Below are 96,261 nucleotides of genomic sequence, written 5' to 3'. Positions count from 1 at the left end.
CACCGTCAGATCATCGGCGAAATGCCGGTCACCCGTGGCGTCGGGCACGTACTTCACACAGACAACGATCCTCAAGCTCACGCCGGCTCTCCTACTGCATCGTCATTTCTGGGCTGCCTTGTTGCACGCAGCATAGGCGCCTGATGGGGCGGTTTCCGGTCGGGGCGACCGATGCTCCGAAGGAAATATTACTAGCCAGTAGACCCAGTGCTTGACCCATGAGCAAGCGCTTGGAACTGTGATTTGGCCAACGTGCCGCACCCACGTGCCGCTGGGGAGTTCTCAGTCCCGCAGGGCGGTGAAACGACCCCGGTGATAGAGCAGCGGGCGACCGCCTCCGGCCGGATCTCCGACCACGGCCTCCGCGATCACGATCCGGTGGTCGCCCGCCGGGATCCGGGCCACCACGCGGCAGACCAGCCACGCCAGCACACCGTCGAGCACCGGCACACCTTCGGGGCCGCTGCGCCAATAGGTGGACGGGCCGAACCGGTCGGCGCCGCTGCGGGCGAACGTGGCGGCGAGGTCCTGCTGGTGCTCACCGAGTATGTGGACGCCGATGTGCTCGGCCTCGGCCACGACCGGCCAGCTGGAGGACGAGGTTCCGACCCCGAAGGAGATCAGCGGCGGCTCGGCGGCGACGGAGTTCAAGGAGGTGGCGGTGAAGCCGACCGGCCGGTCACCTGCGGCGGTGATCACTGCGACACCGGCGGCGTGCTGCCGGAAGACCGAGCGGAGGAGTTCGGGGGAAGCCGTACGGAAGGTGCCGAGCCCGGGCGAAGCCGTCATGGAGATGTCCTTCTGCGGAAGAGGTGTACGGGGGCCTTGTTCGCTCAGGCACCCGGACAGCACGCACTCGCGTTGCGGGCGAGATCCACGTGGGCCCGGCCGTAGAGAAGGAGTTCCGGCGGCATAGCGTCAGACTGACGACGTGTGGTGGGCGCAGTCAAGGGCGTTCCGCAATGTGGGAGATGCATCACGGTCCGTCACATCACCTGTCCCAGCGCGGCGACGACATCGACAGTGCGCGGCTGTCCGACGGCCCGGCGGGCGATCCGGCCGCCGGAGTCGAGGACCAGCACGGTCGGCGTCCGGCTGATCCCGAGCTCGCGCACAAGAGTGAGATGCGCCTCGGCGTCGATCTCGACGTGGGTCACGCCGTCCACCATGCGCGCCACCTCGGCAAGAGTGCGCCGGGTGGCCCGGCACGGCTGACAGAACGCGCTGGAGAACTGCACCAGGGTCGCCTTCTCCCCCAATTCCGTGCCGAGTCGGGCCGCGTCCAGCGTTCCCCCGTGCGTCTGCCCGTCCACCTGCGGCCTCCTGTCAGAGCTCTTCGCAAGAGGTCAGCACCACCGGGCACCGTGGCATTCCCCGCGCTTGCACGTGACGAGAATCTCGCGCCCCGCGCCCCCTGAGACTGGCCACCGCGTCGCGCATGGGGCACGATCGGCCCATTGCCGCAAACCTACGGCTGCGTAACTTCCGCCGGGAGAACCCTCCCCAGGCGCTGAAGAAGGGTCTTCCCCAGATGGCAGAACTCGTCTATCGACCGGTCATCGGCGCCGCTCGTACGTTTTTCAAGGCGCTTGACCTGAAGATCGACACTCAGGGTTCCGAGCACATCCCGAAGACCGGTGGCGCGGTGCTGGTCAGCAATCACATCAGTTATCTGGACTTCATCTTCACCGGGCTCGCGGCGCTGCCGCAGAAGCGCCTTGTCCGCTTCATGGCGAAGGAATCGGTCTTCCGGCACAAGGTCTCCGGTCCACTGATGCGCGGGATGAAGCACATCCCGGTCGACCGCAAGCAGGGCGAGGACGCGTATGCGCACGCCCTCGCCTCGCTGCGGTCCGGGGAGATCGTGGGTGTGTTCCCCGAGGCGACGATCTCGGAGTCGTTCACGCTGAAGAGCTTCAAGTCGGGCGCCGCCCGACTGGCCCAGGAGGCCGGCGTCCCGCTGATCCCGATGGCACTGTGGGGGACGCAGCGGTTGTGGACCAAGGGACGGCCGCGCAATTTCAAGCGCAACCACTTTCCCGTGACGATCCGGGTCGGCGAACCGGTGGAGGCGCCCACCGACCAGTACGCCGGCGCGATCACCCGGCGGCTGCGGGAGCGGGTCCAGGAGCTCCTCGAAGCGGCCCAGCGCGCCTATCCCGTACGCCCGAAGGACGCCGGCGACACCTGGTGGGTGCCCGCGCACCTCGGCGGTACGGCTCCGACGGCCGCCGAGGTGCGCGGGGCGAGCTGACCCGGCCGGTTCGCGGCCACGGCTGAAACGTCACTCCGGAGCACCGACGGCGATCCGTGCTCCGGAGCTCAGCTTCTGCGACCACTCGGCGGGTTCGGCCCCTGCGGCTTCGAGTTCGCCGATCGTCCGAGCCGTTCGGCCGGTCGGCGGGCGGCCCCGTCCAGCAGGGCCGGACCTACGTCGTCGAAGACGGTGAACGCCGGGGGCGTCGACGGCCTTGTCCCGGGACGGGATCTCAGAGCGCTGTGGGGAGAGTGCGCCACAGCTGCGGGCGGTCCTCGGCGGACCGCAGGCTGTGCAGTACCGCCGGATGCGGTGCCGCATAAAGCACCGGATAGTCCACTTCATTGAACTCAGGCCGCACGGGCCACGCCAGCCGCTCGCCGTCGAGCGAGAACTGTGCGTCGACGCCCGGCTTGTTGCCGCGGGGGTCCTGACGGTCCCAGCGGTCACGGCCGGGCAGCCTGACCGCGATCAGCCCGTGCAGGGGACCGGGCTCCCCGCCGTCCCCACAGAGCGCCTGATAACAGAGGGCGGTCGGGATCTCCGCCGCACGGAGAAGGGCGGCAAGGGCATGGGACTTGGCGTGGCAGATGCCGTTGCGTGTCGCGAGGGCGTCGGAGGCACGCCAGGCGACCCGCATGTCGCCCGAGTCGGCCGAGTGCGGAATCGTGTCACGCACGAAGGCAAAGGCGGCAGCCGCGTATGAGTATGCATCAGCGGTCTCGCCGTGGAGGGCGGCGACCGCCTCTCGTACCACCGGGTGCCCGTGATCGATGGCCTCGTCCGCGGCAAGGTAGGCGGAAAGTTCCGGGACTTGCTGGATCAGCTCCATGACCGTCGAGCGTAAGTATGCGGCCGACCGGATGTCAATGACTTTCCGATCGACCGCATATTTATTCAGGCTGGTTACTTCGCCATCTCGTCCTTCAGCGCAAGGACGAACGCGTCGACATCGTCCTCCGTCGTGTCGAAGGAACACATCCAGCGCACATCACCGGCGGCCTCGTCCCAGAAGTAGAAGCGGAAGCGCTTCTGCAGCCGCTCGCTCACCTCGTGCGGCAGCCGGGCGAAGACGGCGTTGGCCTGGACGGGATGCAGGATCTCCACCCCGTCCACCGCACGCACGCCATCCGCGAGCCGCTGGGCCATGGCGTTCGCGTGCCGGGCATTGCGCAGCCAGAGGTCTCCGGCGAGCAGCGCCTCCAACTGCACCGAGACGAAGCGCATCTTCGAGGCGAGCTGCATCGACAGCTTGCGCAGGTGCTTCATGGCACGCACGGCGTCCGGGTTCAGGACGACCACGGCCTCGCCGAAGATCGCGCCGTTCTTCGTGCCGCCGAAGGAGAGGACGTCGACGCCGACGGTGTTGGTGAACGTCCGCATCGGCACGTCCAGCGATGCCGCGGCGTTGGCTATCCGGGCCCCGTCCAGATGGACCTTCATGCCGTGACCGTGGGCGTGGTCGCAGATCGCGCGGATCTCGTCGGGTGTATAGACCGTGCCCAGCTCGGTGTTCTGGGTGATCGAGACGACCTGCGGCATGGCCCGGTGCTCGTCGTCCCAGCCGTACGCCTGCCGGTCGATGAGCTCGGGCGTGAGCTTGCCGTCCGGAGTGGGCACGGTGAGCAGCTTGAGGCCGCCCACCCGCTCCGGGGCACCTCCCTCGTCGACGTTGATGTGGGCGGACTCCGCACAGATCACCGCGCCCCAGCGGTCGGTCATCGCCTGGAGGGAGACCACGTTGGCGCCGGTTCCGTTGAAGACCGGAAAGGCTTCGGCGGTGGGGCCGAAGTGGCTGTGCATGACGCGCTGGAGGTGCCCGGTGTACTCGTCCTCGCCATAGGCGATCTGGTGACCGCCGTTGGCGAGGGCGATGGCCGCGAGAATCTCCGGGTGCGTGCCCGCGTAGTTGTCACTGGCGAAACCGCGTACCCGTGGGTCGTGGTGGCGTCGCGCGTCGGTCCTTACGGTTGTGGGGTCAGCCACAGGCGCTTTCCGTTCACTTCCGGGGCGGGCCGGTCCCAGACGCCGACGATGGCGTCGGCCAGATCCTTGACGTCGGTGAAGCCCGCGAATTTCGCATGGGGGCGCTCGGCGCGCATCGCGTCGTGCACCAGTGCCTTGATGACCAGGATCGCAGCCGCCGTTCTGGGCCCTTCCTCGCCCCCCGCCTTGCGGAAGGCGTCCGCGAGGGCGAGGGTCCAGGCCTCGGCCGCGGCCTTCGACGCGGCGTAGGCCGCGTTTCCCGCGGTGGGCTTGCTCGCCCCGGCCGCGCTGATCAGCACATAACGGCCCCGGTCACTGCGCTGCAGACCCTCCTGGAAGGCCAGCGAAGTGTGCTGGACCGTGCGGATCAGCAGCTTCTCCAGCAGGTTCCAGTCGGCGAGGTCGGTCTCACCGAAGGTGGAACTGCCTCGCCAGCCACCGACGAGGTGGACCAGGCCGTCGATCCGGCCGAATTCCTTCTCCGTCTTGTCCGCCCAGTCGCGGGTGGCGCCGAGATCCAGCAGATCGACCGTGTCGCCCGTGACGGTGGCGCCGCCGTGGGCGTAGCGGGCGGCGTCGACCGCCTCGGCCAGGCGGGTGGCGTCCGCGTCGGAGGCGACGACGGTCGCACCGGCTTCGGCGAGCCTCAGCAGCGCGGCCCGGCCCGCCGGGCCGGCGGCTCCGGCGACCGCGACCACGGCACCTTCGAGAGCACCGCTCCCGTTGCCCTTGCCGTTTCCGTTCATGGCCACTGCCTCCTCAGAACCGGCGCTCACGCGGCTGCCCGCTCGGCATCCGCGGCAGTGATCCCCTTGGTCGAGGCGATCACATTCTTCAGCTTCTTGGAGAGCGCCTCATAGAACATGCTCAGCGGAAACTCGTCCGGAAGCACCTCGTCGACGAGCTTGCGCGGCGGCTGCGACACATCAAGCGCGTCCGGGCCCTTGGCCCAGCGGGAGCCCGGGTGGGGAGCGAGATAGGTGGAGACGAGGTCGTACGCGGCGAACCAGTGCACGAGTTTGGGACGGTCGATGCCGTCGCGGTAGAGCTTCTCGATCTCGGCGCAGAGCTGATTGGTGACCTGCGGGGCACGGTCCCAGTCGATCCGCAGCGTGTTGTCGGTCCAGCGGACGACGTCGTGCTTGTGGAGGTAGGCGAAGAGCAGCTGACCGCCGAGGCCGTCGTAGTTGCGGACACGCTCGCCGGTGACGGGGAAGCGGAACATCCGGTCGAACAGCACGGCGTACTGGACGTCGCGGCCCTGCGGGAAGCCGTCGGCCTCCAGCTTCACGGCCTCCTTGAAGGCCGTGAGGTCACAGCGCAGCTCTTCGAGCCCGTACATCCAGAACGGCTGGCGCTGCTTGATCATGAAGGGGTCGAACGGCAGGTCGCCGTGGCTGTGCGTCCGGTCGTGCACCATGTCCCAGAGCACGAAGGCCTGCTCGCACCGCTGCTGGTCGCCGACCATCTCACGGATGTCGTCGGGCAGCGCGACGCCGAGCAGCTCGACCGACGCCTCGGTGACCCGGCGGAAGCGAGCCGCCTCGCGGTCGCAGAAGATCCCGCCCCAGCTGAACCGCTCCGGGGCCTCGCGCACGGCGACGGTCTCCGGGAAGAGCACCGCGGAATTGGTGTCGTAACCCGAGGTGAAGCCCTCGAACGTGATGCCGCAGAACAGCGGGTTGTCATAGCGGGTGGCTTCGAGCTCCGCCAGCCACTCGGGCCAGACCATCCGCAGCACGACCGCTTCGAGGTTGCGATCCGGGTTGCCGTTCTGGGTGTACATCGCGAAGAGGACCAGGTGCTGCACCCCGTCGGCGCGGTCCTTGGCCGGCTGGAAGGCGAGCAATGAGTCGAGGAAGTCCGGCACGCCGAAGCCGGCCGCGGCCCAGCGGCGCAGGTCCGCGACGAGGGCGCGGTGGTAGGCGGCATCGTGCGGAAGCAGCGGGGAGAGCTCCTCGACCGCGGCGATCACGCGCTCCAGGGTCGCCCCGGCGACCGCCGGGGACGGCGCGTCCTCGGCGTCGAAGTCGATGGATCCGTCCTTCGACTGCCAGGGGCGGATCTCCTCCACGGCATTCTTGAGCGCGGGCCAGGCGGGGTGATCGACCACCCGTTGGTCCGTAGCTATGTCACCTGCGGCGACGTCGTGCACAAGAATTTCCGTCATAACACTTCCTCCCCGGGAGAACCTCGCGTCAGGCAACCGTATCCGTGTGCAGTTCCTTCGGACAAGTGAGGCTCAGAAGATTATCCTGCCGACCCCCATGGTCACCGCGATTCTTCCTGCACAGAACCTCCAGGGCGACCACTTCCGTCGACCTGGTGCAGTCCGGCGACTGCTCGGTGCCGTTCCCTCCCGGCAGCGGGCCGTTCGGGGCCGTCCCGTAATCCTTGGCGGGCCCACGACGACAGCAACGGCACCTCGCCGTCATCCGACGCCGCGCGCTGGTTCACCAGGGCTTGGAACGGGACAGCCCTTAGGCTGCCGAATTGCCGTAATGCCGCGATGCTTCGTGGGTAGGAGCAGTCCGCGGGGAGACGCCGTCGACGGAAGCGAGTTGCCTTGTCCTTTCTCACCATCGGTCATCGCGGAGTGATGGGCGTCGAGCCGGAGAACACCCTGCGGTCGTTCGTCCACGCGGAACGGGCCGGGATGGACGCCATCGAACTCGATCTGCATCTGAGCAAGGACGGCGCGCTGGCCGTCATGCACGACGCCGAAGTGGACCGCACGACGGACGGCAGCGGTCCGATCGCCGAGAAGACCCTCTCCGAACTACGCGAGCTCGATGCCGGGCTGGGCGAGCGGGTGCCGGTCTTCGAGGAGGTGCTCGACGCCGTACGGTCCCCCGTACAGGCCGAGATCAAAGATGTGGCCGCGGCCCGCGCCCTGGCCGAAGTGATGCTGCGACGCGGCCTCGTCGACCGGGTCGAGGTGTCGTCGTTCCACGACGAGGCGGTCGCCGAGATCGCCCAACTGGTACCGGGAGTACGGACCGTGCTCATCGCCAGCCGCTGGCGGAACGACGTGGTGGACCGGGCGAAGGCGGTGGGCGCGGCGACGCTGGCGCTGAACATCCGCCGCCTCACCCTGGAGGTGGTCGAGCAGGCGCACGCCGAAGGGCTGAAGGTCATCGGCTGGGTGGTGAACACCCAGGACCATCTGCGGCTGGTACGCGCCCTGCGGCTGGACGGCGCGACCACCGACTACCCGGAGATCCGCCGCGCCGGCCGCTTCACCGCTTGATCTCCGCCCCGGTCAGGCCAGGTCCTTGATGAGGAGTTCGAAGGCGAGATCGTCACGCTGCGGGATACCGAAGCGCTCATCGCCGTACGGGAACGGGCTGAGCCTGCCCGTACGGCGGTAGCCGCGGCGCTCGTACCAGGCGATCAGTTCCTCGCGCACCGAGATCACGGTCATGTGCATCTCCGTCACCCCCCAGCTGTCCCGGACGGTGCGCTCGGCCTCGGCGATGATCACCTTGCCGAGGCCGGCACCCTGCAGCTCGGGACGGACCGCGAACATCCCGAAGTAGGCGGCGTCGCCGCGGTGTTCGAGCTGGCAGCAGGCGATGAGCGCGCCATCGCGCTCCACCACGAGCAGTCGGCTGCCGGGCGCTTCGACGACCTGGCGGACGCCGTCGGGGTCGGTCCGCTGCCCCTGCAGGATGTCCGCCTCGGTGGTCCATCCGGCCCGGCTGGAGTCCCCGCGGTAGGCCGACTCGATCAGCGTCACGAGTGCGGGCACATCGGCGTCGGCCGCATCGCGGAAGGTCAGCTGCGAGTCCTGGGCGGGGGCTATGTCCATGGCGATGGCTCTCCGTTTCTCTGCTGTGGCCGTGCCGGAGCAGCGTAACGCGCATGTTCCGGCCCCAGGGCCGCTCGTTCCGATCACGCCGGGCTCTCGTGCCACGGCACCCAGGGCCCCGCTCGCCGATCCGGTTCGACGCGAACGAATGAGCCCAAGGACGCTCCCGTAGTCCCGCGCCCGCCAAGGATCACGGGACAGCCCTTAGAGTGCGGCGCATGGTTCATGTGCTGAGCAGCCGGATCCTGTTGCGTCCGGTCGATCCCGAACGGTCACGGGTCTTCTACGGGGAGTCCCTCGGGCTGCCCGTCTACCGTGAGTTCGGCACCGGCCCCGAGCGGGGCACGGTCTACTTCCTCGGCGGCGGATTCCTGGAGGTCTCCGGGCGCGCCGCCGCACCGCCGGTGCCCGGTCTCGAACTCTGGATGCAGGTCGCGGACGTCCGTGCGACGCACGAGGAGGTGTCGGCCCGCGGCGTCGAGGTGCTGCGGCCGCCGGTGCGCGAGCCGTGGGGGCTCGTCGAGATGTGGATCCGTGACCCGGACGGGCACCGGATCGTCATGGTGGAAGTGCCGGCGGACCATCCGCTGCGCCACCGCCCCTGACACGGCCACCTGTACAAGGCCGTCAGTGCGGGGCGCGACTGCGCTCCGCACAGTCGACGAGCACGGGCAGGGCCCTCTCCAGATCGCCGTCGTGGTCCGCGAACGGCAGACGCAGGTGGTGGCGGAAGCCGTCCACGGCGGAGAACGCGGGGCCGGGCACGATCAGTACGCCCGCACGGCGGGCCAGCTGGGCGGTGGCCTCGGCATCGGCGCCGGGAATCTCGACCCAGAGGGCGGAGCCTCCCGCGGGCCGGTCCCATCGCCATCCGGTGCGCTGGGCGCGCAGGAGCCGTTCGGTCTCCGTCAGGCGTTCACGCAGTCGGGCGCGGCGTGTGGCGCGCGCCTCGGGGAGTTGCCGGAGCAGCTGCACGGCCAGCATCTGGTCCACCACCGGGCACGAGAGGTCGACGGACTTCTTGATGTCGGCCAGACGGCGGACGACGGTGGCGGAGGCGCGTATCCAGCCCAGTCGCAGGCCACCCCAGAAGAGCTTGGACAGGGTGCCGACGGTGGCGGTGGCGGCGGGCGGCAGTTGGGCGGCCAGCGAGACCGGTGCGGTGTCGTGGCGCAGGGACAGTTCCGCGTAGGCGTTGTCCTCCACGGTGTACAGGCCCTGTTCGGCCAGCACGGCGGCCCAGGCACGGCGGGTGTGCTCGGCCATGCCGCGTCCGGTGGGGTTGTGGACGGACGGCTGGAGATAGACGAGGCGCGGGCGGATGTGGCCGGCCAGCCGTGCGAGTGCGGCGGCGTTGTCGCCGAGGGCGGTGTCGGCGGGAAGCGGGACCAGCCGCGCGCCGCGGGCCCGCAGTGCTTCGAGGGCGCCGCGGTAGGTCGGGTCCTCCACGATCACGGTGTCGCCGGGCTGGACCAGCCCCTGAGTGATCAGCCAGACGGCCTGCTGGGACCCGGCCGTCACCAGGATCTGTTCCGGCGAGGTCGGCAGGCCCGCCGAGCGGTGGTACTCGGCGATCCCCTCGCGCAGCTCGGGCAAGCCGTACGGCTGGTACCCGTCACCGGCCAGCGCGGCGGTGAAGTCCCGCGCGGACAGCGCGCCGACCGCCTCCGCGACCGCGGGCAGGCCGTCCAGCGCACCGCTGGACAGGTCGATGACCCCGTCACGGGTCCCGAAACTGGCCAGCCGCCCCTCGGTCGCGGGCCCGCCCACCGCACCCGAACCCCGTAGCCGGGAGCCGCTCCCCTGCCGGCTGTCCAGCCACCCTTCCGCTTCCAGCAGCCCGTACGCCGCCGTCACCGTGCTCCGGCTGACACCGAGCGCCGCCGCGAGGGCGCGCTGCGAGGGCAGCACCGTGCCGGGGACGACGTCTCCCCGCTGCGCCAGCTCGCGCAGCGCCTCCGCCAGCAGCAGCGGCATCGCACCCGCGCCACCCTTGGACCACCCGGTCAGCAGACGCGACAGGCGGGTGGGCGGAATGCGGTCCATGCCCCCATCATCACCCGCCGCAGGCCAATTGCCGCCAAGTGGTCTTTGCCGCTCTCCGGCGCCCGGCACATGATCGGGCGAACGCCGTTGCAAAGGAGCAGAACATGGCGACCGTGGTGCTCGTCGGGACACTGGACACCAAGGGGGCGGAGTACGCATGGCTCTCGGCGCGCCTGCGCGAATCGGGATGCGATGTCGTCCTCGTCGACGCCGGTGTGATGCCGCCGCCGATCGGTGTCCCCGCGGGGGACGTCGACGCCGCCGCCGTCGCACACCGCGCCGGGCATGATCTGGAGGCGCTGCGCACCGCCGGGGACCGCGGGGCGGCCGTGACCGCGATGGCCGACGGCGTCGAACTGGTCGTCGGTGATCTGCACCGGGAGGGCCGGCTGCACGCGGTGCTGGCGGTGGCCGGCAGTGGCGGGTCGTTCATCGCCGCGCGTGCCATGCAGGCGCTGCCCGTCGGCGTCCCGAAGCTGCTGGTGTCCACCATGGCCGGCGGGGATGTGTCACCGTACGTGGGCAGCAGCGACATCACCATGATGTACAGCGTGGTCGACGTCGCGGGCATCAACTCGGTGTCGTCCCGGATCCTGGGCAACGCGGTGGCCGCGGCGGCCGGCATGGCCGCCCACCACGAGCGGAGCGTCAACCGGCCGCACCCCGGCGGGCGGCCGCTGATCGGTGCCAGCATGTTCGGCGTCACCACGCCGGCGGTCGACGCCGCCCGGCGGCGTCTGGACGAACTGGGTTACGAGGTCCTGGTCTTCCACGCCACGGGCGCGGGTGGCCGGGCGCTGGAGAAGCTCGCCGCGGGCGGGTTCCTCGCCGGTGTCCTGGATCTGACCACCACCGAACTCGCGGACGAACTGGTCGGCGGAGTACTGAGCGCCGGACCGGACCGGCTGACCGCGGCCGGCCGGGCGGGCATCGCGCAGGTCGTCGCACCGGGCGCCCTGGACATGGTCAACTTCGGGGCCGGGGAGACGGTTCCGGAGCGCTTCGCCGAACGCCGTCTCCTGGTGCACAACCCCACTGTCACCCTGATGCGCACCACGGCCGACGAGATGGCGGAGCTGGGCACCCTCATGGGGCGGAAGCTGGCCTCGGCACGCGGCCCGGCAGCGGTCTTCTGGCCGCTCGGCGGCGTCTCCGCGGTCGATGCCCCGGACGGCCCCTTTCACGATCCGGAAGCCGACGCGGCGGGCCTGGCGTCCCTGCGTGCGGCTCTCCGGGGCAGCGCCGTCGAACTGCGCGAGATCGACGCGCAGCTGAACGACCCGATCTTCGCCGTGGCGGCAGCCGACCGTCTCCACGAGCTGATCACCGCTCAGGACCGTTCATCCACGAGCTGATCACCGCTCAGGACCGTTCATCCGCGAGCGTCTGACTCACACACTTACCGAAGAGGAGCCCTTCCGTGAACCGTAACCAAGCTCTGGCACGCCTGACCGACCAGGTCGGCGCGGGCAAGGCAGTCATCGGCGCAGGCGCGGGCACCGGTCTGTCCGCCAAGTGCGCGGAGGCCGGCGGTGTCGACCTGCTGATCATCTACAACTCGGGGCGCTACCGGATGGCCGGCCGGGGCTCGCTGGCGGGCCTGCTGCCCTACGGCGACGCCAACGCGATCGTGCTGGACATGGCCGGCGAGGTCCTCCCCGTGGTGCGGGACGTCCCCGTGCTCGCCGGTGTGTGCGGCACCGACCCGTTCCGGATCATGGGTAACTTCCTCGACCAGCTGAAGGCCATCGGCTTCACCGGTGTGCAGAACTTCCCCACGGTCGGTCTGTACGACGGAAAATTCCGCGAGAACCTGGAAGAGACCGGCATGGGTTTCGGTCTGGAGGTCGACATGATCCGCCAGGCACACGAGCGCGACCTGCTCACCGCCCCCTACGTCTTCGACCCCGAGCAGGCCGCCGACATGGCGCGGGCCGGTGCGGACGTACTCGTACCGCATGTCGGGCTGACCACCAAGGGGTCCATCGGCGCCTCGACCGCGCTCACGCTCGATCAGGCCGCCGCCGCCGTGCAGGACATGCACGACGCCGCCAAGCGCGTCAACCCCGACATCATCGTGCTCTGCCACGGCGGCCCGATCGCCGAGCCCGAGGACGCCCGCTACGTCCTGGAGCACACGTCCGGAATCGCCGGCTTCTTCGGTGCGTCGTCCATGGAACGGCTTCCCACCGAGCGCGCCATCACCGACCAGGCGCGTGCCTTCAAGTCCCTCACCCTCGGCTGACCCGGCCGGGTGAGTACAGCGTGCGGCGGGGAACACTCCCCCCGCGCGCTCCCCATGCACCTCAGTGCGCCGCGTACGACGCTCCCGGTCCGGGCATCGACCAGAGGGGACCCATGTCGTACGTCCAGGAGGAGGTGCGCCGTGCACGGACCGGCGATGTCCGGCTGGCTGCTCATGGCGTTGTGCGCGACGACGGGCGCCTACTGCCTGTTGCGCACACGGAGCGAGACCGCGGAGGGGCGCAGGACGGCGCGTGCGGAGGCCTTGATGGGCTTCGGCATGGCGGCCATGGCGATGCCGACCGCCGTCATGACACCACCCGGGTGGGGGTGGGCGGTGTACGCGGTGCTGTTCGGCGCGGCCGCGTTGCGCGCGCTGTGGTTCTCCCGGCGCAGCGGGCACCATCTGCACCACATGGTCGGGTCGTCGGCGATGGTCTACATGGCGTTGACGATGGCGCCTGGGGGTGGCGGGGGACACGGCGGGCACACGGGCCATGGCGGCATGGAGTCGGCCGGGGGCATACCCCTGCTGACCGGACTGCTGCTGGCCTACTACGTGGTGTACGTACTGCGGTCGGGGGCCCGGCTGATACCGGTGGCCGCCACGGCAGGAGGCGGTGGACCGGTCGGGGAAGTGCCGGTACGGGAAGTGCCGATCGGGGGCGGCTGGGGCACACGGCCCGAGCTCGCGCTCGCCTGCCGGCTGACGATGGGGATCGCCATGTTCGCGATGCTGCTCACTCTGTGAGACACGGGGACGAGCAAACCGTGGCGTACGTCACTTGCCGTGCACAGCCATACCGTGGCCACCGCGCCGCTCATAGGCTGACGCCATGTTGGTCTCCCTGGCCCTGCTGCTGCTCGGCGCACTGACCGCCGCCGTGACCCCGCGTCTGATGGCGCGGGCGCAGTGGCCGGAACGCGAGCCGGTCGTCGCGCTGTGGTTGTGGCAGTGCGTGGTGGCCGGAGTGCTGGTCTCCTTCGCGCTCTCCATGACCTTCAGCGCGGCAGCGGCCTGGCAGGCGGTACGCGGGCATGTCTTCGCACCGGCGCCGCGCGCCGTGGTGGAGGCGTATGCGCTGAGCGGGCACGGACAGTGGTCCGCGGCCATGGCGGTGCTGCTGGCGCTCGGCGGGGTGTGGACGGCGGCGATGCTGACCCGGGAGATCCACCGGGCCCAGGTGCGCCGCAGGCAACGCCGGGCGGCATTGCTGGTGCGTTCCCCGCTGATGCCCGGGGAGGAACCCGGCAGCGGTCGGCTCGTCGTCCTGGAGGGAGAGCGCCCGGATGCCTGGTGGCTTCCTGGTGCGGCGCCTCAACTGGTCATCACCACCGCGGCACTCGGCCGCCTGAAGGGCCGTCAGCTGGATGCGGTGCTGGCCCATGAGCAGGGGCACGCGAAGGCCCGGCACGACTGGTTGCTGCACTGTTCCGGCGCCCTCGCGACCGGGTTTCCGCAGGTGCCGGTGTTCGCCGCCTTCCGTGACGAGATGCACCGGCTGGTCGAACTGGCGGCGGACGATGTGGCGTCGAGACGCTTCGGACGGTTGACGATCGCCCTGGCCCTGGTCGAACTCAACGAGGACCGGGGGGTGTTCGGCCCGTGCCCGTCGCCGGACGCGCAGCTGCCGCGGCGGGTGAACCGGCTGCTGACCCCGGTGGAGCGGCTCACCGCGGGCCGCCGGCTCCGGCTGACCGCGGCGGGCGCCCTGGTACCGGTGGTTCCGCTTCTGGTGGCCTTCCTTCCGGGACTCAGCGCACTGGGATAGGCGGATGCGCGGATCTTCCGAGAAGATCGCCCCATGCCCTCCCCGCCCCTCGCACCACCGGGCCGCACCCGTTTCAGCGCCACGCCGCTCGGCACGGCCACGGTCTGCGCCGCCCTCGCGCTGATCCTGCTGATCCTGGTCGCCGTGCGCTGGTCGCCGCTGATGTCAGTCGACCGCACGGTCGCGGACGCCCTGCACCGCAGTGCGGTCACCGAGCCAGGTCTCGTCCACGTGAACCGGATCCTGACCGACTGGGTATGGGATCCGTGGACCATGCGCGCACTGATCGCGGTGGCCGTGGTGGCGGTGTGGTGGCGTGGGGCGCGGGCCCTCGCGGTATGGGTGGCGGTGACGAGCGTGCTGTCGGCCCTCCTGCAACAGGGACTGAAGTCCGCGGTCGGCCGGGAACGGCCTCGGTGGCCGGATCCGGTGGACTGGGCCCACTACGCCGCGTTCCCCTCCGGTCACGCGATGACGGCGACGGTGAGCTGCGCCCTGCTGCTCTGGCTGCTGCGCCGGCACGGCACGGGGCCCCTGGTGTGGCGGACGGCTCTGGTGATGGGCTGGGTGTCGGTGATCGGGGTCGGTGTCACCCGGCTCTACCTGGGGGTGCACTGGCTGAGTGACGTGCTCGGCGGCTGGCTGCTGGGGGCGGCCCTGGTCGGGTTCTCCGTCGCCGGCTTCGCCCGGTACGAGGGACGTGGTGGCCCGGCCTTGCGTCGGCGTTCCTGATCCGGGGAGGATCGCGCCCATGCAGATCAAGGGTGTGCTCTTCGACTTCTCCGGGACTCTGTTCCGTATCGAGCCGATCCGGTCCTGGCTGCGCGCGGTCCTCGCCGAGCGGGGGGTGACGGTCGACGGGGCCGACTTCGAGCGGTACGCGCGGGGGCTGGAGGACGCCGGGGCACTGCCGGGCGGCCCGCCTCCCCGCCAGGTGCCCACCCGGCTCGCCTCCTTGTGGGCCACCCGTGACGAGAGCGCGGAACTCCACCGGGCGGCGTACACCGGACTGGCCCGGCAGGTGGCCCTGCCGGATCCGGGTCTGTACGACGCGCTGTACGAGCGGCACCGGTCACCCACTGCCTGGCAGCCGTACCCGGACGCGGCGGAGGTGCTCGGCGCACTGCGCGACAGCGGCACCCGCGTCGGTGTGGTCAGCAACATCGGCTGGGACCTCCGGCCGGTGTTCCGGGCGCACGGGCTGGATGCCCTCGTGGACGCCTACGTCCTTTCGTACGAGCACGGCGTCCAGAAGCCGGACGCACGGCTCTTCCACAGGGCCTGCACACTCCTCGGACAGGATCCGACACATGTGGTGATGGTCGGCGACGATCCGCACGCGGACGGCGGGGCGGCAGCACTGGGCTGTGACGTGCGGTTTGTACGGCATCTACCGGTGGAGGAGCGGCCCGACGGGCTGCGGACGCTCGGACTGCTGCCGGGCGTTGCCTGATAGACATGTGAGAGATGTCCCTGACGCGCAATGGGTCCGATTGTCACATCGGGGCCTTAGCCTGTACGCATGTCCCGTTCTCCGTGCTCCTCCGATTCCGTGCGTACCCCCGCCGTGGTGAACAAAGAGATTCGTGACCTGTGGCAGCGCTCCGGCGGCTGCCTGTCCCCCGAGGACGAGGAGCACTACCAGCGACTGCTGGTGGAGTGGGCGGCGGCGACCGGCGGGAGCGCCAGGCCCGCCGCCTGACGCGGCTGCCGGCCCCGAGCGGCTCCTGGGACGCGCCGTGCCTCCCGCCGGGCGGGGAATCCGCCCGGCGGGAGGCACGGGTGCGCGGTGGGGCCGAGTAGCGCCGGTGTGGTGAGGTGACCGGCCGGATCAGCGGTCGAAGTAGTCCGGCTGCGTCTGCACATTGAGCTCGTCCAGTCGCACCTGCTTCGCCGGGTCGGTCCGCCGGTCGTCGAGCTTCAGGACGTCGAAGCCCTTGGCGATGTCGTTGGAGTAGATGTAGCCGTTGTAGTAGTACGCCGACCAGGGGCCGGCCGTGGTGACCGCGTCGGTGCTGACGGGGCCGCGCTCGAAGTACCCGATCTCCTTCGGCTTGGAGGAATCGGTGAAGTCCCAGACCGAGACTCCGCCCTGGTACCAGGCCTGGACCATCACGTCGCGGCCCTTGACCGGGACGATCGAACCGTTGTGGGCGACGCAGACCTCCGTGTCCGCCTGCGGGCGGTCGATCTTGAAGTAGCTGCGGAAGACCAGCTTGCGGTGGTCTCCCTTGCCGACGATGTCGTAGATGCCGTCGGCACCGCGCTTCGGGCCGACCTCCTCGTTGCAGGTGGCCGCGCCGCCGCCGCCGAGTTCATCGGTGAAGACGACCTTGTCGGCCTTCTGGTTGAACGTCGCGGAGTGCCAGAACGCGAAGTTCACGTTGTCCTGCACCTGGTCGATGATCTTCGGGTGCTCCGGGTCCTTGATGGAGAACAGCAGACCGTCGCCCATGCAGGCTCCGGCGGCCAGATCCTTCGAGGGCAGCACCGTGATGTCGTGGCAGCCGGTGGTCTTGGAGACGCCCGGGTTGGTCGGAGCGCCCGGGTTGCCGCCGTCCGGGAAGAGGACCGGGAAGTTCACGACGGCGGCCTTCTCGGGTGCGTTGCGCGGCACCTTGATGACGGAGATCCCGTCGTGCGGCGGCTGGCAGTCGGGGAACGCCTCGCTCGGCGCGTACGAGGAGACGTACACGTATACGTTCTTGCGTTCGGGGACCAGCGTGTGGGTGTGCGATCCGCAGGCGGTCTCGACGGCGGCGACGTACTTCGGGTTCCGCTTGTCGCTGATGTCGAAGACCTTCATGCCCTCCCAGGAGGACTTCTCCGTGGCGGGCTGGGTGGTGCTGGTGCAGGAGTTGTCACTGCGCGAGGAGTCGGTGGACAGGAAGAGCAGATTTCCCGAGACCGAGATGTCGTTCTGCGAACCGGGGCAGAGGACCTGTGCGACGGTCTTGGGGGACTTGGGATTGCTGATGTCATAGATCCGGAAGCCGTCGTAGTTTCCCGCGAAGGCGTACTTCCCCTGGAAGGCCAGGTCCGTGTTCAGCCCCTTGAGCGCGTCCTTCGGGACGTTGGCCAGATGGGTGATGTTGTCGCTGTGGACGACCTCGTCCACGCCGGGTATCTCACCGCTCCTGATGGCGGCCGTGGCTTCGGCTTCCTGGGCGGCGGAGACATCGGTACGGGCGGCGGCCGCGTCACCGGGGTCGGGCGTCGCGGCCGCGGGACCGGCCAGGAACAGCGTGGCCAGCAGCCCGGCGACCGCCGCGGCGGCCCCGAGGCGTCTGCGCCGCACCGGGCTCGTGTGCAACGAAATCACTGCGTCCTCCCATGTATCCGAACGTAGTTGAACGGTTCACGGACCTCGGCAGTATCGTCCTTCCCATGGCCATCCCAACAGATGGCAACAGAGACGTAATGAAGGTTTCTGATCACTGTCGCGCGGAAGCGTGTCAGGACGGTGGGCAACCACCCATATGGCAATGGAGGTCCACTTGTTGATCCGCCGTCAGACCATGTGTGTCCGCCGCTTCGTGTTCGTCGCGGCCGTCATGTCCGTCGCTCTCACCCTGGGCGCATGCGACGCGGGGAGCGGTGACAGCCGTACGAAGGCGCAGACGGACGTGGGCCCTTCGGTGGTGGCGCCCGGAAAGCCGGGAGAGCCCGCGCGGACCCTCTCCGCCGAGGAGGCGCTGAAGGCCGCCGGGGACGACACCCCCAACTCCGCCGACTTCCGGTACGTGCAGATGATGATCCAGCACCACGCGCAGGCACTGGAGATGACCGAACTCGTTCCCGGCCGCTCCGGCTCCGCCGCCGTCGAGCGGCTCGCCGAACGCATCACCGCGGGCCAGAAGCCGGAGATCGGCGCCATGCAGGGCTGGCTCAAGCACAACGGCGGAGTCAGGCGCGCGAGCGGCCACGACCACGCGGCGATGCCCGGCATGGCGACCCCGGCGCAGCTCGAAGAGCTGCGGGCGGCGAACGGCGCGGCCTTCGACAAGCTCTTCCTGAGGCTGATGACCACCCACCACCAGGGCGCGATCACGATGGCGACCGAGGTGCTCTCGCAGGGGAACAATGTGCAGGTCGAGGAGATGGCCGGGGACGTCGTCGCCCAGCAGACGGTGGAGATCGACCGGATGCGCACGCTGTCGTCCTGACCACGCCCCGGGCGCGCCTCCCCTGCGTCCCGGCCGCCGGTGTCATGCTGGAGGCATCCCGCGGGAAGAGGTGCGCCGTGCTCCGTGTCGCCGTCGTCGGCTCCGGTCCGAGCGGGGTCTACACCGCGCAGGCCCTGGTCGAGCAGGACCGGGTGCCCGGTGTCCGGGTCGACGTGCTGGACCGGCTCCCCTGTCCGTACGGCCTGGTGCGCTACGGCGTGGCCCCCGATCACGAGAAGATCAAATCGCTCCAGAACAGCCTGCGGACCGTCCTGGAGCACGAGCGGATCACCTTCCTCGGCAATGTCGAGGTGGGCAGCGACGGGATCCCGCCCGAACGGATCGGTGAGCTCTACCAGGCGGTCGTGTACTGCGTCGGGGCCGCGACCGACCGCGGCCTCGCCGTCCCCGGCGAGGACCTGCCCGGCAGCTTTTCCGCGACCGAGTTCGTCTCGTGGTACAGCGCGCACCCGGACGCCGCCGCCAACGGCTTCGCGCTGCGGGCCCGTTCGGTCGTGGTGATCGGTGTGGGCAATGTGGCGGTGGACGTGGCGCGGATTCTCGCGCGGGGCGCGGAGGAGCTGCGCCCCACCGACGTGCCGCACGGAGCGCTCGGCGCGCTGGCCGGCAGCCAGGTCCGCGAGGTCCACATGGCCGGCAGGCGTGGGCCCTCGCAGGCCAGGTTCACCACCAAGGAGCTGCGGGAGCTGGGCGGGCTGCCGCACGCCCGGGTGGTGGTGGACGAGGCGGAGCTGGCCCTCGATCCGGCATACGTCGATCCGTCCGCCGGGCCGACGACGGCCGTGTCCTCTCCACCCGACACGCCGCCCCTGACGGCGGCGGCGCGGCGCAACGTCGAGGTGCTGCGCGGATGGGCCTCGGCCGGCGCCATGGGCGCGGGCCCGGGAGCAGATCCGGCGCGCACCATACACCTGCGGTTCTTTCTGCGGCCCGTCGAAGTGCTGGAGCGGGACGGCCGGGTGGCCGGGGTGCGGTTCGCCCGTACCGTGCCGGACGGCAGTGGAGGTGTACGCGACTCCGGGTCGTACGAGGACATCGGCGCCCAGCTCGTGCTGCGGGCCGTCGGCTACCGGGGGCTGCCCCTGCCCGGCCTCCCCTTCGACACGGAGCGCGGGACGGTGCCGCATCTGGCGGGGCGGGTGCTGCGCGACGGCGTGCCGTCGCCCGGGGAGTACGTTGCCGGGTGGATCAAGCGTGGGCCGACCGGGGTGATCGGCTCGAACCGGTCGTGCGCGAAGGAGACGGTGGCGTCCTTGCTGGACGACGCCCCGCTGCTCACCGGGCGTCCGTCCGTGCCCGATCCGGTGACCGCTCTGCGGGCGTGGGGGCTGCGGCCGGTGGAATGGAAGGGCTGGCTGTCCATCGAGCGGGCGGAGGCGGCACTGGGCCGGTCACTGGGCCGTGGGCCGGTGAAGATCCCGGACTGGGCGGGGCTGCTGGACGCCGCGGAGGGTGCCGAGCGGCACGGATCGTGAGGCTATCGCTCCTCGCCGATGCGCTGCACCTGCCGGTTGGCGGCGTCGAGGACGGTGTCGAGGAGCCCGGGGAACAGTGCTTCCAGATCGTCCCGGCGCAGCCCGTTCATCTTGGCCGTGCCACGGTAGAACTGCTGGACGACGCCGCTCTCGCGCAGCACCCGGAAGTGGTGCGTGGACGTCGACTTGGACACCGGCAGGTCGAAACGGGAACAGGTGAGCTCGGAGTCGGCGACGGCCAGTTCACGGACCACGCGCAGCCGCATCGGGTCGGAGAGCGCGTGCAGCACCGTCTCGATGCGGATCTCGTCCCGCGTGGGATGGTCGAGCGCGCGGCCACCGACCGCAGCGACGCTTTCGACGGGGGCGCTGGCTGGGGTCACGATGGCTCCATTCCCTGGCTTCGTCCGGTCTCCCATAATACGAGACTCTTCGTAGTTTGAGGTTCGCCGTACGACGTGTGCGGCCGCGCATCACCCGGTGCGATCGGCGCGCAATGCCCGCTTCACGCGCGTCGATGAGCTCTTCCATGTGGCGCTCCGCCCTGGCGCGCCGGCCGCCGCGCGGGCGGTCAGCCGCTGAGCAGGTCCGGGTTCCCGGCTGCGTGCGGTGAGGGTGCGCATCGCGCCGATGGCGATGAGGTCGTTGTACGCGGCACGCTCCGAGGCGTGCGGTCGGGGCATGACCGGACGATGCATCATGTTCCGCGACGGCCTGTTCCCCTATCGCTGGGCCCCCGACTGGTTGAACTTGTACTGGTCGTCACTGGCGGCCTTCGACTCGATGGCAGCGCTGCTCCTGATCTGCGGGAGGCGGGTCGGCGTGGACCTGATGTGCACCGTCATGGCGACCGACCTGGCAGCCAACTGGTATGCGGTGTACGGCATCCAGCACAGTGATGTGGGGACGGAGCCGGGGCTGCAGCGGCTCGCCGCTTTCGCCTTCCTCGTGCTCCTGACCGGCCCGTTCGTCCGTGCCCGGCTCGCCCCCGTCAGCCGATGAAAGGCAGATGCCTCGGGCCCGAGCCCCCTGCGGCACGTCACGGCGTGCCGGGCGCCCGGGCCGACGAGGTCCGCGCGGTCAGACCGCGCGGTGGTACTGGTCCGGTGTGCGGAGTCCGCCGCCCAGTTCACGGGCCGCGTACTGGGCCCACGACGGGCTCCGCAGCAGCTCGCGCCCGAGGAGGACCGCGTCGGCCCGGCCTTCGGTGATGATCTTCTCGGCCTGCTGCGGTTCGGTGATCAGACCCACGGCCGCCACGGGGAGCGAGGTCTCTACCTTGACCCGTTCGGCGAAGGGAACCTGGTAGCCGGGCCCGGTCCCGATACGAGCGCGCGGGGCGTTCCCGCCGCTGGAGACGTCCAGCAGGTCGACGCCGTGGGCCTGGAGTTCCTTGGCCAGCCGCACGGTCTCGTCGACGGTCCAGCCCTCGCGCTCGTCCTCGTCGTTCTCCGTGAGCCAGTCCGTCGCGGAGATCCGGAAGAGGACGGGCAGTTCCTCCGGCCAGACCTCACGCACCGCATCCACGACCTGAAGTGCGAAGCGGACGCGGTTCTCGAAGCTGCCGCCGTACTCGTCCTCACGCCGGTTGCTGTGCGGGGAGAGGAACTGCCCGATGAGGTATCCGTGGGCTCCGTGCACCTCGGCGACCTCGAAGCCCGCGTCGAGCGCACGGCGGGCGGCTTCGCGGAACTGATCCACGACGCCCCGGATCTCGTCCACCGTCAGCTCGTGCGGCACGGGGTGACCGTCGTCGAACGGCAGTGGGCTGGGGGCGACGGGCGTCCAGCCGTGCGCCTCCGGGCCGACGGGGTCGCCGCCCAGCCAAGGGGCCGCCGTCGACGCCTTGCGACCGGCGTGCGCGAGCTGGATGCCGGGAACCGACCCCTGCCCCTTGAGGAAGTCCGTGATCCGGCGGAAGGCGGCCACCTGGGTGTCGTTCCAGATGCCGAGGTCCGCCGGGCTGATCCGGCCCTCGGGGCTGACGGCCGTCGCTTCCGTGAGGATGAGCCCCGTTCCGCCGATGGCGCGCGCCGCGAGGTGGGCGAAGTGCCAGTCGGTCGCGACGCCCGCGTTCGGCCCCACCGGTTCGGCGCTGTACTGGCACATGGGCGCCATCCACACCCGGTTGGGAATAACGAGCGACCGCAGGGTGTAGGGCTCGAAGAGGGCACTCACGTCGGACTCCGTTTCGACGGCACGAAAGACTCGTTAGTACGATACATACCGTACTACGAGACCTGTCAAATTACGACGCCTCTCGTACAAGGACATGGACGTGGGGGGGGGGGGGGGGGGGGGGGGGGGGGGCGGGGTGGGGGGGGGGGGGGGGGCCGGGGGGCGCCGGGGGGGGGGGGGGGGCGGCGCCCGGCCCCGCGGCCCCCCCCCCCCCCCCCCCCCCCCCCCCACCGCTCGGGGGTTCGCGCGCATACGCGGCCTATCCGCGACGCCTGAGTGTGAGGACCGCCTCCGCGTCGTACGCCTGGGTCCAGCTGCGTCCGGCGCCCGACTTCCAGGTCACATGAGCAGTGGCGCCGTCGACCCTGACGCTCTCCACCGTCATGGCCCGGTCACCGTCCCGCACGTCCCCTCGGCGCAGCTCGCGCGCCTGGACGGTGACGGGCTCCTCCCACCCCGCACTCTCGGCCCCGTCCGCCGCCAGGGCGAGGGCCGTAGCCAGTTCCCGGGCGCGGTCAGGAGTACAGACCAGCACGAACTCGCCCGTCGGCGCCGCGACCCGGACCTCGACCCCCGAGCCGACGGGGACCACCTCCAGGTCCACACCACGCCCCTCGCGATCCTCGATCCCACGCGTCATCGCTCCGCCTCTCCTCTTGCCCAACGCACCCCCGGCCGGGTACGGCCGGAGTCTCTCCGGCGAACGCGGACCACTGGCCCCCGGCCACCGGCACCGACCACCGGGTCCAGGGCAGCACCGCCGAGTCGGCCATCCAGAATTTCAGCACACGCGCGGCCCGTCGGAGGGCGGGTCATCAGTGCGCGCCGACAGGCACGAACGGCCACTGGCCGGTCGCAGCGACACCCTTACGAAAGTTTCGGAACCTGTCCGCACGGGCGACAACAGGGACGGACCTTCACGCGGGATTCCCGGAGCAGGGAGCCTCTCGGAGGGACGAGGACGGACGGGGTTCCGGTGACCAGCAGCGCGTCCAGCAATGCGCCCTGGACGCCTGGCAGCGACAGGTCGGGGGCGTCGCAGCCCTCTCCGGAGGTGCCACGGCCGAACAGCCCGGCCCGTCGCCGAGCACGGCGACTCAGGCGCCGGCGCCCCGGACGAGCTCCGCGGCGGCCACGATGCCGGAGGTGTCCGTACCCGATCTGACGGCCGCCCAGCGTGCCCAGTTGAGCAGCCGCTTCATCCCGTACGCCGTGGTCGACCCCGGCGGGCGACCCCGGCGACGACGTACCGTCGGTCGGAACCACCAACTGGCAGGGCGGACTGGCCGCCACCCGCCACCTGACCGGCCTCGGGACCGCCGCATCGGCGTCATCAGCGGCCCGTCCCGCCGGCGACGATCCCCAGGCCCTGGGTGTCTACGAGGCCGCCCGCGAACTGGAGCTGCGCATCCCCGAGGACCTCAGTGTCGTCGCCTTCGACGACCTGCCGCTCACCCGGTGGATCGGGCCGCCGCTCACCACGGTGCGTCAACCGCTCACGAGATGGCCGGGACCGCCGCCCGTCTGGTCCTCGATCTCGCACGAGGCCAGCGCCCGGCTACCACCCGCGTCGACCTGGCCACCAGGCTGGCGGTCCGCAGCGGTACCGCCGAGCCCCGCCGCTGCCCCCTTCCGCCGGGCCTCGCTCACCCGGTCCGGCCCGCACTCCTATTCCGTTGCGGCCCGGAGCGGCGCCACGTAGCGTGCCGCCTCATGACGACCCCCACCCTGCACACCGGACGGCTGACGCTGGAGCCGTACGCGCCCGCGGACGAGGACGACTTCGTGGCGCTCTTCCAGGACAGCCGGGTTTCCCGGTGGATGGGTGACGGACCGCAGACCGAGGCCGAGGACCGCGCCCTGTTCGGGCGGGTCTTCAGCAAGGTGTACGCACAGTCTCTCTTCGACGTGTGGGCCGTGCGGCTCGGCGATCGCCTGGTCGGCCACGCGGAGATCAAGCCCTCCCCGTGCCCGGAGGTGGACGGCCACGAGATCCTCTACGCCCTGGCTCCGGCCGAATGGGGGCTGGGGTTCGGTACCGAGATCGCGCGGACACTGACCTCGTACGGATTCGACGCCCTCGGGCTCGACGAGGTGTACGCGACGGTGGACGCCGAGAACGCGGCGTCGCTGGCGCTGCTGGGCCGGATCGGCTTCCTGCACGTCGGGGACACTCGGGAGGACGACGGCCGCACGACACGGATACTGTTGCTGTCGGCGGGCGATGACGGCACGGGGGCCGGTCAGCCGCGGTAGACATCCAGACGCCCGCACATGCCGAACCTGCCGTGCGCGGAGGGGCGTTCGGCGTGCACACAGGCGTCGGCGAGGTATCCGGCGTCGCCGCGTGCCAGAGCGTCGAGCTGGCCGCCGGTCACCTCGGACGCGGCGGCGGCCCCCTTCCGCCAGCGCTCCCGCCAGTCCTCGGTGCTCGGACGCACGAGTGCGGCGGCGGCCCGGTGGAAGGCGGCGAGCGGTTCAGGGTCGCCCGCCTCGGTGGCCCGGCGCAGCGCGAGAAAACCCTCGACGGCGAGGTCACGGCGGGCGCGTGCGGCCCGTTCCTGTTCCGTCTCGGATCCGTCGACGGGGAGGGCGACCGCCGCCCGGTAGGCGTCGGGCTCCGCCAGGTGACGGGGCGGCAGAGTGAGAACGGCGTCACCGGCCTCGGGCAGTCCGCTGTTCTCCATGAGGACGACGATGCGCAGCCCGTCCTCGTTGACGAGGCGGTGGATCGTGCCGGGCGTGAACCAGACAAGGGCGCCCGGCGTCAGCGGTGTCCGCCGGGACCCCGACGCGGTGAGGGTCTGCACCGAGCCCGCGCCCGCGACCACCACATACCCCTCGGAGCAGGTGAGATGGATGTGGGGTGTCCCGCCGCGCAGCCCGTCCTCGGCGGGCCAGTCGTACACCCGCAGATGGGAAACGGCGACGGAGCCGGGCAGCCCCTCGAAGGTCGGCACTGGTACTCCTCGGTCTCTCGGCCACGGTGCTGCGCAAGCGCTTTCTACTTCTGCTGCACCGTACTTCACCAGGCAGGGAAGCAACAGGGCCCGGTGTCCGGGGCCGCCCTGCGGGCCTCTGTCAGTGGTGGGGTGCAGACTGGCCCGTATCCGACACAACGGCGTTTCGGGAGGTTCGGCCATGACGGACGTACTGCTCACCGTGGGCACCCGCAAGGGACTCTTCATCGCCCACCGGCGCGGTGGCGCATGGGAGTTCGACGGCCCGCATTTCAATGCCCAGGCGGTCTGTTCGATCGCCATCGACACCCGCAGGCACGTCCCCCGGCTGCTCGTCGGCGGGGACAGCGCGCACTGGGGCCCCTCAGTATTCCATTCCGACGATCTGGGCGGCACCTGGGTCGAGCCGCAGCAACCGGCCGTGAAGTTCCCGCGGTTCACCGAGGCATCGCTGGAGCGGGTCTGGCAGCTGCACCCTGCGGGCCCCGAAGCGCCCGATGTCGTCTACGCCGGGACGGAGCCCGCCGCATTGTTCCGTTCCCAGGACGGCGGGGCGTCCTTCGAACTGGTCCGACCGCTGTGGGAGCATCCGACGCGTTCGAAGTGGGTGCCAGGCGGGGGCGGCGAGGGTCTGCACACCATCCTCACGGACCCGAGGGACGCCCGCGCCGTGACGGTCGCGGTCTCCGCGGCCGGGGTGTTCCGCACCAAGGACGGCGGCGCGAGCTGGGCTCCGTCGAACAAGGGGGTGTCGGCGGTCTTTCTCCCCGACCCGGATCCCGAGTTCGGCCAATGCGTCCACAAGGTGGCCCGGGACGCCGTCGATCCGGACCGGCTCTACCTCCAGAACCACTGGGGGGTGTTCCGGAGCGACGACTCGGGAGACAACTGGACGGACATCGGCCGGGGCCTCCCGTCCGATTTCGGTTTCGCCGCTGCCGCGCACCCGCACCGCGCGGACACGGCGTACGTCTTCCCGATCAACGCCGACATCGACCGCGTACCGGCCGAGCACCGCTGCCGGGTGTTCCGCACCGGCGACGCGGGCAGCACCTGGGAGCCGTTGTCGGCGGGCCTGCCACAGGAGACGCATTACGGCACGGTGCTGCGCGACGCGCTCTGTACGGACGACGCCGACCCGGCGGGCGTCTACTTCGGCAATCGCAACGGCGAGGTGTACGCGAGCGCGGACGACGGGGACACCTGGCAGCAGCTCGCCTCGCATCTGCCGGATGTCCTCTGTGTCCGGGCGGCGGTCGTCGGTCCCTGACCACCGGAGGGCGCTTCGTTGCCACCATCGGCCGCCCGCACCGACTCATGACGGGTTCCGCCCCGGCTTCATGACAGGGATGCGTGTATCCGGACGCGATCCCCGCCGGGGGCGGATCCGTCACGTACTCGCTGCCGCTCGGGCACGGCTCCGGAGCGCCACATCGCTCCCCCGCACACCCCGGAGTGACGGGGCATCGGCCCGGCTCGTGCACACGCCGGTGCCACGCGCATCCGGCGGCACGCCGTGCGTCCGCGCCGGACTACGGCAGTTGCCAGTCGACCGCCTGGGCCCCCTGGCGGAGCAACGCCTCATTGGTGCGGCTGAACGGGCGCGAGCCGAAGAAGCCGCGGTCCGCCGACATGGGCGAGGGGTGAGCGGACTCGATGGCCGGGAAGCCGTCGAGGAACGGCCGCAGATTGCGCGCGTCACGACCCCACAACACGGACACCAGCGGCTTGCCGCGTGCGGCCAGAGCCCGGATCGCCTGCTCGGTCACTTCCTCCCAGCCCTTGCCGCGGTGCGCGCCGGGTTTGCGGGGCGCCGTGGTGAGCGCCCTGTTCAGCAGCAGCACGCCCTGCCGTGTCCAGGGCGTCAGATCCCCGTTGGACGGCCGCGGAAGCCCCAAGTCCGTATGCAGTTCCCGGAAGATGTTCTCCAGGCTGCCGGGCAGCTGACGCACCTCGGGGGCCACCGAGAAGCTCAGTCCCATCGCCATCCCGGGCGTCGGATAGGGGTCCTGACCGACGATCAGGACGCGTACGTCGTCAAAGGGCTGCTGGAACGCGCGCAGCACGTTCGCTCCGGACGGCAGGTAGGTGCGACGTGCCGCTACCTCCGCACGCAGGAAATCGCCCATCGCGGCGATCTGTCCGGCCACGGGGGCGAGCGCGTCGGCCCAGCCGGACTCGACTACTTCGTTCAACGGTCGTGGTGCCACGAAACATCACTCTACCGGCGTACACGACCGCCTTCCCGCCGCGGAGCCGCCACATGGAGGCCGATCTTCCACGCCCCCGGTCACGGCTCGCGGTACCGGGGGTAGGCTGCCGCCGTCCTTTTCTCTTCTTCCTGGAGCCGGTCCATGAGCTCACGCGGGCGTTCGCCGGAGAACAACGCTGCCGGCGCGGGTCGGGACGGGTCGACCGGCGCGACGGGTCCGTACGTGCTCGGCGTGGATTCGGGCGGCTCCGGGCTGCGGGTGTCGCTGGGCGCCGTCGGCGCGTCAGCCCCGGTGGGCACGACAGTCTGCGCCGAGCCGGTACGCACCGGAGCCACGGGGATCGACGCGGGCCATCTGCTGGAGCAACTGCTGCCCGCCGCCCGTCGGCTGCTGGAACAGCACGGCGCGGGCACCGGCTCCCGGATCGCCACCGTGACGATCGGAGCCGCCGGTATGGCGACACTCGGCGGGCAGCTGCGCGCCGAGCTGCCCTCGGCTCTGGAGCACGCGCTCGGGGTGCGCCGACTGGCTCTGGCCGCCGACGCGGTGACCGCGTACGCGGGTGCGGTCGGTCAGCGCCCGGGGGCGGTCGTCGCGGGTGGCACCGGCATGATCGCGCTGGGCACGGATCTGACCGGCTGGCACCGGGCCGACGGCTGGGGGCATCTGCTGGGTGACAGCGGTGGCGGCGCCTGGATCGGGCGGGCGGGCCTCGACGCGGCCATGCGCGCCCATGACGGCCGGCGGGGCGGGTCCGGCGCGTTGCTGGCCCGGCTGGAGGCGGTGTTCGGGCCGGCGCCGGAACTGCCCGGACTGCTCTATCCGCGCACCGACCGCCCTGCCGTGCTGGCCTCGTTCGCGCCCGAGGTCGCCGCGTGCGCCGGGCGCGATCCGGTGGCCGCGGGCATTCTGCGCGAAGCCGCGGGGCACATCGCGGAGGCCGCCGCAGCCGTGTGCCCGAAGGCCGGAGCCGACGACGAACGGTACGAAGTGGCCTTGACGGGTGGCCTGTTCCGGATGGGCGATCCGCTGCTCGTACCGCTGCGCGAGGAACTGTCCCGACAGGTCCCGCAGGCACGGGCGGTCCCCGGTTCGGGTGATCCGTTGACCGGTGCGCTGTCCATCGCCCAGGCATTGGCCACCGGAGATCTGCGGCTGCCGCACCATCCGACGCTGCTCCGCGTACTCGGTGACGATCCCGGGCAGGGCCTGAACAGCCACCGACAGAGCGGGACAGTCGACCAGTAAGCCCCTCATCGGATAAAAGCGGACAGATAACACCCGACTGGGCCCTCCCCGAACGGAGGCGTACCCAAAACCAGTAGCATGCGGCGCCATGAGCACCCCCACTGGGCCCGCTTCCGGCCTGCCTGTACGAATGCCGCGACCTCGCCAGTCCGGACGGCACCGCCGCCCGGAGCCCGTGGTCGCACCCGAGGGCGCCGCCGCGCTCGTTCTCGCCGTTCCCGGCACCCCCTCCTCGGCCACGCGCGGCCTGGCCGAGGAGGTGATCAGCATCGCCCGTTCCGAGCTGCCCGGCCTCAATGCCCGGATCGGCTATCTCGACGGTGACGACGACGAGTACCCCACGCTCTCGTCCGTACTCACCCACAGCGCCGCCGAGCGCGTCGCGCGCTTCGAGCAGGCGCAGGCCGCCGGCCGCGAGGTCGCCGAGCCCGAGGGTCCCTCCGCCGTCGTGGTGCCGTTGCTCGCGGGGCCGGACAGCGCCCTGGTCCGGCGGATACGGCAGGCCGTGATGGACAGCGGTACGCAGGTCGAGCTGACCGATGTGCTCGGGCCGCACCCGCTGCTCGCCGAGGCACTCCACGTACGTCTTTCGGAGGCCGGGCTGGCCCGCGCCGACCGGGCCAGGCTCTTCACCGTGGCGACGGCCGCCGACGGCATCGTGCTGGCCACGGTGGGTGGCGAGGAGGCCGTCCAGGCCGCCGGGATCACCGGCATGCTGCTCGCGGCCCGGCTCGCAGTACCGGTGATGGCCGCCGCACTCGATGTGGAGGGTTCCGTCGCGTCGATCGCCGAGCAGCTGACGGGCTCCGGCTCGGCGCAGCTCGCACTGGCGCCGTACCTCGTCGGCCCCGAGGTGCCCGAGGGGCTGCTGGACGCCGCCGCGAAGGAGGCGGGCTGCGCGACGGCCGAGCCGCTCGGCGCCTATCCCGCGATCGGCAAACTCGTGCTGTCGATGTACACGACGGCGCTCGGCATCGCGCCGGCGACGGCGCAGGGTGCTCAGGCACACTGATCCGATGCCGGGCGCGCCCGGCAGGATGTGCGTCCCCGATCGCCGGACGGCCCTGGTTTCCCGGGCCCGTCCGGCGATCGCGTCATGCGTGGCGTGGTCTCATGACGCCGTGTCGTGCCGTGCTCTCAGGCGAAGATCACGCAGGACGCGGCGGGCACGTCCAGGGAGCCCGCGTGACGCGGAACGCCGGTCACCGGATCGAGCGTGAACCAACTGACGTCGCCGGACCGCTCGTTGGCCGCGTACAGCCGTCGGCCGGTGGGGTCGAGTGCGAGGTCGCGCGGCCAGTGCCCGCCGCAGCCCACGGTCGTGACCAGGGACGCCTTCGCGCCCGCCGCGTCGAGCGCGAGGACGGAGATGCTGTCGTGGCCCCGGTTGGCGGTCCAGAGGAACCGTCCGTCGTGCGAGACGACCACCTCGGACGGGTATGTCACGTCCCCGTCTCCCGTAGCCCCCTCGGGCAGCACAGGTGTCTCACCGACCGGTTCCAGGATCCCGGTGCCGGCGTCCCACACGCATACGGTCACGGTCGGTTCGAGTTCGTTCAGGACGTAGGCGTGAGCGCCCGCGGGGTGGAAGGCCAGATGACGCGGGCCCGTGCCCGGCCGCAGGGCCGTCTCCCTGTGCAGCCGCAGCGCCCCCGTGGCCGCGTCGAGTGCGCAGATCCGTACGGAGTCGGTCCCGAGGTCCACGCTGAGTACCCAGTTCCCCGAGGGGTCCGGGAGCACCTGGTGGGCGTGCGGGGCCTGTTGACGGTCGGCGTTCGGACCGCTGCCCTCGTGCCTGAGCACGGAGGTGGCGGCGCCGAGGGAACCGTCGGCCCGCACGGACAGTGCGGTGACGCTGCCGGAGCCGTAGTTGGCGGTGAGCAGATGACCGCCCGCGAGCGCGAGATGAGTCGGACCGTCGCCCTCCACCGGCCGGATCCCGCCGATCGGCTCCGGCACCTCACCGGTGACGTCGAGGGCGACGGCCGCGCCGTGCTCGGTCTCGCTGACGGCGTAGAGCACACGGCCGCCCGGACCCGGGCCATGGCCCAGGGCGAGGTACGAGGGGTCGGGAACGGCGTCCGTCGCGCCGAGGACGGTCAGCGCCCCGGTCTCCCGGTCCACGGCGGCGACGGTGATTCCCCGTCCGCCCGCCGAGGTGAAGGACCCGATGAATGCCCGCCCCGCGCCGTCGTCGCCGTCCATCGCACTGCTCGTCACCACAACCGCCCCTCTTCGCCGACTGACCACGGCCGTTCCCGCCGTCGCGATCTTCCGGGGCGACGGTAGCAGCCACCCTTCCAGGTCCAGACCAGGCGTCGGTCACCCGTCGGCTCCGTGGAAGCCGCTTCACACACCGATCGACGGGGCGCGCGGATCGCTGCGCAGCGGTGCGGCGAGTTCGGCGAGCGCCCGCTCCAGACCGTGCAGATGGGCGAGCGCGGGTTCCGCGACGGCCGGGTGCGGCGGGATGCCCGGCACGCGGGCCCTGCGCGGCAGGTCCGGGGCCGTCAGCGCCTCCACGGCGGCCTCCACCCGCCAGCAGGCGGCCGCGAGGCGCGCGTCGTGGGAGGCTTCCGGGTCCGCCGCGACACCGGCCAGCCCGCGCACCTCCCGTGCGCACGTGTCCAGCAGACCGAGCACCTGTCGGGCACGGGCCTTGCGGGCGCGCAGCGGGCTCAGCGGATGCACCAACGGAGCCAGGGACAGCCGCACCCGCCCCAGCAGCGCCTCCAGCTCGGCGATCCGGGGCGCGGGGTCGGCGGTCACCGAGCCCGCGAGTCGCGCCGCGGCTTCCGCCGTGCAGGTGCGCACGCAACGCAGGGCCCGCTGGATCCACGCGTCGGTCGTGGCGTGCGTGGTGACCGGCAGCACCAGGAGCACCGCGAGCATCGCGGCGAGCGCTCCCGCGACGGTCTCGGTGAGCCGCAGCACGAGCAGGGCGGGGTCCAGTACGCCGAGCAGTCCGTAGAGCGCCCCGGCCAGGACCGTCACCGAGAACACCATCCAGGTGTACGAGACCGCCGCGGTGTAGAAGATCCCGAAGACGCCCAGCGCGACGAGGATCGCGCTGGGCACGGCCGAACCGTGCAGCGGCACGACGACGGCCAGGCCCACGGGGACGGCGATCAGTGTTCCCAGGATCCTGCGGTAGCCGCGCACCAGCGTCTCGCCGCGCGAGGCGGTGTTCACGAAGACCCACCAGGTGGCACCCACGGCCCAGTACCAACGCTGCTCGGAGAGGAGCAGTCCCGCGGCCAGGGCCACGGCTCCGCCGACGGTCGCCTGGATCGCCTGGCGTGTGGTCGCGCGGGCCAGCCCCTCACCGGTCATCGGGACGGGCGGGGCGGCGAGAGGCAGCCGTCGCTCATAGCACCAGAGTCCGAAGCGGACGGTCGACGAGGCGAGCAGGGAGAGAGCGACCGCGGAGTACAGCTCCGGCAGTTGTCCGGGCAGTGTGTGGAGGAACTGCGTGGTGAAGAAGGCCATGAACGCGAAGACGCCCAGCGAGTGACCGCGCGGCCCCCATCGCCGGGCGTACACGCCCAGCCCCATGACCGCGAGAAAGGCCGCGTCCCGCGCTGGCGGACAGTCGTGCAGCAGCGCGGCGAGGGCGAGCACGGGGAAACCGACGGCGGGCAGCAGCGCGGTGGTGATCGCCTGGTCCCGCACCGTGGTGTCGAGCACTGTGAACAAGGCCAGCAGCGCGGCGAGACCGCCGGTGACGGCCGCGACGAGCGAATGACCGGCCAGGCCGCACACGGTGACGGCCAAGCCGACACCGAGGACGGCCCGGACGGCGCTGCGCAGCCGCGATCGGCCCGGGTCCGGGGAAACGAACATCCTCTTCAGCACGGCATGCTCCCGCTTCTGCACACCGGCCCTGCATACCGGCATGAAAAAGGCGCCGCGGGGATCCGCAGCGCCATCGACGAATCCATCACAACATCTTTGTGACTCATGGCTCAACCGAAGGGCGAATCAGTGAGCCATTGGCCCAGTCAATGAAAGACGAAAGACGCCATCATTGGGCCAACGGACGGCGATCGGGCCCAACCGGCCCGAATCCCGCCCCGGCGCCACCTCAGGGCCACCCGCCGGTCGGGCGGCAGCACCCGGCGCGGAACGGCCAGGCCGGACCTACGGGGCCCACGGCGCTCCCGCACGCGCGCTGCCGGGCAGTGCGCGCGGAACCGTCGCGGGCCACTCCTCCCGTGTCGTCCCCACGGGCACGGGACGCGGGCCGGGCTGTGCGGGATCGGTCCGGAAGGGGCCTGCCGACCTGGCCATTGGTACAGTCGCAGCCCGGATCGGCCTACCAGGAAGAGACCAACGGACCATGGCGGTGGACGCTCTCGACACCCGCATCCTGCGCTTGCTCATCGAGCAACCGCGTACCAGCGTCCGTGAGTACGCACGCCTCCTCTCCGTCGCCCGGGGCACCCTCCAGGCCCGTATCGACCGACTGGAGAGAGACGGTGTGATCACCGGCACGGGGCCGGTCCTGTCCCCTGCCGCCCTGGGGCACCCGGTGCTGGCCTTCGTTCATCTGGAAGTCACCCAGGGGCATTTGGACGAGGTCGGTGAGGCGCTCGGCGCGGTGCCGGAGATCGTCGAGGCCTTCTCGACCACGGGTGGCGGCGATCTGCTGGCCCGGGTGGTGGCCCGTGACAACGGGCATCTGGAGGACGTGATCCAGCGGTTGATCCAGTTGCCCGGCGTGGTCAGGACGCGTACCGAGGTGGCGCTGCGCGAGCGGGTGCCGCACAGATTGCTGCCACTGGTCGAATCGCTGGGCCGCACGGCCGTCGGCAACTCCGGGTGATCAGCGGCTCGACACGCCGGATGTCCTGACTTCCCGGCACATTCCCCCACCCACCTGGTGAGGAATCCGCGGCGCCTCCTCGTTCTGGTCGGCGCCGGTGGACGGCGGGGGGTGATCGGCGTGCCGTCGAGCTCCGGGGCCCGATATCCTGATCTTGCCGCGCGCCCCCCCACCCGTCCCGATCCCGATCGGGTCGCCGCCGTGGCAGTCGAAGCGGCCCACAATTCGAGATTGGTGTACAGGTGCTGGTAGCAGGTCGGTACCGCTTGATGTCCTCCATCGGCCGAGGCGGCATGGGCGAGGTGTGGCGCGCCACCGACGAAGTGCTCGGCCGGGCGGTGGCCGTGAAGCTGCTGCTGGGCGACCAGGCGGACGAGTCGGCCACGGCCCGATTCCGTCTGGAGGCACAGACCGCGGCCCGTCTGAGCCACCCTCACCTGGTGGCGGTCTTCGACTTCGGCGCCTGGGAGGACCGCTTCTTCCTCGTGATGGAGCTCGTCGAGGGCAGAAGCCTGGGCGATCTGCTGACGGCCGAGGAGCGCCTCGGCGCCGAGCAGGTCGCCAGGATCGCGGGACAGGCCGCGGCGGGACTCGCCGCCGCCCATCGGCAGGGCATCGTGCACCGTGACATCAAGCCCGGAAACCTGATGCTGGATTCCGAAGGGTCCGTCAAGATAGGCGACTTCGGCATCGCCCAGTTCGTCGACGACCCCTCCGCCGCCTTGACCACCGCGGGGCAGATCGTCGGGACCAGTCTCTATCTCGCCCCGGAACGCGCCTTGGGCCATACGGCCGGTGCCGCGTCCGACATGTACTCCCTGGGCTGCGTGATCTACCAGCTGCTGCTGGGCGATCCACCGTTCCGTTCGGACACGGCGACGGCCACGCTCTATCAGCATGTCGACACGGCACCCGTGCCGCTGAGGCAGCGGGGCGTCGACCTCTCCCCGGCCTTCGACTCCTATCTGCTGGGGCTGCTCGCGAAGCAGCCCGAGGACCGGCCCACTGCCCAGCAGGTCGCCGACTGGTTCCAGAGCGACGCGTGGCGGGGGCAGCCGGAGCCCCTGCCGCTGTACGCCCCCATGCCCCCTCCCACCACCGCGGCAGCCGGCGTTCCCTATGCCTCGTCATCCACTCCCGCGTTCAGCCCCACCCCGACGCCCGCCTCCACGCCTCAGGCCGACGGCGTGACATACCGTCTGCCACAGGCCGGCGGGCACAGGCGGCGTCCACCGGAACGCTCCGCGCCCGTCAGGCGGCGTACCGGCGCCCGCGAGGCGATCAGGCGTCGCCCCAGGGTGGCCAGCGCCATAGCCGGCACGGTGGCCTTCCTCGCGGCCGTCTATCTGGGGATGAGCCTGTTCTCGCCGGATCCCAGCTCGGCCGGCACCCCGGACACCGGTGCCACCACGACCACGGGACCCGAAGCACCGGCCCCCGACGGGCCGACGCCGGACAGCGGAGGCAGCGGAGACAGCGAGAACGACGGAAACAAGGGAAACAAGGGAAACAACGGGAACAACGGGAACGGCTGGGGCAACGGGAACAGCAGGGACCACGGAGACAACGGCGACGACGAACAGGACTGAGGCGCGGCACTGACCGTCAAGCAGCCGTCAGGACCGGCGGTCGGGGCATCAGCGGTTCATCGACGAATGCCGACAGGCCAGTCGGCTTCCCTGACGTCGCAGCCATGGATCGACGTAACATCCGGGCCGTACCCGGCTGCTGCTGGCCGTCGACGCGGCGGCCGGTCGCTCCACCTGACCGCGCGCACTGTGGGGGGCGCGGTGCGGGGTACGGCGCTGCGGCAGCCGGCCGACCGTATCGACCGCCGGACCGCCCGTACGGTGTTCACGATCTCCGGTCTGGAATAACCGTCCCGCCCTCCACGACAGTTGTGTGATCCCACCACCGCCGCTTGACCAGACTTGCCAAGTCCCTTGGAGCCGCCCGCAGTTCGTTGACGCCGCCATGGCGGCATGTGAGCGTTCGGTCGCTCGATCACGGACGACGGCGACGCGGATGACGGGGCCGGTCCTCGACGGCCGAAACAGGCGTGCCGCCGTATGCCAGCGCCCGCGATCGAGACCCCCGACTCAAGGAGCCTCGATGAAACGCAGACCGATGACAGCCGGGACGACCCTGGCCGTCCTCGCCGGAATGCTCGTCGCCACCAGCGGCCAGTCGGCTTCCGCCGAACCGTCTCCGCCCGCCCCGACCGCCCTCTCGGCCGCGGTGTCGGCGGCCGACCGGGCGGCGGCCGGCGGTCTGGACACCCTGGCCGAGGGGCCCGACGAGCGCTACGAGCGGCAGATGGTGACCCCTTGGGTCAAGGGCATGTACTCCGTCGCGTATCAGCGCACCTACCGCGGTTTGCCGGTCGTCGGCGGGGACGCCGTGGTGGTGGCGGACTCCAAGGGGCGGGTACGCGGCACCCAGTCGGCCGTGTCCCGGCGGATCAACGTGCCGGCCACACCGACCGTTTCCGCCAAGGCGGCCGAAACCACCTCGCGCAAGAAGCCCGTCAAGCTGGGCACCAAGACGCTCGCGACGTACTCCAACACGGACGCCACGGGCTCCTACGTCCAGAAGACCTTCGACGTCGGCGACCTGGCCGGCCCGACGGTCGGCCTCACGTTCACCAGCCATGAGGACGCCTATCTGCAGACCAGCTTCGTCGTGGACGACGTGACGCTGAACATCGGCTGACCGGGCATTAGAAGCGGGCCGGGCGGGGCGTGTACGCACACGCCCCGCCTTCGGTGCGTCAACGCACGACGCCCGCGAGCCTCCGGGTGAACTCGTCGATCTCCGGCCGGCCGCCGTGTGCGGCCGTCAACCTGGCGTGCAGACCGCGCAGTTCCTGGCCGAGGAGGGTCGACGCGGCCACCTCGGTGGTGTCCAGTACAGGTCCTGCGAGGTCGATTGCCGCCTGCGGGTCCCGGGCACAGGCGTGGGCGTCGGCCATCCGCACCAGGAACAACATCCGTGCCGAGTGCATCCCGGGCGGGAGCAGACCCAGGGCGGTACGGGCCGCCGCGACCGCGCGCAGCGCCAGTCGGCGGTCCCCGGTCGCCGCGGCCAGATCCCGCAGCGCCCCGGCGGCGCATGATTCCACCCGCAGGCGCACGGAGGCGACGGACAGCCAGGGTGCCTCCGTCTCGTCCCGCTCGCCGACCCGGTCCATCTGCGACCAGGCACGGTCGATGTGCCCCAGGGCCCGAGGTGCGTCGCCCGTACCGCGTGTCCGCGCGCCTGGTGGAGATCGCTCATGGCGCCCGCCCAGTACCGGCAGGCGGCCGCCTGCCGGATCGCGCCGCCGTAGGAGAGGGCGGAGGGTCCGTCGCCCTCCAGCCGCGCCAGTGTGCTCATGTCGCTGAGCGCCGCCACCTCCGTGCCGACATGACCGGCCATGCCGGCCCAGACCAGCGACCGGTCGAGCCAGGCCATCGCTGTGGCGTTACGGCCCCGGAGCGGCCTCAGGCAGCCGGCCGACTGTGCGTACTCGGCCGCCAGCGGGGCGAGTTGGAGCTGGTACGGTGCCGCGGGCAGGGCCATCCAGCGGAGCATCGCATGCAGGGTGCTCTCGACCACCGCGGTCGCTCGGGCCAGGCACGCTCCTCGTCGGCCCGCAGGCAGACGGCGAGCAGCGCCGCCAGGGCGTGCACGGTATCGATGTCCAGCGGCGGGCACGAGACGGAGGCCGGGCCCAGGGCGCAGAAGGCCGAGTGCAGCGCGATGACATCGGCGCATGCGGGAACGGCGCAGCCGTCGTGGCCGTGCACCAAGCACACCAGACCGTAGGTGGGCAGGCTCGTGGGCAGGACGGTGTCCGGTGGCAGCGTCGAGAGCAGGGCGTCCCCCGGGGGCTCACCGGGTAGCGGTGGTCATGCCGTCTGCGCTGATGACGTACTCGTCCTCGCCGAGTGCCTTGCCTTGCCAGGTGCGGGCGTACAGGTCCAGCACGCGCTGGGCCCTGGGCCGGAAGTCGGGATCGGTGATGAAGATCCAGGAGCGGTGCTGCCATGGTTTGAGCGCGTCTTCGGCCAGCCAGCGGCGTACGGTGGAGGCGGCGACGGGGCCGGTGATGGCCCGGGCTGCCAGTTCGCGGGCCAGCTCCGGGCATGACCAGCGCGACAGAGGAGTGCCGGTCTCGGAGGGTAACTGGCAGGCCAGCGCCTTGACTTCGGTGACCTGCAATGGCGTGAACGAGTCCGGTCGACCTGACCGCTTACGGTCGGCCAGGGCGGGCAAGCCGCCGGCGGCGAACCGGCCCCGCCACCTGCGTACGGTGTCCACGTGCATCCGCGCCTGAGTGGCTATCCGCGCGTTGGAGTACTTCCGAGCGGCCAACAGCACGATGGTTGCCCGCTGTCGGGTCTGATACGGGGTCTTGTGACCGTAGGCCATCTTCTTCAGTCGGTGGCGCTCAGAGGCGGTCAGCACGATGGGAACGACGGAGACGGGAGGCACGAGATGAACGAGGCCGATCATTCGGGGTCCGCCTGCGGAATACTTGGCCCTGAAGCTGGCCTATTAAGAATTCCCGGAGGGGCGATCTAGTCGAATTCCTCGGGCTCAGGAATATATTCCTCCGGATAGGTCGAGATTTCAGCGATGGATTCTTCAAGCAGGTCTTCAAACCCCGGAGCGACATAGCTCACCTCGTCCGGATCATGCACGTATGCAATGATTTGGCCAGGGGTCCCTTCCTGCGTAGGGCAATAATCCTGCATCAGAATCCCCGCACCCCCGCCGAGCTCGGCGAACGGCAGCCAACCGTCATTGAACCAGCCTGCCCTGATCCGAGGATCCCGTGGCTGTGGACCGACATAGTCGGCATAGCGTGGGGCGTTGCGCTTCATGGAGCGTCGCCGCTCAGTCGCCGCCTCAATGGAGAGAAAACCGTAACCACTCAGATATCCCGGCCTGGCGAACACTGGCATCCAAGTTGGCCCCCCATCTGCCTCCAGCCATGCCGCCCGCAAGCCCGGATCCAGAGGGAATCCAAGATCATTTTCAAATGATCGAAGTTCGGCCATGGAGGCCGACGGAGAAAGTTCGAGCCGACCCTCGGACGCCAAGTAGATTTCTGCCAGAACTTCCCGGTAAGTGTTGAATTCCATGGGGGGCTCCTGTTATTCGCACTCAGTCCGCGTGCATCAGGGGATCTTTGCACACCGCTCGAACGAGCCGTTGCTGACGGTGCACAGGTGAAGGTGGCGTCTGCGGGCCTCTACCGCACCACCCTCGATCGCTGGCCCGCACTTCCCACAGGCTCTACTACTCCGTCAACCCCCGACGGACTTACGGCGCCGACCACTTAGTTCGGTCGAGAAGCATCTCAACTCCGTCTTCGAGAAGCTCGATCTGGCACGGGACACGGGCTACAGCAGACGGGTGCCGGCGGTCCTGCGCTACCTGGAGTCCTGAGCGCCTCGACCTCCCAGCCCCTCGGCTCTCCGGCTCCTCGGCCTCGCGACGCCGCGGCGTACCGGCGGAGCGCGACGCCGTCCAGCACCTCGGCGTCGCGGCGGAACCGCTCCTCGTCGTACGGTGCCCCGGACCAGGTCCCGCAGAAGTCCAGCCCGTCGATGCGCGTGCCGCCGTCCGAGTGTGCCGTCGTCGGGCCGGGGCGCGTGCCCGGCGCCTCCACTGTCGGAGTTGTTTGCCCGCACGATGATTGACGCGGCGTCAGGCGAATGCCGGACATCCGGAGCGGGTTCCGTACCGGCTCTCCTTGATCGATGATGATGCACAGGGCTGCCGTCCTCGGTACGGCGCCGGCTGTCCCAGCCAGGAACAGGAAGGGGTTCCCCATGAGGGAAACGACGCCAGACCGGTCCGGGTCGGACGATCGGACCGTCCACGGCCCTGACGAGGAAGCTCAGGTGATCGTGGTGGGAGCGGGTCCGGCGGGCTCGGCCGCGGCCTTCCATCTCGCCAGGGCGGGCGTCGACGTCCTGCTGCTGGAGAAGTCCCACTTCCCCCGGGAGAAGGTGTGCGGGGACGGCCTGACGCCACGAGCGGTGCACCAGCTCATCAGAATGGGCGTCGACATCAAGGCTCCCGGGTGGACGCGTTCACGCGGTATGCGATGGGTGGCCGGGGACCACCAGGTGCACATCGACTGGCCCGCGCTCGGGCGCTACCCGGATTTCGGACTCTCCCGGAGCCGGCACGACTTCGACGACATCCTGGCCCGGCACGCCGTCGCCGCAGGAGCCCGGCTGCGCAGCGGCGTCAAGGTGACCGAGCCCGTGACCGACCGCGCCGGCCGCATCACCGGTGTCACCGCCACGACCGGGACGAAGGAGCCGTTGGCCTTCCACGCACCGATCGTCATCGCCGCCGACGGCGCCTCCGCCCGGCTCGCACTCGCGATGGGCCTGCAGCGGGACACGAGCAGGCAGATCGCGACGGCTGCCCGCCGCTACTACCGCAGCCCGGAGCGTTCGCGGGAGGAGTATCTGGAACTGTGGGCCGACCTCCGCTTCCCGGGCAGCGGCCACTACCTGCCCGGATACGGCTGGATCTTCCCCATGGGCGACGGCCGCGTCAACGTCGGTCTGGGTGCGCTGCCTCATCGGCGGCACGGAAAAGCTGATCTGCGCGCCACGTTGGACGAATGGCTGGCCCGCACCCCGCACGCGTGGGGGCTGCGCGAGGAGAACGCGGAGGGTCCCGTCCGCAGCGCGGCTCTTCCGCTGGGCTTCAACCGCCATCCCCTCTACACCCGCGGGCTCCTCCTCGTCGGCGACTCCGGAGGCATGATCAGCCCCTGGAACGGCGAGGGGATCGCCCAGGCCATGGAGGCGGGCGAGGTCGCGGCCGAGACCGCCACGCTCGCCCTCGCTCTCCCCCGGGGGCCCGGACGGGAAAAGGTGCTGCACCGCTATCCGGTCGAGATGAACCGCCGCTGGGGGCGCCACTACCGTCTCGGCAACACCGCCGCCGACCTCGTCTTCAGCCGTTCGGGATTCCAGCCGGTCCTCAACCGCTACGTCATGGGGTCGCCGTTCCTGCTCAACACCCTGGCCCGGCTGCTCACCGATCTCACGGACAAGCCCTCGCGCGACCTGATCGATCACCTGCTCAACGGTGCCGTCCGCCTCGTTCCCGCACCGAAGGTGCGACGCAGGGGCTGAGCCCCGGGGCCCGATCGCCCGGATCGAGCGGCGCCCGGTTACGACCGGCGGCGCGGCTTTCCACGCTTGCCGCCCTTGGGGCCGCCGGAACCGCTCCGCGCGGTGCGTCCGCCGGAACCGCTTCGCACGCTCTTCCCGGCCGCCTTCTTGGCGGTCGTGGGCTTGCGTCCGGCGCCGCCCGTCCCGGAGCGCTTGCTCTCCGGCTGCACGGGGGCCTTCGGACGCCCCCGTGAGCTGTTCACGGTCCGCCCGCGGACGATCCCGATGAAGTCCTCCACCAGGTCGGTGGTCTCGTCCTCCGGCCACGACAGCGCGACACGTGACTCGGCGGCGTCCGAGACCGGTCGGTACGTGAGGTCCTTGCGGTGGTGCAGCCGGGCGAGCGACTGCGGGACGACGAGGACGCCCACGCCTGCCGCCACCAGCGCAATGGCGTCCGCCGTCGTGGCGGGACGCTCGATCGCGGGGCGTCCCGGCCGGTGCTCCCATTCGAGGGTGTCGTCGAGCGGATGCAGCACGATGTCGTCGGCGAGATCCCCGGCGGAGATCTCGTCGACGGCCGCGATGACATGGTCCTTCGGGATCACGACGACCGTGGTCTCGGTGTAGAGCGGAATCGCGCTGAGGCCCGTCCGGTCGATGGGCAGCCGCACCAGTCCGGCGTCGGCGCCGCGGTCGCGCAACACATCGGACGCCTCGGCGGCCGACACCCCGACGAGGGTCAGCGGAACGTCGGGCAGCCGCTCGTTCCAGATCCGCACCCACTTGGTGGGGGTCACCCCCGGTACGTACGCGAGCCGGAACGACGGGGTTTCTTCCGAGCTTGTCACTCCGCCAGGTTACCGGCCCTGGTCAGAGGTAGTGCACATGCTCGATACCCTTGACATCATGACGTCGCACAAGACCACCCAGACAATGAAGCCCGCGACCGCGGCGAAGAAGCTGGGTGTGTACCTAGAGGCCACCCCCGCCGAGTTCCAGGAGGGTGTCGTCTCACGCACCGAGCTGAACGCACTGCAGTCCGATCCGCCCGAGTGGCTGCAGGAGCTGCGACGCAACGGCCCGCACCCCCGGCCGGTGGTCGCGGCGAAGCTGGGTGTCTCCATTTCGGGCCTCGCCCGTGGCGGAGTCACGGACGCCCTCACCACGGAGCAGATCGAAGCACTGAAGAAGGAAAGCCCCGACTGGCTGCAGCAGGAACGCGCCACCCAGGCCGAGGTCCGGAAGGAAGCGGCACGCATCAAGGAAAGGAACGCGGCCCGCGACGATCAGTCCCGCGCACCTCATTCCTGACCTCCAGGGCCTCTCGTCCGGATCACACCGGGCTCGCGTGCCCCGCGTTCTGCTCGGCACCGCTCCTCGCCCCCCGCTCCGGTCGGCACCGTGTACCGGGACGCCGGAGCCGTCGGAGCCGTCGGAGCCGTCGGAGCCGTCGGCGCGAGCGTCGCCCCCCGCTCTCCCGTGAGCCCGGTACAGCTGGACTTTCCCGAACTCACCCGGCAGGACGCCGAGTTCACCGGACGGCGGGACAGCGGCGGAGTCCGGACCCAGTGCCCGGCCGCACGGTCACAGACCGGAAAAGGTCTTCGGGCGTGCGGCGATCGCCCCTTAGCCTGGCAAGTGGCGGCGGTGCCCTCGCGGGTGCGACCACCGCGGGTTCGTCGATCGGGGGATTTCGCATGCGGGGGCAGGGGCAGGGAGCGGACAGCGCTGTCGCGACGCGGCTGGCCCGTCGTGCGGTGGAAGCGGTGGCGCCACAGGAAATGGCGCAGTTCGCGATGACGGCGGAGGCCTTCCACCGCGCCGCCCCGCACAGACGGCTGCCCTTCGGTGGGCGTGACGAGCCATTGGGGCTCGGCGTGGAGGCGGTCGCCGCGCTGCTCAGCACCGCGGCTCTCGCCGCGGCGGTCCAGGTCCTGGAACACCTGGCTCAGCAGTCCACCGAGCGTGCCGTCGACACCGTGCGGCGACGTGCGTTCCTGCGGCTGCGGCGACGGCGTCCCGAGGCCACGGCGACCGTCGCGGTACCGGAGCGACTGTCGAGCGAGCAATTGGCGCAGGTGCGTCAGATCGCCATGCGGACCGCGGCACGCTTACGGGTCCCCGAGGCACAGGCCTGGACGATCGCGGACGGAATCGTCGCGGAGCTGGCCACCATGGCCCCGGGTGCCTCACCGCCGGGTGAGTCCGAGGAGGGCACACCGGAAGCCGGGCAGTGACCGTGCCCATGGCGGAACGCCCACGACGCGGACGCACGGACCTCTCGGGCCTGCCCTCCGGGACCACGGTTCGTTTCGTGCTGCTCATCGTGGCGGTGGCCACTGCGGCGGCCGTCCTGGGAAACGGCCTCTCGTCCATGATCTTCACCACGGTGGATCTGTCCGACGTGACGGACTACTACGACTGCGCGGTCCGTGCGACGGAGGAAGCGGCCCGCCGACGGGCCGGGGAATCCGACGTGAGCATCCCGTCGGTATTCGAGTTCGACTGCTCCGATCCGCGTGCCGGGACGAGCTGGACGGTGCCCGTGGTCACCTCGGGCTGTCTCCTGCTGGTCGTCCTCGGTGTCTATGCCTCGCTGCCGGCCTGGCGCACCCGGCGGCGCGGCTACTGCCCCCTGACCGGCATGCCGCAGGTATCGGACTATGTGCAGGGTCTGGTGCGCGAAACGGGTGTGCGGCCCAGGGTCACGTTCCTCGCGGAACCCCTCAATCCCCGTATCGCCGCGCTGGCGTTCGGTCGGGTGCGGCAGCGCCGTGTGGTACTCAGCGGCGGACTGCTCACCTTGTACTCCCTGGACCGCCGGGCGTTTCGCACGGTGGTTCTCCACGAACTCGCCCACATCCGCAACCACGATCTGGACATCGCCTTCCTCACCCTGATCGTGTGGCGCACGGTCGGGCCGCCGCTGCTGATCGCGTCGCTCCTCGGCGCACTGGCCAGTCCCTTGATGGTGGTCGAGATGCCCGCCGCGACGGTGGCCGACCTCGCCTTCACCGCGGAGGCTGTTCTCCTGGCCACGCTGGTCACCCTCCTCAAGAGCTCGGTGCTGCGCAGCCGCGAGCTGTACGCGGACGCGCGTGTGCGCTCGTGGGAAGGATCCGCGGATTCGCTGCGGCGGCTGTTCGCGGGATACGGACAGCCGTTCGCGCCTCCGTCCGGGGGACGGTTCCCCCTGCTCCGTGTCCATCCGCCGCTCCCTCTGCGCGTCAGGGCACTGGACGACGACCGGGTTATGACCGGCGTCGGGTTCTGGGACATGTTCGCGGTGGGCGCGGCAGTGGCGTCTCTCCACGGCTTCCTGACCTTGGGGCCGATCGGTGGGGGGACCCAGGCCGGTTCCGCCATCAATGGGGTGGCGGACGCGGTGGCGACCACGCTGCTGATCGGGGCTGCGGGAGCGGGGTTGTGGCGTGCGGCGGCACGGCCACCGGACCGTGGCGCTCCGGTGCGGGCCGGACGGGCGGGCATCGCTCTCGGCCTCGGCCTGTGTGTGTCGTGCCTGCTCTCGCCGTCCGGGGCGCTCAGCCTGGCCTCGCTGAACGGCAAGGGGATCGCGATGGCCTTCCCCTTCGCGGCATTGCTGTGCCTGTGCGGCTGGGCGCTGACGCGATGGCTGACGCTGGTGGCCCGGTCGTGGACACCGGTCGTGCTCCGCAGCGGCCGTCCGGGGCTGGTGTTCTGCACGGTGCTCGCGGTCTGCATCGCCGGGCTTGTCTCCGCCTTCGACTTCCTGATGACCCTGCCGGCCATGACGCTGTACGCGGCATCCTTCATCGCCCCGTCGCACCCGCCGGTGCTGGTCTTCGTCGGAAGTGTCGGCTATCTCGCCGTGAACAGCACGACGTTCCTCCTGACGACACTCACGCTGACCGCGGCGCTCGTACCACTCGTCGGGCAGCGCGTCGCCTGGCGCAAGGGCATGCAGCACACCTTCACGGAGTTCGGGCCGCCACGGCCGGCGGCGCGTGTTCTCGCACGGTTCGGTGTTCCCACGGGGCTGGGGGCCGCCTTGCTCGGAGTGCTGCTGCCGGTGCTCGGCATCCCGTTCTCCGTCTGGTCCCTGATCACGCTGATGGGCATCGGGCAGGCGGCCGCCGCCCTGTGGGCCGGGAGAGGTTGCGCGCCCCTGCCCCTCCCCCGAGGGCTGATCGCCGCGTACAGCTCGGGGGTGCTCACCCTGCTGGCCTGGTCCATCGGAGTGGAGGCACTGACGAGCTGTCTCCTGGCCGAAGGTTCCTGCCGACCGCTCCCCGGCTACCACTACATCCGTCTGGCGATCACGGTGGCGGCCCCGGGGGCCGCCACGGCCTGGCTGCTGCATGCGACGTTTCTCGCGCTCACGCGGCGCCAGAAGCGGTCCCTCTGACCGAGCGAGCGGTGCACATCACCACGCCGGCACCAGTCCCCCGGCCACCGGGCGTTCGGCCCGAAACGCTTCCGGAAGAGTTGCGCCGCCTCGGTGGGCGGCCCGGCGACCGGGGCGGTGCCCCGCCTCGGTGCCCGGGTGTTGCCGGCCTCTACCGTCCCTCGCCCGCGATCCGTCGTGCCCGCAGGGCGACATAGAGCTCGGCGGCGTCCACCGGCCGCGTCGGGGAGCGGCCTGTCAGCTCCGCGATACGTGCGATCCGGTACAGCACGGTGTTGCGGTGGCAGTGGAGCCGCCGCGCCGCCTCGGTGGTCGAACCGTTCGCGGCGAACCACGCGTCGAGCGTGTCGAGCAGAACCGCATCGCCGGCCTCGCCCGACAGCAGTGGCCCCAGCACGTTCCCGCCGAGTTCGGCCGCGGACTCGGCGTGCGCCGCTACAAGAGTGTCGATGGGGGCGGTGCCGTAGCAGTGGACGCCCGCCCCGGCCGGGGTCACGCATTCCAGGGCGATGCGTGCCTGACGTACCGCCTCCGGCGCGGCGGCGAGTGAGGTGAACGGTCGGCTCACGCCCACCCGTGCGGTCGCCGCCCGCCTCACGGCCCCGAGCGCGGTGGCGGACTGCGCGTCGCCGGTCGGGGCGACAAGGCCCAGGCGCTCGCCCAGCTCGGTGGTCCAGACGGATGCCACGTCGACGCTCGCCAACCGGGCGGTGATACCGGGCAGCGGGTCCTCCCCGTTCCGCCCGACCTCACCCGCCACCACGCGGTACGAGGCCCGTTCCGGCAGGCCCAGTGCACGCTGGACGCCCGCGGCGCTCCCGAACCGGACATCGCTCGCTCCCTCGAAGACGCCGAGCAGGGTGATCCGCCGCGATACCCGCTCCTGCTGTTCCCGGTCGTCGGCGACCAGTCGGTAGGCCTCCGTGGCGGCCGTGGAGAAGCGGTCGAGCTCACCCCAGAAGTGCGACGACCGGCACAACAGCGCGTCGGCCTGCTCGCCCGTCGTGGCGCGGGCGATCGCCCACTCCCAGATCTCCAGCCCGCCGAGCCGGAAGGCGTGCAGCAGCGCCGGCAGCGGAATGCCGTGCTCGGCCTTGATCCGCCCCGCCCGTCGGGCCGTCTCGTCGCCGACGTCCGGGCCTCCGGTCTCCATGCGCAGGAGGGCCTCGATGTTGGCCCGGACGATGTCGCGGAGTACATCGGGAGGCAGCCGGCTCCGTGTGTAGAACGACTCGTCCTCGGTGATCTTCCGGACGGTCACATCGGTGAGTTCACCGAGCGAGGTGAGGATCTCGGCGAAGACGTGCTCGCATCCCGTGGAGTCGTTCATCCCGTCACCGTACCCGCGCACCCCTCCAACGGAATTGTGCTGCTGCACAAAGCAGTTCGGGGAAACTCGCGGTGCTCGCCCATGGCAAGGAGCTCCGCCGTCCGCCATCTTGGTGTGGCCCGGAGAACCTTGTGCCATGAACCAAGTCCGCGGCACCACGCCCGCCCGTGCCGTCGCGACCGAGGGAGATCACCATGACCGCCGCAGCACCCACGGACAGCACCCGGAGCATGCCCGAACTCGACGCGGTCCTCCGCGAGCTCTCCGAGGGCGAGCGGCGCTGGGCGGCGACCTCACCGGTCGAGCGCGGTGCCCTTCTCGACCGGGTGCATGCCGCCGTCTCGGCCGAGGCCGGGACCTGGGTGCGGATCGCGAGCCGGATCAAGCTGCTGCCGGACGGCTCCCCGCTCGTCGGTGAGGAGTGGCTCTCCGGTCCCTATGCGCTGCTCACCTCTCTGGAGGTGCTCACCCGCACGCTCCGGACGCTCGCTTCGGGGCGCGGGCCGCTCGACGGTGCGAAGTTCGGGCGGGCACCGGGGGGACGGGTGAGCGTCCCCGTCCTCCCGCTCACCGCCTACGACCGCCTGCTCCTCAACGGCTTCAGCGCCGAGGTGTGGATGCCGCCGCGGGTCGACGCGGACACCGTACGGAGCCGGGCGGGCCTCGGCGCGCGCCACCCGGAGCGCACCGCGGGCATCGGACTCGTCCTGGGCGCCGGCAATGTCACGTCCATCGCACCGCTCGACGTGCTGTACGAACTGATCGCGCACAATCGAGTCGTCGTGCTCAAGATCAACCCCGTCCTGGGCGACCTGGAGCCGGTCTACCGGCGCGCTCTCGCACCGCTGCTGGAGCACGGCGTCCTGCGCATCGTCTCGGGCGGCGGCGACGTCGGCGGATACCTCGCCCATCATCCCGATGTCGCGCATGTCCACATCACCGGCAGTCTCGCCACCCACGACAGCGTCGCCTTCGGGCCCGGCGAGGAGGGCCGCGCCCGCAAGGCCGCCGGCACCCCGCTCCTCGACAAGCCGATGACGAGCGAACTCGGCGGCGTGTCCCCGGTCATCGTGGTCCCGGGCGTGTGGAGCGCGGCCGACCTCCGCTACCAGGCCGAGCACATCGCGACCCAGCGGCTGCACAACAGCGGCCACAACTGCATCGCCGCGCAGGTGGTCCTGGTCAGTGGCGACTGGCCGCAGCGCGAGGCCTTCCTCGGCCATCTCCGCGACGCCCTGAGGACGGCCCCGGCTCGACCCGCCTGGTATCCGGGCAGCGCGGAAAGGATCGCCGACGCGACGCACAGCTATCCGCGGGCCGAGTGGCAGGGCTCCGAGGGCTCACGCCTGCTGATCGAGCCCGGCGACGGCGACGACGTGTCGGAGTTGGCGACGACCGAGTACTTCGCGCCCGTGCTCGGTGTGCTCACGCTGCCCGGCAGGGGCGCCGAGTTCCTGGACCGGGCCGTCGAGACGGCCAACCGTGATCTCTTCGGCACCCTCGGGGCGAACATCGTCGTCGACCCCGCCACCCTGAAGCGGCTCGGCCGGGCATTCGACCACGCGTTGGCCGCGCTGCGCTACGGCACGATCGCCGTGAACGCCTGGACCGCGGTCGGCTTCCTCACCGCGAGCGCCCCGTGGGGTGCCTTCCCCGGCCACACCGTCGCGGACGCCCGGAGCGGGATCGGCGTCGTACACAACGCCCTGCTCATCGACTCCCCGGAGCGGACCGTCGTCCGGGGGCCGTTCCGGCCCTTCCCGAGGTCGGTCGTGCGGGGCGAACTCGCGCTCTTCCCGAAGCCGCCGTGGTTCGTCACCACCCGCAGCGCCGCCGTGACGGGCCGTCGCCTCACCGAGCTGGCGCAGCGGCCGTCCTGGTCGCGGGTACCGGCCGTGTTCGCCTCGGCCTTCCGCGCCTGAGGAACACTCACGGGCCGTTCCGGCGCCGAGCAGGCGGTCGAAGAGCGAGCGGTGGCGCCGATGCGCCACCTGCTGCCTGCTGCCTGCTTCGGAACACGCCAAGGGGCCACGCGTGGACCGGACTTCGCAGCCGGTGCGAGGTCCGGCCACGCGGCGCCTTCACTCTCCCGGCTCGCCCGCCCCGGGCCTACTCCCGCGGTGCGACCGCCGGAACGCTCTCGGGATTCAGCAGCTGCGTCAGATGGCGGGCCGACGCGTCCCAGGACCAGGACTCCCGGGCCCACTCGCGGCCAGCGGCGCCCATCTCGGCTGCCAGCTCCCCGTCGAGCAGTATCCGGGTCAGCGCGCCGGCGAGGGCCACGACGTCGGTGCCGTCCACAACCTGTCCGGTGCGGCCGTCGAGCACCGTGTCCGGAGCCCCGCCCGAATCGCCGACGACCACCGGCAGACCGCTCGCCGCCGCCTCCAGGAACACGATGCCCAGCCCCTCCGCCTCCAGACCGCCCTTCCGGGTACGGCACGGCATCGCGAAGACGTCCGCCGCCGCGTAGTAGGCCGGTGTCTCGGTGTGCGACTTCCCGCCCACGAAGCGGACCGCACTCCCGTCCAGGTGTCCCGCCATCGTGCGCAGCCGGGCCTCGCCCGGCCCCCGGCCGACCACCACCAGCACCGCGTCGGGCACCTCCCGCCGGATCAGCGGCAGGGCGCGGATCAGCATGTCCTGGCCCTTGCGCGGGACCAGCCGGGCCACGCACAGGATCACGCGCTCGCCGTTCAGGCCGAGTTCGGTCCGCAGGTCGAGTCCGGCATCGGCGTCGGGCCGGTACACCTCCGCGTCCACCCCCGGCACCAGGCGGCTCATCCGGGCGCGTGGGCCGAGAGCGGGCTCGATCCGGGCGCGCGTGTACTGACCGAGGTACGTGACGACGTCCACGCCCTCCCCGATACGGCGCATCATCCGCCGCGCACCAGGTGTCCTGGCCCACCAGATCTCATGACCGTGGGTGGTCGCGACCATGCGCCGGATGCCGCTGCGGCGCAGGGCCGGCGCCATCAGGGCCAGCGGCGCGGCGGCCCCGAACCAGACCCGGTCGCACCCGTGCGCCTCGGCGATCTCGACGGCCCTGCGGGTGACCCGCCGGGTCGGCAGCAGCATGCCGCTGGAGTCGCGTACGACGGGAAACGGGAGAGCCGCGTCGTACGCGGCATCGCCCGGCTCGCACGAGGTGTAGACCACCACGTCGTCGTCGGGTATTCGGGTGGCCATGGCGTGGACGAACGTCTCTATGCCCCCCTGACGCGGCGGGAAGTCGTTGGTGATGACAAGGGTGGAACCCATGAATGTGTCGGATCCTTCAGCTGGATGCGGTCGAGCGGGCCGAGAAGAGGTAGTTGCGGCAGTCTTCGGTCACGTCGGTCACGCGCGTCCAACCCCGGTTCCACCAGCGGTACATGTCGTAGCCGAGAGCGCCCAGCCGGCCGACGAGCTCGTCCGGCATCATGGCGTACTTCTGCAGGTGACGGTCCTCGATCTCCAGCAGGAGGGCCGGCCGGTGGCGCAGGAGTGTGCGTCGGGCACCCGACAGCACGGCCGCCTCCGCCCCTTCGACATCGGCCTTGATGAAGTCGACCCGGTCCAGCCCCATGTGGTGACACAGCCCGTCCACTGTCCGCACGGGTGTGGTCACCGGGCGGGAGGTGGCGAACTCCGCGTTGGGGCCGGGCCCTGAGGCACCCTCGGTGAGATAGGCACGCCCGTGGACGGGCAGCAGCCGACGCCGGGGCAGGCTCATCGTGCCTTCGTGCGCCCGCTCGCCGAGGGCCATGCGGTGCACGGTGACGTTGTCGCAGCCCAGGGCGCCTGCCGCCGCTCTCAACCATTGCGCGGGGCCATGCAGCGGTTCGACGCAGTGCACCTTCCCCGCCGGTCCGGCCAGCGCGGAGAGGCTCCAGGTGTAGAGGCCGTACTCGGCCCCGATGTCGAGACAGACGGCTCCCGGCCTCACCAACGGCCGCAGCCCCGCCACCTCCTCTTCCACGAAGTGCCAACGCGAGGCCGCCCAGCGCAGTGTGAGCGCGACCGATGTCACACGAACCCCGGAGTACCGACGGCCGCCGGTACGAAGGCCCGGGGGTGCCGGGCGACGTGCCGGACTGCCACTCATCGAACACCTTTCGGCCTGCGGGATGTACGGGTGCTGCTGCCGAGCGGCACCGCACGCGATCGGCCTACCATCGCATCATCGGATGCGCGGTGATCCCATCCTTCTTCAGGAGCAGATCGACCGGCAAATCAGACCTGGGACGTACCCCTTCAGAGCGAGCCCATAGCAGCTGAAATCGGTTTGAAAGAACGCGAATCACAGCATGGCGGCGTTCTGACGTATGAGGGGGGATCAGGCCTTTCGTCTGGATCCGGCCTGATCCGAACGAAAGGCCCCGGGGAGCGGCCCCGGCCCACCTGCTCGCCGCCGCGGTTCCCTGGGTCAGGAGTAGAAGTTGCGCTGCCACCGGTGCTTGGCCAGCACGGCGAGCTGGTCGGCGGTGAGCGGACGCCCGTCGCTCAGGGCCGTGTTGCGCTCGACGTTGCGCACCGTGCGCATGCCGGGGATGACGGTGGAGACCGCCGTCGAACTCAGCACGAACCGCAACGCGTGCTCAGCGAGCTCATCGAGGGTGATGCCCAGGTCGGCGACGATCGCGGCCACCCTCTGTCCGACCTGTGCCGGGCGGTCGTCGCGGAAGTACCGGTTGCGCCAGTCGCCTTCGGGGAACGTCGTCCCGGCGTTGATCCGGCCGGTCAGGCCGCCCTCGTCCAGCGCCACACGCACGATGACACCGACGACTCCCCGCCCTGGCCGAACGAGGTCTCCGTCAGGAATCACGTCGACGATAAAGGAGTTGGGCCGCGAGGTCAGTCGGGATTCGGCGGCGGCCACAGGCGTGGGCATGGGTGGGGGGTGGAGTGTGCCGTTCGCCGGACGTCGCGGAAACGGGCGGACGAGAAGTCCGCACCCCGTGAACATCCACTTCACAGGACCTCCCCCCGAGGTGACCTGAACAGACCTTGCCCTGTCAACTCTCCTCGCTTCAGAGTGGGTTGAGCACCTATGCATCAGGAGTCACAAGCGGACTGCTTGCCCCGGACGGCCAACCGCCCGGGGGCTGACGGGGGAAACTGATGAAGCGCGTGCGATCGAGGCGCCCGGGGACTGCGGGGCCCGAGCAATCGCGCATGCCGTAGCGGGTGGGACCCGCTGACGAACCGTCTCCCTCTGCCGTCTCCTGGCGTCTTCACCCGGTGCCTGAGAAGGGATAGGAGGGGGAATGCCGACGAATGCAGCGAGCGCTGCCAAGCCGACTTATCCCGGCGTCTACGTCGAAGAGCTTCCCAGCAGTGCCCGCACCATCTCGGCCGTGACCACCTCGGCGACCGCCTTCGTGGGTCACACACGGCGCGGTCCGCTCAACGAGCCGGTGCGCATCACCAGCTTCACCGAGTTCGAGCGCCGCTTCGGCGGGTTGAGCGCACAGAGCGCCGTCGGCTACGCGGTGCACCAGTTCTTCGGCAATGGCGGCACCATCGCCGTGATCGTGCGCGTCGCGAAGGCGGGCACCGGCAAGGCCGCCTGTGCGACTCTCGACTCCACCGAAGGGCACAGCGAGTGCGCGGCCCTCAAGGTGCACGCCAAGGAGCCCGGCGTGTGGGGCAACGGCTTGCGCGTCGCCGTCGACTACGACACACCGCAACCGGACGAGACATTCAATCTGCGGGTGTACGACGCCAGGGGCGAGGCCCGCGAATCCTTCACCGGGCTCTCCCTGGATCCGGCCGGGGGCCGTTACGCCCCGACCGCTGTCAACACCGCCTCACGACTGATCCGTGTGGACGTCGTCGGCGAGGGCCGCCCCGACCCGTCGGGCACCGTGTCCAAGCCATTCGGACATGAGCTCCCGAATCTTGCGGTCGACCTGATGGTGAAGATCGGCGAGGTCGAACGCGCATTCACCCTGTACGACCCGGAGCGCGACGGCGAGGCTCCGTGCACCGTCACCGAGCTGGCCCTGCTCCTCGAACGCAAGCTGCGCGCACTGCCGGACGCTCCGGGCAGGCATGCCTTCGCCGGCGCCGAGGTGACCGCGTTCGGCCGGCGTCTTCAGGTCGTCGCGGGCTCCACCGACCCCGCGGACGTCGTCCGCTTCGTCGGCGAGTGCGCCAACGACCTGGGACTGGAGGCTTCGGTCAATCCGCCGGTGTTCCCCCTGGGCGACGGCGAGGACGGTGAGGCGCCCGGCCCGCGCGACCTGATCGGCAGCGAGACGGACAAGACCGGCATCCAGGCGCTGCGCGACGTCGCCGATGTCAACCTGCTGACCCTGCCGGAGCTCGCGGCGTACGAGTCGACCGAGGACATGGTCACGGTCGTCTCGGCGGCGCAGCGCCTGTGCGAGCAGCAGCGCATCTTCCTCCTGGTCGATGCCCCCGGCAGCTGGGGCAGCGTGGACGGGGCACGCGCGGGCCTGTCGGCGTTCGACGCGGTGCGCGGCAACCACGCCGGCCTGTACTTCCCGCATCTGCAGCTCACCGACCCGCTGACCGGGCGGCTCCGCTCCTTCCCGCCGTCGGGCGCGGTGGCGGGCGTGTTCGCCCGTACGGACGCGGAACGCGGGGTGTGGAAGGCCCCGGCCGGTACGGAGGCACGCCTCGCCGGCGTGCACTCGCTGACGGTCCAGCTGACCGATCGTGAGAACGGGCTGCTGAACCCTCTGGGCGTGAACTGCCTGCGCACCTTCCCGATGGTGGGCCCGCTGGTGTGGGGGGCGCGCACGCTGGAGGGCTCCGAAGGCATGGAGAGCGAGTGGAAGTACGTGCCGGTGCGACGGCTCGCCCTGCATGTGGAGGAGAGCCTGCAACGCGGGCTGCAGTGGGTCGTGTTCGAGCCGAACGACGAGAACCTGTGGCAGCAGATCCGCCTCAGCGCCTCCTCGTATCTGCACACGCTGTTCCGTCAGGGGGCCTTCAAGGGCGGCACGCCGCGCGAGTCGTACTTCGTCAAGTGCGACAAGGACACCACGACGGACGAGGACATCGCGAACGGCGTAGTGAACGTCCTGGTCGGCATCGCACCGGTCAGGCCCGCCGAGTTCGTGATCGTCAAGATCCAGCAGACGTCCGGGCAGTTCGAGCTCTAGGAATACCGAGGAAATTCGATGGCTGAGTTCACGGTCAACGCCCATCGTTTCGATCCGTACAAGAACTTCAAGTTCCTGGTCCTGTGGGACGGTCGGACGGTCGCGGGCATCAGCAAGGTCAGTCCGCTCAAGCGGACCACCGAGGTCGTCAAGCACCGGCACGGAGGCGATCCGAGCTCCCCGCGCAAATCGCCGGGACGCTCCGAGTTCGAGGGCATCACGCTGGAGCGCGGTGTGACGCACGACCCCGAGTTCGACCGCTGGGCGAACAAGGTCTGGCAGGTCGGCGCGGGCCTCGGCTCCGAGGTGTCGCTCGCGGACTTCCGCAAGGACATCGTCATCCAGGTGCTGAACGAGGCCGGCCAGGTGGCCGTCTCGCACAAGCTCTACCGGACCTGGCCGAGCGAGTACCAGGTGCTGGGCGAGCTGGACGCGAACGCGAACGCGGTGGCGATCCAGAGCCTGAAGCTCGAATGCGAGGGCTGGGAGCGGGACTACGAGGTGCCGGAGCCCGAGGAGCCGTCCTTCCTCAATCCGGCCTGATTGCAATCACGTCGAAATCCCGACCCATGCGGGGAGCGAGTCGCGCGGACGGGAGCGAACGGGGGCACACATGGCGATCGCTCGGACCACTGAGCTTCTTACCACCTGGGAGGCCGGTCTCCACCGGTCCTTCGACGGCCGTGCCCTGCTGCTGCACGAGGCGGCGCGCCCGGACGCCGGCGGCGACGGCGAAGCACTGCTGTCGTTGCCGGTGGGCGCGCGCGAGGCCGATCTGTTCGCACTGCGCCGGGACCTGTTCGGCGAGAGGATGCAGGTACGTCTGGAGTGCGGGGCGTGCGGGACGGACATGGAATTCGACCTGGATGCGGGAGAGTTCGCCCGGACGCTGCCGACGCCCGACGCGTCGCCCCTGCGGATCGTCGAGGACGGCTGGGCGGTCGAGTTCCGGGTGCCGACCGCCGCCGACGTCGCGGTCGCGGCCCGGCACGCCGACGCCCGGGGTGCCCTGCTCGACCGTTGTGTCGTCTCGGTCGTACGCGACGGGGAGGACGTCCGCGCCGGGGCGGACGTGGATGCCGGAACAGGCGCGCGTGCCGGGACGGGCGCGGATGCCGGGGGAAGGGTTCGGGCCGGGGAGGGCGTACCCGCCGGTCGGGGCGCGCCGGTCGGCTCGGACAACGCCGTCCGGGGAACGTCCTTGACCGATCTGCTGCCGGCGTCCGTACAGCGGCGGATCGCCGATGCCGTGGAGGCCGCCGATCCAGCGGCCGATGTGACGGTCGGTGTCACCTGCCCCGACTGCGGCGCGGCAACCCGCGCCGAACTGGACATCGCCTCCTACCTGTGGACAGAACTGGACGCCTGGGCGAAGGAGTTGTTGCTCGACGTCCATCTGCTCGCCACCGCGTACGGGTGGAGCGAGCCCGAGATCCTGGCGCTCAGCCCGCTGCGGCGCCGCTACTACCTGGAGCTGTGTGCGGATGTCTGACTCCTCCGGGCGCGCACCCGAGAACCCCGCTGCCCCCGACCACCTCGACCGGCTGCTCGCCCGCCACGCGCCGGGTATCGCACCGCGCCCCGGCGTGGTGCGCGTACGGCCCCGTCTCGCCGAACCCTTCGAACGGGTCGAGGCGGTTCGCTCCGCGGCGCCGGAGACCCGGGAGGCCCTGTGGTCGACCGCCCCCCACGGACCTGCCGACCGGGACGAGCTCCCGCAGTCACCGGCTTCCCGCGACGTCCACTCGCACACGGAACGGGAGCTGACCGTCGTACGCACCGCACCCGTGGCACCGCCCGCGCCCCCCGTCTTCCACGCGACGGAGCGGGAGATCCCGACGGCGCCGCTGCTGCGGTCCGCCGTCACACCGACGCCCAGGACCGGGTCCGCACCCGATGCGGGGCGCCGGGCCGCACGCGCCCGCGCCGACGTGCCCGAGTCCCGGAGAGCGGCGCCCTTGCCCGTTCCTCCGCATCTGAACACCGCTTCCGCGACCGGATCCGCACCCCTGCGACCCAGTGCGGCGGACACGGCGGCGGCCCGGGATGCCGTGCGGCAGGCGACGGGCAGGAGGTCGGGGCGCGGCACCGAGCAGGTGGTGCACGTGCAGATCGGCCGGCTCGAGGTGACGGCGGCGCCTTCGCGTCCGGGCGAGGACCGGGGCCGGACGCCCACGCAGCGGCGGGCCGCGGCGACCGTGAGCCTGGAGGAGTACCTGGTGCGGGGGCGCGAATGAACAGCGTGAGCATCGCCGGGCTATGTGCCACGGAGCCGGCCGTCTCCGAGTCGGGGACCGAGGAATCAGGAACCACGGATCAGGGACTGAGGAACTGACGCCATGAGCAACGCACTCGCCATCGCCCACGTCACCCAGGCCCTCGCTCTGCTGATCGAGGCCAACCTGCAGCCCGAGATCGACATGGCAGTCAAGGTCGAGACGCGCAAGCCACCCGCCGATCCGCCGGCCGAGCCCACCATCACGGTCTTCCTGTACCAGACCACACCCGACACTTCACAGCGCAACAACGATCTGGCCACCCGCGCGCCGGACGGCAAGCTGCTCAAACGTCCTGCCGCGGCCCTCGATCTCAACTTCGTGATCAGCGCGTACGGCGAGGAGACGGAACTGGTCGGGCAGCGGCTCATCGGCAGCGTGGTGCGAACCCTCCACGAGATTCCGGTGCTCCCTCACGACATCATCCAACAGGCTGGGGAGCGGCCCTACTTGGTGGGGAGCGACCTGGCCGACGCCGCGCAGCGCGTGCGCTTCGTGCCGACGGTCATGGACATCGACGAGACGTCGAAGCTGTGGGGAATGCTCAACCAGACGCCGTACACGCTGTCAGTGACCTATCAGGCGGCGCTGGTCCTCATCGAGGGCCGTGGGACGCCGCTGCCGGCCAAGCCGGTGGAGCGAACCACGGTTCAGGTGCTGCCCTTCGGCGCTCCCGGTGCACCGGTACCTCCTGGTCCGGCCGCCGACGCCGGGCCGGCCGGGGACGACGCCGACCGGACACCCGAGAAGTCCGGCGCGGAACCCGGGACGGAGCCTGACACCGAGGCCCGCACCGAGGCAGCCACGAAGCCCGGCCCCAGGACGAAAGCTGTCACGAAGGCCGTGGCCAAGAAGTCCACGAAGGCTGCCGCCAAGGCACCCGCACGCACCCGCAGATCGACCGCCGGAACCACCCGGCGCACCGGCCCCGACGCTCCCGCCACCAAGCGGGGCAGCGCCGAGGACGAAGGGCGCTGAGAAACGTGCGAGCGAGTGGGGGCAGGTGAGGACATGAGTACGCGAAGGACGGACGCGGCGGCGGGCGACGGGTTGACCCTGCTCACGGAGGTTCAGCGCGTCCTCACCCTGATCGATGAGCACGCGGCGCGCACGACACGGGCCGCCGCACCAGGAGGCGCGTCGCACGCCGGTGCCAGAGCCGGGGCCGGAGCGGGCTCCGGGGTCGGCGACGGAACGGGCGCCGACCCCGACGGCTCCCCCACCGACAGCCGCCCCGGCCGGCGTCGGCCGCGCGACAGCACTCCCGCCCCTGTCCCTGCACGTCCAGTGGCCACAGGTCCGGGGCTTGCGCCCCTCGACGCCCTCACCTCCTGCTTCGGCCTCACTCCCTTCGAGCGGGACCTCGTACTGCTCACCGCCGCCTACGAGTTGGACCCCACCACGGCCACACGCTGCGCCGCCGCCTGCGGGGATCCCGAGCGGGCGTACCCCACCTTCTCGCTGGCACTCGCCGCACTCGACGGGGCGCACTGGAGCGCTCTGACCCCGGTCGCGCCGCTGCGCAGATGGCGGGTGATCGGTCTTGAGGAGGAGACGCGGCTCACCCGGTCCCGGCTGCGGCTCGACGAGCGGATCCTGCACTTCCTGCTCGGCTCGCCGTATCTGGACACCCGGCTGCACGGCCAACTGCGGCGCGCGCCCGTCCCGGACGGGCTGCCGCCCTCGTACGACATCGCCGTGGACGGCGTCACCGCGGGCTGGACGACAACGGCGCGGCCCGGGGCGCCCCTGCTCGTCGAGGTCGTCGGAGGAGACCTGCGCAGCCGGGCCGACATCGCCGCTGCGGCGGCCGCGCGCGCCGGGCTCGGCCTGTACGCGATGGGCGCCGAGGACATTCCCACCGATCCCGCACAGCGCGACCTCCTCGCCCGGCTGTGGCAGCGCGAGGCGATCCTGCTGCCTGCCGCGTTGCTGGTCGAAGTGGGCGAACTGGACCGCGACCAGCATGCGGCGACAGAGGCGTTCCTGGCCGGTGCCGCCGTCCCCGTCGCCGTGTCCAGTCCCGATCCCCGGCCGACCGAGCGGACCCGCGGGCGCCGGGTGAACGTGCCGCGCCTGGGCGACGAGGAACAGCTCGGGCTCTGGACGGACGCGTTCGACGACGTACCCGACATCAACGAGGGCGAACTCCGTGCGCTGGTCGCGCAGTTCCAGCTTCCTCCACACGTCATACGCGCCACGGCCGAAGCCGTGCGCCGGGATCTGCCGCGTGAGGACGAGCTGGACGCCGCCTCGCTCGCCTGGCGGGCCGGGCTCGACGAGGCCCGTGTCGGCATGGACGGTCTCGGCCGGCGGATCGAACCGGAAGCGGGCTGGCCCGACCTGGTGCTGCACGAGCGGCAGACCAGCACCCTGCGCGAGATCGTGGCGCACGTGCGCCGACGCGCGACCGTCCACCAGGAGTGGGGCTTCGCCGCCACGCTGCGCCGCGGACTCGGCGTCACGGCCCTGTTCGCGGGCGGGTCCGGCACGGGGAAGACGCTGGCCGCCGAAGTCATGGCGAAGGAACTGGGGCTCGACCTGTTCGTCATCGACCTCTCGCAGGTCGTCAGCAAGTACATCGGGGAGACCGAGAAGAACCTGCGCAAGGTCTTCGACGCGGCCGAACGCGGCGGCGCCCTGCTGCTGTTCGACGAGGCCGACGCCCTCTTCGGCAAGCGCAGTGAGGTCAAGGACAGCCATGACCGGTACGCCAACCTCGAAGTCAGCTACCTGCTGATGCGCATGGAGGCCTACCGGGGCTTGGCCATCCTCACCACCAACATGAAGAAGGCCCTGGACACGGCGTTCATGCGGCGTATCCGCTTCGTCGTCGACTTCCCCTTCCCCGCGGAGCACGAGCGCGCCGAGATCTGGCGCCGGGTGCTGCCGCCGCAGGCGCCGACGAAGGGCATCGATCCCGAACTGCTCGCACAGCTCACCGTCGCGGGCGGTTCGATCCGCAACATCGCGCTTTCGGGAGCGTTCCTCGCCGCCGAGGAGGACGACCGGCTGCAGATGCGTCACATGCTCGCCGCGGCCCGCACCGAGTACATGAAGCTGGAACGCTCTCTGACCCCCTCGGAGGTCCGCGGATGGGTGTGACAGGAGAGCGGGGCACGCACGCGCCGGATCAGCGGCTGCCCCGCGCGATCCGGGTGGACATCGGCGAGCTGGTGCTCGACGGCTTCGGCGTTGATCCGGAACGCGTGTCCGCCGCCTTCGAGCGGGAGTTGACCCGTCTCGTACGTGAACGGGGAGTTCCGCTCGCCGCGGACGGCGGTCGGAGTCTGGACATGCTCTCCGGTCTGCCACCGCTGCCCACGGGTCTCTCCGCGCGCCGCTTGGGCCAGGAACTGGCGCGCGCGGTTCACGCGGGTCTCTCGGGCCTTGGGGAGGTGGCGCGTTGAGCACCTCTCGGATCCAGGACTCGCAGACCGACCAGGCCGCTGAGCAACGCCGCCGCAAGCGCAGGGAGCGGGCCGCCAAGTCCCGTGCTCCCGAGCCGAAGGACATGGTCAGCGGCGCCGGGCAGCCACTCGACATCGGTGTGCGCAGGGAGCTCGAGGAACAGCTCGGCCACGACTTCAGTCGTGTACGCCTGCACACCGACCGGGACTCCGGCGCGCTCACCGAACTCCTGGGCGCGGACGCCGTGGCGGTCGGCCAGGACATCTTCTTCGGTGAGGGTGCCTACCTCCCGGGCACCGCTGAGGGGCAGCGGCTGCTCGCCCATGAACTCCTGCACACCGTGCAGAACCCGCACGGCCTCGGCGCGCTGCGGGCCGGACGCGACCTGGGCGCGGTGAGCCTGCCGCAGCAGGCGATCGAGCGTGAGGCCGAGTCGGCGGCGCAGGACCTCGTACGCCCTTCGGCGGGCGAGACCATGAGGGTGGCCCCGGAGGTGAACGAAGGGCAGGCCACGCCTGGTTGGCTTCGGTACGCCACCCTGGACGCCGACCGCAATCGCATGGAGCGGATCGACCCTGCGACCCTCGTGGACCGGCTGACGAACTCGGTCGTACGCTCGCTGCGCGGCGATCCGGAGGACCTGTCGAAACGCACTCGCAAGCAACTCGCCCGTCTGCCGGCAGAGTTGCTCGACGGTGTGCTGGAGCACCTGGAGGACAGGCTCCTCGGCTCGGAGCACGACCGGATCCTCGATCTCGTCGACGAGATCGAGGGCACCGACGAGCCCGGCACCGGCGACGGGCTGGAACTGAACTCCCACGACGCCCCGGCCGATGAGCCCGACGCGGCGCAGGAGTTGGAGTCGGAACGGGCGAACCAACGACGTTCGGCCGAAGAACGCCTGGAGGATTCGCAGCGACCCGGTGCGGCGCCCGGTCCGGAGAAGGACGACGTCCTCGCAGAGGGCGCGCCCGGCAGCACTCCGCAGAACGGCGGCGCCGCGCGGCGCGGCGACGGCGACACGGCCGGGAACGGGAGCACTCCGCAGGGCGATCGACCGGACCGGAAGCCGGGCGCCGGAGCAGCCGACGGGAACGGCGGCAGTCCGATCGCCGGGGAGCAGCAGTCGGCGCCATCGGCCTCCGCGCCTGGACAGGAGACTTCCACGTCCTCGGAGGGGAGCTCCGGGAGCGGGAGTCCTGCGTCGGGCACCCAGCAGGGCGCCGGGACCAAGGACGCGGGCTCCGAGTCGGGCACGCAGGGCAGAGAAGGGACGGAACAGCACGGCGCTCCGGCGGCGAGCAAGGAGGAGTCCGCGGCCAGGAACCGCCCGGGAGCGGTCGATTCGCTGGTGACGGGCCGGCAGTTGAAGCCGGAGGACAAGCGGGGCTCGCAGCAGCCGGAGGGTTCGGCCACGCCGTCCGGCAAGGACACCCGGTTGCCCAGCGCGTCCAGCACGCTCGACGGAGTCCGCAATCAGGATCTCGACGGCCCGCAGGACGAGGCCCCGTTCGACACCGGCGGCGAGTCCGAGGTCGACATCGGCGGCGGTGAACAGAGTGCCTGGGACGTCAAACTCCAGGCCGAGGACTTCCTCCCGGCGCAGGACCTCGATGTGTCCGGCGTGCCGACCGCGGACCGCCTCGACCCCTCGTCGGCCGCTTCGCCCGCTGCTCCGTCGTTCCCCGCTCCCCCGGTGACCAAGGCCGACCAGGTACAGGCCGAGCGGGACGCCGAGGACGCCGAAGACGCGGCGGCCGACGCCGGGCCCGAGGAGGAGGGCGTCGACGCCGCTTCCGGTCCGGAACCGATGGCCGAGGCGGACGATGGCGCGCCGGGTGACGGGCAGGCGGGCGGCCTCGCCCTCGAACGGGCCTCCGACGCGCCGACGACGGCGGGCACGGCATCGAGGGACCCGGAGAGCGGCGACGACCCGAAGGCCGGCCCCGTCGCCGCGCAGATGACCGTGCAGGAGGCGCCCGCGAGCTCCGCCACGGCCGGCGGTGACGCCAAGGAGGGCGCCGCCAAGGAGGAGAAGGGCACTCCTGTCGCCGGCGACAGGTCGGGGGGCGCGCAGGAGAAGGGATCTCCGCAGGCGGTGGCCGGCCGGTCGGCGGCGTCCGGGACCGCGGCCGGAGCGGAACAGTCGAAGCCGGGCGCCGCCCCGACGGCCTCGGACCCCGGCCGCGCGGGGGCGGACACGCAGTCCGCCTCGCCCGCACGGGACACCCCTGTGTCCGGTGGGTCCGACGCCGATACGCCGGGCCGGGCGATCAAGGGCGCGGAGAGCGGGGAGCGGGGAGGGACGTCGGACAGCGGTGCGGCACAGAGGTCCGGCCACCGGACCCCGGCCGCGCGGCAGTCCACGCCGGCCTCCTCGCCCCCGAGGTCTCCCGAGACCCCTGCCGTGCCGACGCAGAAGGGTGCGAAGGCGTCGAAGGCCGCCCCGGCGCCCACGGCATCCCCCGCTGCGAAGGGTCCGCGTGGCGCAGGCTCGGGAGGTGGCACTGGCGCCGTCCCCGCGCCCGCCAAGGGCAAGAAGGACTCGGGGCCGACCCCGAATCTCTCCACGGTGTCACCGGAGGCGGGTCTTTCCACGGCCTCACAGCTCAAGCCCCACAAGGCGCTTCAGGCCATGTCCGGTGTGGGCGGCGCGGTGGACCGCACGGTGGGCGACGAGCACAAGGCGCTGGCTGCCGCGCCGCCCTCGATGACGCGGCCGGCGGGCGCGCGGCAGACACTCCGGGGCAAGCCGAAGGCCGACGCACCGGCCCAGTACTCACAGGATCCCGCGCAGAAGTCCGACGCACCCGAGCAGGAGAAGGCAGAGGTCGAAGGCGCCAAGGAGCCCGAGGGCCAGATCGAGGCCGAGAAGGCGGAGGAGCCGGGCGGCTGGGACACCTTCAAGATGGCTCTGGGCTTCGGTCTGGGCAAAGTGGCGAGCTGGCTCGGCTTCAAGGTGGACGCGCAGGAGCTGGCCGCCAAGTTCGCCGGACTGCCGACGAAGGACGAGGCGCTCAAGAAGGCCCAGGCGGGCAACGCACCGGGCGTGCAGATGCAGGGCGCCGCCGAACAGACCGCGGGTGAGCAGGGTTCTGCCGTCGATGCCAAGGGCCAGGAGGCCGTGGCGACGGGGCGCGAGGACGCCGGGCGCCCGATGGGCGAGAACCAGGTCTACCCCGATGTCCCGAAGGAGCAGATGCGGGCCGAGGTGCCCGGGGCTCAGGGTGGCGCGAGCGGTGCGCCCGAGGCCGGAGCGGGGATCGGAGCCGTACCGCCGGAGGCCGCTTCCGAGGTGGCGGAGCATGAGCGCGGGCCACAGTTCCGGGCCGCGTTCGGCGCGGGCCGCAAAGCCATGTCCGACGGCCGGCAGACCAAGGACAGGGACTTCCGGGACTCCCAGCAGAAGCACAAGCAGAAGGTCGACGCGGAGGTCGGGACAAACACCAGGAGTCAGGCGGCCGAGCGCGACAAGGCCATGGCCGAGGTCACCTCACAACGCGCCGACTGGCGTACGGAGCAGGACGGGGAGCTGAAGAAGCTCGGCACCAAGAAGACCGAGCGCCACGAGAAGGTCCGCGAGGACGTCAAGGACAAGGAGGAGAAGACCGACAAGGACGTCACGAAGGAGAAGGAGGACGGCGACAAGAAGATCCAGGACGAGAACACCAAGGCGGAGAAGGACGCCGAGGAGCAGCGCGACACCAGCGTCAAGGACTCCGGCAACTGGGTCAGCAAGGCCTTCGACTGGATCAAGCAGAAGGTCATCGAGATCAAGAACGCGATCGTCCGCGTCATCAGGGCGGCGCGGGAAGCGGTCGTCGGGTTCATCAAGCACTTCAAGGAGACGGTCGAGCGTTGGATCAACGAGGCGCGGAAGTTCATCGTCGACACGATCAAGAACCTGATCAACGACCTGATCGAGCTGGCGAAGAACATGGTGCGGGCCGTCATCGAACTGGCCAACCGCATCCGCAAGTTGATCACCACACTGATCGCCGCCGCGATCGCGCTGGTGAACCGGCTCGCCGCCGCGCTGAAGCAGATCGTCACCGACCTGCTGAACGCCATCGGCAAAGTCCTGAGCGACATCCTGAACGTCCTCAAGAAGATGCTCCAGGCCGCGGTCAAGGCGGTCGTGGACGCCGTGAAGGCGGTCCTGGACTTCGCCTCGAAGCTGCTCAGCGCGCTCGGTGACTGGATGCTGATCGCTGTCGACTTCCTCTCCGACCCGGGCGGTTGGCTGAGCGGCGCCAAGAACTCCGCGGTGGACGGCGCGAAGAACCATCTCTTCCGGGAGGTCTCGTCGGCCGTCAAGCAGTGGTTCAAGGACAAGATCCAGGAGATCATCGGCGTCCCGAAGGCGATCCTGGACAAGCTGGTCAGCGGCGGCTTCACGCTGGAGAAGATCGTCAAGGAGGCGTGGGACGCGGTTGTCCCCCAACTCCCCCTGATCATCGGCGAACTGGTGATGACCAAGGTCGTGGCGAAGCTCATCCCCGGTGCGGGCTGGGTGATGGCGGTGATCGACGCGATCCGGACGGCGTGGGGAGCCCTGAGCGCCATCCTGCGCGCGCTGTCCATGGTCCTGGACTGGCTGAAGCTCGTCCGCAGCGGCGGCGCGGGCCTCCTCTTCGCGAAGGCGGTCGCTTCGGGCGTCGTCGCGCTCCTGGAGGTCCTCTACCAGGCGCTGCTGAACGGCATCGGCAAGTACGTCTCCAAAGTCGGCAAGCGCCTGAAGGGTGTCGCCGCGAAGCTCGGCAAGCGCAAGGGGGACAAGGGCGGCGGCAAGGGTCCGGGAGACGCGGGTTCGGACGACAAGGGCGGCAAGGGCGGGGACAGGAAGGACGGCCAGTCCCCAAACGCCCCGAAGAGCACCGCGGCCCCCGCCTCCCGCCCGCCCACGACAAGGCCGAGGTCGGACACGGACAAGGGTGCCAACCCGAAGCGCCCCACGGGCGAAGACAAGACACCCGGCACCCGCGGCAAACCGAAGGACAGGCCCACCGAAAAGCGGGACACGCGCCCGACACCGCCCGCGAGGCCCAAACCGACCCCGGAGCCACGGCCGAAGCCGAAACAGGACCCGGGCACCGCCAGGCCCCGATCGAAGGACGACCCTTCGGCGCGTCCCAAGGACGAGAAGGACACCCCAGGTAGGCCGAAGGGCGACGGCAAAGGCCCCAACAGGGCCGACAGGGCCTACAGGGCCGAAGACAAAAGCCCGAACAAGCTGAAAACCGATGACAAGGACAGCTTGGGACGGCCCAAGGACTCCGATAAGCCCGGCAAGCCCAAGGGCAGGGACGACAAAGACAAGGGCGACAGCAAGAAGCCCAAGGAAAAGCACGAGAACAAGCAGCCCAACAAACCGAAGCGCCCCAAGCACGAGAACGGCAGAGCGAAGGACAGGGACCCCGACAAGGCGAAGCAGGAAAAGAAGGACGAGCGGAAGAAGAAGGAAGACTCGAAGGACTCCAAGGACGCACGCCTTCAAAAGGTCCTGACTCGCATTCGGCCACGAATTCACGGAATGCTCGGGCACGGGATCGAAGGAGTTCCCTTCCGAGCCTCTCTTGCCACGATGCGCATCTGGTATCGGCTCACCTCCCTCAGCGCAAAGAGCGAACAAGGCGTCACCGACATCTGGGCGGTTCTCAACCCCGGCGGTTCGGCAGGAAGCGCTTATCACCCGAACGATTCCGAGCTCCGCGAGATCATCCGCGATGCGGTCGATCGATTCTTCAGGGACAACCGAATCCAGTCTTCTGCGCAGCGCCTGGGAAAGGAGGAGGGGACCTACGCCCGGAACCCCGGGGTGCCTCCCGAGAACCTTCAGGACTTGCCTCATGTGGCCGGTGGCGCCGATGTTCCCGCAGCCGTCGAGCACATGCTTCGTCGCGGCAGCAACGTTCCACGCGACCGCATGGGATACACACTCGGAAGCGCGCATAACAACGACGACAACGTGCTGATCGTCGAATATCACCAGGGAGCAGAGGAAGGAAGGACGAACGACCGGAACGCTTTCGTCAACGGCATCACGTCATATCCAATGATCGCAGATGCGACGGAGAAGGCACACGCACGTCTGTCACGTCAGTCCGAGCGGCTCGAAAAACGGCTCCACAAGCAATCTGAACTGAACCCGGAAACCTCTTCCCTCGATCCGGAAATCGTCCAGGAACTTCGCGCCATGCGACTCGGTGACGCCACCGTCGCGCAGATCATGCACACCTTCATGCGTACCGGAAAATGGCCCACCGCCATCAAGCTGAACGCAAGAGACAAGAACCGGATGGCACGTCTCATCTGGCTCATGTATGTGCGCGAATCTGTGCGTGATCGCGAGAACGTCGCACTTGCCCCCATGACGATCGACCTCATCCAGAGGGGCGAGATGACCTGGGAAGAAGCATTCAAGATCTACGAACCCAGCTCACCTGAGGTGGCGCCGGGCCGCCCTGGCGGACGAGGCACCTACCCTGCGTCCATGCGCAATGCCAGTCGGGCGACACGCGGACTCGAAGCACAGGACAGGGGGGTCACGCTTTGGTCGACCGCCGACGAGGAGCGAATCAGGAGGGATGCTGTCCGAGGAACGATCGGTCCCCTCAACGATTCCATACGGGAACACGGAACCCAGGAGGAACGGGACGAACTGCAACGCCGAAAAGTTGAACTCGTGGGGCGCTGGCTCGAGGTTCGCATGAAGGCGAGCGGCGGCACTTGGGGTACGTCTCGGGACGATGTCGTAGAGTTCATCCACCAGTTCCTTTTGTCCCATCACGGAATGACCGACTGAGCCAGGAGCCAAGCAATGACCGTGGGAATCCGGATCGCCCTCAAACCGCATGTGGGCTTGCGCGACGTGCAGACTTTTTCAGTGGACCAGAACATGAACATCACGACGGCGACCCGAGAGGATGAAACCCCCGTACGGTTCGGCTGGGAAACCCTCGACGGGACCACAAGCCTCGATTATTTGGAAGACAACATCACCGGCGTCCATTACATCACGATCAAAGGTCAGCGAATCGCCGAATTCAAGGAGTCGATCCGCGGCAACCTGGCAACCTGGTCATTCCAGGAGGCAGCACAACTCATCTCCGAGAACAATCAACGTGACACGATCATTCAAGGCATCCACGTCAGTGCCATCACGGCAGCACGGAAAGATGTCCCTGCCCTCTCAGCGGCATTTCAACGAATGGCCCGCCAACCTGATCGAGAAGTCCGACGCGCCGTGCTCATCGGAATCGGCTATGCGACCACGAGTGCCGAGCTGCGTGAAATCGCCCAGGAGATGAAAAACTCCGACCCGGATGAGGACATCCGACTTGACGCGGAACATTTGCTGGCGGGCCTGAACTCTGCGGAGTGACCGCGCCATCCGTCCAATGGGAGCTTCCATGACCCGCTACGCAGACATCCCCAAACCCATCCGCTCCGGAATAGTCCTCATCGACCCCGAACGCGGCACCCCCCAACGCATCATCGTCCTCCAGTTCAACCCGGACACCCTCGAACGCAGTCTCTCGCCCCAGTCGGCAGGCGGCAGCGGCGACTCCGGCGGAGGCGGCAGCGGAAGCGGGGACAGGAACGAGGCCCTCCGGCTCAAGGGCCCCGCACAGGAGACCTGGAAGTTCACCGCAGAGATCGACGCCACCGACCAGTTCGAGATCGCCGCGCCGGACGGCATCCACCCCCAACTGGCCGTCCTCGAAATGCTCGTGCAGCCGACCTCGGCCCAACTGCGTGAAGCAAGCCGCCTGTCCAAGAAGGGGACCATCGAGATCAGCCCGATAGAGATGCCGCTGACCCTCTTCACCTGGGGCAGCAAACGCGTCATGCCCGTGCGGCTCACCGAACTGTCCATCAATGAATCCGCCTTCGACGTGAACCTGAACCCGATCCGGGCCTCGCTCAGCATCGGGCTGAAGGTGCTCACCGTCAGCGATCTGCCGGCCGGACACCGAGGCGCCGAGCTGTACTTCGCGCACCTCGCGCAGAAGGAACGCCTGGCCGGTGCCGCGCGGGCGGGCAGTCTCGGCACGCTCGGGCTGAACCCCGGCGACATCGGCATGGGAAGGGGCTGACCGAAGACCATGGCCGGCACGGAACCGTACGAGAACGCCCTGGACGCCATCCCCGGCGCCCACCCGTATCCCCGATCCAGTCGCTATCACGACGCCGACATCGGCGTGCACCGGCAGCCGGACGGCACCGAAGTCCGCTACACCAAGCGTCGGTTGCTTCCCGCGATCACGGCCGACGCCGACGACACCGAGCCTCATTCCGTGAACGCCGGCGACCGTCCCGACCTCCTGGGGCAGCGCTACTTCGGCGACCCCCGGCAGTGGTGGCAGATCGCCGATGCCAACCCGGTGATCGACCCGCGCGATCTCACCGCCGAACCCGGCATCGAGATCAGGATTCCGCTCGCCGGCAACTTCCCCCAGAGGGACCGGCATGTCTGAACTGCCCGTGGGGCAGGGCCCCGTCCACATCACCCTCTCCATGGGACCGCAGCTGGCCCGGCCGGTCCCCGCCGAGGTGGCAGAAGCACTTCTCTCCGCGCAGATCACCGCGACCGCGGGTGAACGGAGCGGGTTCCAGCTCGCCTTCGACCTGACCAAGAACGGCCTCATCAGCAGCACCCTGCTCCCTGAGGGATTCTTCGACCCGAAGACCCGCCTCATTGTCACCGTCACGATCAGGGGCACACCCGAGGTCCTCTTCGACGGGCTGATCGTGCGCCAGGAAGTCGGCACCAGCAATCAGCCGGGGCACTCCACCCTGACCGTCACCGGCGAGGACCTGACGCTGCTCATGGACCTGGAGGAGCGTACGGACAGCTATCCCAACCTTCCGCCGTCCGAGCGCGTGCTCGCGATCCTGCGGCGCTACTCGGACTACGGCATTCGTCCCGACGTGTACAAGGAGAAGATCTCCCAGCCACCGCACCAGAACCTGCGCGTGCATTACCAGACGGGCACGGATCTGCAGTACGTGACCGAGCTGGCCCGTGCCAACGGGTACACCTTCTATCTGGATCCGGGCCCGGCACCCGGTCAGTCGTCGGCCCGCTGGGGCCCCGAGGTCCGTCTCGGCATCCGTCAGCACGCCCTCAACGTCAACATGGACGCCAACTCCACGGTCGACCAGCTGACGTTCGCGTACGACGGAACGGCCCGCGAGGAGCCGCAGGCGCGCTGGCAGGACCCCGGGACCCGGCAGTCCACCCTGCTCCCGCAGCCGGTCATCAGCCCCTTGCGCCCGCCGCTGGGCAAGCGGGCCACCCCCGCACTCAAGCGCAGGACCCTCTCCGGCACCGCCAAGCAGCAGCGTGAAGCCGCCGAGGCCGAGCTGCTGGCGCGCGCGGCGGTGTCCGCCGACGTGATCTCCGGGTCGGGATCACTCGACGTCAACCGGCACGGTTTCATCCTCCAACCGCGCCAACTGGTCGGCGTGCGCGGCTCCGGGCGTGCCTATGACGGCGACTACTACGTCAAGTCCGTGACGCACAACCTGCGGCCGGGCTCCTTCCAGCAGAACTTCACCCTCTCGCGAGAAGGGCTCGAAGCACGCAGCCGGCACGTACGGCCCTGAGGCATCAGCGGGCAGCACCCAACAGATCAGGAGCAGTTCAGCATGGCGGCACCCAGCAATCGTTACGTCGGCAAGTTCCGCGGCCGAGTCGTGGACAACAACGACCCGCTGCACATCGGCCGCGTCACGGTCGAGGTCCCGGACGTCCTGGGCGATGAGCCGTCGACCTGGGCGCTGCCTTGTCTTCCGTTCACCGGACCGCAGGCGGGCCAGTTCGTGGTGCCGCCGCCGGGCACGGGCGTGTGGGTCGAGTTCGAGCAGGGCGATCCGAGCTTCCCGGTGTGGACGGGGTGCTGGTACGGGTCCGAGGCCGAACTGCCGCCGGACGCGCGTGCCGCCGTACAGCAGAACTCGCCGAACAAGCCCGTCGTCGTGCAGACCCCGGGAAACCACAAGGTCGTGATGAACGATGCGCCCGAGCAGGGGATTCTGCTCCAGGCACAGGACGGCGCGTACGTCCGTGTCACCAAGGAAGCCGTGGTCATCGCGACCGGCGGCGGGGCCGAAATCATACTGCGCGGCAATGAAGTGACCATCAACAAGGGCCAGTTGAACTTGGCCGCCAAGCGATAGAAGACGGGGGATCAACAGAATGTCCGGAATGTCCGGCAATCTGCTCACCATCGGCTCGGGCGGGGGCTCCGGTGCCGTGATCAGCTGCCCGCACGGCGGTCGCGCCACCGCGGCGACGGGCCCGACGGACCGGGCCGTGCTGATCGATGGCACGCCCGTCGCGACGGCTGCCCACGGATACGCCGTGGTCGGCTGCCCCCACACCGTCGACGGCGTTCCCGAGCCGTGTGTCGCCGTCCGCTGGACCGGGGCCGCCACAGGCATCACGGTCGACGGCACGCCGGTGCTGCTCGACACCTCCGCCGCCCAGTGCGTCACGGCGTCGTTCGTGCCGCATGGCCCGCCCTTCGTCCAGCCCTCGCAGCGAGAGGTGACCGTCCGATGACCCCGCGCACCCGGGTCCGCAGCGACCTCGCCTTTCCGTTCCGGGTCGACCGGCGGGGGCGGACCGCGCACGCCGACCGCGACGAGCATGTACGCGACCTGATCGAGCAGCTGCTGTTCACCAGCCCCGGCGAGCGCGTGATGCGCCCCGACTTCGGCTGCGGCCTGCTCGATCTGGTATTCACGCCCAACAGCCCCGAGTTGGCAAGTGCGTTGGAGCTCTCGGTACAGGCGGCGCTGCAGCGCGTGCTCGGCGACCTCATCGAGGTGGCGGCCCTGGACGTGGTGAGCGAGGAGAACGTCGTCCGCGTGCGTCTGTCGTACACCGTGCGCTCCACGGGGAGCCGTCGTGACGACGTCTTCGAAGGGAGGGCCGAGGCGTGAACGGTTCCGTGTCCACCCGCCGGGCCAAGGTGAGGGCGGCGCAGCTCAACGGAGTCGATGCCGTCGAGGTCAGTGACGACGGGCTGCTGCTGACCGTCTCCTTCCTCGGCAAGGCTCCGCACGGCCTGCGCGCCCGGAACGTACGCATCGACGGCGGCCGTCGGATCACCGGCATCGAGGCCGTCGACGTCAGTGTGGAGCGCGAGGAGGATCCCGAGCTGGACGACCGTCTGTATGTCACCCTCGACAAGGCCGGCGACACCTCCCGCTACCGGCTCCGTCTGGTGGAGACCGATCCGTACGGACGGCCGGGGACGGAGCCCTTCCGCGGCTTCGACCAGCGCTACCACAGCGCGACGTTCGCCTTCGGGCCCGATTGCCCCACCCCCTTCGACTGCGAGGACGAGACGGCTCAGGAACCCGTCCTCCCCCGGACGCCGGTCGTCGACTACACGGCCCGCGACTACGACACCATCCGCAAGCTCCTCCTGGACCGTCTGGCCCTCACCACGCCCGACTGGATCGAGCGCAACCCGGCCGACCTCGGCATGACGCTCGTCGAGCTGCTGGCGTACACCGGCGACCAGATCAGCTACCAGCAGGACGCGGTCGCCACGGAGGCGTACCTCGACACCGCGCGCCGCCGTGTCTCCGTACGACGTCATGTGCGGCTCATCGACTACGCGATGCACGACGGCTGCACCTCCCGCGCGTACGTGACGGTGGAGGCGGCCGGTGAGCACACGGTGCCTGCGGGTACGTTCCGCTTCGCCTCGGTCGACGTACGCGTCCTCGATCCGCACGACCGGCCCGCACCCGGGACGGTCGTCGACGACCGTGACCTCGCCGATCTCGTGGAGCGCGGCACCGTGGAGGTGTTCGAGCCGGTGGCGGCCGGTGATCCCCTGGAGCTCCGGACCGCGCACAACGCGATCCGGCTGTGGACCTGGGGCGGCGACGTGTGCTCCCTGCCGAAGGGGGCCACGTCGGCCACACTGCGTGATGAATGGCGGGACACGGAGACCTGCGACGGTCGCCGACTCGAGCTGCGGGCAGGTGACTTGCTGATCCTGGAAGAGGTGAAGGGGCCACGCACCGGGACACCGGGCGACGCCGATCCGACGCACCGGCAGGCCGTCCGCCTCACGTCCGTCACACCCGGCGTCGACCGCGTCGAGGACCAACCGGTCCTGGAGGTCACCTGGGCGGCCGAGGACGCGCTACGTTTCCCGCTCCGCCTGACCACGCGTGGCGGACGCGACTGCGCACCCGTCGAGGACGTCGCCATGGCACGCGGGAACGTGGTCCTCGTCGACCACGGCCGTACGCTGCGGTGGTCCGGGGACGCCCCGGCGCAGACGACGGTCGTGCCGCCCGCCCCCGCCGTCGTGGCCCCCTGCGGCCCCCCTACGTTCGGCTGCTGGGATCGTGACGAGGGCAACGCGACGGCGAGACTCGTCAACTCCCTCACGGACAAGGCGGAGTGCGGCGAGGCGCTCATCGCGGACGACATCCGCGAGCTGTTCGACGTGGTGGGCGAGGACGCGACCGTACGCGCGGGGCTCGGTCTGGAGTCGGCGGGGCAGCGGCAGGAACGCGTCGTGCCCGGCACCGCGTACGCGCAGGCCGCGGCGTTGCGCACGCTGCTCGCGCAGTCCGCCTACCCGGGCATCGCACCCCGGTTCCGGCCCCTGCTCGGCCGCTCCCCCGTGGCGCAGACGGTGCCGTTCCCCGACCCCCGAGCCGTTTCCGCGGGACAGGCCGAGCGGATCGGCGCCATCCCGGAACGGGTGAAGCAGCGGCTGGGGGAGCTGTGGCGCAGCGCTCGCGACCGCGACGGACTCGGTGACGAGGAGATCGCCGAGCTGGCCGTCATCTACGGACTGAAGGTCCTCGACCGTCTCGAACTGCGCCTGCATCCGGTGCGCGCTCTGCGTGAACTACTGCACAGCAGCGACCGGTTGCTCCATGCCAAGCTTCGCCGTGTCGAGGTCCTGACCGCGCGCGCCCGTGCCGGGACGGTACTCGACGGCCACATCGCCTGGGAGATCGCGCACAGTTGGGGTCCGGCGTACGCCCGGGGGCTGCACCCGGACGAGCCGGTTCTGCGGGGCTCCGCCTCGGCGGGACTGGCTCAGGACCCCCGCCGCGCGCTTCCCGCCGTACGCCTCCACGAGGACGGGCTGCGCTGGACACCGCGCCGCGATCTGCTCGAAAGCGGTCCCCGCGAAAGGCACTTCGTGGGTGAGCTGGAGGACGACGGGCGGCTCGCGCTGCGCTTCGGCGACGGGCGGCACGGCGCGACGCCGACGCCCGGCTCACGGCTGGAGATCCACTACAGGCTGGGAGGTGGTCTCGCGGGCAACGTCGGCGCGGAGGCCATCAACCATCTGGTGCTGCTGGCCGACGAGGACGCCGGGGACCGGGCCGACGGGCCGCTGGTGACCGGAATACGCAACCCGCTCCCCGCCGTGGGCGGGACGGAGCCCGAACCTCTGGAACAGGTCCGCCAGTTGGCTCCGCTGGACCTGCGCCGCACCCGGCTCCGCGCCGTGACCGCCGACGACTACGCGAGTCTCGCCTCGGCCCTGCCCGGGGTACAGCGGGCGGCGGCGGAGCTGCGCTGGACGGGCAGTTTCCAGGAGGCTCACATCGCGATCGACGCCCGGGGCACCGGCGATCCGGCGCCTGAGCTGCTCGACGTGGTGGCCCAGTCCCTGGAGGCCTACCGCCGTATCGGACACGACGTGGTGGTGGGACCCGCGCGTCTCGTACCGCTCGACATCGCGCTGTCGGTGTGCGCGAAGCCCGGACACCAGCAGGGGCAGATCCTGGCCGAGCTGTACCGCGTGCTCGGCCGTGGACGGCTCGCGGGCGGACGGCTCGGTTTCTTCCACCCGGACGCGCTGACGTTCGGCGAGCCCGTCAGGCTCAGCCGCCTGGTAGCGGCCGCCGCGGCCGTACAGGGCGTGGAGAGCGTGCATGTCACCCGTCTGCGGCGGCTGTTCGAAGAGGATCGAGGAGAGAGGGAGGACGGCGTGCTGCGGCTCGGCCCGCTGGAGATCGCCATCTGCGACAACGACCCCGACCGGCCGGAGAACGGCCATCTGGCGATTTCCCTGGGGGGTGCCCGATGAGTGCAGCCGACCGTGGTACGGCCGACGGCCGTACCACGCCGCGTACGGGCGGGTGCGCCGCGTCGCGCCCCGTCCCTTACGCCGTCCGCGACCATCGCCACCGGCCCTCGGCGGCAGACCCTGGAGGTGCCCGATGAGCGACGAGCCCACCCCTGACTGCGGCTGCGGCTGCGGCTGCGCCGGTCGCCGCGTCGGCGGTCACGACGAGCGGGTGGCACCCGCGGCGCCCCACAACCCGCCTGGCCGCACTGCCCTCGACCACCGCGTCGGCGAGTACGGCTCCTTCCTGTCCGCCCTGCTCGACCGGCTCGCCTCCCCGGCCCACCCGGCGCTCGGCGGGCTGACCGTCCGCACCCCCGACGACCCGGCGATCGGTCTCCTCGACGCGACGGCCGTCCTCGGTGACCTGCTGACGTTCCACTCCGAGCGGATCGCCGACGAGGCCTATCTGCGTACCGCGAACGAGCACCGCTCGCTGGTGCTGCTGGGCCGCCTGGTCGGTCATCGTCCGCGCCCCGGTGTCGCGGCGGACACGCATCTCGCGTACACCCTCGACCGCGATCCCCGGGCCGAGACCCTTCCCGTGCTCATCCCGCGCGGGGCGCGCAGCAACAGCGTCCCCGCATCGGCCGACGAGGAGTCGCAGACGTTCGAGACCGGCCGGGACCTGACGGCGCGCTGGGACTGGAACGAGCTGGCACTCCGTCGTCGGCGTCCCTCCCTGATCACCCCGCAGGACCTCACCCGCCGCTCCGAACTCTTCGTCGAGGGCACGGCGAACTCCCTCCGGACGGGTGACCAGCTGCTCTTCGTCTTCGGTGAACAGGCCGGGGGCGAGCGGCTGCTTCTGCCCGTCGCGCGCGTACGCGTCGACCGCGAGGACGGGATCACGGCGATCGGTCTGCCGCGCTCGGCCCCGCCGACGCTCAAGGATCTCGTCGACGAGGTGCGCCGCTGGACCGCCGAGCCCGCGGCTCCGGGCGAGCCGGGTGACGAGCCGCCCACACCCGAGGTTCCCGATCCACGCCCGGTGAGCCGTCTGATCGACGATTTCGACGACCAGGTCCTCGCTCCGCTGCGGGAGGGCCTCGACGAGGTGCGGACTCCGGACCAGCTGGCCTCCGCACTCACCGGGCCCGTGGACCGCCTCGCCGAGGCGCAGGTCCTGGCGACACCGTACGAGGACGTGGCCCAGTGGTTCGCGCGGCTCGAAGCGGTGCTGGCGGAACTCGCGGAGCGGGCGGCCGAACTGGCTCCGTCCCGGCCTGTGCAGGACCCGCCCGTACCGGCGGCGTCCCCGACCCGGCCGGAGGACACATCCTCTCGGGCAGGGACGGCCGCCCCGCTCCCCCGCCCGGAGGAGGCCGCGCTTCAGGCCCTCACCGACCTCCTCCCGGCGCTGGGCGGAAGGGCTCCGGCTCCGGGCGGCGGCTCCTGTGCCACCAGGCCCGGCGCGGACACCGCGCGCCTGCTCGGGACCCTCGATCCGGCCCTGGGCACCCTCTATCCCGCCTGGCGGCAGGCCGCGGCCCCGAGTGCTCCCCACCTTCTGCGTGAACTGCTCGCGCTGCGCGCGCAGGCGGCCCCCTTCGGGGCGACGGCTCCACTGAAGCCGGTCCAGGACGACCGGGGCCGGGTGATCCGTACCGCCGACTGGCCCCTGACCGGCGCTGTCCTCACCACCATGCGGGTGGTGTTCGACCCGGCCGGCAAGGTGCCCCAGGCGGCCGAGTTCCAGCACGTCGAGGGCAGCACCTCCGACCAGCGGGCCAGGCCCCTCCCGGTCCCCCAGCCGGTGAACCTGCCGCTCGGCCCCGGCCAGGTCGAACTGTCCACCCGCGTCGGTCAGGACCGCGAGCTGAACTGGCTCAGCCGGCGTCCCACCGACTCCCAGGAGCCGGGCGTCACCGCCCGCCTCCACTCGGGGCTGCCGGAGCGCACGCTCTTCGTGCCGCGCCCGGACGCCGACGGCGTGATCAACGTCGGTGTGTACAACGGCACGGCCAAGGAGGTCCCCCTCCGGCCGGGCGTCCCGGTGCATTTCTCGCACGGCGAGTACGAGGTGGCCCTCCGGTACACGGTCGGCACCACCGCGCCCAATGTGGAGATCGTCATCGCCACGAAACCGGCCCCTGCCGACCGTCGTGTGGTGCAGCTGGACAGTGTGCACGACAGCATCGCCGTCGGCAGCTGGGTCGCGATCGAGCGGCCTGCCAAGGGAGATGACGACGCCCACCCCGGCGACAAGGCATTCAAGCTCGTTACCACGAAGGTCGTGGCCGTGCGCACGGCCGCGTACACCAACTACGGCATCACGGGCCGCGGCACCGAACTCGTCCTGGCCGATCCATGGCTGGACGACAAGGACGTCCTGCTCTCGCACATCCGCGACACCACCGTGCATGCCGCGGGTGAGCCGCTGCGCATGGCGGACGAGCCCCTCGGCGAGGATGTGCACGGCAACGAGCTGGAACTCGCGGAGCTCTACGACGGGTTGCGCCCCGGCCGCACCCTCGTCGTCAGCGGCATGCGCAGCGACGTCCCCGGTACCGCAGGGGTCGGCGTCGAGGCCACCGAGGTCGTGGTGATCGCCACCGCCGAGCCCGAGCTGGATCCTCTGCTGCCGGGCGACCATGTCCATACCAGGCTGAAGCTGACCACCGATCTGGCGTACCGCTACCGGCGCGAGACGGTGAAGGTCCTCGGCAATGTGGTGGAGGCGACGCACGGCGAGGGGCGGGACGAGCCGATCGGCAGCGGTGACGCCGACCGCACGAACCAGACATTCGCGTTGTGGCAGTCGCCGCTCACCTGGACGGCGTCCGACGCCCCCTTCGGCGCCGCTCCCGTCCTGGAGATCCGCGTCGACGGGCTGCTCTGGCACGCGGTCGACAGCCTCGCGGGGCGCGGGCCGGGCGAACGGGTCTACATCACGGGCACGACCGGCGACGGCCGCACGACGGTGACGTTCGGCGACGGGGTGCACGGCGCGCGCCTGCCCAGCGGCCATGAGAACGTGCGCGCCCGATACCGCTTCGGCACCGGCAGCGCCGCGAACGTCGCCGCGGAGCGCATCACCCAGGCGATGACCCGTCCTCTCGGCGTCACCGCGGTCACCAATCCTCGCCCGGCGTCGGGCGGTGCGGACGCGGACGGGCCGGCCCTGACCCGGCGCACCGTGCCGCTCGCGGTCGCGGCCCTGGACCGCCTGGTGTCCGTGTCCGACTACGAGGACTTCGCTCGTTCCCGCGCCGGGATCGGCCGGGCTGTCGCGGGTGAACTCTTCGACGGGCGACGGCGCGTCCTGCATGTGACGGTCGCGGGCACGGACGATGTCCCGCTCGCCGATGCCGTCGGGGATTCGGCGGTGCTGCGCGCACTGCGCGGCTCGCTCACAAAGTACGGTGACGCGAGCCTGCCCGTCCGGGTCGACGTCCGCGAACCGGTGCTGCTCCTCATCTCCGCGAAGGTGAAGCTCGAACCCGACCACACCTGGGAAGTCGTCGAGCCGCGGCTGCGCCAGGCCCTGCTGCTCCGGCTCGGTTTCGAAGGAAGGGAGTTGGGCGAGCCGGCGCGCCTCTCGGAGGTCCTCGCGACGGCGCATTCGGTGCCTGGGGTCGACTACCTGGATGTCGATGTCTTCACCGGGATCGCCGCTTCCGATGTCGCGGGCGCCACCGCACAGGAGCTGACACGGCTGCTCGGCACACCCGGCGAGCCGAGGTCCACGGTCCCGGCGCGCGCGGCGACGTTCGACGAGAAGATCCACACCGTGCGCGAGAAGGGCGGCGAGACGCTGTCGGAGGTCTGCGCCCGGCACGGCGTGCCGCTCGCCGAACTCCTGCGCCTCAACCCCGACATCACCGATACGCGACGCCTCGCCGAGGGCCGTTCGGTGTTCGTCTTCCGCGGCATCCGCCCGGCGCAGCTCGTACTGCTGGCGCCGACGGCCGCGGACACACTGATTCTGACGGAGGTCAAGTGATGTCCAGGGAGCCGGACGGGCTCGCTCAGCTACTCCCCCCGTGGCACCGCCTCAGGGATGCCGAGGAGGGCGAGCCGCTGCGCGCCCTCCTCGCGGTGATGGCCGAGCAGATCGATGTCGTACGCAACGGGGTCGAGCAGAGCTACGAAGACCTGTTCGTGGAGACGGCGGCACCCTGGGTGCTTCCCTACCTGGGCGACCTGGTGGGCTATCGCACTCTGCCCGGCTATGAGCGCGTCCTCACCACCGGCCTGCGGGGCGGCAGTTCGGCCGCCGCGTTGACGGAGGCGATCGCGCCGCGGCGGGACGTCGCCGCCACGGTCGCCGATCTGCGCCGCAAGGGAACGCTGCACCTGCTCGAAGAGCTCTGTGCCCAGGTGACCCGTTGGCCGTCCCGGGCGGTCGAGCTGTCCCGGCTCGTCTCGCACCACCAGCCGGTCAAGCTGTACGGATCCGGGGTCTCGGGGTCCGCGCACGCGAGCCGCTCGGAGCGCGGGCGTCTGGCCGATCTGCGCGACGGGTCCGCTCTCGACCTGGCGGGCTCCGCCTTCGCCACCGTGGCCCGCTCGGTCGACGTCAGGAGCGCCGGCTCCGCCCGCAGGCAGGGCGGTTCGACGCCTGCCGGGGTCGGCCTCTTCGTCTGGCGGCTGAAGGCGTACTCGCTGACGTCCTCACCCGCGTACTGCATCGACCGGGCCCGCAACCTGTACACCTTCTCGATCCTCGGCAACGACAGCCCGCTGGTGACCAAGCCGGTCCCCGAACCGTCGGCGACGCACATCGCCACGATCGACAACGTCCCCGCCTTCATCCGGCGCCGCCAACTGCACGACCGGCTCGCCGATCACTACGGTCCCGGCAAGAGCTTCGTCATCCGGCGTGACGGCGAGGACAGGCCGGTGCCTCCGTCGGACATCGTGGTGGCCGATCTGTCGGACTGGCGCTACCGGCCCAAGCACGGGCAGGTGGCCGTCGATCCGGAACTCGGGCGGATCGCGTTCGGGTCGCGGTCCGCGCCCCGGCAGGGCGTCTGGGTCGACTACCACTACGCGTCCGGTGCCGACATGGGCGGCGGCGAGTACGCACGGGACCGTCGGCGCCGCCCGGACGCCACGGTCTACCGGGTCGGGCCCGAGCAGTCGTACCGGCAGATCATGGACGCGTACCGGGCCTGGCAGCACGACCGCCGGGCCGGGACCTGCGGGCCCGAGGGCATCATCGAGATCACACACAGCGGCGCCCATCAGGAGCAGCTGGATTTCGACCTCGACCCCGGCGACCGCCTCCAACTGCGCGCGGCGCGGGGCACCCGCCCCGTGATCCGACTGCTGGACTGGTACAGCAACCGTCCGGACGCGCTCAACATCCGGGGCGTGGGCGGGGATTGCCCACCGGGCGAGCGTCCGCGGATCACCCTCGACGGGCTGCTCGTCGCCGGACGCGGCATCAATGTGACGGGTCCGATGGGCGCGGTCGTCCTTCGCCACACCACGCTCGTACCCGGCTGGTCCCTCGAACCCGAATGCGATCCGCACTCCCCGCAGGAGCCGAGCATCGTGCTGGAGCGCACCACGGCATGCCTGCAGATCGAGGACAGCGTCCTCGGCACGATCGAGGTCATCGGCGACGAGGTGTCCGAGGAGCCTCTGGACATCCACATCCGCGACAGCGTCCTGGACGCCACCGGTAACGAGCGCCCGGCCCTGTCCGCCCCGGACTGCCGTCACGCGCACGCCGTACTGCACGCCCGCCGCACCACGGTGATCGGCGAGGTGCACACGCACGCGGTGGCGATCGCGGAGGACTCCCTGTTCACCGGCCGGCTCCATGTGGCGCGTCGCGGCATCGGCTGCCTGCGCTTCTCGTACGTTCCCGCGGGGTCGCGCACGCCGCGCAGGTACCGCTGCCAGCCGGATCTGGCCGGGGCCGACGAGGCCTCTCGCGTACGGCCCCTGTTCATGTCCGAGCGCTACGGCACTCCCTGGTACGGACAGTTGGCGGACAGTTGCGCCCGGGAGATCCGGCGCGGGGCGCAGGACGGGGCCGAGATGGGCGCCTTCCACGACCTGTTCCGGCCGCAGCGCGAGGACAGCCTGCGGGCGCGGCTCGCGCAGTACACGCCCGCGGGCACGGACGCCGGGATCTTCTACGTCACCTGAGCGGGCCGTTCCGAGCCCGACGACACCACGACCCGCACTTTCCTGAACCAGGGGGACTCCCTTCATGCACGCTGATCTCTCCCGCTCCACCTTCCGCCCGGAGCGGCACTATTCCGCGGTCATCTCCCAGCAGGGCCGCGTCCAGCTCGACGCCGACGCCAACGAGCAGGCCGCGATGGAGCTGCACCGGGTGCGTACGCTCGCCGCCGATCTGATCGGCCGGCACGGAGCCCCGCGCGACGCCGCGGGCTTCCGCATCCAGTACGTGGGCGGCAAGCACGACATCGACACCCTGAACATCTACGGCGGCCGCTATTACGTCGACGGCATCCTGTGCGACGCGGACAGGATCGCGCCCGGTGTGCCGGTTCCGGACGAGGGCGCCACGGACGACGGTGCCGAGACGAGCGCGGCCTCCGCGTTCTGGACGTACTGGGACCAGCCCGACGGCTTCCGGGATCCGGAGAAGCCGGGCGACCGGCTGCCGTCGCCCGCTCAAGTGCCCTTCGTGGTCTATCTGCAGGTGTGGGAACGATCGGTCACCGCGGCCGAGGACCCTGCGTTGCGCGAGGTGGCGCTCGGTTCGGCGATGCCGGACACGGCGGCGCGCGCGAAGGTCGTCTGGCAGGTCCTTGCGCTGACGCTCGCCGAGCTCGGCATCGAGGAGACTGATCCGTCGAAGGAGCAGGTGAGCGAGAAGTTCACCCAGTGGGCGCTCGCCCGGAGCGCCCCCTCGGCACACCTCGCGGCCCGCGCCGAGCGGCCCGATCACGCGGACGGGGACCCGTGCCTGGTCAAGCCCGACGCCCGGTACCGCGGCCCGGAGAACCAGCTGTACCGGGTGGAGATCCACGAGGGGGGCCCGGCCGGGGACGCCACGTTCAAGTGGTCGCGCGAGAACGGTTCGGTCGTCTTCCCGGTGGACGAACTGGACGGCACCTGGGTGCAGTTGGCCACTCTCGGCCAGGACGACAAGCTGGACCTGGACGTCGGCGACCAGGTGGAGTTCACCGACACCGCGTACGCCTCACGTCTGGAGGCCCTGCCCCTGCTGCGGGTCGAGGAGCTGGACCTTCCGGCCCGTCGGGTGCGACTGTCCGCCGAACCGGAGCCGGGTATGGGGCGGCTGCCCCACCTCCATCCGTTCCTGCGCCGCTGGGACCACCGGACGGGCCCTGGGCGCCGAGGCCGTACCGCGGGTCTGCGGGGTGGAGCGATCGGTGTCCGGGAAGGCGAGTGGCTGTCGTTGGAGGATGGCGTCGAGGTGTACTTCGCCAAGGACGGCACCTATCGCACCGGCGACCACTGGATCATCCCGGCCCGCACCGCGACCGGTGGCGTCGAGTGGCCCACCAACGACGCGCGCAAGCCGCTGCTCCAGGCCCCCGCGGGCATCGCGCGGCACTTCGCGCCCCTGGCTCTGGTGAAGGGCGAGGACGCTCCCGTCGATCTGCGTCTCGTCTTCGCCCCGCTCGCGCAGGTCGCGCCGGCTGCGGACGAGGCGGCGCTCGCCGCGGAAGCGCTCGCGGCCGACGAGGAGTACGCGGCGGAGGCCGCTCAGGACGCCCCGGCGGGACCCCGGTCCCAGACCACCGCCGAGGCGGAGACCGCAGTGGAAGGAGACAAGTGATGGCCACGCCACTGAGCGCGTCCAAGCTGGTGGAGATACTGCGCGCGGAGGGCCTGACGGTCCATGAGGTTCGCAACTGGCGTACGCACAACCGCAATACCAAGGGCCCGTGGGGCCCGATGAACGGTGTGATGATCCACCACACCGTCACCTCGGGCACCGATGCGTCCGTGGACATCTGCTACAACGGCTACTCGGGCCTGCCGGGCCCCCTGTGCCACGGTGTGATCGACAAGCAGGGGCACGTCCACATGGTCGGCAACGGTCGCGCCAACCACGCCGGCCTCGGCGACGGTGACGTCCTGCGCGCCGTCGTCGACGAGCGGAAGCTGCCGCCGGACAACCAGGCCGACACCGATGGAAATCGCCACTTCTACGGCTTCGAGTGCGTCAACCTCGGCAATGGCAAGGACCCCTGGCCACAGGCCCAGAAGGAGGCCATCGAGAAGGTCTCGGCCGCGATCTGCCGGGCCCACGGCTGGAGCGAGCGTTCCGTCATCGGCCACAAGGAGTGGCAGCCGGGCAAACAGGACCCGCGCGGCTTCACGATGGACGGCATGCGTTCCCGTATCGCCGACCGCCTGCGGAACCACAAGCCGGGCGGTGGTGGAGGCACCCGACCGCCGACCGGACCCCGGCCCTCGTACGAGCCGTTCCCCGGCGCGGTCTTCTTCCGGGCCGGCCGTCGCGACAAGCTGATCACCGCCATGGGCAAGCGCCTGGTCGCGGAGGGCTGCGGCCGTTACGAGCAGGGCCCGGGGCCCGAGTGGACCGACGCGGACCGCAAGTCGTACGCGGCGTGGCAGCACAAGCTGGGCTTCAGGGGCAAGGACGCGGACGGGGTGCCGGGAAAGGCCAGTTGGGACAAGTTGAAGGTGCCGGCGTCGCGTTCGTAGCGGGCGGAGGTCTGCCCGCCGAGGGGCGGCCGGACCGGTGTACCGGTGGCATCCGACGGTGCCGGCCGCACGAGCCGTGACCTCGGTCAGGACGATCGCCTGCGGGCCCGGTGCCGCGTCGCCCGGTACGGGGGCCGTGGCGGGGCACGGTGCTCAGCGGGCGGCGAGGTCGCGGGCGGTCCGGGCGATGTGGGTGCGTGAGATGCCCGCGATGTCGAGGAGCTCGGAGGAGGTGCCGGAGCCCGGCAGGTTGCGCACGGCGAGGTGGACGACGGCGGGCGCGAGTCGCTGTGTGGCGAGTGCGGACAGCACGGCCTCACCGATGCCGCCCTCCGGGTGGTGGTCCTCGACGACGACCAGCGCGCCGGTCTCCCGGGCCGCGTGGGCGAGTGTGTCGAGGTCCAGTGGCTTGACGGAGTACAGGTCGATGACCCGGACGGGAATGCCGTCGTCGGCCAGCCGGTCGGCGGCGGCCAGGCATTCGTGGAGGGTGACACCGGCGCCGATGAGGGTGACCCGGTCGCCGTCGCTCGCACGCAGGGTCTTGGACCCGCCGACGGGGAAGGTTTCGTCGGGGGCGTAGAGGACGGGGTAGGCGCCCCGGGTGGTGCGCAGGTAGGAAATGCCGTCCAGGTAGGCCATGGCGGCGGTCAGGGCCGCGGCGGAGGTGGCGTCGCTGGGGTAGAGCACGGTGGAGTCGTGGACCGCCCGCATCATGGCGAGGTCTTCCAGGCCCATCTGGGAGGGGCCGTCGGCGCCGATCTCGGTACCGCAGTGGGTCCCGCACAGACTCATGGAGATCTGTGAGACGGCGGCCATGCGGATGAAGTCATGGGCTCGGGTGAAGAAGGCGGCGAAGGTGGTGGCGTAGGGGCGGTAGCCGCGTACGGCCATGCCGACCGCGCTGGCGATCATCTGCTGTTCGGCGATGTAGGTCTGGAAGTACCGCTCGGGGTGCGCCTTGCCGAAGTCCTCCGCGTGGGTGGAGTTGCCCACCTCGGCGTCCAGGGCCACGATGTCGGGCCGGGCACCGATCGCGGCGAGCGCCTTGCCGAAGGCCACGCGGGTGGCCACGGCGTCACCGACCCGGAATTGCGGCATCGTCACCGGTACGGGAAGGGCCTGGGCGGCGGCGGGCGCCGCGGGCGGACGAGGTCCGCGTACGGTGAGGTGACGTACGCCGCCCAGTTCGTCGACGGCGCGTGCGGCGAGGTCGGCGGGCAGCGGTTTGCCGTGCCAGCCCTCGGCGTCGGCGACCTCCCGGACGCCCTGCCCCTTGACGGTCTTCGCGACGACGACGGTGGGGGCCTGCCCGTCGGCCGCGACGGCCAGGGCCTGTTCGACGGCGGCGAGATCGTGGCCGTCGACCACGAGGGCACGGCAGCCGAAGGCTTCGGCTCGGCGGGCGTAGGCGCCGGTGTCCCAGCCCAGCTCCGTGGGGCCACTCTGGCCGAGACGATTCACATCGATGATCGCGACGAAGTTGGCCAAGCGGTGACGGCCCGCCTTGTCCAGGGCTTCCCAGACCGATCCCTCGGTCATTTCGCTGTCGCCGCACAGCACCCACACCCGGTACGACTCGTGTTCCAGGTCACGTCCGGCCAGCGCGATGCCGACACCGTAGGCGATGCCCTGGCCCAGAGAGCCGGTGGCCACGTCCACCCAGGGCAGCACCGGAGTGGGGTGGCCCTGCAGACGGCCGCCGTCGCGGCGGTAGGTGGCCATCAGCTCTTCTTCGCCGATCGCACCGGCCGCGAGGAACATCGCGTACAGCAGCGGGGAGGCGTGCCCCTTGGAGAAGATCAGATGGTCGTTTCCCGGGTTCTTCGGGTCCTGCCAGTCGTAGCGCAAGTGGCGTGTCATGAGAACGGCCATCAGATCTGCGGCGGACAGGCTGGAGGTGGGGTGCCCGGACCCGGCGGCGGTGCTGGCGCGCACGGAGTCCACGCGCAGCTGCTGAGCCAGCTGGAAGACCTGGTCCAGGCCGCTGTCGCTCCCGAGGGAGACAGTGGTGGTGTTCTCGGCCGACATCGCGGCCTCCTCTCTCGTCCTGCCTTCCGAACCGGTCGTTCCTGTCCCGACTGCTGATCCGGCCGTTCGTCAGTTGCGGTGCACGAGCCGCGCACCGGGCTGTGCGTGGCACCTGTGCCCCTGCCGACCGTATGTCCGTGGCGCGAGCGCCGCGATTCAAGCGCGTGCGGGTCCGACGGTACGGTCCAGCAGCGCCGTCAGCGCCGCCCAGTGGCGTTCGTCCGCCGTGCTGTCGTACGCGGCGGTGTCGGCCTGGGTGAAACCGTGGCGCGCCCCCGGGTAGACCTCGCTGTGGTGGCGTACACCCGCTGCGGTGAGGGCGTCGTCGAGGCGGTCGATCTGTTCCGGGGGCAGCGAGGAGTCCTGGTCGGCGTGGCCGAAGTACAGCTCGGCGGTGATCCGGCCGGCGAGCAGGTGCGGGCTGTCGGCGGAGTCGGTGGCCAGGCGCCCGCCGTGGAAACCGGCCGCGGCCGCGACGCGATCCGGGTACGTGCCCGCGGTGCGCAGGGCGAGTCCGGCGCCCATGCAATAACCCGTGACGCCGACCGGCCCGTCAGTGGTCAGGGACGATTCGGCCAGCCAGGTCAGGTAGGCGTCCGCGTCACGCATCGCCGCATCGGGTGTCAGTGACTGCATCATCGGGCCGATGCGCTCGAAGAGCTCGGGGCGTGCGGCCGGGTCGATGAAGTCGGGAAGTTCGACCACCGGCGCTCGCCCATGGCGGTGGAAGACATTGGGGACCAGAACGGCGTAGCCGGCCCCGGCCAAACGGTCGGCCATCTTCTTCAGCCGCGGACGGAGCCCGAAGGCATCCGAGTAGACCAGCACGGCGGGGTGGGGACCGCTGTCGTCGGGGTGGGCCAGGTAGGCGTCGGCGACACCGTCCCGGGTGGGAATGTCCACGGATGTTCCGCGCACGGAGGTCATGGCGGCTCTCCTCTCCTGTCGCGGTCAGTGATGGTAGACGGCCAGTGATCGCTCGGCCGGTCACCGGCCGCGACCGGGCGCGTTGCCGGGCCGCGACCGGCGACGAAACTCGGGCAGAAAACCGTCACGTCGTAGGTGCTGTGCCGGTCTTCCGACTCGGTATCGTCGTCCGGCGGCCCAGGTGAGCGAACAGGGACCGAGCAGGCAGCAGGTGCCGTTCCCGGCAGGGAGCCAAGACGGTGAAGGATCCGTAGCCCCGATGACAGACAACTCCGAGATGATCGACTTCGTTCGGGCGCGCCTCGCCGAGGAGGAACAGATCGCGCAGGCGGCGGGCGGCGAGAGCTGGCGGTGCCCTGCCGACGTGTCCGGCGAGGTCCACGACCGCTCCGGCGGCATCGCGTTCGTCCTGCGCGGTCGCGGCTTCGACCGGCATATCGCTTTCCAGGATCCGGCGCGCACGTCCCGGCGCATCGAGACGAGCAGGGTTCTTCTCGATGAATACGCGGAGATCGCCGACAGGGACACCGACCGACCCGAGCACGACTTCCCGTCCGGCCGCGCCGTCGGCCTCGGCTTCGCCGTCCGGCAGATGGCCGCGGAGCACGCCGGCCACCCGGACTACCGGGCCAAGTGGCTGCCACGGTTCATGCAGTAGTCACCGTCGCCGCCGTCCGGTGCCCTCGCCGGTGGCGTGCACGCCGCTGTGCCGCGGCCGGTCGGTCGTCCAGTCCGGCGAAGGAGGCCTCCTTGGTGCCCTGTCAGGCCGGGTGGGCGAGGATCGGCACGGTCAGGATCGAGTCTCCGCCGCCGAGAACGCCGAGGCTGACTCCGCCGAACAGCGACGCCGCGACGACCAGGGCGGTCATGACGTGCCCCGCAGTTCCGTGATCACCTTGCGGATGTCGGTGCGCGGTCCGCGGTTGTAGGGGAGCTTGGACAACAGGACGCCCATGGCACAGGAGTTGCTCAGAGCCGCGTACGTCAGACCGGCGCCGACCGCGGTTCCGATGAGGTGCGCGCCGGGAACGAAGAGGCCCACCACCCCGGTGGCGAGGACGATCGAACCGGCGACGAGCCGGACCTGGCGCTCCATGTCCCAGTGGTCGGCGCCGCGGTTCGTGGGAGCGCCTGCCATCTCCCAGGCACTGATGCCACCCTCCAGCACACGGAGGTTCGGCAGGCCGGCCTCGGCCAGAGCCTTTTCGGCCTGGGCGGCACGGGCCCCGGAGCGGCAGACCAGGACGACGTCCTCGTCGAGGTGGGCCAGCAGTTCGTTCCGGTGCTCACGCAGGGTGTCGAGGGGCACGTTGTAGGCGCCGGGGATGTGAACCGTGCGGAACTCACCGGACGTGCGCACGTCGAGGATGCGCGGCGCGCGTTCCTCCTGCACGAGGCGGTGCAGGACGGCGGGGGTGATCGAGGAGGTCCGGGCGGACTTCTCAGTCATGAGGGGCTCCGTTCGAAGAGTTCATGTGCGTGGGTGGTGGTTGATGGCCCGAGCAACCGCCCTGGGCAGGGGTTCCCCCCGCCCGGGGCGCGCCGGGAGACTGCGGGAGCAGAGCGGTCAGACGTCGGCGGGTTCCGCCGACAGGGCCCAGGCGGAGTAGCCGCCGAGGATGTCGGAGACGTCCTCGAAGCCGCGCCGGCGCAGGAGACTGGCCGCGATCGAGGAGCGGTGGCCACCGGCGCAGTGCAGGACGAGGGGGCGGTCGGCGGGGATCTCGTCCAGGCGCTTGGGCAGTTCGCTCAGGGGCATGTGCAGGGCGCCCTCGATGAAGCCGTTCGTGCTGCGCTCTTTGCAGGTGCGTACGTCGATGACGAGCGGAGGGTTCTCTCCTCGCAGGGCGGTGCGCAGTTGTGCGGCAGCCAGGCGGCTCGCGGGGGCGACCTCCCCGGCCAGCGCCTTGAGGGCGTCCTCGGGGTTGCGCAGGTAGCCCACCGCACGGTCGAAGCCGATACGGGCGAGGCGGGTGACGACTTCCTCCTCCCGGTTCTCCGGAGCCATGACGATCAGCTCGTCGGCCGGATCGAGGACGGTGCCGGCCTGTTCCGCGAACCGGCCCTCGACGGGGATGTTGACCGCCCCACGCAGGTGGCCGTCGGCGAATTCCTGCGGGGAACGGGCGTCGACCACGACCGCCCCCGCCCTGCGCAGCTCGGTGAACTCGGCCAAGGACAGCGGCCGTGGCGCCGCGGCCGAGTCGAACAGGAGACGGTCCTTGCGGTTGAGTTCCGCGTCGAAGGCGAAGTAGCCGGGTGCGGCGTACTGGCCGGCGGTGACGAGTGCGACGAAGTCCTCACGAGTCATCGGTACGCAGGCGTAGTTGGTGGCGCGCTGCTCCCCGATGGTGGACTGCTTCTCGGTGGAGAGGTTCTTGCCGCAGGAGGAGCCGGCGCCATGGGCGGGAAAGACCCGGACCGCGTCGGGCAGTGCCATCAGCTTGTTCTGGACACTGTCGTGGAGCATCGCGCCGAGTTCGTCGGCGGTCACGCCCACGGAGGCGAGCAGATCGGGGCGGCCGACGTCGCCGATGAACAAGGCGTCGCCGGTCAGCACCCCGTAGGGAACCGTGTCATCGGCGTGCTCGTACACGAGGACGCTGATCGACTCGGGGGTGTGCCCCGGGGTCTCCATGATCTTCAGGGTGACATCGCCGAGGGAGACACGTTCGCCGTCGGCGAGCTTGCGGATCGGGTACTCGGTCTCGGCGCGGCGGCCGTAGCCGATCCAGGCGCCGGTGCGGTCGGCCATCTCCAGGTGCCCGGCGACGAAGTCGGCGTGGAAGTGGGTGTTGATGACGCCCACGACGGTGAATCCGTGCGCCTGGGCGTCGGCCAGGTACTCCGAGACGTCTCTGCGGGGGTCGACGACCACGGCCCGGCCGGTCGTCTCGTCGGCAATCATGTACGACGCCTGCGACAGGCAGTCGAGGTAGTACTGGGTGAAGAGCACGGTAGAACCTCCGTCGGGGGACGCGCACCCGGCCGGGTGCGGAGAGTTGGCCGAAGGCGCGACAGCGCCTTCCGGAATGGGTCCGGGGTCGAGGCTTCAGGCCGACTCGGCGGCCGCAGCGCCGTGGTCGAGGGAGTGACCTGCCCGTGCCCGTGCGGCGATGCCGCCTGTGACCGGGACTGCGTCCACACCGAGAGCCTCAAGGTGCTCGGTGGCCCAGCGGCTGCGGTTGCCGCTCGCGCAGATCACGGAGACGGCCCGGTCCCCGGGCAGAGCACTCACGACTGCCCCGAGCGCGGGCAACGGCGCGGGTTGTGCGCCGGGCACGTGGCCGACCCGGTACTCGTCGGACTCCAGGACATCGATCACGAACGCGCCGTTCGCGAGCTCCGCCGCGAAGACGGTCAGATCCACCTCACGCATGAAGATCCCCTGTTCTCGGATACCCCCGTAGGTATTGATTGCTCCGACCGTAGACAGCCTCGCAGCGGAAAGTCAAATACCCCCAGGGGTATCCTGACTCACGTGAAAAATACCCATAGGGGTATTCTGGCCTGCGGGTTTTCTGATCTTGATGGGAATGGAGGAGCGATGGAACAGCGGACTGACGTGGTCTCCCGCACGCCTGGGGTGCGGCTGGGCCTCCGGGAGAACTGGGCTCAGTTCACTCTGCTGGTGATCGTCACAGCCGCCGTCGGTTCACTCGTCGGCCTGGAGCGCACGACGGTTCCACTCATCGGCACCGACCTCTTCGGGCTGACGAGCAACCTGGCCGTCTTCTCCTTCATCGTCGCCTTCGGTCTCGCCAAAGCCCTCACCAATCTCGCGGCAGGCGCCCTCACGGCCCGCTTCCGACGCCGGCAGCTCCTCCTGGCAGGGTGGCTCGTCGGCGTACCGGTGCCCTTCGTCCTGGCGTGGGGCCCGTCCTGGTGGTGGATCCTGGCCGCGAACGTCCTGCTGGGCGTCAACCAGGGCATGACGTGGTCGATGACCGTGAATATGAAGATCGACCTCGTGGGGCCGGCGCGCCGGGGTCTGGCCACCGGACTCAACGAAGCCGCCGGTTACGTCGCGGTCGGCACGACGGCCTTGCTCACCGGCTACCTGGCAGCCTCCTACGGCCTGCGACCGGCCCCCGAGGCGATCGGCATCCTCTTCGTCGCCGCCGGACTCGGCCTCTCGCTCCTGGTACGGGACACCAGCGCCCATGTCGCCCTCGAACTGTCCCGGACGCCGCCCGCCCGGACCCCCGAGGAACGGAACCCCTCATTCTCAGCAGTGTTCGCGCGCACATCGTGGCGCGACCGCTCCCTGCGCGGCGCGAGCCAGGCCGGCCTCGTGAACAACCTCAACGACGGCCTCACCTGGGGCGTCTTCCCGCTGCTCTTCGCCGACCACGGGCTCGGCATCGCCGCCATCGGCCTGATCAAGGGGCTCTATCCACTCCTGTGGGGCATGGGGCAGATACCCGCCGGCCATCTGGTGGACCGGATCGGCCGTAAACCGCTCATCGTCACGGGCATGCTCGTCCAAGCCGTCGGCCTCCTCACCGCTTTGGCGATCCTCGACCGTCCGCTCCTCGCGGGTGTCCTCTCCGCCGTAGCCCTCGGGATCGGCACCGCGATGGTCTACCCGGCGCTCATCGCGTCCGTGTCCGACCACGCCCACCCCGCCTGGCGGGCGAACGCGCTGGGCACCTACCGATTCTGGCGCGACCTCGGTTACGCGGCCGGAGCCCTCGCCGCGGGCATCCTCGCCGACGCACTCGGCCTGCGGACGACCGTCCTCACCGCCGCCGTCCTCACCGCGTTGTCCGGCCTGCTCGCCGCGCGCTGGATCACGAAACGACCGGGCCGGTGACACCCGCGGCGCACCCTGAGACGGCGAACGAGCGGGGGACTCTTGCGCAGCCGGTCCCGTCGTCGGCGTCGCGCACCGGAACGCCGCGTCGGGACCGCCGTCGCGACACAGGCCACACCTGCGAGCAGGAGCCCGCCGCGGACCCAACCGTCATGGCCGGACGCCAGAGCCATCAGGGCCGCACCGGCAACCGCAGCGAGCACCGCCGCCACCGTCCGCCCGAGGGCACACCGGCCTCGGACTCGGCGACATGCGAGGCTCCCCGCACACCGACGGTCCGAGGATGGCACCCGGTGACCACGGCGCGCCGGAGCCGGCCTACTCGTCGCCCCCAGCCGGGCGTGGACTGCGTTGCGCTGCGGGAACTGCTTGGGGAGTCGCCATGACGGCGGCCGTGCCGCTCCGTGAGGCCTCGGAGCCGGCAGGCTGCCCTCCGTCGTCCGCTCACCCGGCACCGGGGCCGGCGAGTCCGAGGTCATAAGCGAGGATCACGGCCTGGATGCGGTCACGGGCGCCTATCTTGGCCAGGACGCGGCCCACGTGTGTCTTGACGGTGGACTCGGACACGACGAAGCGGGTGGCGATCTCACCGTTGGTCCAGCCTTTGCCGATGGCGACGAGGATCTCGCGCTCGCGTTCGGTGAGGGCATCCAGTCTCGGGTCCTCCTCGAAGTCGCTCCGGCGAGCGGGCACGCGCTGGGCGTACTCGTCCAGGAGACGGCGGGTGAGAGCCGGCGCGATGACGGCGTCGCCGACGGCGACGGCGCGGATGCCGGCGAGGAGTTCCTCGGGGCGCGCGTCCTTGAGGAGGAAGCCGCTGGCTCCGGCCCGGAGGGCGGCGTGGACGTATTCGTCGAGGTCGAAAGTGGTCAGCACGAGAACGCGGGAGCGGCCGCCCGCGGCGGTGATCCGGCGTGTGGCCTCGATGCCGTCCATACCGGGCATGCGTACATCCATGAGGACGACATCGGGACGCAGCTCGGCGGTCTTGCGGACGGCCTCGGCGCCGTGCGTGGCCTCACCGACCACCTCCGTCTCGGGGATGGAGTCGAGCAGCATCCGGAAGCCGTAGCGCTGGAGCGGCTGGTCGTCCACGATGAGCACCGTGGTCACCTGGCACCGGCCCGGGGTGTCATGTCGAGGGTGGCCTCCACCGCCCATCCCCCGCCGGTCGCGGGTCCGGCACTGACGTTCCCTCCGTAGAGCGCCACTCGTTCTCGCATGCCCACCAGTCCGTGTCCTTCCTCGTTCGATGATCCGGGGCTTTCCGCCGGGCCGTCGTCCCGGACCCGGATGACCAGCCGGACATCCTCGACGACCACCGACAGTTTCACCCGCGTGCCGGCCCCGGCGTGCTTCAGGCTGTTCGTGAGGGCTTCCTGAACAATGCGGTAGACCGTCAACTGCATCCCGCCGTCCAGGGCGCCCAGGTCGCCGGCGGTCCGGTAGACGACGTCCAGGCCGGCGGTGCGCACACCGTCGCACAGGGCCTCGATGTCCATGAGAACGGGCTGCGGACTCAGTTCAGGCGTGACGGGAGGGCCGTCCGACGCCTCCCGCAACACGCCGAGCACGCGTCGCAGTTCACCGAGAGCAGTCCGGCCCGTGTCGCCGATGAGCTGCAGGGCCTCCTTGCCGCGTTCGGGAGCCGTATCCGTGGCATACACGCCGGCATCGGCGAGGGTGATCATGACGGCCAGGTTGTGGCCGACGATGTCGTGCATCTCGCGGGCCACCCGCGTCCGCTCGGTGGCGGCCGCGAGCCTGCTGCGCTGGTCACGTTCGATCTCCAGGCGGGCCGCCCGCTCCCGCAGCCCCGCGAGCTGGGCCCGGCGGGTCCGTACCATCAGGCCGAGCGCCAGGGCCGCGGTCTCGGTGCTCAGCAGGAAGAACAGCGCGTCCCAGACGGACACCGCCGCCGACGCGCGCACCACGACCAGCACCATCCCCGCCGTCATGATCCCGCAGGCCCACGGCAACTGCCGCAGTCGCCCGTGCAGAGCGAGGCTGTACAGGGCGATGAACAGGGCGACGTCCGCGCGCAGCGCGGCGCCCAGCGACCACTGGAGGACGAACACGGCCGCGATGGTGCCGAAGGCCGCCATGGGCCTGCGCCGACGCCACAGGAGCGGCAGCACCAGACCGGCCTGCAGGACCAGCATGACCGCCAGGGGAAGCCGGGTGAAGGCGAGTCGGAACCGGCGTGGACCGTCGCTGTCCCCGGCACCGCCGTGCAACAGGTCCGGCAGGCAGAACATGAGGAAGACCAGCACCACCACCGTGGTGTCCAGCACCCATGGATGTGCCCGGTCCGCCTGCCGCAGCCGCTGGCCGCCCCGGGAAAGTCGGGCGACCAGCGGCCCCATTCCGCCGGCTTCGTCGGCGGAGGTGGTCGTCGTCAAGGAGGTCACCTGCCCATGGTGCATGCGATCAGACGTCGCTGCGCACGAGCCGGTACGCCGCCCCCGCCAGGGCGATTGCCGTCCAGCCGAGGAAGACCAGCAGCCCGGCCGTGGGCGACAGGGTGGTGGTGTCGTGGGTCAGGGCGAACATCGACTCGCCCGCGTTGCTCGGCAGGTAGGGGCTGATGTCGTCCTGCCAGGAGCTGGGGAGCAGCGAGACGAGCCCCGGGATCAGCATCAAGGCGGCGACCAGCACCGAGATGCCGCCGGCCACCGACCGCAGCAGTGCGCCCAGGGCGGTGCCGATCACGCCGACCAGGCCGAGGTAGAGCCCGGCGCCCAGCAGGCTTCGTACGACTCCCGCGTCCGTCAGGCCCATCGCGGCGGGGGTGCCGGAGACGATGCCGCTGCCGGACAGGAAGGCGACGAACGCGCCGAGCGTGCCGACCACCAGTGCGACCAGCCCGAACACGGCCGCCTTGGACCACAGCACCGGCAGCCGGCGCGGTACGGCCGCCAGCGTCGAGCGGATCATGCCGGTGGAGTACTCCCCCGCCGTGACCAGCACGCCGAGCACGCCCAGGGCGAGCTGGGCGAAGTTGGTGCCGAAGAGGGACAGGCTCACGGCCGTGGAGTCGGCGAAGTCCCGGTCCAGGTGACCGGAGCCGATGCCGGACTTGTAGCGGCTCGCGGCGATCAGCCCGAAGGCGACGAGGAAGAGCAGGCCGAGGCCCAGGGTGATCCACGTCGAGCGCAGCGACCACAGCTTGGCCCACTCCGAGGACAGCACGCGCCGTCCGGTCACCCGGTAGGCGGGGCGGGCGGGGCCGGACGGGGGCGCCTCGACGGTCGCGGTGAGGGTACTCATGCCGCCCTCCCGTCGGCCGCGAGGAAGTCGATGCCGGTCGTGGAGCCGTGGTACTCCACGGCATCCCTGGTCAGGTTCATGAACGCCTCCTCCAACGACACCGTCCGCGCGCTCAGTTCGAACAGCGCGATCCCGTGCTCGGCCGCCTTCAGGCCGATCTCGCGGGCGGTCAGCCCGGTCACCTGAAGTTCCTCGGAGCCGGCGCGGCCCGTGGCGTCGACACCGGGACCGGCCAGTACGTCCCGCAGCCTCGCCGGGTCCTGCGTGGCCACCTTCACCATGTCGCCGCCCGCCTCGCGGACGAGGTCCCGCACAGTCGTGTCGGCCAGCAGCCGGCCACGACCCACGACGATGAGATGGTCCGCCACCAGGGCCATCTCGCTCATCAGATGGGACGACACGAACACGGTCCGGCCCTCCTCAGCGAGCGCCTTCAGCAGGTTGCGGATCCAGAGGACGCCTTCCGGGTCCAGCCCGTTGACCGGCTCGTCCAGCATCACCGTCTGCGGATCGCCCAGGAGTGCCGCCGCGATGCCGAGCCGCTGGCCCATTCCGAGAGAGAAGGCACCCGCCCGCTTCTTCGCCACACTCCCCAGCCCCGCGAGGTCGATGACCTCGTCGACCCGGCGACGGGGAATCCCATGCGTCAGCGCGAGCGCCTTCAGGTGGTTGTGGGCCGAGCGGCCCGGGTGAATCGATTTCGCCTCCAGAAGGGCCCCAACCTCCTGAAGCGGTGCCTCGTGCCGGGCGTAGTGGCGGCCGTTGACCTTGACGGAGCCGCTCGACGGGGCATCGAGCCCGACGATCATCCGCATGGTCGTCGACTTCCCGGCGCCGTTGGGCCCCAGGAAACCGGTCACCATACCCGGCTTGACGGCGAAGTCCAGCCCGTCGACGGCAGTCTTCTCCCCGTACCTCTTGGTCAGCTGCTGTGCGTCGATCATTCGCGTTTCTTCCTGTAGGAGACCGGCGCCCGTCTGTCACCCCTGACGCCTCACCGACAAAGCTAGGGACCAAAACGCCCCGATTCGGTGGTACCGGGGACTGATCCGCGCCCGTCGGGTCGTACCCCGGTACTACGTGACGCCTCTCCGGCGCGCACGCTGTTCAGGTTGTGTTCAGGCACGGGGTGCCATCGTGCGGATCATGACCGTAGAGCACGTCCTCGACGACCGGCCCCTCGTCCCCGTACGCCGGATGGCGAACAAAGTGCCAGAGGTGACCGTCTACTTCTGGATCATCAAGGTGCTGACCACCGGCATGGGCGAAACGGCGTCGGACCTCCTGGCCCGGCTGCTCGGCCCGGTGCCGGCGGTCGCTCTCGGCGGCCTCGCCCTGCTGGCCGCCCTCGCCGTGCAGTTCGCTCTCCGCCGGTACGTCGCCTGGGCCTACTGGACCGCCGTCGTCATGGTAAGTGTGTTCGGCACCATGGCAGCCGACGTCCTGCACATCGGCCTCGGCGTACCGTACGCCGTGTCGACGCCGGCCTTCCTCGCCGTACTGGCCGCGGTCTTCGTCCTCTGGTACGCGAGCGAGCGGACCCTGTCCATCCACAGCATCCGCACCCGCCGCCGCGAGACGTTCTACTGGGCGGCCGTCCTCGCCACCTTCGCCCTCGGCACCGCCGCGGGCGACCTCACCGCCACCGTCGGCTTCGGCTACCTGGGCTCGGTCGCGCTTTTCGCGGCCGCCATCTGCGTGCCCGCCCTGGCCCACCGCTTCGGCGCCCTGAACGCGGTGACCTCCTTCTGGACCGCGTACGTCATCACCCGCCCCCTCGGCGCCTCCCTCGCCGACTGGATGGCACTCGGGCACGCCCGCGGCGGCCTCGGCCTCGGACTGGCGCCGGTCACCCTCGCGTGGACGGCCGCGATCGTCGGATTCGTCGGCTACCTGGCCGTGTCACAGCGCGACACGCGCGCCCACGCCGCAGCCTGAGGGGCAGAACGCGTCACGGTGCGGGTCGGCCACCACCCGCGGATCCGCCGAGATGATGGCGGTGCTCGGGTCGGCTCCGCTTCGCGGGCACTGCAGGGTCGCCCCGGAGGCCATCGGCGCCTTCCTGGCCAAGACCGCGCCCGCCGCCACGGCCACCGCCGAGGTGGCGGTCTGATGCCGGCGGAACTGCGCCACAGCGACGGAACCCCGTTCCGTGACCTCAACCACAACGGCACCATGGAGCCCTACGAGGACCCCCGGCTGCCCGTCGAGGACCGCGTCGAGGACCTGCTCGGCCGGATGACGCTCGCCGAGAAGGCCGCCCTGATGTGCCACGGCCGCATGGTGACCGGCCCCGACCCGCGGATACCGATCCCGATGCCCACCGGCGCCGAGCTGATCACCGAACGCGGCGTCACGCACTTCGCGATGATGGCCGTGCCCGACGCCCGCACGATGGCCGAGTGGAACAACCACGTCCAGGACCTCGCCGCGGCCGGGCGCCTCGGCATCCCGGTCACCCTCTCCTCCGACCCTCGGCACGGCTTCGCCTCCAACCCCGCCACCGCCCACGCCGGCGGCGGCTTCAGCACCGGCCCCGAGCCGATCGGCCTGGCCGCCACCGACGACCCGGAGCTGGTCGAGGAGTACGCCCGTCTGATCGGCCGCGAGCTGTGCGCCGTCGGCATCCGCGTCGCCATCCACCCGATGGCCGACCTCGCCACCGAGCCTCGTTGGGCCCGGATCAGCGGCACCTTCGGCGAGGACCCGCAGCGCGCCGCACGGACGATCGGCGCCTACATCCGCGGACTCCAGGGCGCGAGCATCGGCAAGGGCAGCGTCGCCTGCATGACCAAGCACTTCCCGAGCGGAGGCCCCCAGTACCGGGGGGAGGACTCGCACTTCGCCGCCGGGCGTCGGCTGGTCTACCCCGGCGGCGCCTTCGAGCAGCACCTGACTCCCTTCGAGGCCGCCTTCGCGGCCGGCACCGCCCAGATCATGCCCACCTACGCGATCCCCTCCGGCAGCGGGCTCGCCGAGGTCGGCGCCAACTTCAACCGGGACGTCATCACCGGTCCGCTGCGGGAGCGGTACGGCTTCGACGGCGTGATCTGCACCGACTTCAACGCCATCACCGGCACCGAGATCCCGGGCCTCACCACCTTCCCGCCGCGCAACCGGGGCGTGGAGGAGCTGTCCGTCGCCGAGCAGGTGGTGCTGACCCTGCCCGCCGCCAAGGTCCGCCATCGCCAGCTGGTCGAGGTGAGAGCGTCGGCCGCCACCGTCGCGCTGCATGCCACGGTGCCCGACGCGCAGGGCATCACGCTGCTGGCCGTGCACCCCCGAGCGGTCGGCCGCGGCGCCCGGATCGTGGACGAGGCGCACTGGCAGGGCCTGCCCGACGGACACACCCGCGCCACCACCACCGATCCCGGTGATCGTGGAACCCGCGCCACCGGCCCGGCCCGCGGCGCCGACACCGAGCCCGGCGGGCTGGTGTCGCTGCTGACCCGGGCCAGAGCCGCGCACGTCCACGTCGGCACCCGGCCCCTGGCGCTCTACGACCAGCTCACCGGCACCCGTCCGTTCACTCCCGCCCCCATCGACCCCAAGGACATGCGTTGAGCGAGCTGGTCACCGCCCGGATCCGTGCCACCGCCACCA

Annotated in this window: 84 protein-coding genes and 4 pseudogenes; 52 read left to right on the top strand and 36 right to left on the bottom strand. The window is 70.7% G+C overall.

Going from position 1 to position 96,261, the window contains the following annotated elements; all coding sequences use genetic code 11:
• The 4 genes and pseudogenes from ACF1B9_RS29845 to ACF1B9_RS29830 form a co-directional block, all read right to left on the bottom strand.
• Nucleotides 1-81 (bottom strand): annotated as a pseudogene (locus ACF1B9_RS29845) (electron transfer flavoprotein subunit beta); the annotation flags it as partial.
• A gap of 201 nt (nucleotides 82-282) precedes the next feature.
• Entirely contained in the window at nucleotides 283-789 is a 507-nt protein-coding gene (locus ACF1B9_RS29840) for a flavin reductase family protein (RefSeq protein WP_391745670.1), read from the bottom strand.
• 44 nt (nucleotides 790-833) lie between these two features.
• Complete coding sequence (locus tag ACF1B9_RS29835) at nucleotides 834-914, bottom strand: putative leader peptide (protein ID WP_391745680.1); 81 nt, start codon at nucleotides 912-914, stop codon at nucleotides 834-836.
• A 72-nt stretch (nucleotides 915-986) separates the two neighbouring features.
• Complete coding sequence (locus ACF1B9_RS29830; RefSeq protein ID WP_391745669.1) at nucleotides 987-1,313, bottom strand: thioredoxin family protein; 327 nt, start codon at nucleotides 1,311-1,313, stop codon at nucleotides 987-989.
• Between the two features lie 218 nt (nucleotides 1,314-1,531).
• Here ACF1B9_RS29830 and ACF1B9_RS29825 point away from each other — a divergent pair, with 218 nt between their 5' ends.
• Nucleotides 1,532-2,254, top strand: coding sequence for a lysophospholipid acyltransferase family protein (locus ACF1B9_RS29825; protein WP_391745668.1), 723 nt, complete (start codon nucleotides 1,532-1,534; stop codon nucleotides 2,252-2,254).
• A gap of 235 nt (nucleotides 2,255-2,489) precedes the next feature.
• Here ACF1B9_RS29825 and ACF1B9_RS29820 read toward each other — a convergent pair whose 3' ends face one another.
• The 4 genes from ACF1B9_RS29820 to ACF1B9_RS29805 form a co-directional block, all read right to left on the bottom strand.
• Nucleotides 2,490-3,089: a transglutaminase domain-containing protein gene (locus tag ACF1B9_RS29820; RefSeq protein WP_391745667.1), complete on the bottom strand. Its 600-nt coding sequence runs from the start codon at nucleotides 3,087-3,089 to the stop codon at nucleotides 2,490-2,492.
• 74 nt (nucleotides 3,090-3,163) lie between these two features.
• A complete protein-coding gene (locus ACF1B9_RS29815) occupies nucleotides 3,164-4,243 on the bottom strand; it encodes a threonine aldolase family protein (protein ID WP_391745666.1) in 1,080 nt (359 codons plus the stop codon).
• Nucleotides 4,222-4,989 (bottom strand): SDR family NAD(P)-dependent oxidoreductase, encoded by a 768-nt coding sequence (locus ACF1B9_RS29810; RefSeq protein WP_391745664.1) that lies wholly within the window; start codon nucleotides 4,987-4,989, stop codon nucleotides 4,222-4,224. Before ACF1B9_RS29810 ends, ACF1B9_RS29815 begins: the two co-directional genes overlap by 22 nt.
• A 26-nt stretch (nucleotides 4,990-5,015) precedes the next feature.
• Complete coding sequence (locus ACF1B9_RS29805) at nucleotides 5,016-6,413, bottom strand: DUF6421 family protein (RefSeq protein ID WP_391745662.1); 1,398 nt, start codon at nucleotides 6,411-6,413, stop codon at nucleotides 5,016-5,018.
• A 396-nt stretch (nucleotides 6,414-6,809) separates the two neighbouring features.
• Between ACF1B9_RS29805 and ACF1B9_RS29800 the strand changes: the two genes are divergently transcribed.
• On the top strand, nucleotides 6,810-7,493 hold the full coding sequence (locus ACF1B9_RS29800; protein WP_376293473.1) for a glycerophosphodiester phosphodiesterase: 684 nt from the start codon (nucleotides 6,810-6,812) through the stop codon (nucleotides 7,491-7,493).
• A gap of 12 nt (nucleotides 7,494-7,505) precedes the next feature.
• Here the strand turns inward: ACF1B9_RS29800 and ACF1B9_RS29795 are convergent, their stop codons facing one another.
• Nucleotides 7,506-8,054 (bottom strand): GNAT family N-acetyltransferase, encoded by a 549-nt coding sequence (locus ACF1B9_RS29795; protein WP_391745660.1) that lies wholly within the window; start codon nucleotides 8,052-8,054, stop codon nucleotides 7,506-7,508.
• Between the two features lie 218 nt (nucleotides 8,055-8,272).
• Between ACF1B9_RS29795 and ACF1B9_RS29790 the strand changes: the two genes are divergently transcribed.
• Nucleotides 8,273-8,659 carry a VOC family protein gene (locus tag ACF1B9_RS29790; protein WP_391745659.1) on the top strand — a complete coding sequence of 129 codons (387 nt, stop codon included), beginning with the start codon at nucleotides 8,273-8,275 and terminating at the stop codon, nucleotides 8,657-8,659.
• A 22-nt stretch (nucleotides 8,660-8,681) separates the two neighbouring features.
• Here the strand turns inward: ACF1B9_RS29790 and ACF1B9_RS29785 are convergent, their stop codons facing one another.
• Nucleotides 8,682-10,100 (bottom strand): PLP-dependent aminotransferase family protein, encoded by a 1,419-nt coding sequence (locus tag ACF1B9_RS29785; RefSeq protein ID WP_391745657.1) that lies wholly within the window; start codon nucleotides 10,098-10,100, stop codon nucleotides 8,682-8,684.
• 104 nt (nucleotides 10,101-10,204) lie between these two features.
• Between ACF1B9_RS29785 and ACF1B9_RS29780 the strand changes: the two genes are divergently transcribed.
• From ACF1B9_RS29780 to ACF1B9_RS29750, 7 genes are all read left to right on the top strand, one after another.
• Entirely contained in the window at nucleotides 10,205-11,455 is a 1,251-nt protein-coding gene (locus ACF1B9_RS29780; protein WP_391745656.1) for a Tm-1-like ATP-binding domain-containing protein, read from the top strand.
• A gap of 65 nt (nucleotides 11,456-11,520) precedes the next feature.
• Nucleotides 11,521-12,345 carry a phosphoenolpyruvate hydrolase family protein gene (locus ACF1B9_RS29775; RefSeq protein ID WP_376285398.1) on the top strand — a complete coding sequence of 275 codons (825 nt, stop codon included), beginning with the start codon at nucleotides 11,521-11,523 and terminating at the stop codon, nucleotides 12,343-12,345.
• 141 nt (nucleotides 12,346-12,486) lie between these two features.
• Nucleotides 12,487-13,095: a DUF5134 domain-containing protein gene (locus tag ACF1B9_RS29770; protein ID WP_391745655.1), complete on the top strand. Its 609-nt coding sequence runs from the start codon at nucleotides 12,487-12,489 to the stop codon at nucleotides 13,093-13,095.
• A gap of 85 nt (nucleotides 13,096-13,180) precedes the next feature.
• Nucleotides 13,181-14,116, top strand: a complete 936-nt coding sequence (locus ACF1B9_RS29765; RefSeq protein ID WP_391745654.1) for a M56 family metallopeptidase — start codon at nucleotides 13,181-13,183, stop codon at nucleotides 14,114-14,116.
• 33 nt (nucleotides 14,117-14,149) lie between these two features.
• Nucleotides 14,150-14,848, top strand: coding sequence for a phosphatase PAP2 family protein (locus ACF1B9_RS29760; RefSeq protein ID WP_391745653.1), 699 nt, complete (start codon nucleotides 14,150-14,152; stop codon nucleotides 14,846-14,848).
• 19 nt (nucleotides 14,849-14,867) lie between these two features.
• On the top strand, nucleotides 14,868-15,569 hold the full coding sequence (locus ACF1B9_RS29755) for an HAD family hydrolase (protein WP_391745652.1): 702 nt from the start codon (nucleotides 14,868-14,870) through the stop codon (nucleotides 15,567-15,569).
• A gap of 69 nt (nucleotides 15,570-15,638) precedes the next feature.
• Nucleotides 15,639-15,818 (top strand): hypothetical protein, encoded by a 180-nt coding sequence (locus ACF1B9_RS29750; protein ID WP_351082413.1) that lies wholly within the window; start codon nucleotides 15,639-15,641, stop codon nucleotides 15,816-15,818.
• Between the two features lie 129 nt (nucleotides 15,819-15,947).
• Here the strand turns inward: ACF1B9_RS29750 and ACF1B9_RS29745 are convergent, their stop codons facing one another.
• The gene (locus ACF1B9_RS29745) at nucleotides 15,948-17,438 is read right to left on the bottom strand and encodes an LVIVD repeat-containing protein (RefSeq protein ID WP_391745650.1); all 1,491 of its coding nucleotides are present in this window, start codon (nucleotides 17,436-17,438) and stop codon (nucleotides 15,948-15,950) included.
• A 157-nt stretch (nucleotides 17,439-17,595) separates the two neighbouring features.
• On the opposite strand from ACF1B9_RS29745, the gene ACF1B9_RS29740 reads away from it, so the two are divergent.
• Together ACF1B9_RS29740 and ACF1B9_RS29735 are read left to right on the top strand one after the other, a co-directional pair.
• A complete protein-coding gene (locus ACF1B9_RS29740) occupies nucleotides 17,596-18,282 on the top strand; it encodes a DUF305 domain-containing protein (protein ID WP_391745648.1) in 687 nt (228 codons plus the stop codon).
• A 77-nt stretch (nucleotides 18,283-18,359) separates the two neighbouring features.
• Nucleotides 18,360-19,778 carry an FAD-dependent oxidoreductase gene (locus ACF1B9_RS29735; protein WP_391745646.1) on the top strand — a complete coding sequence of 473 codons (1,419 nt, stop codon included), beginning with the start codon at nucleotides 18,360-18,362 and terminating at the stop codon, nucleotides 19,776-19,778.
• Nucleotides 19,779-19,780: 2 nt separating this feature from the next.
• Here ACF1B9_RS29735 and ACF1B9_RS29730 read toward each other — a convergent pair whose 3' ends face one another.
• Together ACF1B9_RS29730 and ACF1B9_RS29725 are read right to left on the bottom strand one after the other, a co-directional pair.
• The gene (locus ACF1B9_RS29730; RefSeq protein ID WP_391745644.1) at nucleotides 19,781-20,161 is read right to left on the bottom strand and encodes an ArsR/SmtB family transcription factor; all 381 of its coding nucleotides are present in this window, start codon (nucleotides 20,159-20,161) and stop codon (nucleotides 19,781-19,783) included.
• Between the two features lie 90 nt (nucleotides 20,162-20,251).
• The gene (locus tag ACF1B9_RS29725; protein WP_391745643.1) at nucleotides 20,252-20,461 is read right to left on the bottom strand and encodes a hypothetical protein; all 210 of its coding nucleotides are present in this window, start codon (nucleotides 20,459-20,461) and stop codon (nucleotides 20,252-20,254) included.
• On the opposite strand from ACF1B9_RS29725, the gene ACF1B9_RS29720 reads away from it, so the two are divergent.
• Nucleotides 20,460-20,780, top strand: a complete 321-nt coding sequence (locus tag ACF1B9_RS29720) for a hypothetical protein (protein ID WP_391745642.1) — start codon at nucleotides 20,460-20,462, stop codon at nucleotides 20,778-20,780. The two genes, ACF1B9_RS29725 and ACF1B9_RS29720, sit on opposite strands and share 2 nt — an antisense overlap.
• 78 nt (nucleotides 20,781-20,858) lie before the next feature.
• On the opposite strand, the gene ACF1B9_RS29715 is transcribed toward ACF1B9_RS29720, so the two are convergent.
• The gene (locus ACF1B9_RS29715; RefSeq protein WP_391745641.1) at nucleotides 20,859-21,956 is read right to left on the bottom strand and encodes an NADH:flavin oxidoreductase/NADH oxidase; all 1,098 of its coding nucleotides are present in this window, start codon (nucleotides 21,954-21,956) and stop codon (nucleotides 20,859-20,861) included.
• 259 nt (nucleotides 21,957-22,215) lie between these two features.
• Nucleotides 22,216-22,596, bottom strand: a complete 381-nt coding sequence (locus ACF1B9_RS29710; protein ID WP_391745640.1) for a hypothetical protein — start codon at nucleotides 22,594-22,596, stop codon at nucleotides 22,216-22,218.
• A gap of 518 nt (nucleotides 22,597-23,114) precedes the next feature.
• Between ACF1B9_RS29710 and ACF1B9_RS29705 the strand changes: the two are divergent.
• Nucleotides 23,115-23,579 (top strand): annotated as a pseudogene (locus tag ACF1B9_RS29705) (substrate-binding domain-containing protein); the annotation flags it as partial.
• Nucleotides 23,580-23,669: 90 nt separating this feature from the next.
• Nucleotides 23,670-24,212: a GNAT family N-acetyltransferase gene (locus ACF1B9_RS29700; protein WP_391745678.1), complete on the top strand. Its 543-nt coding sequence runs from the start codon at nucleotides 23,670-23,672 to the stop codon at nucleotides 24,210-24,212.
• Here the strand turns inward: ACF1B9_RS29700 and ACF1B9_RS29695 are convergent.
• Nucleotides 24,200-24,916, bottom strand: coding sequence for a cupin domain-containing protein (locus tag ACF1B9_RS29695; protein WP_391745639.1), 717 nt, complete (start codon nucleotides 24,914-24,916; stop codon nucleotides 24,200-24,202). The two genes, ACF1B9_RS29700 and ACF1B9_RS29695, sit on opposite strands and share 13 nt — an antisense overlap.
• A gap of 181 nt (nucleotides 24,917-25,097) precedes the next feature.
• Here ACF1B9_RS29695 and ACF1B9_RS29690 point away from each other — a divergent pair, with 181 nt between their 5' ends.
• The gene (locus ACF1B9_RS29690; protein WP_391745638.1) at nucleotides 25,098-26,186 is read left to right on the top strand and encodes a WD40/YVTN/BNR-like repeat-containing protein; all 1,089 of its coding nucleotides are present in this window, start codon (nucleotides 25,098-25,100) and stop codon (nucleotides 26,184-26,186) included.
• A 262-nt stretch (nucleotides 26,187-26,448) separates the two neighbouring features.
• Here ACF1B9_RS29690 and ACF1B9_RS29685 read toward each other — a convergent pair whose 3' ends face one another.
• Complete coding sequence (locus tag ACF1B9_RS29685) at nucleotides 26,449-27,126, bottom strand: uracil-DNA glycosylase (protein WP_391745636.1); 678 nt, start codon at nucleotides 27,124-27,126, stop codon at nucleotides 26,449-26,451.
• A 144-nt stretch (nucleotides 27,127-27,270) separates the two neighbouring features.
• On the opposite strand from ACF1B9_RS29685, the gene ACF1B9_RS29680 reads away from it, so the two are divergent.
• Nucleotides 27,271-28,377, top strand: coding sequence for an N-acetylglucosamine kinase (locus tag ACF1B9_RS29680; RefSeq protein ID WP_391745634.1), 1,107 nt, complete (start codon nucleotides 27,271-27,273; stop codon nucleotides 28,375-28,377).
• An 88-nt stretch (nucleotides 28,378-28,465) separates the two neighbouring features.
• Nucleotides 28,466-29,389, top strand: a complete 924-nt coding sequence (locus ACF1B9_RS29675; RefSeq protein WP_351082372.1) for a hypothetical protein — start codon at nucleotides 28,466-28,468, stop codon at nucleotides 29,387-29,389.
• Nucleotides 29,390-29,514: 125 nt separating this feature from the next.
• On the opposite strand, the gene ACF1B9_RS29670 is transcribed toward ACF1B9_RS29675, so the two are convergent.
• Nucleotides 29,515-30,582: a lactonase family protein gene (locus ACF1B9_RS29670; RefSeq protein WP_391745676.1), complete on the bottom strand. Its 1,068-nt coding sequence runs from the start codon at nucleotides 30,580-30,582 to the stop codon at nucleotides 29,515-29,517.
• Between the two features lie 144 nt (nucleotides 30,583-30,726).
• Nucleotides 30,727-32,232, bottom strand: a complete 1,506-nt coding sequence (locus ACF1B9_RS29665; RefSeq protein ID WP_391745632.1) for an FUSC family protein — start codon at nucleotides 32,230-32,232, stop codon at nucleotides 30,727-30,729.
• A 484-nt stretch (nucleotides 32,233-32,716) separates the two neighbouring features.
• Here ACF1B9_RS29665 and ACF1B9_RS29660 point away from each other — a divergent pair, with 484 nt between their 5' ends.
• The 3 genes from ACF1B9_RS29660 (at nucleotide 32,717) to ACF1B9_RS29650 (ending at nucleotide 35,914) form a co-directional block, all read left to right on the top strand.
• On the top strand, nucleotides 32,717-33,202 hold the full coding sequence (locus ACF1B9_RS29660; protein ID WP_351082369.1) for an Lrp/AsnC family transcriptional regulator: 486 nt from the start codon (nucleotides 32,717-32,719) through the stop codon (nucleotides 33,200-33,202).
• Nucleotides 33,203-33,495: 293 nt separating this feature from the next.
• Complete coding sequence (locus tag ACF1B9_RS29655; protein WP_391745674.1) at nucleotides 33,496-34,791, top strand: protein kinase; 1,296 nt, start codon at nucleotides 33,496-33,498, stop codon at nucleotides 34,789-34,791.
• A 523-nt stretch (nucleotides 34,792-35,314) separates the two neighbouring features.
• Nucleotides 35,315-35,914 carry a hypothetical protein gene (locus tag ACF1B9_RS29650; RefSeq protein WP_391745630.1) on the top strand — a complete coding sequence of 200 codons (600 nt, stop codon included), beginning with the start codon at nucleotides 35,315-35,317 and terminating at the stop codon, nucleotides 35,912-35,914.
• Nucleotides 35,915-35,972: 58 nt separating this feature from the next.
• Here ACF1B9_RS29650 and ACF1B9_RS29645 read toward each other — a convergent pair whose 3' ends face one another.
• From ACF1B9_RS29645 to ACF1B9_RS29635, 3 genes are all read right to left on the bottom strand, one after another.
• Entirely contained in the window at nucleotides 35,973-36,392 is a 420-nt protein-coding gene (locus tag ACF1B9_RS29645) for a hypothetical protein (RefSeq protein WP_391745629.1), read from the bottom strand.
• A 683-nt stretch (nucleotides 36,393-37,075) separates the two neighbouring features.
• Nucleotides 37,076-37,699, bottom strand: coding sequence for a helix-turn-helix domain-containing protein (locus tag ACF1B9_RS29640; RefSeq protein ID WP_391745628.1), 624 nt, complete (start codon nucleotides 37,697-37,699; stop codon nucleotides 37,076-37,078).
• Nucleotides 37,700-37,764: 65 nt separating this feature from the next.
• Nucleotides 37,765-38,331 carry an SMI1/KNR4 family protein gene (locus tag ACF1B9_RS29635; RefSeq protein WP_391745626.1) on the bottom strand — a complete coding sequence of 189 codons (567 nt, stop codon included), beginning with the start codon at nucleotides 38,329-38,331 and terminating at the stop codon, nucleotides 37,765-37,767.
• A gap of 199 nt (nucleotides 38,332-38,530) precedes the next feature.
• Between ACF1B9_RS29635 and ACF1B9_RS29630 the strand changes: the two are divergent.
• Nucleotides 38,531-38,638, top strand: a pseudogene (locus tag ACF1B9_RS29630) (DNA-binding response regulator); the annotation flags it as partial.
• A 386-nt stretch (nucleotides 38,639-39,024) separates the two neighbouring features.
• Nucleotides 39,025-40,353: a geranylgeranyl reductase family protein gene (locus tag ACF1B9_RS29625; protein ID WP_391745624.1), complete on the top strand. Its 1,329-nt coding sequence runs from the start codon at nucleotides 39,025-39,027 to the stop codon at nucleotides 40,351-40,353.
• A 38-nt stretch (nucleotides 40,354-40,391) separates the two neighbouring features.
• Here the strand turns inward: ACF1B9_RS29625 and ACF1B9_RS29620 are convergent, their stop codons facing one another.
• Nucleotides 40,392-41,183 carry a LysR substrate-binding domain-containing protein gene (locus ACF1B9_RS29620; RefSeq protein WP_391745623.1) on the bottom strand — a complete coding sequence of 264 codons (792 nt, stop codon included), beginning with the start codon at nucleotides 41,181-41,183 and terminating at the stop codon, nucleotides 40,392-40,394.
• 58 nt (nucleotides 41,184-41,241) lie between these two features.
• Between ACF1B9_RS29620 and ACF1B9_RS29615 the strand changes: the two genes are divergently transcribed.
• The 3 genes from ACF1B9_RS29615 (at nucleotide 41,242) to ACF1B9_RS29605 (ending at nucleotide 44,722) form a co-directional block, all read left to right on the top strand.
• Nucleotides 41,242-41,646 carry a DUF5997 family protein gene (locus tag ACF1B9_RS29615; protein ID WP_391745621.1) on the top strand — a complete coding sequence of 135 codons (405 nt, stop codon included), beginning with the start codon at nucleotides 41,242-41,244 and terminating at the stop codon, nucleotides 41,644-41,646.
• A 386-nt stretch (nucleotides 41,647-42,032) separates the two neighbouring features.
• On the top strand, nucleotides 42,033-42,572 hold the full coding sequence (locus tag ACF1B9_RS29610) for a hypothetical protein (RefSeq protein ID WP_391745619.1): 540 nt from the start codon (nucleotides 42,033-42,035) through the stop codon (nucleotides 42,570-42,572).
• Between the two features lie 77 nt (nucleotides 42,573-42,649).
• Entirely contained in the window at nucleotides 42,650-44,722 is a 2,073-nt protein-coding gene (locus tag ACF1B9_RS29605; RefSeq protein WP_391745617.1) for a M48 family metallopeptidase, read from the top strand.
• A gap of 151 nt (nucleotides 44,723-44,873) precedes the next feature.
• On the opposite strand, the gene ACF1B9_RS29600 is transcribed toward ACF1B9_RS29605, so the two are convergent.
• Nucleotides 44,874-46,052 carry a PucR family transcriptional regulator gene (locus ACF1B9_RS29600; RefSeq protein ID WP_391745615.1) on the bottom strand — a complete coding sequence of 393 codons (1,179 nt, stop codon included), beginning with the start codon at nucleotides 46,050-46,052 and terminating at the stop codon, nucleotides 44,874-44,876.
• Between the two features lie 194 nt (nucleotides 46,053-46,246).
• On the opposite strand from ACF1B9_RS29600, the gene ACF1B9_RS29595 reads away from it, so the two are divergent.
• The gene (locus tag ACF1B9_RS29595) at nucleotides 46,247-47,974 is read left to right on the top strand and encodes an aldehyde dehydrogenase family protein (RefSeq protein WP_391745613.1); all 1,728 of its coding nucleotides are present in this window, start codon (nucleotides 46,247-46,249) and stop codon (nucleotides 47,972-47,974) included.
• Between the two features lie 187 nt (nucleotides 47,975-48,161).
• On the opposite strand, the gene ACF1B9_RS29590 is transcribed toward ACF1B9_RS29595, so the two are convergent.
• From ACF1B9_RS29590 to ACF1B9_RS29580, 3 genes and pseudogenes are all read right to left on the bottom strand, one after another.
• On the bottom strand, nucleotides 48,162-49,313 hold the full coding sequence (locus ACF1B9_RS29590) for a glycosyltransferase family 4 protein (protein WP_391745612.1): 1,152 nt from the start codon (nucleotides 49,311-49,313) through the stop codon (nucleotides 48,162-48,164).
• A 16-nt stretch (nucleotides 49,314-49,329) separates the two neighbouring features.
• Nucleotides 49,330-50,064 carry an FkbM family methyltransferase gene (locus tag ACF1B9_RS29585; protein WP_391745611.1) on the bottom strand — a complete coding sequence of 245 codons (735 nt, stop codon included), beginning with the start codon at nucleotides 50,062-50,064 and terminating at the stop codon, nucleotides 49,330-49,332.
• A gap of 396 nt (nucleotides 50,065-50,460) precedes the next feature.
• Nucleotides 50,461-50,817 (bottom strand): annotated as a pseudogene (locus ACF1B9_RS29580) (aldo/keto reductase); the annotation flags it as partial.
• Nucleotides 50,818-51,301: 484 nt separating this feature from the next.
• On the opposite strand from ACF1B9_RS29580, the gene ACF1B9_RS29575 reads away from it, so the two are divergent.
• The 20 genes from ACF1B9_RS29575 to ACF1B9_RS29480 all read left to right on the top strand — a co-directional run bounded on the left by ACF1B9_RS29575 (nucleotide 51,302) and on the right by ACF1B9_RS29480 (nucleotide 81,614).
• Nucleotides 51,302-53,167: a phage tail sheath family protein gene (locus ACF1B9_RS29575; protein ID WP_391745610.1), complete on the top strand. Its 1,866-nt coding sequence runs from the start codon at nucleotides 51,302-51,304 to the stop codon at nucleotides 53,165-53,167.
• An 18-nt stretch (nucleotides 53,168-53,185) separates the two neighbouring features.
• Nucleotides 53,186-53,710: a phage tail protein gene (locus tag ACF1B9_RS29570; RefSeq protein ID WP_067023001.1), complete on the top strand. Its 525-nt coding sequence runs from the start codon at nucleotides 53,186-53,188 to the stop codon at nucleotides 53,708-53,710.
• Between the two features lie 70 nt (nucleotides 53,711-53,780).
• Nucleotides 53,781-54,659, top strand: coding sequence for a hypothetical protein (locus tag ACF1B9_RS29565; protein WP_391745608.1), 879 nt, complete (start codon nucleotides 53,781-53,783; stop codon nucleotides 54,657-54,659).
• Entirely contained in the window at nucleotides 54,652-55,404 is a 753-nt protein-coding gene (locus ACF1B9_RS29560) for a hypothetical protein (protein ID WP_391745607.1), read from the top strand. Before ACF1B9_RS29565 ends, ACF1B9_RS29560 begins: the two co-directional genes overlap by 8 nt.
• Nucleotides 55,405-55,506: 102 nt before the next feature.
• Nucleotides 55,507-56,421: a DUF4255 domain-containing protein gene (locus ACF1B9_RS29555; protein ID WP_391745606.1), complete on the top strand. Its 915-nt coding sequence runs from the start codon at nucleotides 55,507-55,509 to the stop codon at nucleotides 56,419-56,421.
• Between the two features lie 33 nt (nucleotides 56,422-56,454).
• Nucleotides 56,455-58,548, top strand: coding sequence for an ATP-binding protein (locus tag ACF1B9_RS29550; protein WP_391745605.1), 2,094 nt, complete (start codon nucleotides 56,455-56,457; stop codon nucleotides 58,546-58,548).
• Entirely contained in the window at nucleotides 58,539-58,853 is a 315-nt protein-coding gene (locus ACF1B9_RS29545; RefSeq protein WP_391745604.1) for a hypothetical protein, read from the top strand. The genes ACF1B9_RS29550 and ACF1B9_RS29545 overlap by 10 nt, the downstream gene beginning before the upstream one ends.
• Complete coding sequence (locus ACF1B9_RS29540) at nucleotides 58,850-65,659, top strand: DUF4157 domain-containing protein (protein WP_391745602.1); 6,810 nt, start codon at nucleotides 58,850-58,852, stop codon at nucleotides 65,657-65,659. The genes ACF1B9_RS29545 and ACF1B9_RS29540 overlap by 4 nt, the downstream gene beginning before the upstream one ends.
• Nucleotides 65,660-65,674: 15 nt before the next feature.
• Complete coding sequence (locus tag ACF1B9_RS29535; protein ID WP_391745601.1) at nucleotides 65,675-66,238, top strand: hypothetical protein; 564 nt, start codon at nucleotides 65,675-65,677, stop codon at nucleotides 66,236-66,238.
• Between the two features lie 28 nt (nucleotides 66,239-66,266).
• On the top strand, nucleotides 66,267-66,953 hold the full coding sequence (locus ACF1B9_RS29530; protein ID WP_391745599.1) for a hypothetical protein: 687 nt from the start codon (nucleotides 66,267-66,269) through the stop codon (nucleotides 66,951-66,953).
• A 9-nt stretch (nucleotides 66,954-66,962) separates the two neighbouring features.
• Entirely contained in the window at nucleotides 66,963-67,334 is a 372-nt protein-coding gene (locus ACF1B9_RS29525; RefSeq protein WP_391745598.1) for a hypothetical protein, read from the top strand.
• Nucleotides 67,327-68,466 carry a hypothetical protein gene (locus ACF1B9_RS29520; RefSeq protein ID WP_391745597.1) on the top strand — a complete coding sequence of 380 codons (1,140 nt, stop codon included), beginning with the start codon at nucleotides 67,327-67,329 and terminating at the stop codon, nucleotides 68,464-68,466. Before ACF1B9_RS29525 ends, ACF1B9_RS29520 begins: the two co-directional genes overlap by 8 nt.
• A gap of 42 nt (nucleotides 68,467-68,508) precedes the next feature.
• A complete protein-coding gene (locus ACF1B9_RS29515; RefSeq protein WP_391745596.1) occupies nucleotides 68,509-69,039 on the top strand; it encodes a phage baseplate assembly protein V in 531 nt (176 codons plus the stop codon).
• A 28-nt stretch (nucleotides 69,040-69,067) separates the two neighbouring features.
• Nucleotides 69,068-69,424, top strand: coding sequence for a hypothetical protein (locus ACF1B9_RS29510; RefSeq protein WP_391745594.1), 357 nt, complete (start codon nucleotides 69,068-69,070; stop codon nucleotides 69,422-69,424).
• On the top strand, nucleotides 69,421-69,807 hold the full coding sequence (locus tag ACF1B9_RS29505) for a GPW/gp25 family protein (RefSeq protein ID WP_391745593.1): 387 nt from the start codon (nucleotides 69,421-69,423) through the stop codon (nucleotides 69,805-69,807). Before ACF1B9_RS29510 ends, ACF1B9_RS29505 begins: the two co-directional genes overlap by 4 nt.
• Nucleotides 69,804-72,944, top strand: a complete 3,141-nt coding sequence (locus ACF1B9_RS29500) for a putative baseplate assembly protein (RefSeq protein WP_391745592.1) — start codon at nucleotides 69,804-69,806, stop codon at nucleotides 72,942-72,944. The genes ACF1B9_RS29505 and ACF1B9_RS29500 overlap by 4 nt, the downstream gene beginning before the upstream one ends.
• A 133-nt stretch (nucleotides 72,945-73,077) precedes the next feature.
• On the top strand, nucleotides 73,078-76,929 hold the full coding sequence (locus ACF1B9_RS29495) for a putative baseplate assembly protein (protein ID WP_391745590.1): 3,852 nt from the start codon (nucleotides 73,078-73,080) through the stop codon (nucleotides 76,927-76,929).
• A complete protein-coding gene (locus ACF1B9_RS29490) occupies nucleotides 76,929-79,088 on the top strand; it encodes a hypothetical protein (protein WP_391745588.1) in 2,160 nt (719 codons plus the stop codon). The genes ACF1B9_RS29495 and ACF1B9_RS29490 overlap by 1 nt, the downstream gene beginning before the upstream one ends.
• Before the next feature lie 64 nt (nucleotides 79,089-79,152).
• The gene (locus ACF1B9_RS29485; protein ID WP_391745586.1) at nucleotides 79,153-80,718 is read left to right on the top strand and encodes a DUF6519 domain-containing protein; all 1,566 of its coding nucleotides are present in this window, start codon (nucleotides 79,153-79,155) and stop codon (nucleotides 80,716-80,718) included.
• Nucleotides 80,718-81,614 (top strand): peptidoglycan-binding protein, encoded by an 897-nt coding sequence (locus ACF1B9_RS29480; protein ID WP_391745584.1) that lies wholly within the window; start codon nucleotides 80,718-80,720, stop codon nucleotides 81,612-81,614. The genes ACF1B9_RS29485 and ACF1B9_RS29480 overlap by 1 nt, the downstream gene beginning before the upstream one ends.
• A gap of 153 nt (nucleotides 81,615-81,767) precedes the next feature.
• Here ACF1B9_RS29480 and ACF1B9_RS29475 read toward each other — a convergent pair whose 3' ends face one another.
• Nucleotides 81,768-83,645: a transketolase gene (locus tag ACF1B9_RS29475; protein WP_391745582.1), complete on the bottom strand. Its 1,878-nt coding sequence runs from the start codon at nucleotides 83,643-83,645 to the stop codon at nucleotides 81,768-81,770.
• Between the two features lie 156 nt (nucleotides 83,646-83,801).
• Nucleotides 83,802-84,572, bottom strand: coding sequence for a dienelactone hydrolase family protein (locus tag ACF1B9_RS29470; protein ID WP_391745580.1), 771 nt, complete (start codon nucleotides 84,570-84,572; stop codon nucleotides 83,802-83,804).
• A 259-nt stretch (nucleotides 84,573-84,831) separates the two neighbouring features.
• On the opposite strand from ACF1B9_RS29470, the gene ACF1B9_RS29465 reads away from it, so the two are divergent.
• Entirely contained in the window at nucleotides 84,832-85,230 is a 399-nt protein-coding gene (locus ACF1B9_RS29465) for a DUF6221 family protein (protein WP_391745579.1), read from the top strand.
• Between the two features lie 207 nt (nucleotides 85,231-85,437).
• Here ACF1B9_RS29465 and ACF1B9_RS29460 read toward each other — a convergent pair whose 3' ends face one another.
• The 3 genes from ACF1B9_RS29460 to ACF1B9_RS29450 form a co-directional block, all read right to left on the bottom strand.
• A complete protein-coding gene (locus ACF1B9_RS29460; protein WP_391745577.1) occupies nucleotides 85,438-86,022 on the bottom strand; it encodes a rhodanese-like domain-containing protein in 585 nt (194 codons plus the stop codon).
• A 117-nt stretch (nucleotides 86,023-86,139) separates the two neighbouring features.
• Nucleotides 86,140-87,528 carry a rhodanese-like domain-containing protein gene (locus ACF1B9_RS29455; RefSeq protein ID WP_391745575.1) on the bottom strand — a complete coding sequence of 463 codons (1,389 nt, stop codon included), beginning with the start codon at nucleotides 87,526-87,528 and terminating at the stop codon, nucleotides 86,140-86,142.
• Nucleotides 87,529-87,624: 96 nt separating this feature from the next.
• Entirely contained in the window at nucleotides 87,625-87,951 is a 327-nt protein-coding gene (locus ACF1B9_RS29450; RefSeq protein WP_391745574.1) for a rhodanese-like domain-containing protein, read from the bottom strand.
• Nucleotides 87,952-88,119: 168 nt separating this feature from the next.
• On the opposite strand from ACF1B9_RS29450, the gene ACF1B9_RS29445 reads away from it, so the two are divergent.
• Nucleotides 88,120-89,388 (top strand): MFS transporter, encoded by a 1,269-nt coding sequence (locus ACF1B9_RS29445; RefSeq protein WP_391745572.1) that lies wholly within the window; start codon nucleotides 88,120-88,122, stop codon nucleotides 89,386-89,388.
• A gap of 444 nt (nucleotides 89,389-89,832) precedes the next feature.
• Here ACF1B9_RS29445 and ACF1B9_RS29440 read toward each other — a convergent pair whose 3' ends face one another.
• From ACF1B9_RS29440 to ACF1B9_RS29425, 4 genes are read right to left on the bottom strand one after another with little or no spacing between them, the layout of a single operon-like run.
• Nucleotides 89,833-90,501, bottom strand: coding sequence for a response regulator (locus ACF1B9_RS29440; RefSeq protein WP_391745571.1), 669 nt, complete (start codon nucleotides 90,499-90,501; stop codon nucleotides 89,833-89,835).
• Entirely contained in the window at nucleotides 90,498-91,814 is a 1,317-nt protein-coding gene (locus ACF1B9_RS29435) for a sensor histidine kinase (RefSeq protein ID WP_391745569.1), read from the bottom strand. The genes ACF1B9_RS29440 and ACF1B9_RS29435 overlap by 4 nt, the downstream gene beginning before the upstream one ends.
• 4 nt (nucleotides 91,815-91,818) lie before the next feature.
• Nucleotides 91,819-92,658, bottom strand: coding sequence for an ABC transporter permease (locus tag ACF1B9_RS29430; RefSeq protein ID WP_391745567.1), 840 nt, complete (start codon nucleotides 92,656-92,658; stop codon nucleotides 91,819-91,821).
• Nucleotides 92,655-93,602 (bottom strand): ATP-binding cassette domain-containing protein, encoded by a 948-nt coding sequence (locus ACF1B9_RS29425; protein ID WP_037696563.1) that lies wholly within the window; start codon nucleotides 93,600-93,602, stop codon nucleotides 92,655-92,657. The genes ACF1B9_RS29430 and ACF1B9_RS29425 overlap by 4 nt, the downstream gene beginning before the upstream one ends.
• Nucleotides 93,603-93,804: 202 nt before the next feature.
• On the opposite strand from ACF1B9_RS29425, the gene ACF1B9_RS29420 reads away from it, so the two are divergent.
• The 3 genes from ACF1B9_RS29420 to ACF1B9_RS29410 are packed head-to-tail and all read left to right on the top strand — an operon-like array spanning nucleotide 93,805 to nucleotide 96,222.
• Complete coding sequence (locus tag ACF1B9_RS29420; RefSeq protein WP_391745566.1) at nucleotides 93,805-94,596, top strand: hypothetical protein; 792 nt, start codon at nucleotides 93,805-93,807, stop codon at nucleotides 94,594-94,596.
• 52 nt (nucleotides 94,597-94,648) lie between these two features.
• A complete protein-coding gene (locus ACF1B9_RS29415) occupies nucleotides 94,649-94,771 on the top strand; it encodes a hypothetical protein (RefSeq protein WP_391745564.1) in 123 nt (40 codons plus the stop codon).
• The gene (locus ACF1B9_RS29410; RefSeq protein WP_391795950.1) at nucleotides 94,771-96,222 is read left to right on the top strand and encodes a glycoside hydrolase family 3 N-terminal domain-containing protein; all 1,452 of its coding nucleotides are present in this window, start codon (nucleotides 94,771-94,773) and stop codon (nucleotides 96,220-96,222) included. The genes ACF1B9_RS29415 and ACF1B9_RS29410 overlap by 1 nt, the downstream gene beginning before the upstream one ends.
• The last annotated feature ends 39 nt before the right edge of the window (nucleotides 96,223-96,261 follow it).

It is taken from the genome of Streptomyces sp. NPDC014727 (assembly GCF_043083485.1).
Lineage (GTDB): Bacteria > Actinomycetota > Actinomycetes > Streptomycetales > Streptomycetaceae > Streptomyces.
The sequence above is the reverse complement of the archived record's forward strand: the minus strand, read 5'-3'. Positions and strand labels throughout refer to the sequence as shown.

Excerpts from the sequence above, each read along its gene's own strand:
- ACF1B9_RS29840 (WP_391745670.1), bottom strand. The coding sequence starts at position 789 with ATGACGGCTTCGCCCGGGCTCGGCACCTTCCGTACGGCTTCCCCCGAA.
- ACF1B9_RS29835 (WP_391745680.1), bottom strand. The coding sequence starts at position 914 with ATGCCGCCGGAACTCCTTCTCTACGGCCGGGCCCACGTGGATCTCGCC.
- ACF1B9_RS29825 (WP_391745668.1), top strand. The coding sequence starts at position 1,532 with ATGGCAGAACTCGTCTATCGACCGGTCATCGGCGCCGCTCGTACGTTT.
- ACF1B9_RS29820 (WP_391745667.1), bottom strand. The coding sequence starts at position 3,089 with ATGGAGCTGATCCAGCAAGTCCCGGAACTTTCCGCCTACCTTGCCGCG.
- ACF1B9_RS29810 (WP_391745664.1), bottom strand. The coding sequence starts at position 4,989 with ATGAACGGAAACGGCAAGGGCAACGGGAGCGGTGCTCTCGAAGGTGCC.
- ACF1B9_RS29805 (WP_391745662.1), bottom strand. The coding sequence starts at position 6,413 with ATGACGGAAATTCTTGTGCACGACGTCGCCGCAGGTGACATAGCTACG.
- ACF1B9_RS29795 (WP_391745660.1), bottom strand. The coding sequence starts at position 8,054 with ATGGACATAGCCCCCGCCCAGGACTCGCAGCTGACCTTCCGCGATGCG.
- ACF1B9_RS29790 (WP_391745659.1), top strand. The coding sequence starts at position 8,273 with ATGGTTCATGTGCTGAGCAGCCGGATCCTGTTGCGTCCGGTCGATCCC.
- ACF1B9_RS29785 (WP_391745657.1), bottom strand. The coding sequence starts at position 10,100 with ATGGACCGCATTCCGCCCACCCGCCTGTCGCGTCTGCTGACCGGGTGG.
- ACF1B9_RS29780 (WP_391745656.1), top strand. The coding sequence starts at position 10,205 with ATGGCGACCGTGGTGCTCGTCGGGACACTGGACACCAAGGGGGCGGAG.
- ACF1B9_RS29765 (WP_391745654.1), top strand. The coding sequence starts at position 13,181 with ATGTTGGTCTCCCTGGCCCTGCTGCTGCTCGGCGCACTGACCGCCGCC.
- ACF1B9_RS29760 (WP_391745653.1), top strand. The coding sequence starts at position 14,150 with ATGCCCTCCCCGCCCCTCGCACCACCGGGCCGCACCCGTTTCAGCGCC.
- ACF1B9_RS29755 (WP_391745652.1), top strand. The coding sequence starts at position 14,868 with ATGCAGATCAAGGGTGTGCTCTTCGACTTCTCCGGGACTCTGTTCCGT.
- ACF1B9_RS29750 (WP_351082413.1), top strand. The coding sequence starts at position 15,639 with ATGTCCCGTTCTCCGTGCTCCTCCGATTCCGTGCGTACCCCCGCCGTG.
- ACF1B9_RS29740 (WP_391745648.1), top strand. The coding sequence starts at position 17,596 with ATGGCAATGGAGGTCCACTTGTTGATCCGCCGTCAGACCATGTGTGTC.
- ACF1B9_RS29720 (WP_391745642.1), top strand. The coding sequence starts at position 20,460 with ATGACCGGACGATGCATCATGTTCCGCGACGGCCTGTTCCCCTATCGC.
- ACF1B9_RS29725 (WP_391745643.1), bottom strand. The coding sequence starts at position 20,461 with ATGCCCCGACCGCACGCCTCGGAGCGTGCCGCGTACAACGACCTCATC.
- ACF1B9_RS29710 (WP_391745640.1), bottom strand. The coding sequence starts at position 22,596 with ATGACGCGTGGGATCGAGGATCGCGAGGGGCGTGGTGTGGACCTGGAG.
- ACF1B9_RS29700 (WP_391745678.1), top strand. The coding sequence starts at position 23,670 with ATGACGACCCCCACCCTGCACACCGGACGGCTGACGCTGGAGCCGTAC.
- ACF1B9_RS29690 (WP_391745638.1), top strand. The coding sequence starts at position 25,098 with ATGACGGACGTACTGCTCACCGTGGGCACCCGCAAGGGACTCTTCATC.
- ACF1B9_RS29680 (WP_391745634.1), top strand. The coding sequence starts at position 27,271 with ATGAGCTCACGCGGGCGTTCGCCGGAGAACAACGCTGCCGGCGCGGGT.
- ACF1B9_RS29675 (WP_351082372.1), top strand. The coding sequence starts at position 28,466 with ATGAGCACCCCCACTGGGCCCGCTTCCGGCCTGCCTGTACGAATGCCG.
- ACF1B9_RS29670 (WP_391745676.1), bottom strand. The coding sequence starts at position 30,582 with ATGGACGGCGACGACGGCGCGGGGCGGGCATTCATCGGGTCCTTCACC.
- ACF1B9_RS29660 (WP_351082369.1), top strand. The coding sequence starts at position 32,717 with ATGGCGGTGGACGCTCTCGACACCCGCATCCTGCGCTTGCTCATCGAG.
- ACF1B9_RS29655 (WP_391745674.1), top strand. The coding sequence starts at position 33,496 with ATGGGCGAGGTGTGGCGCGCCACCGACGAAGTGCTCGGCCGGGCGGTG.
- ACF1B9_RS29650 (WP_391745630.1), top strand. The coding sequence starts at position 35,315 with ATGAAACGCAGACCGATGACAGCCGGGACGACCCTGGCCGTCCTCGCC.
- ACF1B9_RS29645 (WP_391745629.1), bottom strand. The coding sequence starts at position 36,392 with ATGGACCGGGTCGGCGAGCGGGACGAGACGGAGGCACCCTGGCTGTCC.
- ACF1B9_RS29640 (WP_391745628.1), bottom strand. The coding sequence starts at position 37,699 with ATGATCGGCCTCGTTCATCTCGTGCCTCCCGTCTCCGTCGTTCCCATC.
- ACF1B9_RS29635 (WP_391745626.1), bottom strand. The coding sequence starts at position 38,331 with ATGGAATTCAACACTTACCGGGAAGTTCTGGCAGAAATCTACTTGGCG.
- ACF1B9_RS29625 (WP_391745624.1), top strand. The coding sequence starts at position 39,025 with ATGAGGGAAACGACGCCAGACCGGTCCGGGTCGGACGATCGGACCGTC.
- ACF1B9_RS29615 (WP_391745621.1), top strand. The coding sequence starts at position 41,242 with ATGACGTCGCACAAGACCACCCAGACAATGAAGCCCGCGACCGCGGCG.
- ACF1B9_RS29610 (WP_391745619.1), top strand. The coding sequence starts at position 42,033 with ATGCGGGGGCAGGGGCAGGGAGCGGACAGCGCTGTCGCGACGCGGCTG.
- ACF1B9_RS29600 (WP_391745615.1), bottom strand. The coding sequence starts at position 46,052 with ATGAACGACTCCACGGGATGCGAGCACGTCTTCGCCGAGATCCTCACC.
- ACF1B9_RS29595 (WP_391745613.1), top strand. The coding sequence starts at position 46,247 with ATGACCGCCGCAGCACCCACGGACAGCACCCGGAGCATGCCCGAACTC.
- ACF1B9_RS29590 (WP_391745612.1), bottom strand. The coding sequence starts at position 49,313 with ATGGGTTCCACCCTTGTCATCACCAACGACTTCCCGCCGCGTCAGGGG.
- ACF1B9_RS29575 (WP_391745610.1), top strand. The coding sequence starts at position 51,302 with ATGCCGACGAATGCAGCGAGCGCTGCCAAGCCGACTTATCCCGGCGTC.
- ACF1B9_RS29570 (WP_067023001.1), top strand. The coding sequence starts at position 53,186 with ATGGCTGAGTTCACGGTCAACGCCCATCGTTTCGATCCGTACAAGAAC.
- ACF1B9_RS29565 (WP_391745608.1), top strand. The coding sequence starts at position 53,781 with ATGGCGATCGCTCGGACCACTGAGCTTCTTACCACCTGGGAGGCCGGT.
- ACF1B9_RS29560 (WP_391745607.1), top strand. The coding sequence starts at position 54,652 with ATGTCTGACTCCTCCGGGCGCGCACCCGAGAACCCCGCTGCCCCCGAC.
- ACF1B9_RS29555 (WP_391745606.1), top strand. The coding sequence starts at position 55,507 with ATGAGCAACGCACTCGCCATCGCCCACGTCACCCAGGCCCTCGCTCTG.
- ACF1B9_RS29550 (WP_391745605.1), top strand. The coding sequence starts at position 56,455 with ATGAGTACGCGAAGGACGGACGCGGCGGCGGGCGACGGGTTGACCCTG.
- ACF1B9_RS29545 (WP_391745604.1), top strand. The coding sequence starts at position 58,539 with ATGGGTGTGACAGGAGAGCGGGGCACGCACGCGCCGGATCAGCGGCTG.
- ACF1B9_RS29535 (WP_391745601.1), top strand. The coding sequence starts at position 65,675 with ATGACCGTGGGAATCCGGATCGCCCTCAAACCGCATGTGGGCTTGCGC.
- ACF1B9_RS29530 (WP_391745599.1), top strand. The coding sequence starts at position 66,267 with ATGACCCGCTACGCAGACATCCCCAAACCCATCCGCTCCGGAATAGTC.
- ACF1B9_RS29525 (WP_391745598.1), top strand. The coding sequence starts at position 66,963 with ATGGCCGGCACGGAACCGTACGAGAACGCCCTGGACGCCATCCCCGGC.
- ACF1B9_RS29520 (WP_391745597.1), top strand. The coding sequence starts at position 67,327 with ATGTCTGAACTGCCCGTGGGGCAGGGCCCCGTCCACATCACCCTCTCC.
- ACF1B9_RS29515 (WP_391745596.1), top strand. The coding sequence starts at position 68,509 with ATGGCGGCACCCAGCAATCGTTACGTCGGCAAGTTCCGCGGCCGAGTC.
- ACF1B9_RS29510 (WP_391745594.1), top strand. The coding sequence starts at position 69,068 with ATGTCCGGCAATCTGCTCACCATCGGCTCGGGCGGGGGCTCCGGTGCC.
- ACF1B9_RS29505 (WP_391745593.1), top strand. The coding sequence starts at position 69,421 with ATGACCCCGCGCACCCGGGTCCGCAGCGACCTCGCCTTTCCGTTCCGG.
- ACF1B9_RS29495 (WP_391745590.1), top strand. The coding sequence starts at position 73,078 with ATGAGCGACGAGCCCACCCCTGACTGCGGCTGCGGCTGCGGCTGCGCC.
- ACF1B9_RS29490 (WP_391745588.1), top strand. The coding sequence starts at position 76,929 with ATGTCCAGGGAGCCGGACGGGCTCGCTCAGCTACTCCCCCCGTGGCAC.
- ACF1B9_RS29485 (WP_391745586.1), top strand. The coding sequence starts at position 79,153 with ATGCACGCTGATCTCTCCCGCTCCACCTTCCGCCCGGAGCGGCACTAT.
- ACF1B9_RS29480 (WP_391745584.1), top strand. The coding sequence starts at position 80,718 with ATGGCCACGCCACTGAGCGCGTCCAAGCTGGTGGAGATACTGCGCGCG.
- ACF1B9_RS29475 (WP_391745582.1), bottom strand. The coding sequence starts at position 83,645 with ATGTCGGCCGAGAACACCACCACTGTCTCCCTCGGGAGCGACAGCGGC.
- ACF1B9_RS29470 (WP_391745580.1), bottom strand. The coding sequence starts at position 84,572 with ATGACCTCCGTGCGCGGAACATCCGTGGACATTCCCACCCGGGACGGT.
- ACF1B9_RS29465 (WP_391745579.1), top strand. The coding sequence starts at position 84,832 with ATGACAGACAACTCCGAGATGATCGACTTCGTTCGGGCGCGCCTCGCC.
- ACF1B9_RS29460 (WP_391745577.1), bottom strand. The coding sequence starts at position 86,022 with ATGACTGAGAAGTCCGCCCGGACCTCCTCGATCACCCCCGCCGTCCTG.
- ACF1B9_RS29450 (WP_391745574.1), bottom strand. The coding sequence starts at position 87,951 with ATGCGTGAGGTGGATCTGACCGTCTTCGCGGCGGAGCTCGCGAACGGC.
- ACF1B9_RS29445 (WP_391745572.1), top strand. The coding sequence starts at position 88,120 with ATGGAACAGCGGACTGACGTGGTCTCCCGCACGCCTGGGGTGCGGCTG.
- ACF1B9_RS29435 (WP_391745569.1), bottom strand. The coding sequence starts at position 91,814 with ATGCACCATGGGCAGGTGACCTCCTTGACGACGACCACCTCCGCCGAC.
- ACF1B9_RS29430 (WP_391745567.1), bottom strand. The coding sequence starts at position 92,658 with ATGAGTACCCTCACCGCGACCGTCGAGGCGCCCCCGTCCGGCCCCGCC.
- ACF1B9_RS29425 (WP_037696563.1), bottom strand. The coding sequence starts at position 93,602 with ATGATCGACGCACAGCAGCTGACCAAGAGGTACGGGGAGAAGACTGCC.
- ACF1B9_RS29420 (WP_391745566.1), top strand. The coding sequence starts at position 93,805 with ATGACCGTAGAGCACGTCCTCGACGACCGGCCCCTCGTCCCCGTACGC.
- ACF1B9_RS29415 (WP_391745564.1), top strand. The coding sequence starts at position 94,649 with ATGATGGCGGTGCTCGGGTCGGCTCCGCTTCGCGGGCACTGCAGGGTC.
- ACF1B9_RS29410 (WP_391795950.1), top strand. The coding sequence starts at position 94,771 with ATGCCGGCGGAACTGCGCCACAGCGACGGAACCCCGTTCCGTGACCTC.